Here is an 85,814-nt window from a genome sequence, read left to right as displayed (position 1 = left end):
ATTAGGCTGGCTAGTAGATTTAGAAAAGATCTCATGTCACCCTCTTCAAAATAAAAATGAATAAAACAGAGGGGTTATATTAAAATTGAAAATATGGGTCAATGTTTTTTTATAAGTTGTAAGCGCAACGTGAAAAATGGCCTCTTATTTAACATAGGTATAATTCTGACGGATAATTGGTAAATCATGAAATGGTGGCCCAGATGATTTAGTTGATATGAAAAATTAACCCACAATCAAGTGCAGCAGCAAAAATTGAATTAGCAGTCGCTTGTTGGAAAGCTGATATTTTCTTGAAAAGAGGGTGGATTTTGGCTCCCGTGTACAAGTGTCATCGCGTTTATGCTATTAAGGGAGAATGGCACCTTTGATCGCATAAGACTTTAGAGCAGCAATGCCAATGACCTCATTCTTTAGGGCGTCGAAGATGTCGATGCAGAGGCCGTTTTCGTGGAAATTCCCAACGGCCACTTGATAACCTCCAATTGTGAAGACTTGCTTGTCTTCATGAATCACCTGAAAGCCTTTTACAATATCTTTACAGTGTATATAGGTCCGTGGCTTATTGCTAAATAAGCGTATTTTAAAACCAAAGTATTGTGCCAAAATACAAGTGGTAGCTTCTAGTGTTCCTGGAAGTTCAAAACCAATTAGAGTTTCAGTAGGATCTGCCATAATCTCGTTTTGCTTGGTGTTGTTTACTCCTTTACTTCCAGGTAGAGCGTCTTGTGTCATAAGAACCCAACAAGATTGGTTGATCGACTTATCTCCCAGTTTATCCATGTGGATGTTAAGGTATCCGTAACCTGTCTTGGTATTTGGAAAATAGCGTTTTGCTAGTTCTCCAAGACTTTTTAAAGTGAGCTGTCCATTAAGCGTTTTAGGGAGCCTAATAAGCATAAGACCATCCTTCACATTTTTTTCTGGAAATATGCTTTTGAACCTTCGATAGTCTTTAATAATTTCATTCACGGGTAAAGATACAAAATCTTCTCGATGTTTTTCGTCTTTTATCACATCTTTTCCAAGGAATTGTCTCCATTTATCGTCACCAAAAGCTAATTCTTTATAAATAGCGTACTTCCACAAAATGTGATCGCTTGCTAATAGATGCCATTTTTTGCTTACAAGACAGCTTTTTCCAAGGTTTGCAAGACTTAAATAAGAAAAAACTTTAAGAGTAAGTTCATGTGGAAATATATCAGTTGCATCTATGCCAATGGGCTCATCTGCAATTGGCATATGGTGATGACAATTTATTATTAATGACATAATTTATTATAGTTTATTTTTAACAAAATCGTAAAATTATTTGATAATATAATTTTATTCATTTTCATAAAAGTAAACTTATGTTTTTTAATTGCACTGAATGAGTTAAAAGACGAGATCAGAGGTCTTTTTGCTGAATCAAACGTTCAAAATGTCTGCTAAAAATTCAGCCAAATGCTGCGCTTTTTTGTTTGTGCCCTGCTTAATTTGCGCACGGCAAGACATCCCATTAGCAATGATTTTTGTGTCTTCTGGAGCTTGTCGAATAGCGGGAAACAAATGCAGTTCTCCGATCTTCATCGAAATGCCATAATGTTCTTTCTCATAGCCAAATGAGCCTGCCATGCCACAGCATCCTGCTTGAATAAGTTCTACTTGATGATTTGGAAGGGATTTCAAGATAGCCAAGCTTGGAGATGTTCCAACTAAAGCTTTTTGGTGACAATGTACATGGAGCTTAAGTGGGGTTTCTGTCGAAGTTTTGGTCGGAAAGGCCTCTTTTTCAAGATGTTTGCTGATGAATTCATCAAATGTGAGGCATAATCCCTTAATCTTTTTGATTTGATCTTGGGCTTGTTGTGTTAAATCCTGAAAGTCATCTTGAATCGTTAAGATGCAGCTAGGTTCTAATCCAATAATGAAAAGGTCTTTTTCAGCAAGAGGAGATAAACTTTGAATCAAAGCATCCGCTTTTTCACGCGCTTGAACTAGCATTCCTTTAGAAATCAAAGGTCTTCCACAACATTGCCATGCTGGCAAAATGACAAAATATCCCAAGGCATTTAATACCTTAACCGCGGATTGGCCAATATTTAATTCATTGAATTCTGTGAAGGTGTCATTAAAAAGTACGACTTGTTTGTCCAAGCCGGTCGGTTGAGTATATTTTTTAAACCAAGTAGAAAAGCGGATTGTATTCAAGGGTGGTAGAGAACGCTCAAAAGCAATGCCTCCCCAAGTTTGCAAGTTTTTAAACCATTGCTTGGCGAGGAGCCAATTAAAAAACGTTGGCATGTGGGAAAGCAGCCAATTGACTCGACCAATTTGACCGAAAAGGCGGCTTCGTAGAGGAATTCCATGTTTTTGCTGATACTGATAAGTCATCTCGGCTTTCATTTTAGCCATATCGACCTGTGAGGGGCATTCTGTTTTGCATCCTTTACACTCTAGGCACAGATCTAAAACAGCATGAACTTCCGCATTGGAGGGTGTTGAATTGGCAAGATCTCCGCGAATAAGCGCGCGTAAAGCCTGTGCACGAGCCCGTGTAGTATCGTATTCGTCTTGAGTGGCTTGAAAGGATGGACACATCGTACCTTCGCCTTTGCGACAGCGTCCATTCCCATTGCATAAATCAACAGACAAATCAAATCCCCCTTCTCTGGTGAAGTCGAGAAACGGAGAGACTATGGATGGTTGCATTTGAGGGCCTTGACGGAGGTCTTCTAGAAAGGGTGTCGGAAAAACAATTTTGCCTGGGTTCATCCGCAAATCGGGATCAAAGGCTGTTTTCAGCTCTTGAAAGGCATGCACAATTTTTTCTCCAAACATTTTTTCATGCAACCATGATCTGACACGACCATCGCCATGCTCTCCACTCATAGAACCACCTTCTTCTAGAACTAATGAAGAGACGGCATCCATGATTTGCTGCATTTTTTGCAGTTCTTTGGGATTTCGAAGGTCCATATAAGGTCTGACATGCATGCATCCGGCTCCCACATGTCCGTAAATGCCAGCTTCTTTTCCTTGGCTTTGCAGATAGGTGGTGAGTTTTTGCATAAAAGAGGCTAAATTTTCGGGGGGAACGGCGACATCTTCTATGAAGGCAATGGCACGACTATAGGAGCGCTTAGATAAAAGTAAGCCAAGTCCTGCTTTACGCATTTCCCAAACATGCGCGATTTGGCTGGCATTTGTTAAAATATGCAAATGATCACAAATTGAGCGTGTCAAAATATCGTCTTGGAATTGCTTCAGCTTTTGATTGAGTTCTTCTAGAGTTTGGGCATCAAATTCAACAAAAATAAGGATTTTGGCATCTGTTCTGAGCCACTCAAGCTTATTTTTAAGCGGGGGAGATCGTCTTCCTGCATCAATAATTTGATGATCAATCATTTCAATTGCAAGAGGTTGATGGCTTAAAAGTGGCATGACAGCATGCATGGCTGTAATGAGATTATGAAAGTACAGCAAACCTAGGGCTGTGTGCATCGGCTTTTTACTGATATGCATGGTTATTTCTGTGCAAATGCCGAGTGTTCCCTCTGATCCTGCGATAAGTTGGCTGATATTAAGGGGAAAAGGCTTAATTAATTCATCCAGGTTATAGCCGGAAACGCGTCTGGGGATTTTTGGAAATCGAAGTTCAATTTCCTCGGCATCGTTTTGTCGAATATTATGAAGTGTACGATAGATTCTCCCCTCGCTGTTATCTAAAGTCTGTTTTTGATTAAAACTTTCTTCGTCAACCATTTGGCAGGTCATGAGGCTTCCACAAGCAAGAAGCAACTCAACGGATTGCACGTGATCCACCATCTTTCCGTAGCGAAGCGATCGGGCTCCTGCAGAATTATTGGCAAGCATTCCTCCCAATGTGGCTCGATTGCCTGTTGAAGTATCTGGTCCTAAGCGGTATCCATGACTTGCAAGCGTTGCGTTCAAGACGTCTTGGACGACACCAGGCTCACATGTGACAGATTCGTTGGCATAATCAATATGTAGGATGCGATTGAGATATTTGGATGTATCCAAAATTAAAGCTTTTCCGATACAGCCGCCCGTAATACCAGTGGCAGCCCCGCGTGGGATGATTGGAATGCGATGTTTTTTTGCAATTTTAACAGCTTCAATCAGATCTTCTTTCGAGCGAGGAAGCACAATGCCAATGGGATCGATCTCATAAATGGAAGCATCCACGCTATAGATTTTACGAGATATTTCATCGAAATGGACATCGCCACTTAAGTGTGTTTTTAAATCTTTTTCCAACTCTTTAAATTGCATGGAGACATTCCCATTAAATTGATGGCTTATCCTATGCATTTTTAATTTTATTTAAAATGCGTTTTTGCATGCGAATATTGGCGAATATTCGCATGCTGAAAGATTATTTTAGAGTCGCAGAAACCGTGATTTCGGCTTTGAAAAGTTTTGAGACGGGGCACCCTTGTTCTGCTGCTTTAACAGCAGTTTCAAATTTAGTCTTATCCGCATTTGGAATATCTGCCACAAGATCAATATGACTTTTTGTAATAGCAAATCCATCCGAAACTTTATCGATGGTAATTGTTGCTGTTGCTTGGAGCTCCTTGGGTGGAATTCCTGCTGTGCTTAGCTCATTAGAAAGAGCCATAGCAAAACATCCAGCATGGGCTGCAGCTAATAGCTCTTCAGGATTGGTTCCTGTGCTATTTTCAAAGCGCGTTTTAAAGGAATAAGGTGTGTGTTCAAGTGCTCCACTTTCTGTTGAAACGGTGCCTTTCCCATGAATTAAATCTCCTTGCCAGACTGCAGAACCTTTGCGTTGCATAATCATTCTCCTTTGTGTGTAAATGATTTTTGCCGTGGTTGTCATTGACCACGCATATTTAATTTTTTATGTATACTTTGATGAGAATAATTTTGCTATTTAAATGGGGAACCAGTCTATGCATTGACAATATTTTTTGAGTGTCATAAAAAGAATTTGATACAAACGGAGACATTCAATGACAGATTCAAATGCACCCTCTCAGGACTTCGCTCAAAAAATTCATGCAGATATATTTCCTTCAAATTGGAAAAATCCAAAGCCTATTGAAACCTATGATCTGTTGGTTATTGGAGGTGGACCCGGGGGGATGACGGCAGCCTCAATCGGCAAAAGTCTAAATGCTTCAGTTGCTTTTGTTGAAAAAAAACATTTTGGTGGTGAGTGCTTAAGTTATGGATGTATACCCTCAAAAGCAATGATTCGCTCATCCCGTGTTGCTGCAGAAGTACGCCATGCGCAATATTTTGGAGTCGAGGTCCCTAAAGATTGGAAGGTCGATTTTGGGGCTGTGATGCAGCGAGTCCACCGTTTACAAGCAACCATATCTCCCCATGATTCAGCCGAACATTTTAAAAAACTAGGTGTGGATGTTTTTCTTGGAGCAGGTCATTTTATCGGACCCAATCAGTTGGAGGTTGCAGGACAAACCATCACCTTTAAAAAAGCGATTATTGCCACAGGAACACAGCCCGCGCCTTTTGCGATTCCTGGATTAGATGAAACCGATTATTTGACAAACCAAACCATATTCGAATTATCCACCTTGCCAAAACGTTTAGGTGTCATAGGTGGAGGGCCCATTAGTTGTGAGCTTTCCCAGGCCTTTTTGCGTTTTGGTTCTCAGGTTACCGTGGTTACAAATAGTGCGACACTATTACCAAAAGATTACCCAGAAGCAACCGAACGTTTGAAAAAGGTATTGGAAAATGAAGGAATGCAAATTTTCACTCAATCAAAAGTGGTGCGAGTTGAGAAAAAGGGAAAAGAGAAGATTTTATACCTAGAAGGACAGTCCACAGGCATTCCCGTGGATGAAATCCTCGTGGCGGTGGGAAGAGCACCTGTTGTAGAGGGATTGGGATTAGATCAGGCTGGAATTAGTTATGATAGCCGTAAGGGAATTTCAACGAATGGATTCCTCCAAACAACAAATCCACATGTTTATGCAATTGGCGATGTCACTTCAAAGTATAAATTCACCCACATTTCGAAAGAATTGGCCGGTTTAGCGGTCTCCAATGCATTAAAAGGTGGAGAAGGGCAAAAAGATGCCTTAATTGTGCCATGGTGTACCTTTACATCTCCTGAAATTGCCCATGTGGGCTTAAGTCAGCAGGAAGCACAAGCGCGTGGAATTGATGTGGAGACGCTTGTTATGGAATTTGCAAATGTTGATCGAGCCATTTTGGATGAAGAAACCATCGGCTTTGTGCAATTAATTGTGAAAAAGGGAACATCCGAAATCATCGGCGGAGATATCATGGCCCAACATGCAGGGGATATGATTGCTGAAATCAGCGTGGCGATGGCATCTAAAGATGGATTGCTGGCATTAACAAAAGCGATTCATCCTTTTCCAACACAAAGTCAAGCTATCCGAACGGCTGCCGAGCTACTCTTAAAAAAGCGATCAAAGGACTAATTTTGCTGAAAGGAATAGATTGAACCAAGCTGTAAAATTTGAGTCAACTCATCTAACGCTTGACGTGTTTCCTGGATCAATGTGGGATCGACAAGCTCATGAGGAGTTAGTCGATCTCGATAATGCTTTTGAATCCATTTAGAGAGGTTTTGATATAATGTTTCAGTAAATAACACATGCGGATGTGTTTCGGCCAATTCTTGTTCGGTCAACACAATGCGCAATCGCAAGCAGGCTGGACCTCCGCCGTTTTGCATGCTCTGATTAAGATCAAGGTATCGAATGGAATTGATTGGATTTTGCGGTTCTTGTGAAAGCTCTCGTAAGAAAAGCTCAACTTCTGGGGTCATTTGACATTCTTGCGGAGCTAGAATGGTCATGGTCTGGTCTTCTAGCGTAACAATTTGAGAATTAAATAAATAAGATTTCACAGCTTGTGCAAGAGAAATGCGTTTTTTGGGGACTTTAATTAAAAAGAGATCTTGCAAGCAAATGTCTCGAACTTTTTTTTGTAAGTCTTGAATCACCTCTTCTGTTCTGAAGAAAGCATCTTCATGATAAAAAAACAGATGCTGATTTCCTACAGAGATCACATCATTATGAAAAACACCCGCATCGATGGCTTCAGGACTTTGCTGCGCAAAGACTGTATGCTTTGGATAGAGTTTATGCAATCGAGCAATTGCATAGCTGGCTTCATCCGCTTGCCGCGCGGGAAACTTTAAGGGTTGGATAATAGTGGGATGAAAACTGGATTTTCCATAGACAAATAGCTGAATTCCAGGATTTCCGTAGCCATTGCAAAAACGGGTGTGATTCGCGGCGCCTTCATCGGAAAAGTAGGAGTTAGAAGGCAGTGCGTCATGATGTATAAAATAAATGGGATTAGAGAAAATGGTTTTTAGAATTTTTTGAGTAGTGTGGTGTTCAAAAGAACGATGGAATTTGCTGCATAGATTTGCAGGGGTAAAATGCACATGCTTGTCAGAGGAGTCTACTGAAGGGGAAACAGTTGCTGCATTGGCTGTCCACATGGCTGCAGCGGAAAAACAATTAAAAAAAATTTCGGGAGACGTTTTAAAAACGGCTTCCCCTAAACGGTCTTCCGATTCAGTAAATCCTAAGACGCGTAGAGTGGGAAGGTGGGGGCGTTCATGGGGAGGGAAGACTCCTTGTTTGATTCCCAAATCATGTAGCATTTTCATCTTTTCTAATCCTTGTAAAGCCGCGGCTCTAGGATTGGATGGAAGATTTTGATTATGTAGAGATGCTGTATTCCCGTAAGAAAGGCCACTATAATTATGTGTGGGTCCGACTAATCCATCAAAATTGACTTCGTATGCTTGGTTCATCGTGATTCCTATGGCGCAATTCCTGGAGGCATTTTCGAGGGCATTTGTAAGAGACATGATTCGGTAGAAGCAACGGGATAGCTACAATAATCTGCCGCGTAGAAGGCACTAGGACGATGATTTCCACTGTTTCCGATTCCTCCAAAAGGTGCGGAACTGCTCGCTCCTGTCAAAGGGGTATTCCAATTAATGACTCCAGCCCGAATCTTGCGGTAAAAGATGTCGAAATGATCGGCTTGATCAGTGAGTATTCCAGCACTTAATCCATAAACAGTATGATTAGCCTTTTCAATGGCATCCGATAGATTCTTGGCATAAGTTAGCTGTAGAAGAGGGCCAAAAATTTCTTCGTCTGGAACATGGTGAACTTCGCTGACATCGATTAAACCTGGAGAAAGAAAGGGAAGGCCTTCTTTGATTTGCTTCATTTCTACAAGCGCTTTCCCTCCAAGTTCTAATAAAGACGCTTGCTTTTTTAAGAAATTTTGCGCGGCATTTAGGTGGATAACCGGTCCCATAAATGGTTCTGGTTCGTCTGTATAGGGGCCTACCCGAATCTTTTGCATCAGATCAACGAGTGCATGCACAAAAGCTCTACCTTGTTCACTTTCGATCACAATCAATCTTCTGGCACAAGTACAACGCTGGCCTGCTGTCAAAAAAGCGGATTGAATGGTTGTATAGGCTGCAGCTTTGAGATTTTTAACAGAATCGATGATGAGAGGATTATTTCCACCCATTTCAAGTGCCAAAATTTTATCGGGGTGTGTGGCGAATTTTTCGGACAGTTTTTTTCCTGTTTCCCAGCTACCTGTGAAAAAAAGAGCATTGAGGTATGGATGCTCTGTCAGATAATTACCCGTGTCTCGTCCTCCCTGAACAAGATTCAGCACGCCTTCTGGTAAGCCACTTCTTTGCCAAATCTGGGCGATAAATTCTCCTACCAGAGGGGTCAGTTCGCTGGGCTTAAAAACGATTGTATTTCCGGCGAGCAGGGCAGGGATAATGTGCCCATTGGGAAGATGTCCAGGGAAATTGAAGGGTCCTAAAACAACGGCGACGCCATGGGGCTTATGATGTGTTTTGACAACATTTGCCGATTGTGGGAGTGTGGTATTTGGGCAACGTACTTGGTAGGCATCGATGGAAATCGCAATTTTGGCGAGCATTGCATCAACTTCTCCCTTAGACTCCCATAAAGGTTTGCCTGTCTCTTGGGCAATCACTAAAGCTAGGGTATTTTTTTCTTCTTCAAGTTCATCGCGAAAGCTTAAAAGATAATCGATTCTTTCATTGATCGGGAGATTAGCCCATTCTTCAAAAGCTTGTAATGCAGCTCCAATGGCTCGATCGACATCTTCGCGGTCTGCCGCATTTCCTTCCCACAAAAGCTCTCCTGTTGCGGGATTAAAGGATTGAAAAAGTGGTCCAGAACCTTTTTCCCAACTATTTTGAATGCATAAACGATGTTGGTTCGGCATATTGTTTTCCTGATTAATGATGTTTAGGAATGTGAAGGTAGCGTACCGCATCCCCTTGTTCAAGTTGCAGAGCTTCACAAACTTGAGATGAAAGAGTCACTTCTTCTTTTTTAGCAGAGACTTCTCCATAGCAAACCCGAAAAGGATGATTTTGATTACATATAAGAGAGTAGGTGGAATTCTCTATATTGCTTGAGATTTTTTTGATAAATCCTGTGCGACTTTTAGTGATGGCATGAATATCACTTAACTCCGCCATTAACTTGGGGCCTCCATCAAAAATATCGATTTCATCTGTGATTGAAAACCCTTGATTTTTTAGCATTTTGAAAGCAGGAGTCGAATTCATATGTGGTTTTCCGATTGTTTGGCAGGCTTTTTTTGACAAAAGGGCCCCATGAACAGGGTAAGGCGTAATAATTTCTTTGTGAGAAATTTTTTGATCTTCTAATAGATGAAATACTTCATCTAAAGACTTTGATAAAAAATGATGACCAAGGCTATTCCAAAAAGGGGAATTTCCTTGCGAATCAATACGTCCTCGAATGGATGAAATAATGGTCTTTGTAAAAAAATGTGGAAAGGAAGCCATAAATAAAAAGCGCGTAAACGAAAGGAGTTTACCCAGACCACCTTTTCGAAACTCTTTTTTAAGAAAAATTCCACAAACTTCAGAAGGACCGTAAACATAGCTAATGGGATGTAAGACCCGTGATTCTGCAACTAGAAAAGGGGAATCCCTCTTTTCTGTGATCACTTTGTAGTAGTAAGCAGGGGCTTGGATGCCCGTTTTAGAAAAGATGGCACACGTCCCTCCCACAGACTTTGAATCGGTGTCTTCTAAGACAAAGATGTAAAGTTCATTTTCAGGAAAAAGAGTTTTTTTTTGAAACGATTGAAGGGAGAGATGCACTTTTTTTTCGAGCAGCGTTTTGTTTTTAGGGAGTGTAGTAATGCCAATGGAAGCATTAAAAGCAAGTTCTTGATAAGCAGATAAATCTTTTAGCTCTATTGGGCGAACAATAAGCATAGCTCACTCTTTCTCTTGGATTAATGTGTGTTCAATGATGCTTGTGACGATATCGATTTCATGAGGTTTGATGGCTCCTGCAGGGATCAAAAAACGGATGCGCGTAGGATTTGTTCCGGCTATAAAGCTCATAACTCCAGCCTTAAATAATGCCTGAGCAAAATGTGCGGTGCGCTGGCTATCACCGTCAAACGGAGTAAAAGCTATCATGGTTCCTATCCCGTATGGGCCTTTTATAAGGTCTGGAGACTTTTTTTCGATCGCAGAAAAATTTTTAAAGAAATGCTCCTGTATTTGCATAATCTTGCCTTCTGCACCAAAGTAAGAACCCTCAAAAAGTTCGGTCAAAATTTTAAGGGAAGCTTGTACGGCTGTTGTACTACTGGTGAAGGTTTGGCTTAAGAGTCCTGCCCGAGGTTTAAATTCCTTGGTAAATAGTGTGGCGCAAACATGCGAAAGTTTGCCGATGGTGGCAATATCAATGTAAGAATCTAAGCCGAAGTGTTGAAAAGCGAATAATCGCGGCGTTCGTCCAAAGGTCTGGATTTCATCAGCAATAATCGTGACTCCAGCTTCTTTTAAGAGATTAAAGAGAGGTGTAAAAAAAGCCGTGGAACCAGGATAAATACCCCCTTCTCCCTGCACAAATTCGATCAGCATTGCCGCATATTGATTTGGATAGCGCTTTAAGTGTGTTTTTAGCACTTCTAAAGCTTTTGCTGTACTTTCTTCTGGATGTTCAGGATCATAAAACGGAACGTAATCCACAAAAACATTTGCGGGTAGTCCTTCCCTGAAAGCCGGCTTATCTGTAATTTGAGAAAGCGCCCACGTTCTTCCTGCAAAGGCATGCTCAAATGCCAATAAGCGGTAAGCTGGTGATTTTTTCTGAAAAGCCAATTTAAGGGCATTTTCGTTAGCCATGACTCCCGAGGAAGAAAAAAAGCAATGATCCATATGGGAACGCTCAATCAACATACGGGCAAGCTCAATGGAATCTCTGTTTTGCTGGAGATTTCCTTGCATAACAGTATCACTAATAGCTGCGTCGATACTGGATTCAATCAACAAAGGGGAACTGTGACCTAAATAATGCACACCGATTCCACTAATTAAATCATATTTAATGCTTCCATCTGTTAGCTCAACTAAGCATCCGTTTCCAATTCCACTGCCTACGAAGGGATACCATAATTTACCTCCGCGCAGTTCTTCATATTCTGCAAGCAGATGATTAGAATAGGCTTTCAGAAATTCTTTTGGCGGAGCGATATGCTGGATTTTTTTTTGGTGATCAGTCACCGCTTCCATAATCAGCTGCTTAGCCTGAAGAATTCTTGGGTCAGCATAAAGATCATCCGCAATTAAGGAAGAAGATTCTTTCATAATTTTCCTTTGAAAAGTGATTCTAATTGCATCAAAAAAAGAGCTGTTAATTGAGCGCGCTGAACGAGACTATTGATGAGAATATATTCTTCATGTGTATGGATATTTCCTCCTATGGCTCCTAAAGTGTCGATCGAAGGGATCCCTTCCTCCGCCAAGATATTGCCATCACAAATGCCCCCCGAGGCTTTCCAGGTGAGCGCAACTCCCATAGCCTGAGCTGTCTGTTGCAAATTTTTGAAGAGAGTCTGATGTTTTTCATCAAACATTTTAGGGGTGCGTTCTCCATGTTGGTACAAAGTCAGGGTAATCTCTTTATTTGCGTTTAGCGTGGAGAGAATGTTATGAATGGTTTCTTTGACGAGCACAAATTCTTCTGGAAGGGAGGCTCGCATATTGAATCGACATAAGGCAGTATCTGGAACAACATTGACAGCTTCGCCACCCTCCACTTTCCCAATATTTAAAGTAACTTTTTGATCAAGGTCATTAAGCTCGTCGAGTTCACAGATTAACCGTGCAAGCCCCACAATGGCATTGCGTCCAGCGGCGAAATCTCGGCCTGCGTGTGCTGATTTGCCTTTAGCGATGACGGTAAAATTGGCAGAGCCTTTTCTAGCTGAAACGATTGAACCATCGGAGAAAGCAGGTTCGAAAAGTAAGCCGAGCTGCTTGTTTTTGGAGAATTGCCGAATCAGTGGAGCAGATCCTGGAGAACCTATTTCTTCATCTGGGTTAATCAACACATGCCAGCCAATTTTTCCTGCAAAGGGACTCTTCTCTAAAGCTTCTAAAGCCTTCAGAAGAATAATAAGTCCCCCCTTCATATCTGCGACGCCAGGGCCTTGCAAAATATTTTGATCGATTTTTTGTGTTTTCTGAAAGGCACTCTCTGGAGCAAATACGGTATCCATATGCCCACCTAAAAAAACTTGAATAGGGGCTTCTGGATGCTTAATAATGGATAAGGCTTTGCCGAGTGGCTTTTGACGCCATTTTCCTTTAGAATCGATCTGCTCGCAGGGTGGCAAAGCAATTTCTTCTACGTGGCCGCCCAATTTCGAAAAGGCTTCTTTCAAGAGGGTTGTTTGTTTCTGGAGTCCTTCAAGATTGAACGAGGAAGTGTTTATGTTTGTCCATGTTTCCAAAAGCGCAACCAGGTCTTCTTGCTCTCCCTGGATCCAATTGACGTATGAAAGTAGAGGGTGATTTGTCACCAGGATGACTCCAAGTTAGTTGATTTGCTTGATTTGCACTATATAAATAAAATAAGCTGCTGACAAATGTTTTTTTTCTTTTATCTAATGAGAAGGAGGTATAAACTATCGCGATCGAAAAAATTTTTGTTTTGACTTTGTAATAAATCAGCGCTTCGGCTAATGTGGCGAATAGTGATCCAAATCAGGATCGATGAGGCCTTTTAGAGACTTTGGGAAATGATTAGAGAATGCTCTTTTCATTTTTTTCTTGGACACCCCATTACTAAGGAGAGGGGATGAAGCGTCGGGACGCAAGTCAAATTACAAAAGAATTAGCAAAAAATCATGCTTGTTATGTCCTTATCACCTGTGATCCGCCTTCCGCGGATGGAAATATGCAAGTATGTATGAGTTATGAGGGTGATACTGCTTTAGCAGCTTATCTGTTAAAAGGAGCTCAAACTTTTATTGAAGAACAAGATGAAGAGATGGAAGCGGTCGCCACAAACCTTAGAATTATCGAATGATTAAGGAATGAGCAATTTCATGGTCGCTTAGGGTTGTGTCTGAGGAGCTCTATATGTTATTTCTTCTTTTTTACGTGGGTCGCGAAAGATATGTTTGCGATAGCCAATACATTGTAGAGGTTGTCCCGAATGTAAAACTAAAAGAGCTTCCTCATACACCTCCCTATGTAGCCGGATTGTTAAATTCTGGAGGTAGCCCAATCCCCATTATCGATTTTTGCCAACTTATCGAAAATAGGCCTTCTCAGGCTTGTATGCATACCCGAATTATTGTTTTATCAGATCAGGTGGAAGGAAAGCAGCATTCAATGGGAATTATTGCTGAAAAAGTTACGGAAACAATTGATCGCGAGTTATCAGACTTTGTTGATCCAGGGGTTCTCATTGAAGAACTTCCATTCTTAGGTAAGGTTCTGAATGACTACGGCGACATGATTCGTATGGTGCAAGTTCCCAAATTATTTGAGTCGATGGAATCTGTATTGTTTTAAATAAAACGAGCGGGTAGTCGGATGTTTATGGAACAAGCATACGCTGAAACTTATAAAAAAATTCAATCCCTCATTGAAGAGAAAACCGGAATTGAACTTTCTTTTTTTGGCTTTCCTTTTTTCGAGAAAAGTATTCAAGAAAGATTGACCACTCTCTCCATTCCTGTCGAGGAGTATTATCCTTTTTTATCAAATAATCCTACTGAATTTCAAGAGCTTATAGAATTATTTGTAAACTCAGAAACATGGTTTTTTCGAGAAAGGAAAGGAATTGATTACGTTGCCGATCTTGCTAAGAAAAAATGTGAAGAAGGAAATAGCCCCATTCTCATTTTGAGTGCGGCAGCCTCGTCCGGAGAAGAGCCCTATTCCATTGCCATGGCTCTCTTTGATAAACAATTGCTTCCCTCTGATTTTCGGATTGATGCCGTTGATATTAGCAATCGCTCTCTCGTAAAGGCCTTGCAGGGGAGGTACAAAAATAACTCTTTTCGGGGGCAAGACCTCTTTTTTCAACAACGCTACTTTCAATTGAAAAATAACCTGTATCATCTTGATGACCAGATAAAAGCTCAAGTGCACTTTATGCACGATAATCTGGTGAACTCCGATTTATTTCTTAAAAAAAGATTGTATGATGTCATTTTTTGCCGCAACCTGCTGATTTATTTAAATCCTAAGGCTCAAGAAAATGTCATTTTTTTAATGGATCATCTTTTAAAAGAGAACGGTGTTCTTATTGTGGCTCCAGCTGAAACAGAGTTGCTTCGTACGCACGGTTTTTTGCCTGAAGCGGATCCAGGAGTTTGTGCTTTTAGAAAGAAATCTACGCAAAAAATTGAAGCAAAGATAGCCAAAAAAACACCCTCTTTTTCTTCGAAAAATAGCTTTAAGTTTAGAGAAGGCCTAGCGACCATGGTTCAAAATAATGGACATGTGGAAAAAGATCTTCTTAAACAAGCTTTTCAACATGCAGATAAAGGTGAGCTTGATGAGGCTATGCAGACATGTCAGCTTTTTGTTCAGACCCATGGTGCAAACGCGGATGCTTATTATTTGCTTGGAGTTCTTCACCAGGCAATCGGACATAATGATGAGGCTGAAGCTTTTTATCGCAAATCGATTTATCTCAATCCTAATCATTACCAAGCCTTGACCTATTTAGCTTTACTCCTTGAGATAAAAGGAGAAAAAGATGATGCCTTTTTACTTTATCAGCGAGCGGAAAAAATAGAGAAAAAACTAAAAGAAAAAAACGGCTAACGTTTTATTCATCGGATTGAAATATGGTTGAATCTTTAGATGAATTTGGATTTCCAGGATTAGATCATCAGCGTGGAGCGGTATCTGCAAATAAATTGCTAGATAGAGTTCCCGAGGAAAGCTATATTGAGGAATGGACCGACTTATTGATGAGACCTAAAGAAAGAGAAAAAATCGTCGCTGAAGAGTCCGCAGTGATTTTTCGCCTTTCAAATGAATGGCTTGCGCTTTCAACATTCGTACTTGTAGAAGTGACCAACCGCCGACCATTTCACTCCATCCCACACGTTACATACCCTGCTTTTTTAGGCACGGTCAACTTTCGTGGGCAGCTTTGGATGGGTGTTAACATGCATGTTTTTTTAAACATTGAATTAACCCACGAACCGATTGAATCTAAGGCTTTTCCTGCTAGCCGCATGCTGGCCATTGAACAAGCTAACAAGCGATGGGTTTTTCCTGTCGACGAAGTTTTTGGAGTGCATCATTTCGACCGTCGCATTTTAGAAAATGTGCCCGTTACAGTCATGCGCTCTAATGTTAATTATCTTCAAGGTGTGTTTAAATGGCAGAATAAAAATGTGGCTTATATTGACTCGGATCTTCTTTTTCATAGTCTTGAAAGGAGTATTTTATGAATCCATCGGAGGAAAAGAACCTCCCCGTATTAGAGCTATTTAGAAAAGACTTAAAAGGGCGATTAAGTCAAATTCAAAAATATGTCAAACAGATTAAAGATGGAAAAAGAGAAGACTTTGACATTCCCTATAAGCCTGGCACGATTTTACATGAATTGAAAGCAGAAGCCAATCTGATTCAGCAAGATGTTTTATTTCAATTGATGAAGTCATTAGAAGTTCTATTTAAGCATGTACAAGAATCCAATCAATACGAGCCATTAATTGACAATCCCGTTTTGGATGAGACATTAAATTTTTTGCAGAAATTTTGTGAAATTGAGTCAGCGCAGTTGTCAACCTGGCTAAAAGCAGAGGAAAAAAAGGCTCAAGAATTGGCTCATCAAGTCGCACAAAGCTTTACGAGAAAGTCCTTAAAAGAGCCTCAACCAACGCCGATTGTTAAAGAATTTTCGCCTCCTTCCCCGTTAAGAAATGTAAGTCAAGAAGTTGGGCAAGAGCTTGTACTTGAACGAGCCATGTTAGAAATTTTTTTGACTGAATTACAAGTACAAACAACAGTGCTCAATACGGGGTTAGTTTTTCTCGAAGAGCATGCCGAATCAACAGAAATTTTAAATACATTGATGCGGGCGGCTCACTCCATTAAAGGAGCTGCAAGGGTAGTTTCATTGAATGGAATTGTCCAATTGGCCCACGCTATGGAAGATTGTTTTGTCGCTGCCAAAGAAAAGAAAATGATTCTCTCTGCTTGGAGCATCGATATCCTTTTAGAGGTCGTCGATTTTTTATCAGATTTGTCCAAAACCTCTTTTGCCAACTTCTCCTTGAAAATGGTTCAACAAGAGCAAAAAATTACACAATTGATTAAGAAAGTGGCTGATCTCTTGCACGTGGAAGAGATTCCTTTAACAAGTTCGGAGTCGACAAACCCTTATACAAAGGAAGAATCATCTTCTTCATCTGAAGAGTCAAAGATTCATGACAAGCTAAGCAAAAAATTGGATGAAACATTGCCAGCTTCAGAGAGAGAAGGGGATCGGGTTTTAAGAGTTACAGCCGAAAATTTAAATCGTTTAATGGGTCTGGCCGGCGAAACCTTGGTGGAATCACACTGGCTGCAGCCTTTCAGCTCAGAATTACAAAAGTTAAATCAAGGACAACGCAAAGTTGGGGAGAATTTAGAACAGTTACGCAATAGTTTAGATAAAGATGCGTTGACAGAACATGCTGAATATTATCTAAATGAAGTTCAAAATAAAGAAAAAGAGTACACTAAAAATCTTTCCGCGCGGTTGTCCGAATTGGAGATGTTTATCAGACGTCATTCCAATCTCTCCGATCGCCTATACCGCGAAGTGATTGCGAGTCGTATGCGACCCTTTGCTGATGGTGTTGAAGCCTTTCCGCGTATGGTACGAGATCTTGCACACGAACTAAAAAAGAAAGTACGCCTGCAAATCATCGGAAAAAATACGCTTGTCGATCGTGAGATCTTGGAAAAACTCGAATCGCCTCTTAGCCATTTAATTCGAAATGCTGTCGATCATGGAATCTCTACACCCGAAGAACGGATGAAAGCCGGGAAGCCTCCTGAGGGATGGATCAAATTGGAGGCGGAACATCGTGGCGGCATGTTGATCATCACGGTCAGCGATGATGGAAAAGGAATTGATTTAGATGAACTGCGTCAGGTTCTGATCAACAAAAAAATGGTTACTCCAGAAGCGATGAGAAAACTAACGGAAAAAGAAATCCTCGATTTTTTGTTTGTACCCGGATTCACCACTTCGAAGCGTGTAACGGAAATTTCGGGAAGAGGAATTGGTTTAAACATTGTTCAAAGTATGATTCACGAGGTTGGAGGAAAACTTCAAATCTCTTTTGTACCAAAAAAAGGGATCTCTTTTCAGTTACAGCTCCCCTTGACTTTATCTGTCATTCGCGCACTCCTCGTCGAGATTTCTGGGGAGCCATATGCATTTCCTCTTTCAAGGATTGATTCCGCTTTGCTAGTGCCAAAAGAGTCAATTGAGACCATGGAAAATCGGCAGTATTTTAAATTTGAAGGAGTTAATATTGGTTTAATCTCTGCCCATCAAATTTTAAATGTTGAAGCCCCTAAAGAAACAGCCGATGTATACTCTGTTATTTTGTTGAATAATCTTTCTAACTATTACGGGTTAGTTGTCGATACCTTTTTGGGTGAAAGAGAACTTGTCGTGCAAGAGTTAGATGTTCGCTTAGGCAAAATCATGGATCTAAGTGCCGGAGCTTTAATGGAAGATGGCACGCCTTTGCTGATTTTGGACGTGGAAGATCTGTTGCGTTCCATTGACACTGTTTTAGCTGCAGGTCAGCCTGAAAAATTGCGTCCTAAACCAGAAAGAGAAAAACGAAATTTGAAAAAACGCATTTTGGTTGTGGATGATTCGATTACGGTTCGAGAAGTTGAAAAAAGGCTTTTGCAAAATAAAGGTTATGAAGTAGACGTTGCAATTAATGGAATGGATGGTTGGAATGCGGTCAGAATTGGGCAATACCATCTGGTTGTGACCGATGTTGATATGCCTCGCATGAATGGAATTGAGCTTGTGCGCCACATTAAAAACGACCCAAAACTAAAGAATCTTCCAGTGATGATTGTTTCCTACAAGGAAAAAGAAGAAGATCGTTTGTTAGGAATGGAAGCGGGTGCAAATTATTATTTATCAAAAGGGAGTTTTCATGAAGAATCTCTTGTTGATGCTGTCGAAGATTTAATCGGAAAACCATAAGGTGTAACCATGGATAATTCTATTCATCAAGTTTTGAGTCAAGCTTCCAAAACTCTTGAGGATTTCATAGAGATCATCTCTACATCTAAAGCCCCTGTTTCTAAAAAAGAGATAGATGATTTTTCTCATCATTTAAAAGAAACGCATGCCGTATTGAAGAACCTGAGAAACTTACGTGATTACAATGTTAAGTCTCTTGAATCTCATTCCGAATTTGCAAAGGAAATACAACTTATACAGAAACTTTTGACAGAAATTCATGTGATTAAAGATAAAGTTACACAAGAAAAAGCAGGAGCCTTACAAGCCTCTCTTTTTTGGAATACGATTGAAGATTTTCAAAATTTAATCAAAAATTTAAAGGAAGATCATAAACGGGGAATTCGAGCAGAAAAAGTGGATTCTCTCGAACCTGAAGAATAACTTTTAAATCGAGTCATATATGGAAATTGCAAGTCCTGCATTTGAGCATGAACAGAAGATTCCCCAAAAATACACGTGTGAAGGAGAGGACCTATCTCCACCACTCGAATTTCACAATGTTCCGGATGGTGCTAAAAGTTTAACTTTGATTATTGAAGATCCAGATGCACCTAAAGGTGTATTTGACCATTGGATTGTCTGGAATTTACCTCCCACGACGCAGCTTTTGGAAGAAGGCGCCCATGTTCCAATGGAAGGCAAAAATGGTTTTCAAGTCGATAAATATCGAGGACCTTGCCCTCCACCAGGAAATCCTCATCGCTATGTCATCCAAGTTTATGCGCTAGATATTAAGCTTAATTTACCAAAAGGAAGTTCCAAAAAAAGTGTATTGGATGCTATGGGAGGTCACATCCTTGCGAAAGCTGTCTTAATTGGAAAATACCAACGTTGATCAACATCGATATATGAAGGATTGAATCTGAGAGTGATTCCGGAAACTAATTTTGGGCACAAAGCTGCTAATCTTATTAAATTGAATGAATTATGCCATTTGTTATCCATTCCAGATATTCAGGTTCGCGTTCCTCCCTTCATTTGCTTTGCGCATTCTGAAATTTTCGCGCACATTCAGCAATACTACCCTGAATATTTGGACGATTGGACGATATTCACGCAGATTCAGAAAGAAGGAATTCTGTTTAGCCCGGATGCGCAATTGTCGTTATGGAAGATTCAAGAAAACCTTATCCATTTGTTTGCAAATCATCCTTTTGAATCACCAGCTTTGGATGCATTTATCGGTAAGGAAGTCGAAAATAATCAGGTGCTTGTTGTTCGGAGTACAGGAAGAGAGGATGGAGAAACCTTTTCAAATGCAGGGGGAAACCGTTCTGAGTCTGGCATTTTGCCAGAAATCGCAGCGATTTCAGCTGCCATTGGAAAAGTGATTGCATCCTATCATTCTGTAAAATCTTTGCGTTTACGCATTTTTGGTGAGGATGATCCCTATTCTTCTCCTTTTTTATCAGTCTTTGTTCAGGTAATGGTTGGGGAAATTTATGAAAAAAATTGTCGCTTAGGGATTCCTGTATCTGGCATTTTGCACACCCAAGAAATTTTGGGACATACTCCAAAGCTTATTCAAATACAGGCCCTTTATGGTCATAACGAAGCTCTAGTCAAAAATATTCAGCCTTGTGATAGCTTTTATGTGTATCCAGACGATGTGCATGCGATCATTCGTTTTAAAAAGAAAAGGATGGTTCCTAGTTTAGCGGGAGAGTTTGTTACAATTGATAATCCGTGGGAATTGCGAACAAGTGCGACTTTAAATCACGAACAACTTTTTGCTTTTTATCAAATTGCCGGGAAAATTCAAGCTTTCTACAAAAAAATGATGGAAGTGGAATGGGTGTATTCTCATCAAACGCTTTATTTGGTTCAGGCCAGGCCTTTGATTGAAACAAAAAAGCTAGGTCCAAGCTTTGTGAATGAGTCGAATTTACATGCTTGTGTAGGGGATTTTACAGTTTATCAAGGTGAAACTATTGCTTCGAAAGGAGCTGTGACCCTATTAACAGGTTCTTATGATCTTTTACAAGATGTTACTTTGGAGAAAGGATTTAACCATTATCTGCAAGAAAGTAAGCCTACCGCAAAAGCGATTTTTGCGAGACTTTCTGCAGCTGCAACTTCCCATGCCGCATGCTCATTACGTGAACAAGGTATTGAAGTTTTGTGCGGGATCGATGTTCTTCCTGAAGAACTAGATCGTGCCGATGCATTTGCATTGATTGATCCTCAGCAGGGAAAATTATTTATCATACATGGCCAAGATCGCGATAAAACCCAATTGTGGGAATGGTTAAGCGAAAAGGGCGTTTTAGAGGAAGGCTGGACCTATCACCCAATTCCTTCGATTGAATCCATTCCACGGTATGAACTAGAGACGACCTTAAAAAAACTGAATTTTCGGCAAGCCCTGACGGATAAGGAGATAGAGACTTTATTTAGAGAAGCCCATAGACTCACCGAGAATATACCCGTTCAGAAGCTTGTGGGAACGTTGGCATGGGATATGCAAACGCTTGAAGATAAGCCCATTCTTCAAAAACGAATGGATGTGCTGTTAAGCCATGCCCATAAAATTCTTCAGATGTATTTTTTAAGAGAGGTTCCACGTAAACAGCGTTTACACGCTCTTAAAAGATTAGAGGCGTTGTTTTTTCAAAAAAGAAGTGTGGATATCGTCGAAACAGATTCGCGACGTGAAATTCTTCAAGAACAATATTTAATTTTTCAAATGGAAAAATTCGCTGTTCTTCCTCAAGTCAAAATGGCTTGGAAAGCTTTTATCGAGCCGTTATTTCTAGAATCCGAAACGCTTAAAAAACTGGAATATTTAATTCATGAAATTCAAGAAAACCAAATTAATGAAGAGTGGATTAATATAGCTTTTGCGTATGCGTGGAGGGAAAAGTATGCAGAATCTTCCAAAGATCTTCTTAATCACTTGGAAGCACAATTTAAAATTTCCCTTCCAGCTATGCGTCAGATTGCGAGTGCTCGACAAAATTGGAATAACTTTAGAGACAGATTAGCTCTGTGGGCTCTACCTGAGCATTATGAAAGACTTTGGAGAGAATTCAAAATCAGTCTCTTACTTGAATTAAATGACGTTGCCTATCAATTCTTCTCCATTCCAGACAATCAATGGCTAATACGTGTTGTCTTATTGAAATTCCTGCAAGAATCGATTGAAATGTATGATCTTGCCATGAAAGAGCTGAAAAGTAGCTCTATGTATCATGACAAAGCTCTTCAGGTATTTCGTTTCAGAGAAATGCTTATTCCTTTCTTAGAATTAATGAAAATTTGGGTCACGCACATTCCATCGGCAAATATCGAAGAATGGATTCGGTCAATTGAGGGATTTGGAGATAAATTACCAGGAGACTATCGACAAACCATCATTCAAGCCATTCAGCGTAGCTTTAATCAGATTACCTCTAATGGGGAAGAGCAACTTCTGCCCAGTACAGGTTTTAACGTCAATGCGTTAGTCATTAGTAGCGCCTACTTCAAAAGCCAAGAATTACCCACACATGCGACGTTAGAAGATTTGTGTTCGTTAATGCACCAAAACATTTTAATTGCACAGATGACTGCATGCATCCCTCTTTGGGAAGGAAAATTACCTTCAGAAATTTATCCGTTGCATCACGCATTGCTTAGTATCAAACAGGATTGTTTCATTAGACCAGGAGTTCAAGTTCCTGTTCATGCGAACTGGGTAGGGGTGTCGTATCATTATCCATGCTTTAGCTTGAAGTATAATATCCCCGTTAAAAATCATAGCACGATTATTGATGTAACTTACCATCTTTTAACCCAACAAGTGGAAGTAGAAGTACGCATCATTGGACACAATCGTGGGGGGCGTATGGAAACGATTGGGAAGAATGTGTGTGTGCAGAGTATTGCGCAAAACTTAAAATGTGAAATCTATCCAGAATATGATGCGCGTTTAAAAATGCTCCTTTTTAGATGGCGTTTTCATGAGGAAGAAATAAAATCTGAAAAAAAACTCAAAATAATTATTCATGTTCTAGTCAAGGCATTAGAAGACACTTTAGCAGAGCGGGAGAAGCTAACAGCGCTCAAGTTAGAAAATTTGGACAAGGGCAATGTGCAGACTTGGAAAACATTGTGGGATTCCAAAGAGAATACTTTACATTGGTTTAAAGCCGGGGCACCTTATTTTCATGCTTTGATGCAAAGATGTTTTGCTCAAAAATGGGAAAAAGAATGCCAGGCGATTCTCTCACACATAGGATTGCATTTTCAAAAAGAGGATTCTCCTTTATTTTCAAAGGTCTTTTTTGCTTTAGTAAACTTTTTACATACACATCCACGCCAATTTTGTGCATTCGGAAGTGAAAATCGATTTTTTGGGTTAAATGAATTTTCTGCATGGGCTTTAGAAGATATTTTGAACGACGTACATGCGATTGATTTATTGATCAGCCAGCGTGAACGTCTTGTATATACTGCTAAAGATCCTGCAGAGACAAAAATTTTTTACTTAGCTCTTCATGTGTCTATTTTGCAGCATTTTTTGCAACAAGATGATCAAAACAAGGCACTCGATTATGCGAAATTCCTTATCTCTCATCACCAAGATGAAACGATTGTTGATCTAAATATCCATAGCAAACATTTAGCATTCCCATCGGCCATACTAAAGATTTTGGAAGAAGGTTCAAAGGATAAAATTGTGGACGGCTATCCTGTTTCAAAAGAAATTGCTCTGCAATCGACTGAAATTCTAGATATGCATGGCATAAAAAAAGAAAGGCGGATTCTTGTCAAATTGCCTCACACTGCTCACTGGATTGCTGCGACAGTTATTAAATCTTCTCCTCCGGAATCTCTGGCTGAGCCTTTCGGATCTTTAAAAATCCGCGTTTCGAGAGGTCGTGTCCAAAAAGTTGTGAATCCTTTTGGCGTACGCTTGCTTCCCATTTAAAATTTAAGGACAAATATAATTTTTCTAATTCTTGTTAATCTGAACGTTGGTTTTTTTAAGCTGCAATTGGCAAGTAATGCCATTCCCCAAAATTAAAATCACAAAACAGCCCACGATCTTGAACAAAGCTGGTGGATTTTTTCCGCGTAGATCAACAAACCAATTCCAAGCATGGCAAGAAGCATCCAAAATAGCTTCATATTCTTCGTAGAGTCGATTTACTAGCCAATTATCTTTTACATACACAAAAAAAGTTTAAATTTTGTGAATTTGAAATGGACGATAAATATAAAAAAAAATAAAAATATACCTTTTGCTTTAGAAAGAGGAAAATTTTTTATTTTTGTTTTAAAACATCCGGATTTACCCAATAATATGAGAAGAAATATGGAACGAGTCTACAGTATGGTTGGAAATGGCAATTTTTGCCTTCAATGCCTAAAACAACTTTTAAGCCAAAAACGTCGTATTTCATGCATTTATTCAAGTGATACTCAAATTGCTCAAATTGCTCATGAAAATGCTATTCCGTATTTTTCGCAGTATAAAAAATACTTAGATTATTTAAATGATTTATCTTTTGCAAGCTGCGTGCTTTTGCTAAATCCCGTTGTTTACATTCCTCAAGTTTTTTATAGCATGCCGTTTCTTCGCATACACTGTCAAAATTCTTTATTACCAAATTATCCACATATGTATGCTCCTTCTTTGGTAATTTTAAACTCTGAAAAAAAAAGCGGGATTACTTGGCATACTTGTGAGGGGGATTTGTATGCCGGAAAGATTATTTTTCAAAAAAAATACTCTGTTGAGAAAGAAGATTCGGCTTTAACACTATCTATGAAAGGTCTTGAGATTGCCTTAGAGTCATTCATGGAAATGATTCAATATATAGAATTGATAAAAGATTATACGATGAATTGTAGTGGAGAGCCCTCCTTTCATAAGAACGACAATGCTATTCCTCAGCATTTTTTGAATCATGGAATAATCGATTTTGATAGTACGTCAGAGCAGATTTTGGATCTTTTTAGAGCTTGCAATTATGGAGATTATCAAAATCCGTTTCATGTGCCCAAAATTGTCCTTGGGAATTCTTTATTTATTGTTAAAGAAATAAAGAGTTGTCTTGCTCATTCGACCGTTGGGTCTGGAAGACTCTTGGAAATAATTGAAGGCGGATTAATTGTTTCGACAAGAGATAAAAATGTACAGATTAGTCACATCGTAGATTTTGACAATAAAGAATGTAATCTGAAAAATTTATGCGAAAAACATCAAATTCACATTGGGAATAAATTAGGTGAACAGAAATCAAGTTTTAAAAATTTAAATGTGATCAGAAGCTCTGAAAGCAATTTATGCCGCAATTTTCTCGAAAAAAAATCTTTAGATATTCCTTTTTTGGATAGTGGTAAACACAATTCAAACAATTCTAATTATCATCAAATGAGTATTTCATTAGATTTTTTCAAAGATGAATTTGTAGAAAAAGTTGTTGCTTTACTTTATGTCTATCTTTTTAAGTTAAACAACTATGAGGAATTCACCCTAAATATTCTTAATCAAGAAACTCTTGGATTAACAGATGAAATCGAATCCTACGTTTTTTCTGGGATTCCTTTTTTTTATCCGCTTAATCCAGATATGACTATTGCAGAAGTCAAATCTTTGATAAAAAATGATTTTGCCAATGAAATTTTATCGTTGTCAAAAGATATTGTTCAAAGAAATTACGGAATTCATCTAGACCTGCACACACCCATAATCCTTTTTATTGGCGAAAAAGTACTTGATATTGTTCAGAAGGCTTTTCCTGTCATTATATCTCTTAATCCTCAGACTCTCAGTATGACTTTATTTTGGTCTTCTCATCGCTTTCAAAGCGAAAAAGAAAACGTCCCATTCAGACTGCTGTTACAACGTTTCTTAGAATTTAGCAAAAACGCTTTTGCGAAAGAAATGAAAATTTCACAAATTTGTTTATTAATGAACGAAGAAAGTGATTTGATGGTAAAGAAGTGGAATCAAACTGAAATGGAATACCCTAAGGATAAGCCATTCATGGATGTTTTCAAAAATAATGTCGGTAAGTACTTTGACTGCATTGCAATGGAAAATAGTGAGCATCATGTCACCTACGGAGAGTTGTGGGAAATCTCAAAAAAGATTGGAGCTAACTTGCTCAAGCTGGAAGTCGGTCAACAAGATGTTATCGCGGTATTTATGACTAGAGATATGAATTACTGGATGGTTTTGCTAGGCATTTGGCAAATTAATGCTATTTATTTGCCTATCGATACAGGCCTGCCACAAGCACGCGTTGAAACTATACTGCTTGACTCTAAAGCCAAAGTGGTTATTACAGATGAAAAATTTAGCAAAAAAGCCCTTGAAGATTGTGGGAAACTGGCAAATGTTATTAATGTTGAATGTTTATTTGAAGAAACGGAAACGTTTCCTGAAACATATCCTGCATGTGGAAATCATGTAGCTTTTATCATTTACACATCGGGTTCCACAGGCAATCCTAAAGGGGCTGTTATTGAGCATCAAGGGATGCTAAATCATTCTTATGCAAAGATACGGGATTTGTGCGTATCAAAAAATAATAAGATCGCTCAAACGGCAACTCAAAGTTTTGATATATCCATTTGGCAATTTATCACTCCTTTATTTGTAGGTGGAACGGTAAGTGTTTTTGTTGGACAGGACGCGTGTGAACCTGAATTTCTTGTCAATTCTGTGGAAAGGCATTCACCTCAAATTTTACAATTAGTTCCTAGCCATATGATGGTTATTTTAGACGAACTTGAAAATGGTAGAGAACAGGCCTTTCAATGTGTAAAATGGCTTTTTTTAACTGGAGAAGGGCTTAATCAGCATATATGTAAGCGTTGGTTCAAAATATATCCAAATGTCAATATTATGAATGGTTACGGAGCAACTGAAGTTTCTGATGATGCAACACACTTTATCCTGACAAAGGAAAATTATCATACACATCCTGATATTATGCCTGTAAGTGGTACTGTCATGAATTCACAGCTATATGTTTTGGATAAATTTATGGACCCTTTGCCCATAGGTTGTAAGGGTGAGATTTACATAGGTGGCGATGGTGTGGGCAGGGGGTATTTAAATGATCCAGCTAAAACAGCGGCATCTTTTTTACCTGATCCCTTTTTACCTTCTCCTAGTAGGAGATTTTATAGAACAGGAGATATGGGAGTTTTTCAGCATGATGGCGTCTTAGATTACTTAGGAAGAAAGGATAGCCAAGTTAAGCTCCGTGGACATCGTATTGAAATTGGCGAAATTGAAGGTGCTTTATTAACTTTGAAGGAAGTTGCACAAGCTGTAGCCATTATTAGAGAGGATCTCGTTGGTCAGAAAAGGTTAATTGCCTATTTAATTTTATACAATCATCATACTTATGATGAAGAAAAGTTTTCAGAATTTGTAAAATTTCTAAAAAATGAATTAAGTCATATGTTGCCTGAGTATATGATTCCAAATGATGTAGTCTTTCTTCAGCAGTTTCCGCTTTTATTTAATGGGAAATTAGATAAGAAAAATTTTCCCAAGCCTAGTCATGAACATATACGCACAAACCAATATTGTCATCCAGAAACAATTTTAGAGAACTATCTGGTTGATTTATGGTCTACTACGCTAAATTTACCTAAAATTGGAATTCAAGATCATTTTTTCAAAATCGGTGGGCATTCCCTGCAAGGAATGAAAATAATGGCACAAATTCGGAAAGAATTTGGAATTGATATGCCTTCGACTTTTTTGTTTCAGTATCCAACTATTAAAGAACTTTCTTTGCAAATTGAAAGCTATAGTAAAATGGATTAAAGTTTATGATTTTTGAAGCTAATTCAAATGGTGTATTTGGTGAGTTTTTGCAAGGAGTTGGATGTGACGATCAACCTTTCTTAATCACCTCACCAGTTAAGATATATTCCATAGCGAGTTTTGTTTTTGACGATTCACTCAAAAAAATTGAGGTGTCAAATCCAGATAAAAATAAATGCCAAATGATGGTCGATAAAATTTGCGAAAAATATCAATTAAAAAAGGGAGGAGCTGTTTCAGTAGAAACTCATTTTCCTGTTGGTAAGGGATTAGGAAGTTCTTCAGCTGATTTGGTTGCTGTGGCTAAAGTATTAAGCAATGCTTACACTTTAAACCTGAACTCTCTTGATATTGAAGATGCAATCAGAGGGATTGAACCAACTGATGGGGTAATGTATCCGGGAATAGTCTCCTACTATTATAAACAAGTCAAGTTGAATAAAGTCCTTGGCAAATTAAAAGATGCGGTTATTTTAGGGGTTGATGAAGGGGGTGCAATTGATACTCTAGAATATAATAGAGTTTCACGAACTTATGGCAAAAAAATCAAAGAAACTTATGACTATTTGCATGCAGTCATAGAAAAAGCCGTAGTTAAAAATGACATATCTATTATTGGCCATGTAGCTACTCAAAGTGGGGGGCTTAATCAACAGTTTAATCCTAAAAAGCTATTTAAAGAATTTAATGAAATTTCTGCAAAATTAAGCTTGCCAGGGGTTGTTGTTGCTCACAGTGGAACTTATATTGGCTTTTTGGTCGATAAAAGACATCCCATGTTTATAAAAAAAATAAGAGAACTAGCTAATGTTGTTTGCAGTATGGGTTACAATTATGAAATATATGATCTTTAATTAAAGGTGAGCGCTTTGAAAATAACTAAACGATATTCTGATTCGATATGTTTACCCAATTTGATAGAGATTGAAGAAAATTTAATTTTAGCATCATTTTCGTTAATGAAATTGTTGCCGGCTAAATATGTTATTGAAAAAGCTATTCGCGATGGGTCTCTTCAAAAGGGGTCAACCATTATTGAAACGTCCAGCGGAACTTATGCTTTGGGACTTGCTATTATATGCGCCGAAAATCATTTTCCTTTTCATATCATTAGTGATCCTGTAATGGACAAAAGTTTAATTCGGCAGCTTGAATATTTGGGTGGAAAAGTAGAAATTGTATCAGATGCTATCAATGGACACCAAGTTGCAAGGCTTAAAACTTTGAATGATCACCTTTCAAAAAATCCTACTTTTTTTTGGCCTCAACAATATGATAACCCAGATCATTTAAAAGCCTACGCTAGCTTTGGAGATTATATTATAGAAAGTTTGGGGGAAGATATCACTTTGGTCGCTTCTGTGGGCTCTGGTAGCTCCTCATGTGGTACAATCATGCAGCTAAGAAAATACAATCCATCTATTTCTTTAATCGGAGTTGACACATTTGGTAGCACTCTTTTTGGGCTTAAGAATAATCATCGCATTCTACGCGGATTAGGGAATTCCATTATGCCTAAAAATCTGTTGCATCAGCTTTTTGACCAAATTCACTGGATTTCTGCTGCACAGGCGTTTCATGCAACAAGAGATTTATATTCTCGTTCAGCTCTTTATGCCGGGCCAACTACAGGTGCCTGTTACCAAGTTGCAAAATGGGTATCTCAGCAACAAGAAAAAAAGAAAATTGTTTTTATCTCCGCAGATATGGGATACCGCTATTCCTCAAATGTATACGATGATGAATGGATAAAAAAATCAGGATGCGACTTTAAAAAAATCGAGCCTATAAAAATTGAAAAAGTATCGGAGATTGATTCGTCGTCATTAGATTGGAATTATATCGAATGGAACAGAAGGCTATTGCAAAAGGTTTTGAATGCATAAGAAAAAATTTGGATTTATTGAGAGTAATACAACTGGAACGGGACAGTTATTTTTGAATAAAGCTATAGAAATGGGATTGGAGATTGTTTTTTTAACGAGTGACCCAACTAAATATTTTTTTTTAAAAGAAGTAGGTGTAGATGTTATTCACATAGATACAAAAGATAAAGACGTTGTTTTTGATTTTTTAAAAAAAATTGATAATTTAGTTGGGGTTTTTTCTACCTCAGAATACTACATGGAAGTTACTGCATACGTTGCTGATAATTTGGGGCTTCCTGGAAATAACCCTTTAGCCATTGAGTTTTGTCGAAATAAGAACAAATTTAGCCAAAAAATAAGTGAGAGTTCGTTTTTAACTCCTAAATCATTATTTATTGATGATTTAAAAATTCTTTATGAAAAAGTCAATGAATTGAATTTTCCTGTGATTTTAAAGCCTGTTTCAGGATCCGGAAGTGTGGGAGTAAAAAAGTGTGTAAATTTTCAAGAAGTACAGGAGCATGCTTTAAAATTACTAAAGCTTGATGGCAAAGAAAATGGAACATCATTTTCCACTGGCATATTAGTCCAACCTTATGTTGAAGGACCCGAATATTCTGCAGAAATTTTTGTTTATAAAGATAAATATTTTGAATTAGGACTAACAGCTAAACATACGTCTGATGATGAATATTTTATTGAAGTGGGTCACGATTTTCCAGCTCCATTTGAAAGAGACGTTGAAGAGAATATTTGGAACACAATTAAAGCTGTCTTGAAGCTATTAAATTTTAGTTTTGGACCTGCTCATATAGAATTTAAACTAACTGGAACTCAAGTTGTATTGATAGAAGTAAATCCAAGGTTAGCTGGAGGAATGATTCCTCAGCTGATTACTTATGCGTGCCAATTTGATATTTATGAGCATATTATCAAATTATTTGCAAATCAAGAAGTTAATTTTCCAAATCTAAAATACGAAGGTGCCTCTATAAGATTTTTTGTTGTGAAAGATGAAGGTAAAATAGTAAATCTTACGAATGAAGAAGTGTTAAAAAAATGCAGTAACGTTCAAGAAGTTTGTTTTACAAAAAATATTGGTGATTTAATTACGATCAACCATGATTATAGAGATCGTATTGGCTATCTGATTACAAAATCTTCGAATACAAATGAATCAAAAAAATCCGCAGATCATGCTATTCAGCATTTCTTTATTGATATTAATAACATAGAGGGAAGATTAGGTGAAGAGCCTCATCCCTTAATAAAAAAAATTCTCAGATCACCAATAAATAAAGAAAAATGGCTAAAAGAATTAGATAGAATAGCATCAATTGATCTTGCGCATGTTCTTATGCTGGCAAGAAATAAACTCATAGACTCTGCACAAATTGACAAAATTATTTTGGTCATACAGAATTTTAAAAAAAATTTGAAAGATCATTTTGAAAGTTTAGATTTTTCTAGAGGAACTTATTATGCTTATGAAAAGCATCTAAAAAATCAACTTGGGATAGGCTTAGTTGGGAATAACCATTTAGCAAGATCTAGAAATGACATTAATGCAACCTTATTTTATTTATCATGCAGAGATTCCTATTCTGAAATATTTCATAAAATTTTAGAGCTAAGCCAAATTTTATTAAACCAGGCACAATTATCAGAAAAGATTCCTCTTCCAATTTACAGTCAGCATCAACCAGCTGCTCCCGGAAATTATTCATTTTATCTTTTAGCCATAAATGCACCCATTCAAAGGATTGTTGATGATTTAGTCGGTATTCAAAAATACTTGAATACTTCGCCTTTGGGTGCTGGAGCGGGCTGTGGAACTGATATTCCTATATCTCCAGATTATGTGGCAGAAATCCTTGGTTTTGAATCTACCTTTCCTAATGCTTTAGATGCTATTGCCAATAGAGATTTTGCTCTTCGTTATAAATCTATTTTAGCTACTTTGTGTACCACGATAAGTCGCATTGCACAAGATTATCAACTATGGACAACACAAGAATTCCAGTTCTTTGAATTTCCGGATAGTCTTTGTGGTTCATCTTCTATGATGCCTCAAAAAAAAAATCCCTATATTTTAGAAATAATAAAAAGCAAAACCGCAAATGTCATAAATAATTTGTTTGGTACATTTATCAAAATGCATAAGGTGCCAATAGGCAATTCAATCGAAGTTTCGTCTGCCGCTTATGATGCAATTGAAGAAATGACGGCTGAATGTTTAGACATTTTAGATTTGCTAATTTTAGTTATTAACCATGCTTTGCCTATCGCATCTAATATGGTTGCTGCATCGAAGAAGGGGTTAACGATTGCAAATTTTATTGCAAATCAGCTTATGAAGCAAGATTCTATTTCTTTTCGAGAAGCTCATATAAAAATTGGGGATATCATACGTAAGTCTTATGAACATAACGAAGACCCTTTTCAGAATATAACAAACATCCTTCATAACGAGTTTGATTATTTGCATGACATTTCCAAACACCTTTGTTATGGGGGAGGTCCTTCATCGAGTTCCATAAGGAAACAAATAGCAATTTCTTTAAAAAACTTAAATATTTTTTTGAGTCTGATTAAAGATGCGGAAGATAAATGGAATATGGCAAAAATAACATTCGAAAATGAAATTAAAAAGACATTAACTACATGCAATTTTCAATAAAAAAATTTGAATTTTTACGAATAGAAGAAACAAAATTACGAATCTATTTCTTTTTGTCGTGTTTATTCGTTTTGATTGCCTGCGGGTTAAATATTTATCTCCCGATACAGGCAAAAAATATTGTGAAGCTGGCTTATGGAGAATTTTCTTCATATGAAATGTTATCGGTGAGCTTTATTTATGCAATGATCTGGATCGCTTGCCAACTATGTTTGACTACAAGGGAAATTTTAATGATTCCTGTGTCAGAACGATTAATTTCAAGGCTAAGCCTTCAAACCATGGAACATTTACAAGCCCTTTCTTATGAATACCATTCAAGTGCCCAAACGGGCGAGTTAATAGCCAAATTAAAAAAAGCACAAATTGCCTTACCAAATATGCTGTGGGGATTTTTTTTCTTCACAATTCCACCGTTTATTGAAATTATCGGTGCCGTATGCATTTTATTAATTTACAACTTCTACTTTTGTGGTTTTATCCTTTTAACTACTTTTACGGTCTTTATGGTTTACACTGTTATGTCTGCAAAAAAGGCGGTCTTATTTCATAAGAGAAGTCAGAGTTATGATGGTGATGTTAATGCAAAACTAGCGGATAGTCTCATGAATTTTGAGGCTGTTAAATATTTCGGAAATGAAAAGCTTGAGCAAGATAATTACAAAAAGCATTTAGAAAATAGGGAAAAGGCAGAAATTACTAGTTTAGTTTTTTTAGAAAAAGTAAGAATTTTTCAGTTTTTAATTTTGGGCATAGGATTTTTTATTATAACAATTTCAACAGCCGTAAATATAGTTGATAAAAAAATGAATCTAGGTGATTTCGTTCTAATTAACACATATTTGATTCAATTTTTTAATCCTCTCAGCTTTTTGGCAATAGTATTTAGAAATATTTTTCGCGGAGGAAATGATTTAAAACTTATACTAAGCATTTTTGATGTGCAAAGACCCCCTAAAGCTTCTCAGTCATTAAAGCATTTTTGTGAAACGATAGAATTTAAAAATTTGAGTTTTAGTTATAAAGATACTGAAATTTTAAAAAATATTTCATTCAAAATTCATAAAGGAGAAAAAATTGGCTTTGTAGGACCGGTAGGAAGTGGAAAAACAACCATTGCAAAATTATTATTAAAACTATGCGATCCGATGAAAGGAAAAGTTTTAATCGATGGAAAAGAGATTTCCTCGATCGATGTTAATGATTTGAAAAAACATATAGGCATTATTCCACAGAATACAAATATATTTAATGACACCTTCCTCTATAATCTTTCTTATGGCAAACCGGATGCATCAGAAGAGCAAGTGAAAAGTGTTGCGCAATTGCTCTCCTTAGAATCATTTATTAGCCAAACTTCTCAAGGCTATAATACAGTAATAGGACAGCAAGGGATTTCACTCTCGGGGGGACAAAAACAAAGCATTGGGGCTGCTCGCCTTGCTTTAAAAAATCCGGAGATAGTTATTCTTGACGAAGTCACTTCTTCTTTAGATTCTCATTCGGAAGCTAGAATATTAGAATATCTTGATCACTTTTGCAGAGATAAAACGACTATTATTATTGCTCATAAGTTCTCTCACGTCATGCATTGCGATAAGATATTTGTGTTAAACGAAGGACACCTAGTAGAGCATGGTAATCATCAAACTCTCCTTGCTCTAGATGGGGTTTATAAAAAAATGTGGGATATTCAAGTGAAAAAGGTTGAATTAGTTTAAATTTAGGATTTGAGGCATGGCTTTACAAAAAGCATTATCGTTAGCATTTGTTCATTTATTGGTGTTTATCATTCCAGGGGCGAACACAGCTTTGATTTTTAGAAACACATTGAAGTTTGGTTTGAAGTTTGGAGCTTTATCTTCTTTGGGGATAGCTTCTGCAATTACTTTGCATGCTATATTTGCGACTTTAGCTGCCAATACCTTGATTGCAAGTTTTAGCCAATATTTTTGGATGATAAAAGTTTTAGGTGCTTTTTATATTAGCTACTTTGGAATAACTCTCGTTTATACTGCTTTAAGAAAAACCAAATGCAGCTTAGATAATAACGACGAGGAGAATGAGATCTTTCATGGCTTTTCAGCCTTTCAATCGGGATTTTTTCTAGATTTATTTAATCCCTATATTGGTTTGTTTTACTTAAGTTTAGGGCCTAGCTATTTGGAAGATTTTAATGCTTATTATGGAATTCTCATTTTTGTTGGAATGATCGCATTTTTAAACTCGATGTGGTTTATCGGGCTAGCTTTTTTGGTGTCTTATAGTAAAAAGGTTTTTTTTGAAAAATTTAACATGAGGTTTCTCGAAATGGTTACAGGGATCTCGATGTGCATTTTTGCTCTCTTACTAATCTTAAAAAGCTAAGGTGAAAGCATAATGAAAAAAAAAGAAATAGATTTGATCAGTGACACAGTAACTCAACCCACACCTTCTATGATTTATGCAATGCAGCACGCCATTACAGGAGATGATGTTTACGGAGAAGACCCAACGATTAATGCTCTTGAAAAGAGATCCGCCGAGATTTTAGGTAAAGAAAATGCCTGTTTTCTACCAAGTGGGACTATGGCGAATCTGACCTCTATTTTGGCCCATTGTCCAAGAGGTTATGAAGCATTAGTTGGTGATGAAAGTGATATTTTTTTGTTTGAAGCAGGAGGTGCAAGCGTACTTGGAGGGGTTGCTTATCATCCTGTTAAAACAGAACAAGATGGAACCTTAAGTGTTAAAAATTTAGAAAATTCCCTAAAGGATTTGAGCGATTTCCAATTTGCCAGAACCAGGCTTATCTGTATAGAAAATCCACACAATTTAAGAGGAGGACGGGTTTTACCTTTAAGCTATTTAAAAGATGTTTACAATTTTTCTAAAAAAAATCATTTAAGTATCCATATGGATGGGGCAAGGATTTTTAATGCATCAATTGCTTTGGGTATTTCTGCACTACAAATAGCTTCATTTGCCGATTCTGTGCAATTTTGTTTGTCAAAAAGTCTTGCGGCTCCAGCTGGTTCTGTTGTTGTAGGGTCGGCATCTTTCATCGATGAAGTGCGACGACTTAGAAAAATGCTAGGAGGAGGAATGCGCCAAATTGGCTATCTAGGAGCAGCCGGCTTAGTTGCCTTAGAAGAAATGATTCCTAGGCTTTCAGAAGATCATAAGCTTGCTAAGCAGTTAGCTGCTGGATTAACTAAGATAAAGGGGATACACTGTGATCTAAATGAAGTAGAGACTAACATGGTCTACTTTGAATTAAAAGAAACCGAAAAAACGAATCATGAGTTTTTAGCTGAGCTAAAACAACATTCAATAAGGATGAGCTGCCTCGGTGGGAGAATTAGAGCTGCTATACATTATCATATATCACAGGATGATGTGGAAATAATCCTAGAGACCATAAAAAAAATGACTCTGTAACGAATAGTTGTTTACATGCTAGTCCAACTCAATCGTAATGAAGTGCAAATTTGGATCGTAAATCTAGATAAAATTCTAGAGCCAAATATTTACTATAACCTACTTGATGAACAGGAAAAATTTAGAGCCAGCCAGTTTGCTTTTGATTATTTGAAAAAACAGTACGTGGTTACCCGAGGGATCTTGCGTAGATTGCTTACCCAGTACTTGAGTATAAAAAATGATCAAATCTATTTTCGTTATGGAAGCTGGGGAAAGCCTTACATAGATAATGGTGAAAGTTTGCAATTCAACCTTTCTCATTCAGGAAATATGGTTGTTTATGGATTTGCAAAGTTGATGGAAATTGGAATAGATATTGAATTAATAAAAGAGAATTTCATCTGTGCAGAGGTTGAAGAGTATATATTTTCTAATTTGGAGAAAAAAACTTATACGACCATAAAAAGCTCTTCTAAAAAAAGAGCTTTTTATAATGCATGGGCATGTAAAGAAGCTATTTTGAAGGCATTGGGAACTGGTTTCTATATATCCCCAAATGAGGTTGAAATTCCTTTTAATCCTTTAGAATATCCTAAATTTGTAAATATTAAAGATAACCAATTTTGTATACATAAAGTAGATATTGGATACAAAGAATATGTGGGAGCGGTTGCCATAGCCTCGCCTTCTTTTAACATAAAAATGTACGAATATGATGAAAAACAGCACCTTAGTTATTGATTTTTTGAATATGCAAAAATGCAGAGCCTTTTAAATTTGATAGAGAAACTTCAGCAATACATTTTAAATGTACATAATCCAATATGAATGAACCTTCTAAATGCATAGAATCAGAAGAATCTGCAACCGCATTATCTATTCTTACTCTCACAGATGTTCCGCCTTTAGTATTGGGGAAGTTAAAATAAACAAATCCTTTGTTAATGGAATTTTGAAAATCAATTGGTGATTTTTCAAGAATACACACGACTTGTTTCCTCTCACAAAGAAATTCAACTGTAGGGCTTGAAAATTTTTTAGTACTATTTTCTTTGTTCAGATCTCCAGTTATCTTTAAGCGATGTGCAGCGATTTTTTCTCCATTTTCTTCCAACCATTTTCTTACAGAAAGTGGTCTCATATCAACCCATGTGTTACTAATAAAATCGAGGCATTCTTGTTTTGTACCTTGCTTCCCTACATTATTCCAACCTTGGGGCACTTCTTTATAAGTTGGCCATATGGAATACTGCTCTTCACTATTCATAACCACTTGATAAGTTATGTCCATTTCATTGATGCTCATATCATTCTCCTATTTAAGTTGTAAGAAGGCTAAAAAAGCTATTTTCATTCTTTTCTTTGAGACTTTCCAAAATATTCCGAGAAATTTCTCTTATCCGATGATCCGCATCGCCTTGAAAAGGTAAATAGAAAAAGAGTGTTCTTTTACCCGCCAAAGGGGTTATTGCATTTTTTATGCTGGATAACTGATGAGGATGCTTTTTTTCTTGAAAAATTCTTTGACATGCTTCAAAGCGCGTATAAGCATCTTTTGATGCGCATAATTCAATGGCTTCTTTTAAGCTAATTGAACCTAACGGTCTTGTTTCTAAGAAAGGTAAATCCTTATATGTGGCAAATAATTTGGAGCAAGTTCTTCTATATTTAGCGAATTTATTTTGGGGTGCTAAAAGTGTGGCTTTAGCAAAGCAAGTATAAGCTTTAGTTATTTTTCCTTTATGTTGAAGGATTAAACCTTTCCAAAAATATGCTTCAGAGCAGTTGGAATTGCAAAAAATTGCACAATCAAAAAAAAACTTTGCTTTATGAAATAATCTTTTTGGCTTATATAGGATGCTATTTGTTGGATGAAACTGATGAAATTTGATTTCATAGGCTTCGATATTCGAAGAATAACTATAATCTGGATCTTCTTTTTTTTGAAAATAGCATTTTCCTATCCAGAGATTTAAAATAGCCATTTTAAGTCGGTCTGTTTCAGATTGCTTCAAAGATAGAAAAAAGGCTATTGCTTCATCGTATCTGTAAGAATCATAGTAATGAATTCCATTTTTAAGCATTTCATGAGAAATCATTTTTGCCTCCTGAATTCTGCCAGTATTAATTTTTTTCTTTTGAAGAAAATCAAAGGAACTAAGCAATACTCAAATAATTTTATCAAAAAAATCCATTTATATAGTTTTTGCCTTTTAATCTTTTTTAAGGCCGCATCATAGGTGAGTTCTCCACGCACAATGAGGCTATATTCATTCTTCCAAATATTGGGAAATAATTTTTCGAGTACTCTTGAAACTTTGGCTTTAGCTTCATACCAAGCGGTGTCTGCTTGATCTCTTAATTCAAAAAAATGTTGAGTGCTTAAATGTTGCAAAGCATCGGCACTTTTTTTTTGAGTCTCATTGTAATGAATAAATGCATCTGGATGGAGGCAAAAGTCGTATTTTTTTAAAGATGCTGTCAAGGCTAAGCAATCTTCTAATGCCGCATTCATTCCTTGACCATAGAATGGAAAAACAGCGTGGCACGCATCGCCAACTAAAACGACTTTTTCTCTGTAATGAAATTTTGATATTTCGATGTTAATTAATCCACAAATTTTGGCTTGATTAAAAGAATTCAATAAATAGGAAAAATCTTTAAAAGAAGGAAAAAGGCTTTTAAAAGTGTTTAATACGTAGCTGTTGGAAAATTCTCCCTGCAGGTCCATATTCTTATTAAATTTCGTACAAAAAATACAGGCCACACTGCCATCAAGATTTGGCAAACCAAATAGAATGCCATCTTTCCTAGGCCATACATGGAGCCCATTTAAAGAAAGATTTAAGCTCTTCGCTTCTGAAGGAGAAAAGACTAGTTTTTTATAGACCCAATCAAAATAGTGAATTTTAGTATCGATTAAATGTCCTTGTGTTATGTATCGACGAACAACCGAGAATGCTCCATCGGCGCCAATAATGATGTCACCTTTCAATGTTTCTAAGGTGTTAGAATGCCTAATCGTTACCGTGGTATCATTTTTATTTAAATCTGTTACGCACGAGTTGTGTCGAACAGCCAAATTCTTAGCGTTTACAGTCTTATTTTTAAGAATTTGTAATAGGTCTGACCTTCGAATTGATCTGGGATGATCTAAAGAATCTGAGCCATATTTTTGGTAAATAGTTTGTTTTTGATGATGAATAACCCGGTGTGTTAATTCAATACTATTTTCAAGAACTTGTTGGCGAATTCCTAATTTTTCTAGCAGGATAAGACCTCTATTTGTCACAGTAAAATTTGCTGAGCGTTCGTCTTCTTGATTCTGGAGGTGTTCAGAATCTTTTTCTAGTAGAGTAACATTAATGCCATGTTGAGCAAGAATTAAACTGAGGGAAAGGCCACTAATTCCCCCCCCTACAATGATGGCTTGATTTAAATTTGGAATATCTTTCATGTTTTATACCATGGCAGCAGCAATTTTTCTGGTACCTTGGAAAGGTTCTCTCCCATGTGTTGTTAAAACATTATCTAAAAATAAAACGTCTCCTTTTTGCCACTGAAATGAAAACAGATGTTTATTATAAGCTTTGTTAATTAACTGCAAAACCTCTGGTTCAATTTCTTCTCCATTGCCATAAACCGCATTTCTGGGAAATTCATGTGGTTTTAAAATATTTGCTAATGAAGATCTTTCGTTTTCGTCTAAATTGCTTGGATGAAATAAATGAGCTTGATTAAACCAAACTTTTTCCTTTGTTGTGGGATGGCTAAAAGTGGATTGACAAGTTTGTTTTGTTGTTAATTCAGGTCCGCTTGAGCTCCAGGAGTACTTAATTTGATTTTCGTCACAATACTTTTCAACTTGCTTTTTGTCATCCGTTTGAAATACCTCTTGCCAGCTTAAATCTATGCCGTAAGTGTAATTTCTAATGTACATTACTTTTAAACGTTCAAATTTTTCTATAATATCGGAAGGGAGCTCTTGCAATATCATTCGGCTATCGGTTAAAGGCGTTCTTCCTCCTACAGGCGAAGGAATAGAGCAATAAAAAATAATATATGCAGGCCAGGCATTTGAATAGGAGTTCTCATTATGCTGAGGAATTGTTTTATGCGCAGGGTATTCGGTTGTTGTATAAATTTTTTTCCCTAGTTCTTTTCTTGGAGTTGAGCGATAGATATAATTCAATCTTTTTGGATAGATGAGGTCTAATGCATCGTCGAAGGCCGACATTGAATCAAAGGGAAAACCTCTTAATAGGATTCCTCCAGAATTTGTCATTTCCTGAATTAAGCTACTTTTCATGCCGCTAATCCATTCTTTGAGGCAGGTAGATTTTGAGCCGTGATAAATTTTAATTCGTTTCCATTCTTCATGTACAAAATTTGATGAAGTCATGTTTGTTTGCATTTCGCCTCCTATCCGATGTCATTGCAATTTTTATTTGATTTTAATAGACTAAACGAAAGCTTCTTCGTACAAATCATGATTAATCTTGATACAAGTTAAAGGCTTAATTTCTTTCATAAACCACTGCATTTGGTTTGTCTCAAAGTGCTTGTCAAAATGTTGTTTGGATTTATATACACTCCTTATAAGCAGAATATTAGGCTGATTTTCATCCACCAAAACCTGATAGTCTATGCATCCCGCTACCTGGAAGCTTTCTGCTTTGACTTGATTTAGGGCTTGGATTAGCTGTTTTTTTTTATCAGGAATGATTTGAACAACCGCAAGACAGGTAATATTTTTTTCTGTTTTCATGAATTTATTCCTCTAAATTTTTATGAATCTCTTGACATATTTTTTCATTCGTCCTAATAATGTCAAGAAATTTATAGGAATCAAAGATAATTTGAAAGGATATTGAGATGCTTATTAGCTATGAGAGCGATGAGATGTTGCATAAGATTACAGGATCTATTTTTATCGGTTATGCTGTTTTAACAGCCCATAAAATAGGATTATTCCATTTACTTGAAAAAGAATCTCTGCCTATTGAAGAAATAGCTCAACGGCTAAACATTGAATTGAGACCAGCACAAGCCGTTTTATCTGCCGCGGGAGCTTTCAATCTTGTTAGCTGTAATCATGGATATTACACTTTGAGTAGTATTGGAAGGCTATATTTAAGTCAAAATAGTCCTAGTTATTTCGGGGATGTTTTTGATCTCTATAATGATCAAAGTGATCAATTCACCTTAAAAGCCATCGAAATGGCTGTCAAAACAAATAAGCCACAAGTTTATTTAGGTGAACATTTATTTGAATCTAATAAAAAAGAAGAGCATGGTAGAAGTTTTACAAATTCCATGCATCGTAAAAGTTACAATTCTGCCCATTCATGGCCGCAATACCTCAAAACGACAGAGCAAGATGTATTGATCGATATTGGTTGTGGATCTGGTGTACATGCAATTTCGGTTTGCCAAGCCCATCCTATTAAAGCTATTTTATGTGATTTCAAAGAAATCTTAATTTATGCTTTAGAGAATCTAAAAAAAAATAAGTTAGAAGATCGCATTATAGGTTATCCCATAAATATGTGGGAGGACCCCTTTCCCGAAGGATCTATCCACTTTTATTCAGACATTTTTCACGATTGGAATCCTGAAAAATGTCTATTTCTTGCAAAGAAAAGTTATGAGTCTCTGAAGAAAGGCGGTCGCATCATTCTTAATGAAATGCTTTTTAACGATGACAAGACAGGTCCGGAGCTTACAGCAGCTTATAACATAAAAATGCTTTATTGGACAGAGGGGCAGCAATTTAGCAAGCTTGAAATTGTTGAACTGCTAAAAACAGCTGGTTTTGGTGAAATTGAGGTAGTCAACTATTTTGGAAATTGGTCTTTAATTATAGGTGCAAAATGCAGTTAGCTTCAAATTTATCCATTCTGACATCTACCAGCTGCCACGATTTTCCAGAAGAAGAAACAATTAACTTGTTAATTGAAAAGCAAGTTTCCCAATCTCCAAATAATATAGCAATACATCACTCGGGCCAATCAAAAACTTTTCAGGAAATAAATGACCTTAGCAATTGTTTTGCTCGCTTTTTAATTGACAAACGAGATGTTGGAAAGGGTGATAGAATCGTTATCTGCCTAGAGAAAAGCCCTTTTTTAGTCATATCAACACTATCTATTTTTAAATCCCGTGCGATATTTGTTCCTGTAGATCCTAATTGGCCAAAAGCTCGTATCAATATGCTTTTAGAGGATATTTCACCAAAGCTTGTCATTACAAGCAAAAATTATAATGCGCTATTCTCCCATACTACCCCCATTTTTTTTGTAGAAGATATCCAAGTAAATAGTACTAGTTATATGCCTCAAAATTTGAATTTAGAACAATCAAGGCACGATCTTGCTTATTTGATTTATAGCTCAGGAACTACTGGAAAGCCTAAGGGAGTTTTAGGTGAATATCTAAACATTCTGGCTCGTTTTACATGGTCTTGGAAAGATTTTCCTTTTCAATTTAACGAGGTATGTGTGTTCGCTGCTGCTTTAGGGACCATCGAATCATTATGGGCAATGTTTGGACCACTTGCCAAAGGAATTCCTTTAGTCATCCCCGAGGAAAATGATCTGAAAGATTGTGTGAGTTTTGTAAAGTTATTGAACTTTTACAAAGTATCACGCATTGAATTAGTGCCTTCTTATCTGAAGTTGTTGCTTTTCCAATACCCAAATTTGCTAGCGCTATTGCCTAACTTAAATTTATGGGATTTAAGTGGAGAAATTTTAGATCGAGAAACAGCTTTTAAGTTTTTCTCTTCGGGTGGTTTTAAAAGCAATGTTCGATTAATTAATCGAATGGGTGCTTCGGAAGCTTCATCATTTCTTTTTCACGAAGTTTTAGAAAACCATTTAACAGATCAAAAAATTCCTGTTGGAAAACCTTGTCCCAATACAACAATTTATATTTTAGACGATAATTTAAACCCTGTCGAGAAAGGATGTATAGGTGAGCTTTGTATTACAGGCCCCCGCCTTGTAAGGGGGTACTTTAACGATGAAAATTTAACATCCTGCAAATTTGTAAAAAATCCGTTTGAAAGCTCTTATCAATATTCAAGCAAGCTATATAAAACCGGAGATTTGGTCAAACTGAACCAGGAAGGATTAGTCGAATATGTAGGTCGTAAAGATTTTCAAATCAAAATACATGGTTTTAGAGTCAATTTAAATGAGATTGAAGATTTTCTTAAAGAACATTCGCGGGTGCTAGATGCCATTGTGTTGCCTTTAGAAGAAAAGCTATCTGCATTTGTTATCATAGATGCAAATTCAAAAGATTTTGAGCAGGAATCTCTTGCATTGCGGAAATACTTAATTAAAAAACTCCCTTTATTTGCTGTTCCTGGTGAATTTATTTTTTTGGAAAAATTTCCTGTTAGTCAATCGGGAAAATTAGATCGCTCAGCTCTACGTAATGAACTTTATAATCCTGTCGTTCCCCGAGAAAATTATTCTCCTCCAGAAACTGAAATTCAAAAAAAGCTTTGTTTAATTTGGGAACAGGTTTTAGGCTACAACCAAATTGGTATCGATGATGCATTTATCCATTTAGACGGAAATTCGATTAAATGCGTAAAGATTTTAATGTCCGTTAACTCTCTATATTCTGTGCAATTAAAGTTTTCTGAATTTTTTGTGTTACAAACTATTCGAAAATTGTCTGAACTAATAGCAGAAAGAAAAACCTTAGAGCAATATGAAATTATAAAAGCGGATCTAAAGTATTCATCAAACACTATTCCTTTATCATCAGGCCAAAAACAATTAGTTTTTCTTGAGGAAGTGCAAGCAGCACCCGGTTTGTATAATCTTTTTTCCGCATTTGAAATTGAAGGCATTTTTAAAATTAATCTTTTTGAAGAGTCTCTCAGATCAGTTCTGGAAGAACAATTTTTTCTTAGAGCGAAACTGGTAAAAAGTAAAAATGAATATTTTTTTGAAATCCAGCCTGTGGATAAAATTTTTCCTGATTTGGGAATACAGTCAGTAGCTAGTCGAGATGAAATTAATCAGGCTGCTCTTCAACCATTTGAATTATATAAGGGCCCATTATTCAGAACACAGCTTTTCAGTGTGAATGGAGCTCTATTTCTTCTCTTTACTGTGCACCACTTAATTGCTGACGAATGGTCTTTACAAATTTTATATAAAAATTTGAGCCAACATTATGGTTCCTTAAAGCTTTTAAATAATTGTGAAGAAAAAATTAAAAATTTGTACAGTGATAGTATAGACAGAGCTGAAGGAGATCTTAACTTTTGGAAAAAATACCTTAAAGACGCCTCTTCCTCTATATCTTTACCCTATGACTATCTCCGACCAGAAAAACTATCATATCTAGGGAATCAATGCCGTATTGAACTTCCTAAAGGGCTAAGTGCGAAGATCTATTCTTTCTTGCAAAGAGAAAAAGGAACATTATTTTCTACTATGTTGGCTGCTGTACAGGTATTTTTACATAAGTGGACAGGACAAAATGATCTCAATATCGGTATTCCTTCCACATTAAGGAGTAATAAAGAGTTTGATGAGATTGTTGGTTACTTTGTCAATGCTCTTCCAGTTCGCTCTGTTTACAAACCTTTGCAATCTTTCAAAGATACTTATAATGAATATAGAAAGTTGTTTTATGAATTGAAGAACAATCATGGAGTTAGTTTTGATTCGATTGTTAGAGCAATTTCTAAAACAAACCAACTGAATATGAATCCTATTTTTCAAGTTTGGTTTTCAGTTGAAGAAGCCGAGGATAGGGTGGAACTAGAGTTTGACGGAATTTTAACCAAACGCTACGAAATTAAAAACCCTTATTCTAAATTTGATCTTTCTTTCTTGGTGAAATCCGCTAAAGGCAACTTGTCTATTGAGATTGAATATTCTTCTGAACTATTTGAGGAAACTACAATAACAGGCTTGCTAGAACGATTACAAATATTCCTTGACCACTTATTTTCAAATAATAGTGTGATGCTAGCTGATGTAAAACTTTTGCAAGAGGAAGAAGAGAAAGAATTTGTTGGGCAGATGACTCATATTTCTTCGGAAACCATAAAAGCTGTTGAAACAATGGTTAAAAATATAACAAAACTATCTTCCGATAAGATTGCGGTAATAGATCAAAATGGTAATTATACATATAGTTATTTAAACAAACGTTCTGATGAACTTGCGGCTTATTTTTTTAAATCTTTTCCTCTTCAATCAGTCATTGCCGTCTCTTTATCCCCATCCATTTTTTTTATAGAGTTAATCCTCGGACTTATGAAAGCAGGGATGTGTTTTTTACCTATTGATACGAGCATCCCCAAAGTTAGAACCAATTTAATGATACGTCAATCAAAAGCTCTTGCTTTGATTAGCCACACGCCGGGGGAAATGGAGGAATGTTTCATTTTAACTCAAAAAGCGATTGAATCTTCATTAAAGAGCAATGACCATGTAGATTTTTTGGAAATACCGAACTCTTTTAAGGCTTATACGATTTTCACTTCTGGATCTACAGGAGAGCCAAAAGGCGTGGTTTTGACTCGCGGCAATCTAGCAAATGCTCTTATTCATTTAAACAAGACTCTTGGAGTAAATGCTAATTCTTCTTTTTTACTCAATACAATGGTTTCATTTGATATTTTTCTTTTAGAAATGCTTTCTCCCTTAATCGCGGGAGGAACTGTGGTGATTCCGGATAACAAAGAGCATAAGGACGGGGAATTTATAAATGAGTTAATTAATGATTTTCAAATTAATTATTTACAAGCTACTCCTAGCAATTGGAGACTTTTATTGGAGAGTGGTTTTACTGAAAATGTAGGTTTGAATTTGCTCTGTGGAGGAGAAAAACTTGATCAGAGTCTAGCAAACAAGTTAGTTAAGATGGGAAAAAGTTTCTGGAATATGTATGGACCTACTGAAACTACAATCTGGTCATCTTGCAAAAGAATACAAGAAAATGAGTCTATCTCAGCAGGAATCCCCATAGGAAATACAAGTATACTTGTTTTAGACTCATTTGGACAGATACAACCACCAGGGTCTATTGGAGAAATTGTAATTGGAGGGAACAGCGTTGGAGAAGGCTATCTTTATAATCCCAGCCTAAGCGCGGAAAAGTTTGTTTGTAATCCTTTTCCTCTATCTGAAAGCTTCGTCGTTGTTTATAAGACGGGTGACAAAGGATTTATCAACAAAAATAAAGAGATCGTTTGTTTAGGAAGAGAAGATAGACAAGTTAAAATACACGGTCATAGGATTGAGCTGGACGAGATCGAAAATGTTATCCGACAATGTGAGTATGTTCATTATGCTCATGTTTCGACTTATATTGATTTTGGAGGCTTTCAAGAAGTTATTGCTTATATCGAACCCAATAAGCCTTTAAATTTTACTGTAGAAGCGCTCGAAGTAAAACTAAAAGACTTATTGTTAAGTACTTTGCCAAAATACATGAGTCCTAACAGGTTGATTATTTTAGAAAAATTCCCCTTAACCCCTAATAAAAAAATTGATTTCTCCAAACTACCTTTACCGAATGAACTATTAGAAAAAAAAGAACAATCTCTGCCTCCTAAGACAGAATTTGAAAAAAAAATTGCCCAAATGTGGTCTGAAGTGTTGGGACAAGAGGAAATTAGTCCAAAAGATAACTTTTTTAACATTGGAGGGCATTCTCTAAATGCTATCAGGCTAAGAAATTTGTTGGCTGAGAAATTAAATATCGAATTACCAGCAGGTATTTTATTTCAATATCCAACAATAGAATCCTTTCAAGATTATATTCAAAATAAATACTTTAAGGTCTATTTGCCATTTTCTTGTGAATATAAGGGAGAGCTATCAGAAGAACAAAAAGGGATGTTGTTTATGCAAAAGCTATATCCCCATTTGCCTATTTATAACATTTCTTTTCCTTTTATTGTAAAGAATATGGACAAAGGAATTGCTAAAGAAGCGTTTAAAGAAATGTTAAAGAAACACGACTCTTTAAATTCCGTGCTTGAAGAACATTCTAATGGTACGTTCTTGAAGCCTTACAATGGACCGCTACCATATAAAGAATCCATATCTGTAAATGTTGAGGAGCTATCTTTTCAGGAGGCATCTCGTTTATTTGATTTAACAACTGAGCCCCCAATAAGATTGCTGCAGAGCCAAATTGATCAAAATACATATTTGCTACAATATACTTTTCATCATGTTGGGATAGATAGGAGGTCATTTTATATTTTTTTTAAAGAATTAAATGAGTTTTTAAGTACTGGCATTAGCAAAGCTAAACAATTTTTTCAATATGCTGATTATGTTAAATGGCAAAGAAGCCAAGCTTGGCACGATAAGCAAGAAGCCGGTTTAAATTTTTGGAAAGAATATTTAGAAAGTACAACAGATCTTCTCAAACTACCCTTGGACAAACAAAGACCTCAAAATCCTTCTCTTAAAATGTCTATCTGCTCCATTTTGCTAGATGCCTCTATTTCTTCAACAGTCGAGCGTTTTGCTACGAATGCAAAATCAACACCTTTTTTGGTATTTTTAAGTTTATTTTTTTCGAGTTTATATCGGCATACTTATCAAAATGATATTGTGGCAGGCACTCCTGTATCAATGAGACATAGACGAGAGTTTGAAGATATTCTTGGCTGTTTTGTCAACGTCATTCCATTGCGAATGCATTTTAATTTGAAGACTTCATTTTTAGATGTTTTTGAAAATTTCAAAGCCTCATTTCCAGATCTTTTAGAGCATGCGCAAGTGCCCTTATCACATATAATCAGAAATATGAATGGGAATAATAATTCCACTATTCATCCTCTTTTTCAGGTTATGTTTGTGTTTGAAGAAAGACAAAATATTAATTTAAAGATCGGGAATGCTTCTTTTATTCCTCTAGCATGCCATACAAATTTTTCCGCATTTGATCTTATCTTTATTATAAAAGAAAAAACTTCAGGATATGGCCTTGAAATACATTATGCACAAGATTTGTTTGAAGAAAAAACCGTTATAGATTTACTTCATCGCACTGAGTTTCTATTTAATCAGTTAATTAAAAATCCAGCAAATCCCATATGTTTTAGTTGTCTTCTTAAAGAAGATGAAAAGAAAAAACTATTGCTAACAATGAACAATAATTCTGTTCCATATCCTAAAAAATATATCCATGCTTTCTTTGAAGAAAATGTGCGTTTACAGCCAGATGCTATTGCTCTAGTTTATGAAGATAAATCGATTACTTACCACATGCTTAATGTACGATCTAATCAATTAGCGTATCGTCTTATAAAAAAAGGGGTTACGTTAGAAACATTTGTTGGAATATGTATGGAGAGATCCATAGAGCAGATAATCGCTCTTTTAGCAGTACTTAAAGCTGGTGGATGTTTCATTCCTTTGGATCCAAGCTTTCCCAAAGAACGTATTGACTATATTATAGAAGAAACCAATCTTGAGCTTATTATTGATTCTAATTTTTACGAAACTGAATTTGAAACGATCGACTTGGAAAAAGAAAGTAATGTTGATTTCCCAATTTCAGAAAGAAATCTTGCATATGTGATTTACACCTCTGGATCCACAGGAAAGCCTAAAGGTGTTTTAATTGAGCATGTTGGATTATGCAATCTTGTTGGATCAGTTACCAAAGCTGAAAATTTAAAAATTCGGCCAGGTACTCGTATTCTTCAATTAGCTTCCACAACCTTTGATGCTTCCATTTGGGACTGGATTGGAGCTTTGTCGCTCGGGGCAACTCTTATTATGAGAGAAAAAAGTTATCTTGTTCCTGGAAATATACTTGCTGATACTTTGAATGAATTCAAAATTAACAATTTTAATATTCCCGCTGGAGCTTTGGAGCTATTACCAAAGCAAGAAATCCCCAGTGTACAAGTTATGATGGTAATTGGAGATGTATGCTCCAAAAAAACAGTTGAATATTGGTCGGAAAAATGTCTCTTATATAATGGCTATGGTCCTACAGAATGCACAATCGGCTGTACGATGAAACGGATGCATTCGCATCAATCTCATACTGATATAGGAAAAGCTTTACCAAACATTCAAACTTATATTTTAGATTCACTTGGAGAGCTTGTTCCAGAGGGAGTGATAGGAGAACTTCACATAGGAGGGGATTGCTTAGCTCGAGGGTACCTAAAAGACGCTAGTTTAACGAGTGAACAATTTGTTATTCATGCTTTTTCAAATGATAAAACTAATGCTCCTAGGTTATATAAAACAGGTGATCTGGTGCGTTACCACCATGGAAGCATTGAATTTATTGGAAGAGCAGATAACCAATATAAAATTCGAGGTTTTCGAGTTGATACAAGTGAGATTATTTCTATTTTAAGTGAACAACCTTTAGTTGAAAAAGCGATGATAAGGTTATTTGAAAAAGCAGAAAATCAGAAAATTTTATATGCTTATGTTGTCCTTAATGCATCATTTGGTAAGCATAAAGATATTTTGCATACTCTTAAATTGATTTTGAAAAAAACACTTCCGGCTTTTATGATACCGCAAGATGTTCTTTCCATTGATAAAATACCTCTAACAAAAAATGGAAAGATAGACTATGGCAAATTACCCTTACCAGTCAGCCAGCCTCAGCAAGAATTTCAAGAGGAAGATCCAATTTTAAATGAAATTACATCCCTATTTAAAGAGGTATTAGGGTCAAATGCAATTTCATATGATAGTGACTTTTTTGATAATGGAGGCCATTCCTTACTAGCAGGTCAACTGCTTTTTCAGCTTAATGAACGTTTTAAAGTAAATCTATTATTGAAAGACTTGTTTGATGCCTCAACAGCAAGATCAATAGGCAATTTAATAAAAAAACATCAGAATCAAGATCGTTTAACTTCACATCCAATCAAAAAAGTTCTAGATGACACTGTGGATTTAACAAGTGCTCAAAATCGATTATGGATTTTGGAAGTATTATTTGAACAACGAGGGGTTTACAATGTGCCTTTAGCATTTGAAGTATCAAATGCATTAAATATTTCCGCTTTAGAATTATCCTTAGCAAAGGTGATTGAGCGTCATGAAAATTTTAGAGTGAGGATATTTTCTGAGGATGGCTCTCCAAGACAAGAAATTCTTCATTCTCAGTATTGCAAACTTCAAGTTCAAAAAATTTGTCTGAAAAAAGGAGAGAATTTAAGAGAAATTTGTCAAAAATTATCGGCAATCCCCTTTGAAATGGAAAACGAAATCTTGATTCGTTGTTTTTTGATTGATGGAATGGATGACAAAATTCTTCTTTTTGTTTTTCATCATATCATTATGGATGGTAAATCAATTAATATTTTTATTAATGATTTAAATGAGTTCTACAACCAAAGTGCTCAACCATTAAAACAATCCATTGTCTACAGAGACTATATTGCTTTTCAAAATCATTACATCGCCGAAGAAAAAAAACTTGAGCTTCAAAATTTTTGGAAAAATTATTTAGATAATTGTGTCCCTATTTTAGAGCTACCTTTGGACTGTCCTAGAGTAAAGCAGCCTTATAGAGCGAATCGACATCAATTTATGCTTGGAAAAGAACAAACCCAAAAAATAAAAAAACTATCCAGCCAATTTAAAATGACCTTAAACATTACTTGTCTATCATTTTTTCAGTTTTTTTTGAATAAAATTACAATGCAAAATGATGTGATTGTAGGGACCCCCTTTACTCTACGTAGGTCAGAGGATTGGAATAAAGTTATGGGTTATTTTATTAATTCTTTACCTATAAGAACTTTTTTTGATCGTATCCAAAATTTTCAGGATTTGATGATAAATGTGAGAGAATCTGTATTGGAAGTTGAGGAGAATAAGGATTTACAATTAGATCAAATTATAAAACTTCTTGAAATCCCTAGATTGCCACATATTACCCCATTGATCCAAGTATGGTATGTCTTTGAAAATCAAGGCGATTATAAAACTTTAGATTTCATGGGTACGACTTTTAGCCATTTTTCAGTCCCTTCTTTGTATGCTAAATTTGATCTCATGCTTATCGTGGAAGAACGCGATAATGAGCTTTCTTTCATTTTTGAATATGCAGAAGAACTGTTTTTAAAAGAGACAATAGAAAAATGGTCTTCACATTTTATTCATCTCTTACGAGATGTGCTTGATTGCCCTTCTAAAAATCTTAAAAATTATGACTTTGAACTACAAGAAATGAGTTTTTTATTATGAATGATCTGGTTACGGCTCTTAAAGATAGTTTACAGCAATTTTCAAAAAAAATTGCTTTAGACGATGGTTACAAGCAGATGACCTTTGAAGAATTGAATGATAAAAGTGAGAGGCTTGCAAAACACATTCAATCAAAAAAACACTCAGGTGATTTTATCGGTATTTATCTTGAAAGGTCATTAGAATTTATTGTGAGCATCTTAGGGGTATTAAAATCTGGAAACGCTTATATTCCTTTGGATGTGCATGATCCGAAAGCAAGAGTGAAGTATATCATAGATAACTCGAAAGCAAAGTATGTGATTACCTCATCGAACAACCAAAATACTTTTTCTTCAATAGAAACCATCTTAATTGATAAAGAGGAGCAGTGGAGTTCTAATACGGAACTTGAAAGTTCAAATTCAAGCGAATTTGCCTATTGCATTTATACTTCAGGTTCTACTGGTAATCCAAAAGGCGTTTTAATAAAAAAGCAATCTTTATATAGTTATTTGAATTGGTGTTTATCAACTTATTTTACGGGCTTGAATGAGGGAACAGTTCTCCATTCTTCTTTATCTTATGATATGTCGGTTACAAGTATATTTTGTCCCATTTTGCTAGGGCAAAAAATAACTATCATACCCGATGAAAATCCCATTTTATCTTTATTAAATATTTTAAAAAGTGGTAAAAAATTTAACTTTTTAAAGCTTACCCCGTCTCATTTGAAAATTATTAAAGAAGAGCTTGATGAAAGATCTCTTAAAGACAAAGTTAATAATCTTATTATAGGGGGAGAGCCGCTTTTTTATGAAGACGTAGTTTTTTGGAAAGATGTTTCCGAAAGTATGCGAATTTTTAATGAATATGGTCCTACAGAAGCCACAGTAGGGTGCTCTGTTTTTGAAATTTTTGAAATTGAAAATGGACCTGTTCCTATTGGGCTTCCAATACCGAATACACATTTATTTATCTTGAATGAAAGCTTTGAACCTGTACCATTAGGAGTCGCTGGCGAATTGTTTATTGCAGGAGAATGTTTGGCACATGGGTATCTTGAAGACAGTTCGCAAACTAACGCAAAATTTCTGAATAAAACAATTTTAAAACTTAACAAAACATATAGGCTTTACAAGACAGGAGATTTAGTCAAACTTTTGCCTGGCAAAAAGTTAATTTATATAGGGCGTAAAGATGAGCAAGTAAAAATCAGCGGATATCGTGTAGAACTTGGTGAAATTTCTCATGCGCTCAAGCTCCATGGAGATATCAAAGATGCATATGTTTGTTTTGATAAAACTCATCAATCTTTAATTGCTTATTTTACCGCGAAAGATTTCACGCCTTCAGAGGATGAACTTTTAGAATTCCTTCGTGATCAATTACCCAGATACATGATCCCGAAAAAATTTGTTAGTTTAGAGCATTTTCCACTGACGAAGAACGGAAAAATTGATATCCAATCCCTTCCAAATCCTATTAAAAAAGCCCAACCTCTGATAATAGACTTAACAAGCTTTCAAAAAAAATTATGCGAAATCTGGCAAAGTGTACTTTGCAAAAGCAATATTTCTATTAAAGATAATTTTTTTGAATTAGGAGGGGATTCAATTAGTTGCATTCATTTAATTGGGAAGGCAAAGCAGCATGGTATCCATATCCAATTAAAGGATATTTTTGAATATCCTACAATTGAAGATTTAGAACCTCATTGTCAAATAGTTGATAAAGCTATTGAAAGTACTGTCAGGATCGAAAAAAAACAGTTAGAATATCCATTATCCCCTATTCAAAGATGGTTTTTTGAACAAGAATTTGTCGATCAAGATCATTATAATCAAAGTGGAATTATTAAGGCAGATAAAGGAAGGGATTATGAAGCTGCGGTCAAAAGCCTGTTATCCAGACATTCAGTGTTTTTTTTAAATTTTAAACATAAAAATGAAACCTGGGTTCAAGTTGAAAATGCGTCTTTGCAAATAGACATAGGAAAGCGAACTCTCGAAATAAATGAAAATGAAATTGAACAGATACGTTTGATAGGTAACCAAGAGCAAGAATCTTTGAATATAATGGTTGGACCCATTGGCAAAGTTGTTGTTCTTGAAACAGAAAGATCAGTTTATATTCTATTTATTTTTCACCACTTGATTATTGACCTGATCTCATGGGAAATACTTTTTCGAGAATTTGATGACATTCTTAAGGGAAAACAATTAGGTGATTCGAATGGGACAACATATGCAGCATGGATAGATTCTTTACCTAAAAGCAAAAGTTATTTTACGCCAAAAAATTTTCAACCCGCTAACAAAATAATTTCTAAGGTCTTAAAAGAAAATACTGTAAAAATGTTGCAGCAAATAAATATTCATTTGCCTCCATTTCAAGCTGTAGACTTCATTATAACAGCTTTATGTCTAGCATTCAAAGAAAATAATCACTGTTGTATAGCGATTGAAAGTCATGGAAGATCGCAAAGTCCAGCTCATTTGGATATTTCTAGTACCATTGGATGGTTTACGCATATTGAATCAGCATATATTGAGCTTGATCCATCTGATACTTTAAATAAAATTCTTGAAAATATCCATTCAAAACGCCATCAAATAACTTATGACGAAAGATCGCAAGATTTTCATCCAAAAGTTTGCTTCAATTTTCTTGGGAAAACTTCAACAAAGAATTATTCAAATTTTCAATTGATTTCAGATATTTCCCTTAACGATATCAGCAGAAAAAACCATCTCCCATTCCTTTTGAATATTAACTCATGGATTGACGATGGAAAAATTAAATTAAATTGGTTTTATAATGATAATGAAATATTGGATTGTGAGGTAATTAAATTTTCAAATGATTTTGAAATTAACTTAAACAATTTAATTGAAAAATTTTCTGCTCATGATCACGAGAAGAGACTTATTCATCTAGCGAGAGAAAATGAATACTCGCTTGGGCCCTTGCAATATGGACTTTTTTATAATGCTATGAAGTCAGCAGATTCTAACCGATACATCATTCAAAGAGTTTTTGAAGTTTCTGCAAACGTCAATATTGAATTTTTAAAAAAAGCTTGGATTCGCGCTATTAGTCATTTTGATATACTAAGAAATGGATTCTCGTGGGAAAAAGAACAGCCATATCAATTTACGTTATATAATTGCAATCTTCCTTGGAATGAGGTTGATCTATCAGATGATAGCGATTTAAATCTTATCTCTGAAAATGAAAAAAAGAAAGGATTTGATTTAGCTAATCCACCTCTAATGCGATTTTTGCTTTGTCACAGTGATAAAATTTATCTAGTCTGGACTCTTCATCATATCATAATAGACGGGTGGTCTTCAGTACTTGTGTTAGATTTTATCGAAAGGACTTACAAAGAGTTCTGTCAAGGAACTGTTACTGATGCTCAACCAATAAAACAATACAAAGATTATGTAAATTTTTTGAATGTTTCAAAAAAAGAACATCTAGAAAGTTTTTGGAATAAATATCTAGATAAATATACCCCCTCATTTATTTCAGAAATCGGGCGGACAATGCCAAAATCTCATATAAGGACATACGAAAATTGGGATGGAGTATTTGATCAAAGTTTAACAAATAGGCTTAAGGCAAAAGCTAAAAGCTATGGGGTAACTCTTAATGCTATTATACAAGCTTCATGGGCCATATTTTTACACAAGCATTTAAATACAAGTGATGTTGCTTTTGGGATTACTTTTTCTGGAAGAATGAGTGAATTGGAAGGAATAGCAGATATCGTAGGTGTTTTGATTAATACTTTGCCATTAAGATTACAAATCGCAAATAAAACATTTAAAAGTCTTTGTAAAGAAGCTCACCTAAGAACAGCACAAATTCAGCTTAATGGGCAGCTTTCTTTAAATGAAATCCATCTTTTTTCTAAGGAGAAATCTCGAGAAGTATTTGATCATATTTTAGTTTTTGAAAATTTTCCTTATCTTTCAGATTCACAAAAACGAATCCTTCAACCATCTAGTCAATACGCATCAATAGTTGAAACAGAATATCCCTTAACTATTGTATTAATGCCTGAAGATAGAATTAAAATTGAAATGAGTTATGATACTCAATTTTTTAGCCAGGCTATGATTGTGAACTTTGCACAACAATGGGAACATATACTCAATTATTTGTGTGAAAATGAAGATTGTGATTTGAAAGAAATTCAATTATCTTGTTCTCTTAAAAAGAAAAAATCTTGGAAAAATTTTAACGATACAAAAACAGATTTTTTGCCAACATTAAATGATCTTTTAAATTTTAGCCCTTTGAATAAACATAAAATTGCTTTGATTGAGGGAAGCCAAAAGTTAAATTTTTTAGATTTTGATTGTTTTACTAATTATATAGCTAAGTTGCTAAAAAATTATAGCAATCAGCATCAGGCGATAGGAATTTTTTTAGATAGGTCTATTTATTTTCCACTCGCAGCTTGGAGCTGTGTTAAAGCGGGCATCCCATTTGTTCCAATAGAAACAAAGTTTCCAAAGGAAAGAATAGACTATATTTTAAAAGATTCATTTTGCAATTTTGTCATAACGAGCAGCTTTTACAAAGATTGCGATTACGCATGTAATTTTCTTAACATTGATGAAGAATTTCAAAATAAGGAGAAATGGGAGTATACGAGGAAAGAAGAATACGAACTCAATGATGAAAATGCCGCATATTTGATCTACACATCTGGATCCTCAGGTCTTCCAAAAGGCGTTGTCATTCCAAGACGAGCTTTAGCTAATTATCTTTTATGGTGCTTTAAACATTATATTGCTGACGTTCAAAACGGTACAGTATTGCACTCTTCGATCGCTTTTGACATGTCAATAACAGCATTATTTTTACCTTTAATTGCAGGTCAACCCCTTCATATATTACCAGAAGGTCTAGAGGTGAATGATCTTATCAGCTTGCTTAGAGATACGGAACCATTTAGCTTTCTCAAATTAACCCCTTCACATTTAAGAGTATTGCATCACGGTGAATCCAGCACAGAAATTTATAGAAAAGTGAAAAACCTCGTTTTGGGGGGCGAGCAACTGCTTTATGAAGATATTAATAGCTATATGAATCAAGAATGCTCTCCTTCTATATTCAATGAATATGGTCCCACAGAAGCAACCGTTGGATGTTGTGTTTTTAAATGTGAAAATCAAAAGCCTTATCTTAAAGGTCCAGTTCCAATAGGGAAACCAATTGCAAACACACAGCTATTTGCCTTAAATGGAGAAGGAAATCTTTGTTCCATTCTTGAAGAAGGGGAGTTGTTTATTGGCGGAGATGGCCTAGCGAGAGGATATACGAATGAAAAACTTACCGATATTTCTTTTATTAGAGATCAGGATCATAGTAGAAGATATCAAACAGGAGATATTGTTCGTCTATCTACCGATATGGATCTTGTTTACATAAGAAGACGTGGAAGGCAGATTAAACTAAATGGATATAGAATAGAATTAGAGGAAATTGAGCACGCAATAAGTTCTCATGGAGATATAAAGGCTGCAGTTGTAGATTTTGATTCCGAACAACATATTTTGACGGCCTATTTTGTTCCAGACCACTTTAGTCCCTCTTTCGAGGAGATTTATGATTATGTGAAAACTAAACTTCCATTGTATATGGTTCCAGGAAGATACATAGAAATACCAAGTATTCCTTTAAATTCTAATGGCAAAGTTGATCTTCAAAAAATAAAACTTTTGGCTGGCCAGTTCAACACAAAAAAAATAAAAAAAATGCCAAATACGCATTTGGAATATGAGATACATGCAATTTGGATGAAAATATTCGATTATGAGGGAATTGGGATTGAGGATAATTTCTTCACTATAGGAGGACACTCCATTTTGGCGGTAAAAATGCTTACCGAAATAAAACAGCGCCTTGATTATTCCGTATCTTTACATGATTTTTTAAAAAATCCAACAATCCAAGCAGTAGCAGCACTAATAGAGCAAGAGGGTAAGGAAGTTAGCTTTCCTATATGGATTAGTTTTTCAAATAAGAACTCCGATTCTGCATTAGTTCTTATTCACCCTGGAGGTGGATTATCATATGCCTACTCACTTTTATCCTCAAAGATTCAGCTTGAGAATATAGATATTTTTGCTATTAATAATCCTTATTTTGGAAAAGATGCTCATTTTCAATCTATAGAAGAAATGGCTCAAGAGTATGTGAACATACTTAAACAGAAATTAACAACAAGGCGTATATATCTAGGAGGGTGGTCTTTTGGTGGAAATGTTGCTTTTGAAATGGCCAGACACATGCAAAGAGAATCATTTTTTCAGATAGAAAATGTTTTTTTATTTGATAGCTATAATCATACTCACGTGATGGACGTATCTCAATTCAGAACAAAAGAAGTAATTTTAAAAAATATTGATTCTTTTCTAAAAGCAAAATCCATTAATTTAGAATCAAAATATGCAGATGATTTAAAAAATGAAATGCTTAGAAATTCAATGTTATCTAGGAAGTTTTATCCTAAATCTTATGAAGGGTCAGTGACTTTATTTAAAGCAAGATCAGATGAAATTGCTCAGGAAGATTTCCCATTTAATGGTTGGGAAGTTGTTTCCGAAAAGTTAAAAGTTGAGCATCTTTCATCATGCCATTCTCAGCTTTTCGACCCAGAAAATGTACTTGAGATTTCCGGGAAAGTATCTACATACTTTTAGCACTCAATTTTTTCACAGCAATCAAAAAAAAATTTCCAGATTGCTGTGAAAAATTTAATTGATATGCAGAAACTTTAAAAAAGAAGGCATGTAGATCAAAAATAACAATATTTTTGTCTAAAAAGAGAACCCAATCTAATCAATGCAAAAGATTTGGTATGGAATCGCTTTTATTGTTCAGATATTGAAAGATCTTTTTTTCTTCAAACGCATGCCCGACTTGCAGGCAAACATTTTTTACGGCAAAATAGTCCCGATCAAATTGAAAATGTGAAGCCCGAGAGGAATTAAAATGCCAGTTTTTACCAAAGAAAGCCTTGAAACTTTACGTCAGAGAATTGATTTGGTGGATGTTCTATCCGCGCATCTTGATTTAAAACGGGCGGGAGCTTCTTATAAATCTCTCTGCCCTTTCCACGATGAAAAATCTGCGTCATTTGTGGTACAGAAAGGGGATAGCCATTATCACTGTTTTGGCTGTGGGGCACATGGGGACGCCATCCATTTTTTAATGAACCATTTAAAAATGAGCTTTCTTGAAGCCGTAGAATATCTCGCTAACCGTTTTCACGTACATTTGGATCAAGTTGAAAATGGTGAAGAAACCAAGACGATCAATAAGGCGCGTTTAAGAGAAGCCCTTGCATTGGCTGCTGAATTTTATCATTTTGCTCTCTTGCACACACCCGAAGGTCATCAAGGCTTGCAGTATCTTTATAAAAGAGGGATTGATTTAGCCTTTATTCAATATTTTAAAATTGGATTTGCTCCTCCATTTGGCATGCTTCGCAAAGTTTTACATGCGCGTTCGATTTCGGATGATGCCATGCTAGAAGCGGGGCTTATAATTGAAACCAAAGAAGGGAAAAAAAAGGATTTTTTTTACGACCGCATTTTGTTTCCTATTCATCATCCAACTGGAGGCGTCATTGGATTTTCAGGGAGAAAATTCAAAGAGGAAACATTTGGTGGTAAGTATGTCAATACGGCGGAAACACCTTTATTTAAAAAATCTCGAGTCCTATTTGGTCTGAATTACTGCCGCAAAAGAATTGCAAAAGAGCGACGCGCTATTATTGTCGAAGGTCAAGTCGATGCATTACGTTTAATTTATTCGGGATTCAATATGACTGTTGCTGGACAGGGCACAGCTTTTGGAGAAGGGCATGTCAAAGAGTTGATGCAGCTCGGTGTCCAGGTTGTTTATTTGGCTTTAGATCCCGATGGAGCTGGACAAGAAGCTGCGGCGAAGATTGGAAATCTTTTTCAAAAGGAAGGAGTGGATGTTAAAATTGTTGCACTTCCCCTTGGAATGGATCCCGATATTTTCTTACGTGAAAAAGGACCTGAAAGTTTTCAAATCCTTTTGCAAAAAAGTATTGATTATCTCTCTTTTCTTGTTACCCATTTATCAAAAAAATTCAATAGTGCCTCGCCTGCGGGTAAAAGTGAACTGGTTCAGACTGTCACCGAGCAAATTCAAAAATGGAACCATCCCGTCATGGTGCACGAAAGTTTGCGACAATTGGCGCATTTAATGCAGGTGCCTGAAAATATGGTCAATCAAGGAGTGCTTCCTCGTTCTTCACATGCTTTTATGAAAAAAGGAGCAAGTATTGGAACTGCGGCTCAAGTTGACCCTGATCGCATTTTAGAGTGTGATTTATTGCGTTGGATGCTATTAATGGGTGAGACACATCCCCACTTTATCGAAATGGTTTGCTTAAATTTGAAAGTAGAAGATTTTTATCATTTGGTGTGTGGCCGTCTATTCACGGCTTTTTTAGAAGGATATAAAAATCAGAAGGTGCCCGATCTCCTTTCATTAGCGATAGCCATTGATGATGAAGAAGGACAAACACTCATTTCTGAAATTCTTGAGAAAAAAATCAATAAAGATAAAGCTGAAGGATATTTCAAAGAAACGGTGCAACGCATTTTAGATCGCAATTGGATGAAAATGCGTGAGGAGATCAAGATGAAAATTCAAAGTGGACAACTTTCAGATGATGAGGCTTTGGATCTTGCGAAACGTTTTGATGAACTTAAACGTAATCCGCCTCAACTGAAAGTCATTATTCCAACAAAAGAATAGATTACAAAGGCTATAGCTTTCTTTATATGATAGATAAATCAGGACATATCTACGATAACACGGTAAACTTCTCTTCTGATTTTCAGAATCCCTATCCTTACGAAGACTACGCATATCCGAAAGTAACCATTGTTGTTCCTACATTTAACTGTGTGCACACCGTTTCTCTAACTTTAGATCATATTTTAAACCAGCTATACCCGCGTTTTGAAATTGTGGTGGTTGATGCGGGTTCTAAAGATCGAACTTTGGAAGTGATCAAAAATTATCGGGATGAGCGGATTAGGATTTTTTCAGTTTCAGGTTATCATCGCTATGAGATGCTGAATAAAGGGATTGCTCAAGCGGAAGGCGAGTATCTGAATTGTCTTTTTCCTGGTGATTTTTATTTAGGACGTGAAACCCTAAAATATATGATGACGCTTGCCTTAAACCACCAATCTCCTGATCTGGTTTTTTGTGGTACATTTCTTCGAAATGGCCGCTCGGAACCTAAGACGCTATTTCGACATCTAAATCTAAAGCTTTTGAAAATGGGGCAACAACCAACAAGCTTACAATCTTGTTGGTTCAAAACTGATACATTAAAAGTCTTAGGAAAATTCAATACCTCATACAAATTGAGAGGTGGCTATGAATTGTTGTGTCGCTTTATTTTAAATCGTCGTTTGAAGAGCATTTCAACTAATCGTGTGTTAACGGATTATGATTTACGTCTAGTGACACGTCGCATGGTTCTAACTCATTTTTATGAAACAATGAAAACCGTTTTTCATTATTTTGGCCTCTATGCAACTTTTCGATGGTTATGTAGACAAAAAGATATTCTGCGTTTTTTAAAGCTATGGTTGAGAAATGTGAGGGGGGCTTTTCTGGGTAACTAAGAAAGGAAAGATGGCAGTGATCTGCCATCTAAATCTAGATGAGATAAAAATTAAACTAGATCGTCGTCTTCGTCTTCATCTTCATCATTGTAAGAATAAGCGAGAAGTTGATCTTCTTCGTCTTCATTATCGGAAAATTTATCTTGTTTTGTTTTTCCACCGCAAGAGCATTTTGCTAAAGCATCTTCATCTTCATCATCATTCGCAGCTAGAAGATTTTGCTCTTCTTCGTCTTCGTTAGCAACGAGAAGGTTTTCTTCTTCTTCGTCATCGCTTGCAGCTAAAAGATTTTGCTCTTCTTCGTCTTCTTCACTAGCAGCGAGTAGGTTTTCTTCTTCTTCGTCATCGCTTGCAGCTAGAAGATTTTGCTCTTCTTCGTCTTCGTTAGCAACGAGAAGGTTTTCTTCTTCGTCGTCATCGCTTGCAGCTAGAAGATTTTGCTCTTCTTCGTCTTCTTCACTAGCAGCGAGTAGTTTTTTTTGTTCTTCTTCGTCTTCTTCACTAGCAACGAGTAGGTTTTGCTCTTCTTCTTCAGCTTGAAGATTTGCTAGCTCTTTGCCATGCTCTTCTTCATCATCGTGATGATAAATTGCTGTTGAAAACTTTTGAGCTTCTTCTTCTTCTTGCTTGGTATCGTTCGCATAGCTAGCACTAGCTGCAAAGATTGAAAGCATTGTGATTAAAAAAGTTTTTTTTAGCATAAGACACTCCTGTGTACAATTTAGTTACTTATCGTTTCAGTTTATATTTTCATGTAATTGAGTACTCTTGCATTTGAGTAAAACAACCCATCACAACAATAGAAAAGTACAAATTATATGGATGCAAGAGGTTTTCCGCAAGCTTGTCAAATTTTGCCCGCATTTCTCGTTGTCTACCACGTGCACTTCTGAAGTGTGCATTTTTTTATTTTCTAAATGTTGTTAATACTTGACATATTTCAACGATTGTTAGCGTTAAATTCTGGATTCAAAAGATTAATGCCTGTTTACTAAACAGGTTTTATAGAATGTAATCCACGAGTTGATGCCACAACTCGATCATTTTCTTATGCATGAACAATATCTAAGTGGCAAATAAGCGACAAGAAAAAAGCAAAATCTTTTTTGGTTTTAATTAAAAAAATAATGAAACTTTTTGATTCTCATATATCAAGCTGAAAAAATCAAAGCATTGAAGAATATGTGGGTATGTGATAAAATTTTTTCCTTTAGTTGACCGAATTTAAAATTTATCATGAGATTTAAAAGATGCATCAGTTTTTTGAAATGACAGAAGAAGAACTCAAGACTTTATTGACTTCTCTCGATCAAAAACCATTTCACGCCAAACAATTAATCGATTGGGTTTATGGAAAAGGAATTATTGATTGGAATGAAATGACTAATATTAGCACTGATCTAAAAAAATTACTTCAGTCGCAAATTTCACTATCACATCTACAGCTTGTACATGTAAAACCATCGGCTGATTTAGAAACATATAAATTTTTATGGCGATTAAAAGATAATAAACTTGTTGAATCTGTATTAATTTGCTCCGGAGATCGGCGTACTGTGTGTGTGTCCTCGCAGGTGGGATGCCCTGCCAAATGTGCTTTTTGCGCATCTGGAAAACAAGGCTTTTTTCGCAACTTACGTCCGCATGAAATTGTTGAACAAGTTTTCCTCATCAACCAATGGCTGAAAGACAAAAATGAACGTGTTTCTCACGTTGTTTATATGGGAATGGGTGAGCCTCTCAAAAATTATGATCCAGTCATCAAGTCAATCCGTTTACTCAGCAACCCTGAACTTTTAAATCTTTCGCAAAGACGTATTACCGTTTCTACGGTGGGCATCGTTGAAGGAATCAAGCGTTTAAGTCGGGAAGAGCTCAAAGTAAGCCTGGTTTTATCCTTACATGCGCCTAATCAACATATTCGTCAAAAAATCATCCCTTATGCTCGTAAATATCCTTTAGACGCAATTATGGAAGCGATGGATGAGTATGCAAAACTGACAAAACGGGATATTACTTTTGAGTACACTCTAATTGCAGGGATCAATGACCATCCCGATCATGCCTTTGAATTAACGCATCTTTTGCATGGTAAAAGCCAATTTACCGTCAACTTGATTCCATACAACCCCGTTCCTGGCTTGAGATTGAAAAGACCTGAGAAAAAAGCGATTAAACAATTTCGCGCTGTTCTTTTTGGAGCGAAAGTTGTCAACACCTGTCGTTATACAAAAGGGGATGATATTGCCGCAGCATGTGGTCAGTTAGCATTGCAAGAGCTTGAGAAAGAAAAAATTGCCTAACTATTGAATTATTTAGTATAATAATAGTGTTGCAAGTGAAAACTTGGAGTGAAGGAGAAAAACGTGAATACGAATTTAAATTCTCCTGCTGGAGGAGATTCTCTTCGGCAATTTTACAATCAAGACAGCTCTCTTTATAAATCGCAAGATGAGCAAAAAGAACCAGTAGAAGAATTCTCTGAGGCAGAAATTGGACTATCTAGAGAAGATAGCAAAAATGAAGATTGTGAAATAGATCAACCTGCTCAAAATGTTGAGGAACAACTAGAAAATCAGAGCAAATCGACGCAGCTTGAACGCAATAAAGCAAAGACTAATGCAATCTTTTCCAAATACCTGACTAAAGATACAAAAAAAAATCTAGAAACGGAAGAAGAGCTTACACTCGAAATTCGCAACGAAAAACATTTGCGTGAGCAACGAGAAGCTAAAAAGCAAGAGTTCAAAAAACAATTAAAGAAAACCCATAAACATGGGGAACACTCTCAAAATTTAATGGATAAAACTAAACAAATCGACGCAAATCGTATAAATCCGCAAGCCTGATATGCCTTTTGATCCTAAAACTCTCTCTCTTTATCCAAATCATCCTGGTGTGTATTTAATGAAAAATCGCACCGGGATGATTTTATATGTCGGCAAAGCCAAAAATCTCCGCACCCGCATTCGACAATACTTTATGACAAGCGGTGACGGCCGCGAAATGATTCCTTTCCTTGTTCCCCAAATAGAATCCATTGAAACGATTAGCGTTACCTCTGAAAAAGAGGCTTTGTTGTTAGAAAGCCATCTAATCAAAAAGCACAAACCGAAATATAACGCCCTACTAAAAGATGATAAAAGTTATGTCGCTTTAAAGATTAATGTGAAAAATCCTTGGCCCATGCTTAGTCTGGAGCGTTACCGTGGTAAACCAAAAGCAGATGGTGTTTATTTTGGTCCCTATACGCACGCTGGGGCTGCACGGCGTACCCTGGATCTTCTCCATCGCCTTTTTCCTCTCCGTCAATGCTCAGACGCGGAATTTGCGCGCAGAACACGTCCCTGTATTCTTTATGACATGAAACGGTGTATTGCTCCGTGCGTACAAAAATGCACAAAAGAAGAGTATCAGATACAAGTGGACCGGACGATCAAGTTTTTGCGCGGGCAAAATAAAGAAATTCTACAAGAAATGTATCAGGAAATGGAAACTTATGCGGAGAATTTGGAATTTGAAAAAGCTGGTAAATCGTTAGATACCATACGTTATATTGAAAAAACGATCGAACCTCAGTATGTGGATAGTGTGTCAGGTAAAGACGCCGATGCTTTAGGTATTTATCGACAGGGTGAAGACGTGATGCTTTGTCAGTTGTTGTTTAGAGAGGGAAGGTTGACCTCCTCCCAAAGTTTCAATTTCACAAAAATAGCGGACGATGATGCCGAATTATTGACTTCTTTTGTCTTGCAGCACTACCAAAATCGAGATTTTTTACCTCATGAAATATTGCTTCCTATAGAAATAGAGGATGAAGTTGCTCTCACCGAACTTTTATCTGAAAATCGCGCCAGAAAAGTTCAAGTGTATGCTCCTAAAAGAGGGGGAAAAAGTGTTTTAATTGACATGGCTCAAGCGAATGCCGAAGCCTCTTTTAAGAAAGAAAAGAATGAGCAAACGCTGCGTGAAAATATTTTATTAGCCATACAAGAGCAGTTTCATTTAACCAATTATCCAAAAAGAATTGAATGCATTGATAATTCGCACATTGCTGGTACCGAGCACGTGTCTTCAGTCATTGTCTTTACCGATGGTAAAAAAGACACAAGAAATTATCGGACTTATACACTCAAGCAAGCCGGTCCTTCCGATGACTATGGGGCTATGCGGGAAGTGCTCACCCGTCGGTATGGAAAAGCTAAAGATGAAAATGATTTGCCTGATTTATTGATCATTGATGGGGGGAAGGGGCATCTCAATATTGCCCTTAAAGTCTTGGCCGAATTGGATATCATTTCTGTGAATGTGATAGGCATTGCGAAAGAGCAGGGGCGCCACGACCGAGGATTAACGCTAGAGCAGGTTTTCTTACCAAATGTGAAAGATCCTTTAATTCTAAAAGTGACCTCTCCCATTCTCTTTATTTTGCAACAGATACGAGATGAAGCCCACAGATTCGTCATTAAGTTTCATCGTAAGCGTATGCAAAAGCGAACCATTAAAAGTATTCTCGATGATGTGCCAGGAATAGGACCTGCCAAAAAGAAGGCTCTTTTGAAGCATTTTGGCAGCATAAAAAAAATAAAAGAAGCTTCCGATGAAGAGCTCAAAAAAATGAAAGGAATCAGTGAAGGGAATATTGTGCAACTACGCCAATTTTTCGCCGTTAAGGCTAACGATGATCCTCAATGAAAGTATCAATAGCATGTAAGGCATTATTGAAATTTTCCTGCCTTAGACTGTCAATTTTAGCTTTCCAAGAACTGACAGCCTTTAAATCTTGAAATTCGGGACAATTGATACGCTTAAGTTGATCAAGATTGTCTAAAAATGGTGCCATTTGATCATATAAATTTTTTCGTAAAGTCTCTTTTTTCTCGGGATTGCCATCCAAAAATTCAATAGCCTGTATTTTGTATTCATTTAAAATTTGAAGATCGCGTTCGATAATTTGATTGGACGCTAAAACGATGTGATCGATGACCGCTTTTAAAACTTCCTCTTTATCTTTTGCTTTCGTGTATAGCTGAACCCATAGTTTTGCTTGCTCGATCCACTTCATATACCGTTGTACAGTTTTTTCATGAACAGCAGGAAGAGAGGCATTTTGTGTGATATGGTGCAGTTGCTGAATACTGCGAAGCATTGGATCAATCACTTCAAAAACAAGTGGCTGTAAATCTAAATCTACCCCTGCCTTGATCTTTTCCAATTCTTCTCGAATTTGCGTGCTATTCCAATGCAGCTCTTGAATTCTTCCTTGTAAGGGATTTTGATTTGGCTCACTAAAAATTTTACGTTTGAGTTTAGAAAATAATTTCGAAACAAATGAAGATGAATTTGTTTTAGAAGGGTGAATATGGACTTCAAGTTTTTGATAAAATAATTTATCAGGGGGATGTTTAGTCATTGTGCCCTCTAATAAAGCTTTCTTTTATTTTATACTAAAAATGTATTAATTTCAATATTAAGTTAAACTAATATTTTAATTATTTCTTTCGGTAAGGAGACCAAAAGAGGAGAAGAATTCCCATAGAAAGGATGATTGCACCAGGATAAGTTAAAATATACTTAGCGGGGTCATAATTAACGACAATTTGTACGCGCTTAGCTGAATTCTCTGTAGCGGGAGTCATATTTGCTAAGTAAAAGCGATATCCGTCCCAAGTCTCATAAACTCGATTCATACTTAAAGTTGTTTCAACTTGTGATCCTCTTTTTTGGTCCAAAATTAAAAGGTCGCTCTCAAAACTGTAGGTTTGGGAAGACTGGGCATATTGAATTTGTCGGGCGTTTTTCAAACGCAAGTGATAAGGGATTTCCTCTTTATTAGTCTCGAAAGAAATCACATAGTCACCCCCCAAAACCGGTTGCCGCAAATGTGTCCCATGTGGCTTGAAAGACATAACTTGTGTTTCTTCCATTTTGCCATCTTTGACGAGTAGTTTAATAATCGGAATATTGGCTTCCAATTTTTCTAAGGAAGGCAAAGCTTGATAGCTATATGTCAAAGGACATTCGATCGTGACAGGAGAAGAGGTTTCCAGATCCATCTGCATTTTCTCACTTGAATAGGTCGTTTCACAAACAGGCAGAGGCAATGTAAGAGCAATTAATTGGAGGATCTCTTCTTTTGTTAGCTGATCTTCATTCCCCCGCTTAAAAAAGAAAGGAACAAGAGTTTGACAAGATTTTTGCAAAGTTAACCATTCTTGATCATCTTCCGCAAGATTTGTAATGAGTTCAGAAAAATTTGGTTGATTAGAAGCTTCTAATCGTTCTTGTAATAGGGATTCTAAAAATTGAGAGGCAAAGTAACTTTGACAAATATCGGCAAGAGATTCTTGATTCTGAACATTTTGCAAATGACTGAGATGAAGAGAGTAAATTCTGAAATAGGCAGATAATAAAGCTGCATCTGGAAGGGGCTTGGATAAATTTTGCGTATCAATCGCAGGAAGATCTGTCGAAAGTGCATAAATCTGTTGGGTGAAATCGGTCATAAAAGCAGGAAATTGTTTTTCTACTAATTTAGGGACTGGATAGGGCCATCCCTTTTCCTTTAAATAAATAGACAGATCTTCTCCAGCCCAAAGCTTGGATTCGATTTCTTGGGAAAGTAGAGCGATCCAGTGACAAGCTTTAAGATCAATCGGAGAGAGAGTACTCCAGTCCAAAGATGTTAGCAAAGCATTCAGTTTGTCTGGCAAATTGTCTGAAGACGACAACACCCAGCCTCCTTGTTTATCCCACTCATGCAAAAAGAGTAAAAAGGAGGAGACAAAATCTTTCTGAACCTTTTGGCATGTCTTCGAGAGCAATTGAACGGGTGGTGGTAAAAGAGAGGCGCTTTTAAGCATTTGTCGCAATTGCATAGCTAAGCCCTGCAGGCGAGCCGCTTCTTTTTCTTTTCGTGTATTGGGTAGGTTTGAAAAAGGAATTGTTGCTGTCGCAAAATAGCCTCCAAATCCTTGGTCATAAATGACAACTTTGTCTAAAGCCCCATTTTTAAAAAATTGCGAATGAACTTCACCATTTGAATCAAATGCAAGTAAATAAACATCTCCTTCCTCATTTTCTATGAAAGCTAAACTGGGAGAACAAACTAAATCCAGAGATACAGGGGCCTTACCCATTTGTGTGACAAGCTCATTTTGATTAAAAATAGCTTGATCACCGGTAAGTTGTGTTTTAATTTTGAAGTTTTTATTGTGCTTTCCTTCTAACAGAATATGGGGATTTTGAAATCCTGCAAGAGTTGAAAAATTAAAGTCTAAAGAAAGGGTTGCCTTCCCATTTTTCCAAGTCATGGGTATTTCAAGAGCTGTTTTTAAGGGCATATGGCATAGCAGCTGATCATTTGTCGTGTCACTGATTGCTACCTCGGTCATATGAAGAAAAAGCTCTTTTGCCAGTTCTTCAACGTATGGAGTACGGAATGCATAAATCCGCCATGGGAAAGAGCGCGGGTGATGCAATTTAACCTGTGAACTATAAGGAAGGGGTGAATCTTTGCCTTCCCAAAGATAAATGGGAAAGGGTTTCAAACCCGCTATTCTGCCTTGGCTTTGATCGATCCATGTATGGGCTTTTTCAACCGAATGAGGGGCATAGCTTAAAAGCTCAACTGAGATTTCTGGAAATGCTTTTGATTCAGGAGCATGAAGAGTGAGATTTCCTAAGGGGGATGATCTAAGTGCATAGTTTTCTGTCAGAGGGGAGTCTTTTTTTTCTAAATGAACAATCGGATTGTCAAGAGAGAAAAAGGAGTGGCTACCGCTGCCTTCGACAATTTCGAGTGAACCTTGGACCCCATACATATTTTTGATAAACACACCTGCTATAATCATTAACAAGCCTACGTGCGTAATTAAAAAAGGAATATGCTTCCATTTAAATGGCCAGCGATTAAGGGCAGAAACAAGAATATTGATAAAAAAAGCGATCAGCAAAAATTTAAAGACCGGATTTTGGTAAACAAATTGCGCCGCAGAACGGTGAGAATCTGTTAGGGATTCAATCCAAGTTCCTGCCACGATGAAACAAGCAGAGATGGCAATCAAAGTGACAGCAAATTGAATGCTTCCTAAAAATCGGTAAAAGGTTTTGATCAATTTCTTCATTGTCTAGGTAGCTCTTTAATGAGTTCAAAACTATTTGCAAATGCTTCGATTTCAGTTTGATGTTGCTCAACGAATTCCTTAGGTCCTAAAGCCTTAATCGTGTAGTCAGCCAAAGCCTGCTTGAAGTAGGGATCAGGAGAAATCAACAATTTTTGTTGAACATTTAAAAAATGGTCTCGAGCCAATTGCATACACCAGCCAAGCATTTTGACCTGTTCTCCTTTTATCTGTCCGCTTCCTTCGAAATAAAGGCCGACGAATCCTCCCCATGATTGAGGTTGCGTATGTTGATGCAAAGGATTTAACTGCTCAAATTGTTTTTTCCAGCGAGAAATTTGAGCCAAAGGTGGAACTCGGCTTTCTAGTGATGCATTCGGAAAATTATGCACCGTAACACGCACTTCATTTTGTTCCTCTCGAATAAAAAACTCGCAAATGGGTAAAGTACTATCTTGAAGAGATTGAGTGTGGAGCGCATCTTTTCGAATCCATGACAAGGGGACTTTGGCTTGGTAAACAGGAAAGCGGGTCGGTGGGTTTCCATCTTCTCTCCCCCCAATTTCTTGGGTTTGTCGCGGGTCGGAAGGTGGGGGCGTATTGCATCCCCACAGAAAAAAGCATAACAGAATGAAAATCAATCGCGAAGTCATAGATATTTCCTACAATTTAGTCATCTATCTTAATCATTGCAGTTATTCTTCCAAATAAATTTTTTCTGAGTTAAACAAGAATTAACGCTATGTGCAAAAAAATGGTGATAAGGATTGCCTTTTTCTCTGCCATCATTTTTTAATACATAACTTGAGTGGTGATCTATAAAGAGGTTTTCGAAATGACGTCCTATAATGCTTTAATTCAATCAGGCTTTGCTAATTTAGCTTTGATCGACGAAATGTATGCAAAATTTCAAGCAGATCCTCACAGTGTGGATTCCTCCTGGCGTCATTTGTTTGAAGAGGCCAAACCGGGAGCGACTCAAACCTTTCCCTCAGATAGAAGAGGGATCGATCAGATGCTTATCGATCAAGTCGCAGCTGGTGGAGTGCGCATCTACCACTTAATTGAGGCCTATCGGACATATGGGCATTACATGGCTAAAGTTAATCCAATCGCTACAGCTCCGATCGAGGAACCGTGGCAGCTCAAGCTAGAGACTTTAGGTTTTACTCCAGAAGAACTGTCTCATCGTTTTCCCACTTGTGGACTTTTGAATGAAGCCTCTGCAACCCTTCAGGAATTGATTAACTGCTTACGCGAGATTTACTGCGAAAACATCGGGATTGAATACATGGGATTGGAAAATCCTGACATGGAAAAGTGGTTGCAAAATCACATTGAGCCCACACGCTTTAAAATTGAGCTGACATTTGAGCAAAAGCGCTTGATTCTGCAGCATTTAAATAAGTCGGAATTATTTGAACTCTTTCTGCACACAAAGTATACAGGACAAAAAAGATTTTCCTTAGAGGGTGGAGAGACTCTTATTCCAATCCTAGATGCGATTATTGAGAAAGGAAGCCAAGAAGGGGTGGAAGAGTTTGTATTGGGTATGGCTCATCGAGGACGTTTAAATGTTCTCAGTAATATTTTGGACAAATCTTATGCCGATATTTTTTCAGAATTTGATGAAGGATATATTCCAGACTCTTTTGAAGGGAGTGGAGATGTTAAATATCACAAAGGCTTCTCTTCCAATGTGCAAACAGCTACTGGGCATAAAGTGCGTGTGGAGATGCCCCCCAATCCGAGCCATTTAGAATCGGTCGATGCGGTAGTGGAAGGGGAAGTTTATGCTCGTCAAATCCTCGCTAGCGATCATGAAACAAAGAAAAAAGTGCTCCCTATTTTGGTACATGGGGATGCAGCTATTTCTGGGCAAGGAGTTTGTTATGAAACTATGCAAATGTATGATTTGCCAGGCTATTCGACTGGCGGAACAATCCATGTCGTGATTAACAATCAAATCGGATTTACCACGTTGCCGCGTGACTCTCGCTCAACTCATTATTGTACAGACATTGCACGGACATTTCGTGCGCCTGTTTTTCATGTGAATGCGGAAGATCCCGAGGCGTGTGTGTACGCGACTCTTTTAGCTGTGCAGTTAAGGCAAAAATATCGATGTGATGTATTTATTGATTTAAACTGCTATCGCAAATTTGGCCACAATGAAACTGATGAACCTGCGTATACTCAGCCGTATCAATACCAACTGATTCGGCAAAAAAAGCCTATTCGAGAGCTATATCGAGACAATTTGATTCACCAAGGGATTCTAGAAAAACAAATGGCTGAATCTTTAGAACACGAGTTTAAAGAGTCGTTACAAAAAGCTTTGCAAGAAACGAAAATACCGACTGAAAAAGTCAAGAAAGTTAAATCCGAAGATGCAGATGAGTTGTTTGTCACTTATCCGACGGGTGTTCCACAAGATACTTTAGTAGAAGTAACGGAAAAGCTCAGCACAATTCCGCCCGATTTTCATATTCACCGAAAGCTCGAAAATTTGATTCAAGATCGTCGTCAGATGGGAATCGGTCAAAAGTCTGTTGATTGGGGAATGGCCGAAACACTTGCTTACGGTACTCTGCTATGGGATGGTGTGAGTGTCAGAATTTCTGGGCAGGATGTTTGCCGAGGAACTTTCAGTCATCGTCACGCTATGTGGGTTGATCAACAGACGGATCAGCCCTATTTTCCGCTTCAACATTTAAAGGAGAAACAAGGTCGCTTTAATATCTACAACTCGCCACTTTCTGAATATGCTGTTTTAGCTTTTGAATATGGGTATAGCATTGGAAATCCGAAGGCTTTGGTGATTTGGGAGGCACAATTTGGAGATTTTGCGAATGGTGCGCAAATTGTGATCGATCAATACATTTCTGCCGCAGAAGAAAAATGGGGCCAGAAAGTGGGCTTGGTTATGCTTTTACCACATGGCTATGAAGGTCAAGGACCCGAACATTCCTCTGCACGTATCGAAAGATTTTTGACCCTCGCGGGGGATTGCAACATGCAAATTGTCAATCCGACGACGCCTGCTCAATTCTTCCATCTCTTACGTCGGCAAACGATGCTTGCTTCCTTAAAGCCTCTGGTGGTTTTTACTCCAAAGGGGCTCTTACGCCATCCTGCTGCTCAGAATCCCATCCAAGATTTTGTGAATGGCTCTTTCCAAGACATCTATGATGATCCTCGTGCATCAAAGAAAGTGAAAACGCTTCTGTTTTGTAGTGGACGCTTTTACTACGATCTCGATGAAGAGCGCAAAAAACAAGGGGTGGAGGACATGGTAATTGTACGCATCGAGCAGCTGTATCCCCTCAACGTGAAGAAATTATTAGAGATTATAAAAAAATATGAAGGGTTTAGCCGCTGTGCTTGGGTACAAGAAGAGCCTCGCAATATGGGAGCTTGGAACTTTATTCGACCAAAATTGCGAGAAATTCTTCCCTCAACTCTCGAATTAGAGTATATAGGAAGAGCTTGTAAAGCTTCCCCAGCCGTTGGATCATACGCTTTGCATAAACAAGAACATGCCGAAATCATCCAAGCCATCTTTGGAAAGAAGGCAAAGTAAAACAAAGGCACACAAAAAAATGAAAGAGGAAATCAAAGTCCCTGCAATGGGAGAATCGATTACTGAAGCAACTGTGGGAACCTTAATCAAACCGTCTGGTTCAACAGTTCAAGTTGATGATGAAATTTTGGAATTGGAAACTGACAAGGTCAATCAGGTTCTTTATGCTAAAGCATCTGGAGTGTTAACTTTGCAGGTCAAACCAGGAGAGACAGTTACAATTGGTCAGGTCGTCGGCTTTGTAGATACAGAAGCAAAAGCAACACAAGGCTCAGCGTCAGAACCTCAAGCTACTGTTCCAAAAACCGAAGAAAAAGCTCAAGCCAAACCGCAAGAAGCTCCACAGCCTTCACAGGGCATTCGGTATGGAAAAGAGGCGTTTTTAGAGGATGTGGTAAAACCTGAACAAAAAGATTTTCCACAATCTGTGCCTGTGGGAAAAACACGTGAACAAGAAATTCCACAGCTAGAAGAAGAGGCTCCCCCTCCTAAAAAAATGGAAGGGCGCGAAACGCGACGTAAAATGTCTCAGATACGCAAAGTGATTGCGAATCGATTGGTAGAAGCTCAACAAACCACAGCCATGCTAACAACCTTTAATGAGATCGATTTTTCAGCTATCATGGCTGCTCGAGAGAAATACAAAGATGCTTTTCTAAAAAAACATGGTGTGAAATTAGGCTTTATGTCTTTTTTTGTTAAGGCTGTGGTATCTGCTCTAAGAGAAGTCCCCGATTTGAATTCCTATATTGATGGAAATGAGATCGTCCATCGCGAATATTTTGATATTGGAATTGCGGTCGGAACAGATCGTGGCTTAATCGTGCCCGTTTTACGTAATTGCGAACAACTTTCTTTTGCAGAAGTTGAAAAAGATATCGAAGCTTATGCCAAAAAAGCCCGCGAAGGTCGACTCGCTGTGGATGATTTGCAAGGGGGAGGTTTTACTATTACCAATGGCGGGATTTATGGTTCTCTTCTCTCCACGCCTATCCTCAATCCTCCGCAGTGTGGCATTTTAGGGATGCATAAAATAGAAAAAAGAGCGGTTGTTGTGGATGATCAGATTGTGATTCGGCCCATGATGTATGTAGCTTTAAGCTATGATCATCGCATCGTCGATGGAAAAGAAGCCGTGACCTTTTTAGTGCATGTCAAAAATGCCTTGGAAGATCCCTCAAGACTATTAATTGAGGTGTAACATGAACGGTAATGCCTCATTTGATGTTGTTGTCATTGGTAGCGGACCTGGCGGTTATGTAGCAGCTATTCGCGCTGCTCAGTTGGGTTTTAAAACGGCTTGTATTGAAAAAGACTCTACTTTAGGAGGTACTTGCCTAAATGTCGGGTGTATTCCTTCTAAAGCCCTACTCTATTCTTCGGAGATGTTTCATTTTTTACAAAAAGATGGGAAAACACACGGAATTGAAATTTCTGATTTGCGTGTCGAATTTTCTCAAATGATGAAACGTAAGCAAGAGGTAGTGACAGGCTTCACGCAGGGCGTCGCGGGTCTTTTCAAAAAAAATAATGTGGAAAGAATCACGGGCACAGCGCGTTTGCTTTCTCCCAATGAAATTGAAGTCACAAAAGATGGTCAAACTCAAAAGATTCAGGCTAAATACACAATTTTAGCCACAGGATCAGAGCCAATTGCATTGCCATTTCTTCCTTTTGATGAAAAGATTGTGCTCTCTTCTACGGGAGCTCTCAGCCTGCCAAAAATTCCTAAAAAATTGATTGTGGTAGGTGCGGGAGTCATCGGAGTTGAATTGGCCTCAGTCTATTCGCGCCTTGGTACACAAGTTGTGGTTGTTGAGATGCTCGATTATATTTGCCCCATGATGGACCAAACCATTCGCAAAACTTTATTACAGACTTTAAAAAAGCAAGGGCTTGAATTTTACTTAGGTGCCAAAGTCACAGGTGCAGAGGTTGGTAAAGAGCAAGTTGCTGTCTATGTCGAGCATGAAGGCAAAAAACTGACGTTTGATGCGGACAATGTACTCGTGGCCGTTGGACGTCGTCCCTATAGCAAAGGGTTAGGATTGCAGGACGTTGGTGTCCAAGTTTCTCCTAGAGGATTCGTGGAAGTCAATCAGGATTTACAAACGAACATTCCTTCTATCTATGCGATAGGAGATCTCATTGACGGGGCTATGCTTGCACATCGCGCATCCGAAGAAGGAATAGCAGCTGTGGAAAAGCTAGCTGGTTTACATCCTCATGTGAACTATATGGCTATTCCTAATGTGATTTATACGCATCCGGAGGTTGCTGCGGTAGGATTAACTGAGCAAGAAGCAAAAGATGCGCAATTAAAATTGCAAATAGGAAGCTGCCTTTTCAAAGCCAATTCGCGAGCGCGATGCATTGGCGATACGGATGGATTGGTCAAGATCATCGGAGAAGCCAATACAGGACGTTTAATCGGAATGCATATTATTGGTCCTAACGCCTCGGAGATGATTGGTGAGGGCGTGATCGCGATTGAGAAAAAAGCCACCATTTCTGACATCGCCTATGCTTCTCATGCTCACCCGACATTGAGTGAGGCAATCAAAGAAGCGGCATTAAATGCCCTGGGACATGCCATTCATTTTTAGATCAAAAGGTGAGAAGGTGGGAATTTCCGACCTTCTCAATCAAAGTCCATTCAATCATTTATTTAATACAGAGACACATGATCGAGTTAACTACCGTTTATTTAAACCCAGCTGATTCCATTTTGACAGAGCCTCATATTCCAGAAAAATATCTCATAAGAGGAGAGCTAGGGCCTGAAGAAATTTCTTTGATCAAAAAAAGCGTGATCGAAGCTAAAAAACGTGTTTTAGAAAAAGTGAGAAGAAAATTAGGTGAGATCAAAATAAGTGATATTCAAGTGACATTCAGTGCCAAAATGAGTTCTGACTCGAGCTTTAATCAAAAAGTTTCAGAGCGATATGCTCTTCAATTGGCATATGAGCTCAATAAGGTTGCAGAGAAAGTTGAAAAATTAAGGCCTGAAATCAATTGGAGAAAAAAAAACGGTGAAATTCTCCCTACATGGTTGGGCATTAATCAGGTGACCCAGCGAGAGGTATCCGTATGGACAGAATGGCGATTTGCTCTTAATTGTGCCGATTGCACTCCAGATTCTGGAGAAAAGGCCTATGCAAAAGCTTTAAGAGCTGAATTGATGGAAGACTCAAAAATTGTGCTAAAAGAGGGTCTTGTAGGATAAGTCGACTAAAGGGAGACTTATCCTAAAATTTTTATGAAAAATTTGTAAGCTCATCGGCTTTGAAACACAACTGAGCTTACAATGTCCCAATACAAAGCACGGAACTGGTCGTAGTATACCGAATCCTTGAAAAATCATGATAAACTTTCTCTTTGGATTAATGAAGATGCTATTGAAAGATGGCGATCTCGGAAAGATCCCCATTTCTTAGGCTCTCCTCAATAATACTCTAATGATGCTATTGAAGGTTGTTTATAGCCTCCCTTATCGCTAGTTAATTGGATTTGTTGAATCTATTTTATCTCCATGGAATTGGAGTTGAAGATTCCTCATTTTACTACAGTAGCTGCCAGAGCAAAGCTATTGGGTAAATATTTCAAGAGATTATCGAAAGAATCTCTCACAGACCTAGTGTTTGATAGTTAAAATCTATTATGGAGAGGCGAATGGAAGGTAAGACAACATGGTAAGCAAAAAAGAAGGCGATGGAAGAAGTTCCATATACGAGTGTGCACTCAATAGAAACAGCAGATTGTGAAGTGGGTCCAAAGCTTTTGAAGAAAGCTCCCAGATCTGTTAAGAGAACGGTTGGGGATGGGGCTTACGATACATTGGATTGTTATAAAATGGCTTACGAAAAAGGGCAGAAATTGATAGTTCCGCAAGAGAAGGAGCAATGTTTAACGAAAAGGAAAAGCCATGGCAAAGGGCTAGGAATGATGCTATCTGTCAGATTATAGGATTAGGAAATGGTGAGGTGGCCATAAAGCTATGGAAGAAATTAGTCGGATATCACAAAAGATCGCTAGTGGAAACAGCATTTTCACGACTAAAAGGAATATTTGGGGGCGAAGCTATTTAGTAAAAGCATTGGAAATCAAGAATTTGAGTTGAAACTAAAGGCATGCATGCTGAACGAAATGACATAACAAGGGATGCCAAAAGGGATCATGACTTAAGAGAAGTAAAGATAATTTTGGGGTAAGACGAGCGAAAGCGAGACTTATCCTACAAGGCCCTAAAAGAGTGATTTTGCATGTGCAAGATTTAGAAATTCAGTAATTTATCGTTTAATCAAATTAGTGAACTAAAATTGTGTTGTATGAAATAAATTGAATTTAAATATTTGAAATTATAACCTTAAGTTTTTTTAAAATTAAATAGGTTCTTTTCATGTCAAATCACATTAGTTTATTAAGTAGTCCTCCGCCAATTGAAATGGATGATTGGGCAAAAAACAAAATTATTAAAACGGCTTATTTAAAAACAAATACAAACGAGTATAGCTTGCCAACGGAAGAAGCAAGTTTATTGGTTTACAATTTTGCACATGTTATTTTTAAAAATTTTTATTCGCAATTATATCAAAAACATCCACTCCCTCTAGACAAAGAAATTGTTGTGATGACCCAAGTTTTAACGGATGGGGTTGGAGATTACTATCATGCTCTTTCCACCTCTGAGGCAATAAAAAAAAGTTTTCCTAATCAGCAGGTGTTAATGATCCCCGTATTTTGTTCGGACAAGCAATTAGAAGGAATCTCTTTACCTACAAAATTTGATTGTTGTGTGGTAAAGTCAGGTGAATCCTGTCAAAAAGACGTGATAGAGAGAATAAAAAAATCTTTGTTCATTTTGGAAATTCCTTGGGAAGTTGATATCTTTCATTCTAGAGAGATTTCTAATGCAAAAGATGAAATGAAGTCAGAAAAAAGGTATGTTTTTGTAAACGAATATGGAAGTCGCCGAATTGGAATGGGATTAGACTATTACTACGATGGAATTTTTATTAAGGATATGCCTTCCAATAGCTCTTTGATAAATTTAAAGGATGATATTCTAAAAAGTTGTCTTTTTGAGAGAACAGCTCTTTCTGAAGGTGATGTTGAAAAATATTTTTATGAAAATGAATTGTTTTTTTCATATATCCATACAAATAAAAAAATCATGCGTTTATTTCTTTATTCGGCAACTTTCTCTCAATTTAATCAAAGTAAAAATATTGATATTTGTTCTTATCTCGATCCTTTGGATTCAGAAATTGACTATCAATTTTTGAAAGAGCAGGGCATTGCGGGGGTTGAATTTATTTCCAAAGAAGGAAATAAATTGGTCTCTGTCAAAAAAAAGCTTGCAGAACAAGGAAAATTTTTACGCCTGATTAATCTCTTTCCCATGCCACAAAAAGATGTACATGCACTAATGGTTAATAGTCACATGATGATAGGGTGTACGGGCGATCAATCTTTCACAGAAGCCGTGTCTTTTAATAAGCTTCCGTTTTACGAGATGAGAACATTTAAGCAAATGTTCTTCATGCATTATCGTCGTATTACGCAATATGAATTAGATCCGGAAGAAAAAGAATTTAAAAAATACTTAGATCAAATTTTTAAAACTGTCAATATTAATAATTATTCTGAAGAAAAAATTAAAAAACGAGCAATTAAAATTGGAAGATTGGTTAATACGCGAGCTCTTTTTGAAGAAGCACAAAAAATGAATCTGATTATTCAAAAAAGATTTTCTTTTCATGATAATTTAAAAGGAATCATTGCACAACAAATATTTAGAGATAAATTTCCTGAATTTTCCAGGTTTGAAAATAAAATCATCAGCCTCATTGCACGACATAAAATTGTTAATTTCCAAGAAATCTGGGATCTTTTGAATCAAAAAGCACAAGAATTGCTTCATTTAGAATAAGATTTTCTTATTTTTTATTAGAGCGTGTCATCAATTAAGTGATTGATTAAATCATGTAGATATCGAATAAACTAAACGATTCCAAGGAGTTGTTTATGAAGCGATATGCATTGAGAGATGATCAATGGCAACAGATCAAAGATCTGTTGCCTGGGCGTGAGGGTTATATTGGGTATACTGCTAAAGATAATCGATTGTTTATTGAAGCTGGGCTCTACCGTATCGAGCAGGTATACCCTAGAGAGACTTGTCAGAGAGATTTGGGGATTGGAAAAATATCCACCGAAGATGGAGCAGGTGGGGCTAAGAGCGGTGTTTGGGAAAAATATTCAAATATTTAGCCGCTGATGCTGATAATGAATACGGGATGATCGATTCTACAATTGTACGAGCGTATCAACGCCAGTGCAATAAAAAAAGCAACGCGAAGACCAAGCCACAGGAAAGAGCAAAAGAGGGTTAAGCACCAAAATTCATGCTACAACAGATGCTTTAGGTAATCCGACCAGTTTGCTTTAACTCCAGGACAATCTCATGATCTAGATGGGGCTGATCTACTACTACTACCTAAAATCCAGGCTGAAATTGTTATTGCTGATAAAGCATTTGACGTCGAAGACAGAGTAATTCTTCCATTGAGGAAAGCTTGTAAAGGCATCGTAATTCCATCAAAGAATAATGCTAAAGAATCGAGAGATTATGATAAACATCTCTATAAGTCTAGGCATCTTATTGAGAATTTTTTTGCCAAGTTAAAACAATATCGAGGGATCGTTACTCGTTATGATAAAACTGTTCGAAACTTTTTATTTGCCATTTATTTAGCAGCTTCTGTGATATGGCTTAATTGACGACACACCCCAGTCAGGAAATTGAACGAATTCCTGACCAATCATTTCTTCTCATATCTTTTTAGGGGATCTTACTTCCATTCCATACCCCAAATCGAAAGCCATTTCTTAAAATTAGACTTGAATATTCATAAGTTAATGACTTTATTTATCTAAGGATTCTAAATCCCTAAAAAAGAGAAAAATTATTTAAAAAATAATTTACATGAGCTACACACAATAGTAAGTTTATATAATTAAGAAAATCGCCTGTCGTGCGCTTTCTTTTCTTCCTAATAACTTATTTGGAGTTAGATATGGCCATTCAAACAGTTAATCCTTTCAATAACGAGGTTATAAAAACATTTAAAGAAATGACACCTCAAGAAATAGAAAAAGCTGTCACAAAAGCGCATGAAGCTTTTAAAAGCTGGAAAAAAACGCCTTTCTCAACGCGTTCGAAAGTTCTGCATGAAGCAGCCGCAAAAATGCGTAGCCAAAAAGAAGAGCTTGCCCAAATCATTACGCTTGAAATGGGAAAATTGATCAGTGATGCAAGAGCAGAAGTGGATCTCAGCGCGAATATTTTGGATTACTATGCGGACAATGCGGAAAAATTTTTAAAACGGCAAAAAGTAGATGTAGAGACTGGTGAAGCCTATGTTGTTTTTGATCCGATCGGGGTTGTTTTTGGTATCGAGCCATGGAATTTTCCTTTTTATCAAGTGGCACGTATTGCGGCACCTAATATCATGGCTGGGAATACAGTTCTCATCAAACATGCTTCAAATGTTCCACAATGTGGAATCGCTTTAGAAAGACTTTTTAAAGAGGGTGGAGCTCCAGAGGGTGTCTATACAAATCTTTTAATTTCATCCAAAGCTGTTGCTCAAGTAATTGAAAATCCCAAAATAGCGGGAGTTTCATTAACAGGAAGTGAGGGGGCTGGAGCGCATGTAGCTGAAACTGCTGGAAAATCCTTAAAAAAATCAGTGCTCGAATTAGGGGGGAATGATCCTTTCATCGTTTTGGATGATGCCAATATTGAAAAAACGTTAGATTCTGCGATTTGGGCGAAGATGAATAACACAGGCCAATGCTGTATCGCTGCTAAACGGTATATTTTGATGGATTCTATTGCAGATGAATTTATTAAAAAATTTAGTGAGAAATTAGCCAAATTAAAACCGGGAGATCCTTCTAAAGACAAGACAACCCTTGGGCCTCTGTCGAGTGAAGGTGCTGCAGTTCTGTTGCAGAAGCAGATAGACGAAACAATTAAAAAAGGTGCTAAAGCGTTGGTGGGTGGAAAGCGACCAGATATCAAGGGTGCATTTGTAACCCCTACGGTTCTGGTTGATGTTAAGCCTGGGATGCCAGCTTATAGCGAAGAGCTTTTTGGGCCTGTTGCCACCATCTTCCGCGTCAAAACAGAAGAAGAAGCCATCCATTTAGCTAACGATACGGTTTTTGGCTTAGGTGCCTCTGTTTTTAGTGATAATCTAGAAAGAGCTGAAAAAGTAGCTAAGCAAATTGATAGTGGGATGGTCTTTATCAATCACCCCACGTGGACAGAGCCTGATCTTCCTTTTGGAGGTACGAAAAAGTCAGGTTATGGACGGGAGCTATCTGAAGTTGGGATCTTTGAGTTTGTCAACAAAAAGCTGATTCGGATCAGTGATTATAACGACCCATTTTAGGGAGGATGGCATGTTAACTGTCATTGCAAAAATAACAGCGAAATCTGGTAAAGTTGCCGAATTAAAAAAGGTTTTGATTTCAGTGCGAGTTCCAACCTTAGAAGAAGCGGGTTGCAAGAATTATGATCTTTATCAAAGTCATGAAGACCCAAACATTTTCTTTTTTTATGAAAATTGGGAAAGCAAAGAGGCTTTAGATAAACATCTGAAGAGTCCACATCTGTCTGCGTTTAAAACGCAGACAGATCCTTTACTTGTAAAACCGATCGAAATGCATTTATTGCATGAGGTGACAGAATGAAAAGAGCGATATGCCTGTTAATCTGTTCGTTATTTACCCTACAAATTTTTGCAGCGGAGGACTATATGGAGGTTTCAAAAGCGGTTCCACATGGCCAAGCTCCAGGAGTTAAAGTCAAGCTGCTCAGTGATTCAAATGGCGTAAAAAACTATGTGCTAATTTTTGCTGAAGATGATGAAGTTTTGACGGGGATTGCAGATTTTGCTAATAAGCATCAAGTGAAATCCGCCCATTTTACAGCGATTGGAGCGCTGAAGAAAGCGACGACAGGCTGGTATGACGTTGTCAAAAAAATGTATAAGCTCCATCACATCAACGAGCAAGTAGAGCTTATTTCATTGATTGGAGACATTGCACTACAAAATGGAAAGCCCATTGTACATGCACATTTTGCTGTTGGATATCCCGATGGTAAAGTAGAGGGTGGTCATTTGATTGAAGCCTACACATTTCCAACGGTAGAAATGTTTATAACGGTTGAACCCGCATCTTTATATAAGGATCCTGATCCAAAAACGGGTCTAAATTTAATTAATCCCGATTCTAAAGAGTGAATGGACAAGTTGGTGAGGAAATTTAGATTTATTGACTTTTGAGAACTTTTTAGTATAACTTTCGTAAAGATTATGATTTCTACGGAGGATATATGTTTAAAAAAGTGTTTTTCTTTTTGACTCTTTGCACCACTGCGACTGGCTTATGTGCACAGGAAAAGCAGCGTTCTCAACCGGGGCGATATCAAATAAGCACGGTTTATAATCCTGAATGGGGCACTGAAGTTTTTCTTGTGGATACAGAAACTGGGTCTGTTTGGAAGAATTGGCGGAGCAAAAGAAAATTTATGAGTTCTGATTATGGTGAATGGAAAGAATTACCTCCTTTATTTCCTAGTGAGGAAGAAGTGGAAGATTAAAATCTAGATGATAGAGAGTGAGTGATTATGGATTTTCAACTGAAAAATAAGAAGGCTTTAATCACCGGAGCTACTGGTGGAATTGGTTTAGCGTCTGCGCAGCAACTTTTGCAGGAAGGGGCTTTTGTTTATGTTAATGGAAGAACCAAAGAGCACGTAGATAAAACTGTGGAATCTCTTAAAAAAGCAGTGCCTCATGCAAAAGTACAGGGTGTTATTGCTGATTTTTCCAAAATTGACGAAGTCAATCATTTGATTGAAGAAGTCCCATCAGTCGACATTTTGATCAATAATGTAGGTATTTATGGTCCCAAGCCATTTGCTGAAATTACGGATGAGGATTGGTTCAAATATTATGAAGTGAATGTATTAAGTGGAGTGCGTTTGTCACGCCATTACTTTCCTCAAATGCTTAAAAACAATTGGGGACGAATTATTTTTCTTTCCAGCGAATCTGCCATTCAAATTCCAAAAGACATGATTCATTACGGGATGACTAAAACGGCCTTATTAGCAATTAGTCGAGGTCTAGCTGAACTGACAAAAGGTACTGGTGTAACTGTTAATGCTATTTTGCCTGGTCCGACAGAATCGGAAGGAAACAAAAGAAGTGTCGACGAAATCGCCAAAGAAAGACATATTTCTCGTGAAGAAGCGATTCAGTTTTTTTTCAGAGAAGTGAGACCCACTTCTCTTCTACAACATTTTGCACATAGTGATGAAGTCGCTAATCTCATCACCTACGTGGCAAGTCCCCTTTCTTCGGCCACAAATGGGGCTGCTTTACGAGTGGATGGGGGCGTAGTTCTTTCGGCATTTTAAATGAAGGGATGAAAGAATGGCAAAATGGATTATTTTGTTGATGGGAATTGTCATGCTTACAACCGTACAAGCATTACCTCTTTTTGGAGAGATTGAAGTTATCGCAGAAATCACCAAGCCTGATTTTTCGGGGATTGTGGTTACTCCAGATGAGCGCATCTTTTTAGGATTTCCCCAACATGCTGAAGCGCATGTTGGGCCAACCTTAGCTGAGTACCGGGATGGAAAACTGATTCCTTTCCCCAATGCCGAGTGGGCACTGCCTTCGAATGCTTTACCAGAAAATCATTTTGTTTCACCGCATGGGATGACTTTAGATTCTTTGGGGAGATTATGGGTGCTTGATGATGGAAAAATTGCAGGCCAACCGATCCAACCGGGAGCCCCAAAAGTGGTGGGAATCGATTTAAAAACGGGTGAAATTTTTGCAAAAAAAATCATTACATCACCGGCTATGAAATCTGATAGTCATCTAAATGACTTACGTGTGGATTTAACGCACGGAAAAGAGGGAATGGTTTACATTGCCAATTCTTCCTTTGGAACATCCCCTGATTTAGTTGTTGTTGATATCGAAAGCGGAAAGAGCCGTGGCGTGTTAGGAAATCATATTTCGACGCAAAATGAAAAAGGGTATATGGCTTTTCTGGAGGGGATTCCCCACGTTTATGATCCAAAGAATCCGACGTTTCCTGTAGGAGGGGCAGATGGAATTGCCCTTCGCAAAGATGGAAAAACACTTTATTGGACAACGTTGGTTGGACGACGTTTATACAGTATTCCAACGGATATCTTAGCTAACATGGAAGCAACCGAAGAAGAATTAGCTGCGGCAGTAAAAGATGAAGGGGAAAGACCTGCTACGGATGGAATAGCAATCGATGATGAAAATAACATCTATTTTGGAGCTTACGAACAACAGTCTATCGTCAAAAGAAAACCCGATGGACAATACGAACTTGTCGCTCATGATGAACGTTTTGGATGGCCTGATGATTTGTTTTTAACAAAAGATTATTTATATGTGACTTTGGGGCAATGGAATCGACTTCCTGCTTTTAACAACGGAAAAGATTTGCGTAAGCCGCCCTATTTGGTTGTTCGAATAAAAATTAAAGGGCAGTCACTTGTACTGCCCAAGAATGATTAGTAGCCGTGGGAATGGCCACATCCACAGGAAGATTTAACGTGTGGATTTGAAACTTTAAAGCCTGAACTATGTAATCCATCGACGTAATCAATGAGAGAACCTAATAAGTGATCAGCGATGTAATCGTCTACGTGGATTTCAACTCCACAGGAAACAAAGACACGATCGGCTGGAAGAGCTTTTTCTGAATAATCAAGAATGTACTCAAATCCGTTGCAGCCGCCAAATTTTTCAGCAAAGCGAATTCCCCACCCTTCTTTACCTTCTTCTGCGAGAATGCTTTTGTATTTTTCCGCTGCGCGAGGCGTTAGCGTGATCGATGTTGCATCGGATTCTTCTTCTTCGAGAAGGGCATTTAATCTTTGGACTAAACGTTCAATGTCTGCTTCATTCATGCGGTGACTGAGCATTCCGGCTTCTAGTGTTTCCCAAACAGCTGCATGGCATCCAACACAATTTAAACCCGCATTGGTGATTTCTTGTGAAAGACGTTGAGCCTTATGAGGGAAAAGAGAGAGAATGTCTTTAATCGTCATGTTTTTATGAATCACGACTTTTTCTGTTGTTTCTTTTGACTCTGACATGATTGATCCTTAAGTTTTATGAATTTAAGATTTAGAACGAAATACGGACACATCCACCTTTGATTTTGCATTGGCAGGCAAGTCTTTCATCGACTGTTCCTTCACCTAGAAAATCTTTTTCTTCTTGTGTAGGATCGGTAAGATTTTCTTTACCTTCTTTTACCACAATAACACAAGTTCCACATACACCTTCTGTGCAAGCAAAAGGGACGCCGGCTTCTTCGCATGCTTCGGCGATCGCGGAGCCATTTTCAAGTTCGACTTCTTCGTCGTTATGGTCAAATATTAACTTTGATTTTGACATGTTTTAAACTCCAATACTAAAAGGACCAAAATGTCAAAATATAACGAACAAAAAATTAAAAAACAACAAAAATGACAACTGGCTCTATTAAGACATTTGTAATTGTTTTCGATTCCGACAAGAATAAAAGATCAAAATCAAACCGAGTATAACAAAAGGGATGCTTAAATATTGTCCTGTTTGTAAAAAGGATTCATCCAACATATGGCTCATGGGGAGTTTAAAAAACTCGAGGAAAAAACGAGCGGAAAAAGTGAGGGCGAAAAAGATTCCAACTAAAGCCCCTTCTCTCATTTTTTTGCCTTCAAATCTCCATAAACAATATAAAATGGTAAAGATCGCTAAATAGGAAAATGCTTCATACAGTTGTACGGGATGGCGAGGGATGCCAGGTTGCCCATAGACTGGATGACCAAAAACGACAGCCCAAGGGATTGTTGTATACGTGCCAATAATTTCCTGGTTAAAGAAGTTTCCTATCCGGATCCAAAAAGCGCCTAATGATGCGGGAATGCATAGACAGTCGAGAATGGTCAAGATGGAGAATTCAGGGAAATTTTTTTTGATGGAACGATGAAAAAGAAAAATGGCGATTAAAATGCCGATGACTCCTCCATGGCTTGCCAATCCTCCTTCCCAAATTTTGATCATATCGAGCGGATGCTCTCGGTAGTGGGGCCAATCATAAAAAAAGATTTCGCCCAATCTAGCTCCCACTAATGTGCCCACAGTCACAAACCAAGTGATTCGATCGGCTAATGAGACACAAAGTTGTTTAAGGGGAATGATCGTTTGAGGGAATAAGGTTTCTAAATCTATTCTTGAACGTGACCCTTTTAGTTCATTTAGGGTTTGCAAGAGAGTAGCTTTAAGAGAGGAATCAGGCTCTTGCATAAACTGCAGTTGAGAGAGTTGTTTTTTTGCTTCAGGACTAAGTTTGAGGTACAAAGAATGGATCCAAGGATCAGGACTATTTTGTGCAACTTTGAAATCTTTTACTAAGAGAGGCCAGTCTTGAATATCTCTTTCTAACAAATTTCTTGTTTCGAGAAGTTTACGCTTAAAAATAGGGAGAATAATGAAGTAGCCCAGGATAAAGCCTAAAACGAAACAAGCTCCATACCAGCCAAGTGGTCGGTCAACAATCGGAAGACGAAAGATTTCTCTAGAGGGATCCCAATAAAACCACCCCAAGGATATGATTCCGTGCATTGAATATTTCCAATGTTAAGAAGTGGATAGGTAAAAAAAACGAGCCTTAAAAAAGGCTCGTAAAGATCGGAGTAGAGGGATTTGAACCCCCG

At 37.1% G+C, this 85,814-nt stretch carries 57 protein-coding genes, 1 tRNA gene and 1 pseudogene (1 of these 59 cut by a window edge); 38 read left to right on the top strand and 21 right to left on the bottom strand.

Annotated features, from left to right (window positions below; all coding sequences use genetic code 11):
* Positions 1 to 348 precede the first annotated feature (348 nt).
* The 3 genes from AOM43_RS03485 to AOM43_RS03475 all read right to left on the bottom strand — a co-directional run bounded on the left by AOM43_RS03485 (position 349) and on the right by AOM43_RS03475 (position 4,804).
* The gene (locus AOM43_RS03485; protein WP_013924823.1) at positions 349 to 1,242 is read right to left on the bottom strand and encodes an F-box protein; all 894 of its coding nucleotides are present in this window, start codon (positions 1,240 to 1,242) and stop codon (positions 349 to 351) included.
* A 168-nt stretch (positions 1,243 to 1,410) separates the two neighbouring features.
* The gene (locus AOM43_RS03480; protein ID WP_059359065.1) at positions 1,411 to 4,278 is read right to left on the bottom strand and encodes an FAD-binding and (Fe-S)-binding domain-containing protein; all 2,868 of its coding nucleotides are present in this window, start codon (positions 4,276 to 4,278) and stop codon (positions 1,411 to 1,413) included.
* Between the two features lie 103 nt (positions 4,279 to 4,381).
* Positions 4,382 to 4,804 (bottom strand): OsmC family protein, encoded by a 423-nt coding sequence (locus AOM43_RS03475; RefSeq protein WP_059359062.1) that lies wholly within the window; start codon positions 4,802 to 4,804, stop codon positions 4,382 to 4,384.
* Positions 4,805 to 4,982: 178 nt separating this feature from the next.
* Between AOM43_RS03475 and AOM43_RS03470 the strand changes: the two genes are divergently transcribed.
* Entirely contained in the window at positions 4,983 to 6,449 is a 1,467-nt protein-coding gene (locus tag AOM43_RS03470; protein ID WP_006342669.1) for a mercuric reductase, read from the top strand.
* On the opposite strand, the gene astB is transcribed toward AOM43_RS03470, so the two are convergent.
* The 5 genes from astB to AOM43_RS03445 are packed head-to-tail and all read right to left on the bottom strand — an operon-like array spanning position 6,446 to position 12,915.
* Complete coding sequence (gene astB, locus AOM43_RS03465) at positions 6,446 to 7,801, bottom strand: N-succinylarginine dihydrolase (protein ID WP_013924827.1); 1,356 nt, start codon at positions 7,799 to 7,801, stop codon at positions 6,446 to 6,448. The genes AOM43_RS03470 and astB overlap by 4 nt on opposite strands.
* Positions 7,802 to 7,809: 8 nt before the next feature.
* Entirely contained in the window at positions 7,810 to 9,282 is a 1,473-nt protein-coding gene (gene astD / locus AOM43_RS03460; protein WP_059359059.1) for a succinylglutamate-semialdehyde dehydrogenase, read from the bottom strand.
* A 13-nt stretch (positions 9,283 to 9,295) separates the two neighbouring features.
* Positions 9,296 to 10,312, bottom strand: a complete 1,017-nt coding sequence (locus AOM43_RS03455; RefSeq protein ID WP_006342673.1) for an arginine N-succinyltransferase — start codon at positions 10,310 to 10,312, stop codon at positions 9,296 to 9,298.
* 3 nt (positions 10,313 to 10,315) lie between these two features.
* Positions 10,316 to 11,698 (bottom strand): aminotransferase class III-fold pyridoxal phosphate-dependent enzyme, encoded by a 1,383-nt coding sequence (locus AOM43_RS03450; protein WP_013924829.1) that lies wholly within the window; start codon positions 11,696 to 11,698, stop codon positions 10,316 to 10,318.
* The gene (locus AOM43_RS03445) at positions 11,695 to 12,915 is read right to left on the bottom strand and encodes a hydrolase (protein ID WP_059359057.1); all 1,221 of its coding nucleotides are present in this window, start codon (positions 12,913 to 12,915) and stop codon (positions 11,695 to 11,697) included. Before AOM43_RS03445 ends, AOM43_RS03450 begins: the two co-directional genes overlap by 4 nt.
* A gap of 278 nt (positions 12,916 to 13,193) precedes the next feature.
* Between AOM43_RS03445 and AOM43_RS03440 the strand changes: the two genes are divergently transcribed.
* The 16 genes from AOM43_RS03440 (at position 13,194) to AOM43_RS03360 (ending at position 36,102) form a co-directional block, all read left to right on the top strand.
* Positions 13,194 to 13,424, top strand: a complete 231-nt coding sequence (locus AOM43_RS03440; RefSeq protein WP_006340985.1) for a hypothetical protein — start codon at positions 13,194 to 13,196, stop codon at positions 13,422 to 13,424.
* A gap of 53 nt (positions 13,425 to 13,477) precedes the next feature.
* Entirely contained in the window at positions 13,478 to 13,915 is a 438-nt protein-coding gene (locus AOM43_RS03435) for a chemotaxis protein CheW (RefSeq protein ID WP_059359054.1), read from the top strand.
* Positions 13,916 to 13,942: 27 nt separating this feature from the next.
* Positions 13,943 to 15,178 (top strand): CheR family methyltransferase, encoded by a 1,236-nt coding sequence (locus AOM43_RS03430; protein WP_226987375.1) that lies wholly within the window; start codon positions 13,943 to 13,945, stop codon positions 15,176 to 15,178.
* Positions 15,179 to 15,201: 23 nt separating this feature from the next.
* Positions 15,202 to 15,816, top strand: a complete 615-nt coding sequence (locus AOM43_RS03425) for a chemotaxis protein CheW (RefSeq protein WP_006340982.1) — start codon at positions 15,202 to 15,204, stop codon at positions 15,814 to 15,816.
* Positions 15,813 to 18,593 (top strand): hybrid sensor histidine kinase/response regulator, encoded by a 2,781-nt coding sequence (locus tag AOM43_RS03420; RefSeq protein WP_059359050.1) that lies wholly within the window; start codon positions 15,813 to 15,815, stop codon positions 18,591 to 18,593. Before AOM43_RS03425 ends, AOM43_RS03420 begins: the two co-directional genes overlap by 4 nt.
* A 9-nt stretch (positions 18,594 to 18,602) precedes the next feature.
* Positions 18,603 to 19,016 carry a hypothetical protein gene (locus tag AOM43_RS03415; RefSeq protein WP_006340980.1) on the top strand — a complete coding sequence of 138 codons (414 nt, stop codon included), beginning with the start codon at positions 18,603 to 18,605 and terminating at the stop codon, positions 19,014 to 19,016.
* A 19-nt stretch (positions 19,017 to 19,035) separates the two neighbouring features.
* A complete protein-coding gene (locus tag AOM43_RS03410; RefSeq protein WP_006340979.1) occupies positions 19,036 to 19,470 on the top strand; it encodes a YbhB/YbcL family Raf kinase inhibitor-like protein in 435 nt (144 codons plus the stop codon).
* 33 nt (positions 19,471 to 19,503) lie between these two features.
* Positions 19,504 to 23,547 carry a PEP/pyruvate-binding domain-containing protein gene (locus AOM43_RS03405; RefSeq protein ID WP_059359048.1) on the top strand — a complete coding sequence of 1,348 codons (4,044 nt, stop codon included), beginning with the start codon at positions 19,504 to 19,506 and terminating at the stop codon, positions 23,545 to 23,547.
* A gap of 387 nt (positions 23,548 to 23,934) precedes the next feature.
* Positions 23,935 to 27,411 (top strand): amino acid adenylation domain-containing protein, encoded by a 3,477-nt coding sequence (locus AOM43_RS03395; protein ID WP_161792752.1) that lies wholly within the window; start codon positions 23,935 to 23,937, stop codon positions 27,409 to 27,411.
* A 5-nt stretch (positions 27,412 to 27,416) separates the two neighbouring features.
* Positions 27,417 to 28,265, top strand: coding sequence for a GHMP family kinase ATP-binding protein (locus AOM43_RS03390; protein WP_059359040.1), 849 nt, complete (start codon positions 27,417 to 27,419; stop codon positions 28,263 to 28,265).
* A gap of 15 nt (positions 28,266 to 28,280) precedes the next feature.
* A complete protein-coding gene (locus tag AOM43_RS03385) occupies positions 28,281 to 29,297 on the top strand; it encodes a pyridoxal-phosphate dependent enzyme (protein ID WP_059359038.1) in 1,017 nt (338 codons plus the stop codon).
* Complete coding sequence (locus AOM43_RS03380; protein WP_059359036.1) at positions 29,290 to 31,959, top strand: lyase family protein; 2,670 nt, start codon at positions 29,290 to 29,292, stop codon at positions 31,957 to 31,959. Before AOM43_RS03385 ends, AOM43_RS03380 begins: the two co-directional genes overlap by 8 nt.
* Positions 31,944 to 33,680, top strand: coding sequence for an ATP-binding cassette domain-containing protein (locus AOM43_RS03375; RefSeq protein ID WP_059359033.1), 1,737 nt, complete (start codon positions 31,944 to 31,946; stop codon positions 33,678 to 33,680). The genes AOM43_RS03380 and AOM43_RS03375 overlap by 16 nt, the downstream gene beginning before the upstream one ends.
* Positions 33,681 to 33,696: 16 nt before the next feature.
* On the top strand, positions 33,697 to 34,326 hold the full coding sequence (locus AOM43_RS03370) for a LysE family translocator (RefSeq protein ID WP_059359031.1): 630 nt from the start codon (positions 33,697 to 33,699) through the stop codon (positions 34,324 to 34,326).
* A gap of 12 nt (positions 34,327 to 34,338) precedes the next feature.
* Complete coding sequence (gene ltaE, locus AOM43_RS03365; RefSeq protein ID WP_059359030.1) at positions 34,339 to 35,379, top strand: low-specificity L-threonine aldolase; 1,041 nt, start codon at positions 34,339 to 34,341, stop codon at positions 35,377 to 35,379.
* A gap of 42 nt (positions 35,380 to 35,421) precedes the next feature.
* The gene (locus AOM43_RS03360; RefSeq protein WP_161792751.1) at positions 35,422 to 36,102 is read left to right on the top strand and encodes a 4'-phosphopantetheinyl transferase family protein; all 681 of its coding nucleotides are present in this window, start codon (positions 35,422 to 35,424) and stop codon (positions 36,100 to 36,102) included.
* On the opposite strand, the gene AOM43_RS12935 is transcribed toward AOM43_RS03360, so the two are convergent.
* Genes AOM43_RS12935 through AOM43_RS03335 form a run of 5 tightly spaced genes read right to left on the bottom strand, consistent with a single transcriptional unit; the run spans position 36,092 to position 40,129 of the window.
* The gene (locus AOM43_RS12935) at positions 36,092 to 36,667 is read right to left on the bottom strand and encodes an MbtH family protein (protein WP_079978231.1); all 576 of its coding nucleotides are present in this window, start codon (positions 36,665 to 36,667) and stop codon (positions 36,092 to 36,094) included. The genes AOM43_RS03360 and AOM43_RS12935 overlap by 11 nt on opposite strands.
* Positions 36,668 to 36,680: 13 nt before the next feature.
* Complete coding sequence (locus AOM43_RS03350) at positions 36,681 to 37,460, bottom strand: tetratricopeptide repeat protein (protein ID WP_059359026.1); 780 nt, start codon at positions 37,458 to 37,460, stop codon at positions 36,681 to 36,683.
* The gene (locus AOM43_RS03345) at positions 37,457 to 38,818 is read right to left on the bottom strand and encodes an FAD-dependent oxidoreductase (protein ID WP_059359024.1); all 1,362 of its coding nucleotides are present in this window, start codon (positions 38,816 to 38,818) and stop codon (positions 37,457 to 37,459) included. Before AOM43_RS03345 ends, AOM43_RS03350 begins: the two co-directional genes overlap by 4 nt.
* Positions 38,819 to 38,821: 3 nt before the next feature.
* Entirely contained in the window at positions 38,822 to 39,775 is a 954-nt protein-coding gene (locus AOM43_RS03340) for a TauD/TfdA family dioxygenase (RefSeq protein ID WP_059359022.1), read from the bottom strand.
* Between the two features lie 48 nt (positions 39,776 to 39,823).
* Positions 39,824 to 40,129 carry a putative quinol monooxygenase gene (locus AOM43_RS03335; protein WP_059359020.1) on the bottom strand — a complete coding sequence of 102 codons (306 nt, stop codon included), beginning with the start codon at positions 40,127 to 40,129 and terminating at the stop codon, positions 39,824 to 39,826.
* Between the two features lie 107 nt (positions 40,130 to 40,236).
* Here AOM43_RS03335 and AOM43_RS03330 point away from each other — a divergent pair, with 107 nt between their 5' ends.
* From AOM43_RS03330 to AOM43_RS03310, 5 genes are all read left to right on the top strand, one after another.
* Positions 40,237 to 41,244 carry a methyltransferase gene (locus tag AOM43_RS03330; protein WP_059359018.1) on the top strand — a complete coding sequence of 336 codons (1,008 nt, stop codon included), beginning with the start codon at positions 40,237 to 40,239 and terminating at the stop codon, positions 41,242 to 41,244.
* Entirely contained in the window at positions 41,235 to 50,588 is a 9,354-nt protein-coding gene (locus tag AOM43_RS03325; RefSeq protein WP_059359016.1) for a non-ribosomal peptide synthetase, read from the top strand. Before AOM43_RS03330 ends, AOM43_RS03325 begins: the two co-directional genes overlap by 10 nt.
* Positions 50,585 to 57,289 (top strand): non-ribosomal peptide synthetase, encoded by a 6,705-nt coding sequence (locus tag AOM43_RS03320; RefSeq protein WP_059359013.1) that lies wholly within the window; start codon positions 50,585 to 50,587, stop codon positions 57,287 to 57,289. Before AOM43_RS03325 ends, AOM43_RS03320 begins: the two co-directional genes overlap by 4 nt.
* Positions 57,290 to 57,581: 292 nt before the next feature.
* A complete protein-coding gene (gene dnaG, locus AOM43_RS03315; protein ID WP_059359011.1) occupies positions 57,582 to 59,384 on the top strand; it encodes a DNA primase in 1,803 nt (600 codons plus the stop codon).
* 26 nt (positions 59,385 to 59,410) lie between these two features.
* Complete coding sequence (locus AOM43_RS03310) at positions 59,411 to 60,268, top strand: glycosyltransferase (RefSeq protein WP_059359009.1); 858 nt, start codon at positions 59,411 to 59,413, stop codon at positions 60,266 to 60,268.
* A 50-nt stretch (positions 60,269 to 60,318) separates the two neighbouring features.
* On the opposite strand, the gene AOM43_RS03305 is transcribed toward AOM43_RS03310, so the two are convergent.
* Positions 60,319 to 60,969, bottom strand: coding sequence for a hypothetical protein (locus AOM43_RS03305; protein WP_059359006.1), 651 nt, complete (start codon positions 60,967 to 60,969; stop codon positions 60,319 to 60,321).
* A gap of 549 nt (positions 60,970 to 61,518) precedes the next feature.
* Here AOM43_RS03305 and rlmN point away from each other — a divergent pair.
* The 3 genes from rlmN to uvrC all read left to right on the top strand — a co-directional run bounded on the left by rlmN (position 61,519) and on the right by uvrC (position 64,963).
* Positions 61,519 to 62,571 carry a dual-specificity RNA methyltransferase RlmN gene (gene rlmN / locus AOM43_RS03300; RefSeq protein WP_006340971.1) on the top strand — a complete coding sequence of 351 codons (1,053 nt, stop codon included), beginning with the start codon at positions 61,519 to 61,521 and terminating at the stop codon, positions 62,569 to 62,571.
* A gap of 63 nt (positions 62,572 to 62,634) precedes the next feature.
* Positions 62,635 to 63,117 carry a hypothetical protein gene (locus AOM43_RS03295; protein WP_013924834.1) on the top strand — a complete coding sequence of 161 codons (483 nt, stop codon included), beginning with the start codon at positions 62,635 to 62,637 and terminating at the stop codon, positions 63,115 to 63,117.
* Between the two features lies 1 nt (position 63,118).
* Positions 63,119 to 64,963: an excinuclease ABC subunit UvrC gene (uvrC, locus tag AOM43_RS03290; RefSeq protein ID WP_059359004.1), complete on the top strand. Its 1,845-nt coding sequence runs from the start codon at positions 63,119 to 63,121 to the stop codon at positions 64,961 to 64,963.
* Here uvrC and AOM43_RS03285 read toward each other — a convergent pair.
* From AOM43_RS03285 to AOM43_RS03275, 3 genes are all read right to left on the bottom strand, one after another.
* Positions 64,944 to 65,681, bottom strand: a complete 738-nt coding sequence (locus AOM43_RS03285) for a hypothetical protein (protein WP_059359002.1) — start codon at positions 65,679 to 65,681, stop codon at positions 64,944 to 64,946. The genes uvrC and AOM43_RS03285 overlap by 20 nt on opposite strands.
* Positions 65,682 to 65,760: 79 nt before the next feature.
* Complete coding sequence (locus tag AOM43_RS03280; RefSeq protein ID WP_013924835.1) at positions 65,761 to 68,394, bottom strand: hypothetical protein; 2,634 nt, start codon at positions 68,392 to 68,394, stop codon at positions 65,761 to 65,763.
* A complete protein-coding gene (locus tag AOM43_RS03275; protein ID WP_006340965.1) occupies positions 68,391 to 69,044 on the bottom strand; it encodes a hypothetical protein in 654 nt (217 codons plus the stop codon). The genes AOM43_RS03280 and AOM43_RS03275 overlap by 4 nt, the downstream gene beginning before the upstream one ends.
* A gap of 182 nt (positions 69,045 to 69,226) precedes the next feature.
* Here AOM43_RS03275 and AOM43_RS03270 point away from each other — a divergent pair, with 182 nt between their 5' ends.
* The 13 genes and pseudogenes from AOM43_RS03270 (at position 69,227) to AOM43_RS03210 (ending at position 83,622) form a co-directional block, all read left to right on the top strand.
* Positions 69,227 to 71,974 (top strand): 2-oxoglutarate dehydrogenase E1 component, encoded by a 2,748-nt coding sequence (locus AOM43_RS03270; RefSeq protein ID WP_013924836.1) that lies wholly within the window; start codon positions 69,227 to 69,229, stop codon positions 71,972 to 71,974.
* 19 nt (positions 71,975 to 71,993) lie between these two features.
* On the top strand, positions 71,994 to 73,175 hold the full coding sequence (gene odhB / locus AOM43_RS03265; protein ID WP_006340963.1) for a 2-oxoglutarate dehydrogenase complex dihydrolipoyllysine-residue succinyltransferase: 1,182 nt from the start codon (positions 71,994 to 71,996) through the stop codon (positions 73,173 to 73,175).
* A gap of 1 nt (position 73,176) precedes the next feature.
* Positions 73,177 to 74,580, top strand: coding sequence for a dihydrolipoyl dehydrogenase (lpdA, locus tag AOM43_RS03260; RefSeq protein WP_059359000.1), 1,404 nt, complete (start codon positions 73,177 to 73,179; stop codon positions 74,578 to 74,580).
* Positions 74,581 to 74,657: 77 nt separating this feature from the next.
* Complete coding sequence (locus AOM43_RS03255) at positions 74,658 to 75,200, top strand: hypothetical protein (protein ID WP_039376581.1); 543 nt, start codon at positions 74,658 to 74,660, stop codon at positions 75,198 to 75,200.
* A gap of 485 nt (positions 75,201 to 75,685) precedes the next feature.
* Entirely contained in the window at positions 75,686 to 75,940 is a 255-nt protein-coding gene (locus AOM43_RS03250; protein ID WP_006340960.1) for a hypothetical protein, read from the top strand.
* A 433-nt stretch (positions 75,941 to 76,373) separates the two neighbouring features.
* Complete coding sequence (locus AOM43_RS03245; protein ID WP_059358997.1) at positions 76,374 to 77,906, top strand: hypothetical protein; 1,533 nt, start codon at positions 76,374 to 76,376, stop codon at positions 77,904 to 77,906.
* Between the two features lie 95 nt (positions 77,907 to 78,001).
* Positions 78,002 to 78,757: pseudogene (locus tag AOM43_RS12930) on the top strand (IS5 family transposase).
* Between the two features lie 296 nt (positions 78,758 to 79,053).
* Complete coding sequence (locus AOM43_RS03235; RefSeq protein WP_006340956.1) at positions 79,054 to 80,436, top strand: NAD-dependent succinate-semialdehyde dehydrogenase; 1,383 nt, start codon at positions 79,054 to 79,056, stop codon at positions 80,434 to 80,436.
* 10 nt (positions 80,437 to 80,446) lie between these two features.
* Positions 80,447 to 80,737, top strand: a complete 291-nt coding sequence (locus tag AOM43_RS03230; RefSeq protein WP_006340955.1) for a putative quinol monooxygenase — start codon at positions 80,447 to 80,449, stop codon at positions 80,735 to 80,737.
* Complete coding sequence (locus tag AOM43_RS03225) at positions 80,734 to 81,291, top strand: PPC domain-containing DNA-binding protein (RefSeq protein WP_059358995.1); 558 nt, start codon at positions 80,734 to 80,736, stop codon at positions 81,289 to 81,291. The genes AOM43_RS03230 and AOM43_RS03225 overlap by 4 nt, the downstream gene beginning before the upstream one ends.
* 92 nt (positions 81,292 to 81,383) lie before the next feature.
* On the top strand, positions 81,384 to 81,650 hold the full coding sequence (locus tag AOM43_RS03220) for a hypothetical protein (RefSeq protein WP_006340953.1): 267 nt from the start codon (positions 81,384 to 81,386) through the stop codon (positions 81,648 to 81,650).
* Positions 81,651 to 81,677: 27 nt separating this feature from the next.
* Entirely contained in the window at positions 81,678 to 82,472 is a 795-nt protein-coding gene (locus AOM43_RS03215) for an SDR family NAD(P)-dependent oxidoreductase (RefSeq protein WP_173362540.1), read from the top strand.
* Between the two features lie 16 nt (positions 82,473 to 82,488).
* Entirely contained in the window at positions 82,489 to 83,622 is a 1,134-nt protein-coding gene (locus AOM43_RS03210; protein WP_059358992.1) for an L-dopachrome tautomerase-related protein, read from the top strand.
* On the opposite strand, the gene AOM43_RS03205 is transcribed toward AOM43_RS03210, so the two are convergent.
* The 4 genes from AOM43_RS03205 to AOM43_RS03190 form a co-directional block, all read right to left on the bottom strand.
* Complete coding sequence (locus AOM43_RS03205; protein WP_006340950.1) at positions 83,619 to 84,206, bottom strand: iron-sulfur cluster assembly accessory protein; 588 nt, start codon at positions 84,204 to 84,206, stop codon at positions 83,619 to 83,621. The genes AOM43_RS03210 and AOM43_RS03205 overlap by 4 nt on opposite strands.
* A 31-nt stretch (positions 84,207 to 84,237) precedes the next feature.
* On the bottom strand, positions 84,238 to 84,510 hold the full coding sequence (locus tag AOM43_RS03200) for a 2Fe-2S iron-sulfur cluster-binding protein (RefSeq protein ID WP_006340949.1): 273 nt from the start codon (positions 84,508 to 84,510) through the stop codon (positions 84,238 to 84,240).
* 87 nt (positions 84,511 to 84,597) lie between these two features.
* Complete coding sequence (gene lgt, locus AOM43_RS03195; RefSeq protein WP_059358990.1) at positions 84,598 to 85,722, bottom strand: prolipoprotein diacylglyceryl transferase; 1,125 nt, start codon at positions 85,720 to 85,722, stop codon at positions 84,598 to 84,600.
* A 66-nt stretch (positions 85,723 to 85,788) separates the two neighbouring features.
* A tRNA-Pro gene (locus AOM43_RS03190) sits at positions 85,789 to 85,814 on the bottom strand (it continues 49 nt past the right edge of the window).

Source organism: Parachlamydia acanthamoebae (assembly GCF_000875975.1).
GTDB lineage: Bacteria > Chlamydiota > Chlamydiia > Chlamydiales > Parachlamydiaceae > Parachlamydia > Parachlamydia acanthamoebae.
The sequence above is the reverse complement of the archived record's forward strand: the minus strand, read 5'-3'. Positions and strand labels throughout refer to the sequence as shown.

Coding starts and splice junctions, on each gene's coding strand:
- AOM43_RS03485 (WP_013924823.1), bottom strand. CDS start 1,242: ATGCCAATTGCAGATGAGCCCATTGGCATAGATGCAACTGATATATTT.
- AOM43_RS03480 (WP_059359065.1), bottom strand. CDS start 4,278: ATGCAATTTAAAGAGTTGGAAAAAGATTTAAAAACACACTTAAGTGGC.
- AOM43_RS03475 (WP_059359062.1), bottom strand. CDS start 4,804: ATGCAACGCAAAGGTTCTGCAGTCTGGCAAGGAGATTTAATTCATGGG.
- AOM43_RS03470 (WP_006342669.1), top strand. CDS start 4,983: ATGACAGATTCAAATGCACCCTCTCAGGACTTCGCTCAAAAAATTCAT.
- astB (WP_013924827.1), bottom strand. CDS start 7,801: ATGAACCAAGCATACGAAGTCAATTTTGATGGATTAGTCGGACCCACA.
- astD (WP_059359059.1), bottom strand. CDS start 9,282: ATGCCGAACCAACATCGTTTATGCATTCAAAATAGTTGGGAAAAAGGT.
- AOM43_RS03455 (WP_006342673.1), bottom strand. CDS start 10,312: ATGCTTATTGTTCGCCCAATAGAGCTAAAAGATTTATCTGCTTATCAA.
- AOM43_RS03450 (WP_013924829.1), bottom strand. CDS start 11,698: ATGAAAGAATCTTCTTCCTTAATTGCGGATGATCTTTATGCTGACCCA.
- AOM43_RS03440 (WP_006340985.1), top strand. CDS start 13,194: ATGAAGCGTCGGGACGCAAGTCAAATTACAAAAGAATTAGCAAAAAAT.
- AOM43_RS03435 (WP_059359054.1), top strand. CDS start 13,478: ATGTTATTTCTTCTTTTTTACGTGGGTCGCGAAAGATATGTTTGCGAT.
- AOM43_RS03430 (WP_226987375.1), top strand. CDS start 13,943: ATGGAACAAGCATACGCTGAAACTTATAAAAAAATTCAATCCCTCATT.
- AOM43_RS03425 (WP_006340982.1), top strand. CDS start 15,202: ATGGTTGAATCTTTAGATGAATTTGGATTTCCAGGATTAGATCATCAG.
- AOM43_RS03420 (WP_059359050.1), top strand. CDS start 15,813: ATGAATCCATCGGAGGAAAAGAACCTCCCCGTATTAGAGCTATTTAGA.
- AOM43_RS03415 (WP_006340980.1), top strand. CDS start 18,603: ATGGATAATTCTATTCATCAAGTTTTGAGTCAAGCTTCCAAAACTCTT.
- AOM43_RS03410 (WP_006340979.1), top strand. CDS start 19,036: ATGGAAATTGCAAGTCCTGCATTTGAGCATGAACAGAAGATTCCCCAA.
- AOM43_RS03395 (WP_161792752.1), top strand. CDS start 23,935: ATGGAACGAGTCTACAGTATGGTTGGAAATGGCAATTTTTGCCTTCAA.
- AOM43_RS03390 (WP_059359040.1), top strand. CDS start 27,417: ATGATTTTTGAAGCTAATTCAAATGGTGTATTTGGTGAGTTTTTGCAA.
- AOM43_RS03380 (WP_059359036.1), top strand. CDS start 29,290: ATGCATAAGAAAAAATTTGGATTTATTGAGAGTAATACAACTGGAACG.
- AOM43_RS03375 (WP_059359033.1), top strand. CDS start 31,944: ATGCAATTTTCAATAAAAAAATTTGAATTTTTACGAATAGAAGAAACA.
- AOM43_RS03370 (WP_059359031.1), top strand. CDS start 33,697: ATGGCTTTACAAAAAGCATTATCGTTAGCATTTGTTCATTTATTGGTG.
- ltaE (WP_059359030.1), top strand. CDS start 34,339: ATGAAAAAAAAAGAAATAGATTTGATCAGTGACACAGTAACTCAACCC.
- AOM43_RS12935 (WP_079978231.1), bottom strand. CDS start 36,667: ATGAGCATCAATGAAATGGACATAACTTATCAAGTGGTTATGAATAGT.
- AOM43_RS03350 (WP_059359026.1), bottom strand. CDS start 37,460: ATGATTTCTCATGAAATGCTTAAAAATGGAATTCATTACTATGATTCT.
- AOM43_RS03345 (WP_059359024.1), bottom strand. CDS start 38,818: ATGAAAGATATTCCAAATTTAAATCAAGCCATCATTGTAGGGGGGGGA.
- AOM43_RS03340 (WP_059359022.1), bottom strand. CDS start 39,775: ATGCAAACAAACATGACTTCATCAAATTTTGTACATGAAGAATGGAAA.
- AOM43_RS03335 (WP_059359020.1), bottom strand. CDS start 40,129: ATGAAAACAGAAAAAAATATTACCTGTCTTGCGGTTGTTCAAATCATT.
- AOM43_RS03330 (WP_059359018.1), top strand. CDS start 40,237: ATGCTTATTAGCTATGAGAGCGATGAGATGTTGCATAAGATTACAGGA.
- AOM43_RS03325 (WP_059359016.1), top strand. CDS start 41,235: ATGCAGTTAGCTTCAAATTTATCCATTCTGACATCTACCAGCTGCCAC.
- AOM43_RS03320 (WP_059359013.1), top strand. CDS start 50,585: ATGAATGATCTGGTTACGGCTCTTAAAGATAGTTTACAGCAATTTTCA.
- dnaG (WP_059359011.1), top strand. CDS start 57,582: ATGCCAGTTTTTACCAAAGAAAGCCTTGAAACTTTACGTCAGAGAATT.
- AOM43_RS03310 (WP_059359009.1), top strand. CDS start 59,411: ATGATAGATAAATCAGGACATATCTACGATAACACGGTAAACTTCTCT.
- AOM43_RS03305 (WP_059359006.1), bottom strand. CDS start 60,969: ATGCTAAAAAAAACTTTTTTAATCACAATGCTTTCAATCTTTGCAGCT.
- rlmN (WP_006340971.1), top strand. CDS start 61,519: ATGCATCAGTTTTTTGAAATGACAGAAGAAGAACTCAAGACTTTATTG.
- uvrC (WP_059359004.1), top strand. CDS start 63,119: ATGCCTTTTGATCCTAAAACTCTCTCTCTTTATCCAAATCATCCTGGT.
- AOM43_RS03285 (WP_059359002.1), bottom strand. CDS start 65,681: ATGACTAAACATCCCCCTGATAAATTATTTTATCAAAAACTTGAAGTC.
- AOM43_RS03280 (WP_013924835.1), bottom strand. CDS start 68,394: ATGAAGAAATTGATCAAAACCTTTTACCGATTTTTAGGAAGCATTCAA.
- AOM43_RS03275 (WP_006340965.1), bottom strand. CDS start 69,044: ATGACTTCGCGATTGATTTTCATTCTGTTATGCTTTTTTCTGTGGGGA.
- AOM43_RS03270 (WP_013924836.1), top strand. CDS start 69,227: ATGACGTCCTATAATGCTTTAATTCAATCAGGCTTTGCTAATTTAGCT.
- odhB (WP_006340963.1), top strand. CDS start 71,994: ATGAAAGAGGAAATCAAAGTCCCTGCAATGGGAGAATCGATTACTGAA.
- lpdA (WP_059359000.1), top strand. CDS start 73,177: ATGAACGGTAATGCCTCATTTGATGTTGTTGTCATTGGTAGCGGACCT.
- AOM43_RS03255 (WP_039376581.1), top strand. CDS start 74,658: ATGATCGAGTTAACTACCGTTTATTTAAACCCAGCTGATTCCATTTTG.
- AOM43_RS03250 (WP_006340960.1), top strand. CDS start 75,686: ATGGAAGAAGTTCCATATACGAGTGTGCACTCAATAGAAACAGCAGAT.
- AOM43_RS03245 (WP_059358997.1), top strand. CDS start 76,374: ATGTCAAATCACATTAGTTTATTAAGTAGTCCTCCGCCAATTGAAATG.
- AOM43_RS03235 (WP_006340956.1), top strand. CDS start 79,054: ATGGCCATTCAAACAGTTAATCCTTTCAATAACGAGGTTATAAAAACA.
- AOM43_RS03230 (WP_006340955.1), top strand. CDS start 80,447: ATGTTAACTGTCATTGCAAAAATAACAGCGAAATCTGGTAAAGTTGCC.
- AOM43_RS03225 (WP_059358995.1), top strand. CDS start 80,734: ATGAAAAGAGCGATATGCCTGTTAATCTGTTCGTTATTTACCCTACAA.
- AOM43_RS03220 (WP_006340953.1), top strand. CDS start 81,384: ATGTTTAAAAAAGTGTTTTTCTTTTTGACTCTTTGCACCACTGCGACT.
- AOM43_RS03215 (WP_173362540.1), top strand. CDS start 81,678: ATGGATTTTCAACTGAAAAATAAGAAGGCTTTAATCACCGGAGCTACT.
- AOM43_RS03210 (WP_059358992.1), top strand. CDS start 82,489: ATGGCAAAATGGATTATTTTGTTGATGGGAATTGTCATGCTTACAACC.
- AOM43_RS03205 (WP_006340950.1), bottom strand. CDS start 84,206: ATGTCAGAGTCAAAAGAAACAACAGAAAAAGTCGTGATTCATAAAAAC.
- AOM43_RS03200 (WP_006340949.1), bottom strand. CDS start 84,510: ATGTCAAAATCAAAGTTAATATTTGACCATAACGACGAAGAAGTCGAA.
- lgt (WP_059358990.1), bottom strand. CDS start 85,722: ATGCACGGAATCATATCCTTGGGGTGGTTTTATTGGGATCCCTCTAGA.